The sequence below is a fragment of the Bradyrhizobium liaoningense genome, assembly GCF_018130955.1.
Classification (GTDB): Bacteria; Pseudomonadota; Alphaproteobacteria; order Rhizobiales; family Xanthobacteraceae; genus Bradyrhizobium; species Bradyrhizobium liaoningense_C.
In genome coordinates this window covers 113,077-198,399 of record NZ_JAFCJM010000010.1, presented here as the reverse complement: position 1 = coordinate 198,399, position 85,323 = coordinate 113,077, and the positions used below count along the sequence as shown (strand labels likewise).

The following is an 85,323-nucleotide window of genomic DNA, read 5'->3' as shown; positions in this document are numbered from 1 at the left end:
GCGGCGCAAAATCAAGCGCGCCGGCTGGGACAATGCCTTCCTCATGGCAGCCCTCAGCCATATGCGATAGCCCTGCCGCTTGCGGGGAGAGGGTGGGTGAGGGGGAGTCTCCACGGGGACGGTGAAAGTTAAAGTTACCCTTGCGGAGACTCCCCATCACCCGGAATTCAAGCTTCGCTCGAATTCCGGCCTCTCCCCGCAAGCGGGGCGAGGCGAAGACACCGGTGTGTCATGAGCCTCGAAGAAGCGGGCACGGCGTTGTACGCTGTGAATGCCTGGTTCGGGAGGAGATGGCCCATGGCTTATATCGACCGTCGCCATGTGCTGGCCGGTCTTGGCGCGAGCCTGGTGCTTCCCAACGTCAGGCCCGCCGTCGCCTCGTCGTCCGACATTGCGGAACGCCTGGCCGCCGCCGACAGTGCGGGAAAGCTGTCCGGTCTTCACGTGCTCTTGGTGAGCCAGGGCGCCAAGCTCGCGTTCGAGCACTACGGGCAGGGCGCGGACGAGATCTTGGGTACATCACTCGGCAACGTCGCGTTCGGCCCCGACGTACTGCATGATCTTCGCTCGATCTCGAAGAGCGTCGTCGGTCTCGCCTATGGCATCGCGCTCGCCGCCGGCAAGGTGCCGCCGCTCGAAGCACGGCTCTACGAGCAGTTTCCCGACTATGCCGATCTCGCGGCGCAGCCGGGCCGGGACCGGATCACGATTCATCATGTGCTCTCGATGACCCTCGGCCTCGAATGGGACGAGGTCACGATCGTTTACGGCGATCCGCGCAACAGCGAGATGGCGATGGAGGCGGCGCCCGATCGCTTCCGCTTCATCCTGGAGCGGCCCGTTGTCGGCGAGCCCGGCGTGAACTGGACCTATTGCGGCGGCGCGACCGCGCTGCTGGGACGCCTGATTGCAAAGGGCACCGGGGAGGCGCTGCCGGCCTATTGCCGCCGCGTGCTGTTCGATCCCCTGGGTTTTGGTCCGTCGGACTGGGCCAACGGCTGGGACGGCGAACCGCGCGCTGCGTCAGGCCTGCGGCTTCTCCCGCGCGACCTCGCGAAGATCGGCCAGCTCATGCTCGCGGGCGGTGTCTGGAACGGAGCGCCCGTCGTGCCTGCCGATTGGGTGAAGCGTGTGACCATGCCGGCGGTGCCGATCGGCAACGGCCGCAGCTACGGCTATCAATGGTACATGGGCGACTATGCCCCCAACGCGACTGCGCAACCCCTGCACTGGTTCGGCGGCATCGGCTGGGGCGGCCAGTATCTCATTGTCATTCCCGCGCGCGATCTCGTTGTGGTGACCCACTGCGGCAACTACCGGCGGCCGAGCGCGGAGCAGTTCGCCGTGATGCGCTCGCTCATGATCGAGGTCGTGCTGCCGAGCTTTACCTGAATTTGCCGTCAGCCCAGGGATACGCCCGCCTTGGCGCGGCTGATGCCAAGCGTCAGAATGCGATGCAGGAGGTCCGGATATTTGATTTTGTCGTGCTGAGCCGCAGTCGCAAACTCCTGGTTCTTCGCGATTTCGGGATTGGGGTTTGCTTCGATGAAATACGGAGTGCCGTCGGCCGAGAGACGAAAGTCGATGCGCGCGTATCCATCGAGGCCAAGTGCGCGATAGATGCGCTTCGCAGCGCGCTGGATGCGAGCGGTCAGTTCGGGCGTCAGGTCTTTCGCGGGCCCGTCGACAATGCCGACGCGTTCCTGATAGTCGGTATCGTGCTTGGCTTTTTCGGTGGCGATGTGCCGTGACCTGCGCCCGCCCATGCTGCCGAATTTCAGTTCCCAAACCGGCAGAACGCGCAGCCGATTGTTGCCGATCACGCCGACATAAAGCTCGCGTCCTTCGATGAATTGCTCTGCGATGGCGGCGGATTCGACCCGCTCGTGGATGAAGGCGACGCGTTCCGCAAGCTTCTCGTCCGTATCGACGATGGAAGCCTGCGAGATGCCAAAGGATCCGTCCATGTTCAGGCTCTTGACGATCAGCGGCAGCGCAAGATGCTTGGGACGTTTGACCTTGCGGCGCATCGGGAAAACGGCGAAGGCCGGCACCGCGATCCGGCGATGGTGCACCAGCGTCTTGGACAGGTCCTTGCCGCGCGCCAGGATCAGGCCACGCGGATTGCACCCGGTATACGGGACCTTCATCAGTTCGAGATAGCTCGCGATATGCTGGTCATACGCGACGTTATAGTGGAACTCCTCCAGCAGCGTGAAAACCACGTGCGGCTTGAAGTCTTCGATCGCATCGCGGACCGGCTTGATCTCCTCCTGCGCGCCGAGCGGGCGAACCTCATGGCCGGCCGCGCGCAAGGTGCTCACCACGTCGTATTCTGTTTTCCAGGCGTTGATTTCCTGCGCGGTGTATCCGTCGGTCGTCTCCGGAGGCATGAAATCCGGATGCATGAGCACGAGAATGCGGAGGCGTCTCATAGCGCGATCCATTTGCGGCGTGATGGGCCGAACAACGCGTGCATGGTCTTGGCGGTCACGAGGACAGTAAAGTCGAGGACGAGCTTCTGCTCGGGGCCGACGGCGCGCAGATCGAGCTCGCGGCAGCGGGAGATCATATCGTCGAGGACGGCATCGAGCGTGAGCTGATTCTCGCCCGTCCATCGCGCGACCAATTGCCTGATCTGGGCGCGGTGCCGCCTGATCAGACTCGAAGCCGGTCTTGACCGATAATGCCGCGGATCGGCTGAAAACAGCCGCGAGAGATCGCGGTCGTAGGTCTTCGGTGGCGTGAAGGCGTAGAACGCCTGCTTCTTCTCGTAGTGGTCTTCGAGCGTTTGGCTGAGCTTGCTCAGTGGGTCGACACGCTCGCGCGTCGTGATCAGCGGTCGCTTGCCTGCGATCTCGCCCATCAGCTCGTCGACATATTCGAGCTTCTTCAACGCGGGCCAGCCTGCATATCGCGTGCGCCAGTTTGAGCGCGGCCGCAGCCACACCGCAAAAGTTTCGGCGAAGTCTTCATCCGGATGGCTCTGCGCGTACCAGAGCCGAAGATGCTGGACATAACGCCTGCTCGCCGGATTGGGCCGGTAGTAGCGCGGGTAGTGTTTCGACGACGGGCCGAAGAGCTGCTGCCAGCGGCGTCGGCGTTGAAGCTGGTAGCCGTGCTGCACGGCATGGCCGGCTTCGTGACGGAGGATGGCCATGCACTCGCGCCAGGTGCCGCCCTCGACGTCGAACATCTTCTTCTTCTCGAGCTTCATCAGGCGGGGATGCGCGAGATAGAAGGGAATCGCGATGCCGGGTACATCCGCCGGACTGAACCATTCGCTCGAGATCCAGGTGTGCGGCCGCAGCCGGATGCCCCGTTCTTCGAGCTCTTCGTGGAGAGTGCCGACACAATCCTCGAGCCACGTGCCGTCGACGGTAACCCTCAGGCTACTGAGGCGCTGCTCGAGCAACTGCTCATCCGACAGCTTTTCCCATGCAAATTTCCGGCGTGGCATCAGGCGTCCAGGAGGTTACTCGGCATCTGGATGATGTCATGCGCCGTTGCCGGCAACAACCCGTGGGGGCTGCGAGGCGTGCTGCGGCGCGTCAGCGTCCGAGATCGCAGGGTGGGTTAGCCGGTGGCCGCGCGAAGCGCGGTTCACAGGCGTAATCCACCACTTCTGTCACCGCGGAGATTAAAGAGGTGGGGTACGCCCCGCGGACTGCGCTTCGCGCAGCCGCAGGGCTAACCCACCCTACGAGATCGACGTGTTTAGTCGAACAGGCTCGACACCGACTCTTCCGACGCCGTGCGCGCGATCGCGTCCGAGATCAGGCTGGCGATCGGCAGCGTGCGGATGTTCGGCGCCTTGCTCACCGCATCCGTCGGCAGGATGGAGTCGGTGATCACGAGCTCCTTCAGCTTGGAGTTCGCGATGCGCGCAGCGGCGCCGCCGGAGAGCACCCCGTGGGTGATGTAGGCGTAGACGTCCTTGGCGCCCTTGGCGATCAGCGCATCGGCCGCATTCACCAGCGTGCCGCCGGAGTCCACGATATCGTCGACCAGGATACAGGTGTGGCCGGCAACGTCGCCGATCACGTTCATCACCTCGGACTCGCCGGGGCGCTCGCGGCGCTTGTCGACGATGGCGAGCGGGGTGTTGATGCGTTTTGCAAGGCCACGCGCACGGGCCACGCCGCCGACGTCGGGCGAGATCACCATGACCTTGGAGAGGTCGAACTTTTCCTTGATGTCGCGCACCATCAGCGGCGCGGCATAGAGGTTGTCGGTCGGGATGTCGAAGAAGCCCTGGATCTGGCCGGCATGCAGGTCGAGCGTCATGACGCGGTCGACACCGGCCTGGGTGATCAGGTTCGCGACCAGTTTTGCCGAGATCGGCGTGCGCGATCCGGATTTGCGATCCTGCCGGGCGTAGCCGAAATAGGGCAGCACCGCCGTGATGCGGCGCGCCGAGGAGCGGCGCAGCGCGTCGGTGATGATCAGCAATTCCATCAGATGGTCGTTCGCCGGGAACGAGGTCGACTGGATGATGAAGGCATCCGAGCCGCGGACGTTCTCCTGGATCTCGACGAAGATCTCCATATCGGCGAAGCGCCGCACCACCGCCTTGGTCAGCGGCAGATCCAGGCCTTGTGCGATGGCCTGGGCGAGAGCCGGATTGGAGTTGCCGGCAACGAGCTTGATGGAGCCGTTTTTGGCCGACATGGACGCTTCCTCCCGCGCTTTGCTGGATACGACGTTCAACATCAAAGAATACCCACACGGAGCACGGTTACGACGGGCGAGGAAATATCAGGCCGAGGGTCGCGCTGGCAACCCGGGATGCTACGTTTTCCTGTCGAAAATCCTGAGTCCGGCCAACACTTTGGCTGTGGTTAGCGGTCGGTATAGCCGAGCGCCGAGGCTGATATGTCAGCCTCTCGCGCGGGGGCCAGGACGCTGGCGACCGCCGGTCCCCGCAGACCCGGAACCGTACCAGGGGAATCCGCCGGCGCACCGTTGATCATGTTGGAAAGTCCGCTGAATCCGGCCTGGGCGATCTTCCGCAGCACCAGATCGTCGGCGCCGGACCAGGCGTCGCGGCCGGCCTTGCCGGCGGGTTCCTCGCCGGACAGGCGGAGCGCGCGCTGCTGGTTGGCGTCATAGACGTCCCAGACCCAGGAAATGACGGTCTTGCCGCGGACGGTTTGGGCGGCGAGGTAGCTGCGCACGCGATAGGCAGCGGAGCCCTCGCGGGACACCACCGTCAGGCTGCGCAGCTTCGATTCGCTGTCCAGCACGCTCACCATGCGGTCGAACACGGCCGGCGGCGGTCCGTCGATCGATTCGAAGGCGACGGTGGCGCCGCTCCCGCTCGGGGCCATCGCATAGGAATTGCTCGCAGCGCCTCCGCCGGCGCAGCCGCCGAGCGCGCAAGATGCGGCCAGCAGCGCGATCGCGAGCAGGCGCGAGCCAGCGCGAAGCAGGAATGATGACGCGTCCCTCATTATAAGGGGCAGCGATATCGTTAAAACCGATTAACGTCTAGGGCGGGGAAGCCACAGGCGTTACGCGAAACGAGATTCGCTCGCGATTGCCGAGACTTGCGCCTGCCTGATTCTCTGAATGTTCACCCTTCGAGCGCGATCGCGTGGATGTGCCGGCCGTAGTCCGGCTCCTTGCGATGCACCGAGCGGCGATAGCTGAAGAAGCGCTCGTCGGCATAGGTGTCGAGGCCTAAATCATCGATCATCAAAATGCCGGCGCGATCCAGGCGCTGACGGATGAAGCCGGCGAGATCGAACATCGCGTGGCCCTCGCGCACCGAGGGGATGAAGAATACGGCGTTGACGGCGTCCGCCTCGATGAAGCGGGCGACGAATTCGTTGCCGACCTCGTAGCTCTCCTGGCGGATCAGCGGCCCGATCGCCGCGATGATGCCGCTGCGCGTCGCGCCGAGTTTCTCCATGGCGTCGATGGTGGATTCGAGCACGCCCGTGAGTGCGCCTTTCCAGCCGGCATGCGCTCCGCCGATGACGCGCGCATGGGGATCGACGAACAGCACCGGCCCGCAATCGGCGGTGGAAATGCCGAGCGCGATGCCGGGCGTGTTCGTGACCAGCGCATCGCCCTTCGGACGCGGGCCGGCTGGCCACGCCCCCTCGGCGACCAGCGCGTCGGGCGAGTGGATCTGGTGCAGGCTGACGAAGCGCTCGGGCGCAACGCCGACATGCTCGGCCATGCGCCGGCGGTTTTCCGCGACGTTCGCGGGATCGTCATTGGAGCCGAGCCCGCCATTGAGCGCGGCGTAGATGCCGCTGGACACGCCGCCTTCGCGGGTGAAGAAGGCATGGCGCAGGCCGGGAACGGCCGCAAGCAGCGACGAGCCGATGGTCATGCGCTTTCGTCTTCCTCAATATGATCGCTCAGGCCCGCGATCGCGGTGAGCCGCGGCTCGGAAATGCCGAGCACCTTGAACATCGAGCCCATGCCGCCGCGTCCCGGATCGGTCAGGCGCTTTTGCGCAGCGACGATGTCGGTGGCGACCTCCGGTGTCGCCTTCTGCATCAAGGCCGCCGCACGGGTGTCGATGCCGAGCCGCTTCAGGAACTCGCCCTGCGTCACCGGACCATGCACGCGGGCGCCGACGTCTTCGGCGGCGCGCGACAAGGCCTGGAAGTCGACATGCGCTGTCACATCGGCCTGGCCCGGCGCCTTCAGCGGATCGGTGAAGGTGTGGCGCGCGATCGCCTGAAACGTGTCGCCGGCATCGCTGCGCAGATGGCCGTAGTCGATGATCAACGCCGCGCCGTCCTGGTCGCGCACCCGCGTCGCGAGCTTCATCATCTCGGAATCGGGGCGCCATTCGAACACGGCGCCGACGGGCGCGGCGCGCACCAGGGGCGGCAGCAGCACGTCGAAACGCGGCGTTGGCTCGGCGGCGGCTGCGAATACCAGCTTGCCATTGACGTCGACGTCGATCACGCGCTCGTGCCAGCCGTTCTCGCGCTTCACCATCTGGTGGATCGGCAGCACATCGAAATATTCGTTGGCGAGGATGATGCAGGGGCCTTCCGGCACGTCGTCGATATTGTCGTGCCAGGCGATGTTGCGCACGCCCGACAGCGTCGTCTTCTGCCGCTCGCGCAGCACCGGGTTGACCTCGACCATATGGACGCTCAGCGTCTGGTAGAGCGGCGGCAGCACGCGCAGCGCCCGCAGCGCATCCGCCATCATGGTGCCGCGGCCGGGGCCGAGCTCGATCAGCCGTAGCAATTGCGGCGAGCCCATCTGCTTCCACACCGATGCCGTCCACAGCCCCAGGAGCTCGCCGAACATCTGGCTGACCTCGGGCGCGGTGGTGAAGTCGCCCTCCCGTCCCAGCGGATCGCGCGAGACGTAATAGCCGTAGCGCGGGTGCATCAGGCACAGTTCCATGTAGCGCCAGACCGGCATCGGTCCGGAGGATTTGATCAGCGCCTTGATCTCGTTCAACAGCGCAGAATGTTCGCTCACAACAGCCTTCTCGAAATGAATTAACGAATGGCCTCCGCGGTGTCAGACGCACCGCGCCGTACCGCCAATACAATAAGTATGACACCGACAATAAGCATCGGGATCGACAACAGCGCGCCCATGGTTAACCCGCCCCAGAGGAAACCAAGCTGGGGGTCCGGCTCGCGAAAGTGCTCGCCGGTGATGCGGGCCAGGCCATAGATCAGGATGAAGCTGCCGAGGATCAGGCCCGGCCGCTTCAAGGCGCCCAGGCGGATCATCACCGCGAGCACCGTGAACAGCAAAATACCTTCGAGGCCGGCTTCATAGAGCTGGCTTGGATGGCGCGGCTCGGGCCCGCCGTTGGGGAAGATCACCGCCCAGGGCAGGCTGGGGTCGGCAGCCCGGCCCCACAATTCGCTGTTGATGAAGTTGGCGAGGCGGCCGAGGAACAGGCCGATCGGCCCGACCGCCGTGGTGATGTCGCCAAGCGACAGGATCGAGATGCCGTTGCGGCCGGCGAACCACATGACCGCGACGACGCAGCCGAGGAATCCGCCGTGGAACGACATACCGCCTTCCCACAATTTGAAGATCGTGGCGGGATGCTCGATGAAGAAGGGCAGATTGTAGAACAGCACGTAGCCGGTGCGGCCGCCGAGAATGATGCCGAGCGTCACCCAGAGGATGAAGTCGTCCAGTTGGATCAGCGACATCGGCGCCGGTCCGCCCCAGAGCCGCTCCTTCTTGACCAGCGAGCGCGCATAGAGCCAGCCGATCACGATGCCGCCGATATAGGCGAGCGCATACCAGCGGATCGCAAACGGCCCGAGCGACAAGGCGATCGGGTCGAAGGACGGGAAGTTGATCAGGAGAAGCAGCATCGCGCCTTGGTGTTAGTCAGTGGAGATCAAGCTGCAACCAGCAAGGAGGTGAACTCCCTCCCCCGCTTGCGGGGGAGGGCAGGGGAGAGGGTGCTCCCACCGAAAGACTCCCCAAGAGGAGAGAACCTTCACCCGGCGCTTCGCGCCGACCTCTCCCGCAAGCGGGAGAGGTGCACCGAGTTCGGGGATAGATCGATCCATTCCGTTCACACGAGATTGCGACGGTAGAGCGCCAGGAGGCGCTCCCAGTGCCGTTCGGCTGCATCGCGCTCATAGACCGGACGCTTGGGGAAGGCGAAGCCGTGATGGGTGCCGGGGTAGATCTCGACCTCGGCATGAGCGCCCTTCATGCTCTCCTGCACCTTCGCGATCACCTCCGGCGGGGCGTAGATGTCGGTCTCGGCGCAGGCGAAATAGAGCTCGGCTTTGGTCTTCGTGGCGGCGAGATGCGGGCTGTTGTCTTCGTCGGTCGCCAGATGCGTACCGTAGATCGAGGCCGCGGCCTTCACCCGGTCGGGGAAATGCGTCGCGGCGTTGACGGCGTAGCGGCCGCTCATGCAATAGCCGACGGTGCCGACGATTTTGGTGTTCGCGGCGGCCTGGCCCTCGGCATAAGCGAGCAGCGCCTTGGTGTCCTCCATGATCATGGGAATGTTGAGCGAGGCCATGAGCTGGAACATGCGCTTGCGTTCCGGCGAATTCGGATCGACCGGCAGCGGGCCGAGCTCCATCACGCCGGAGCGGTAGTAGAGGTTCGGCAGCATCACGTAATAGCCCGACGTGCCGAGCCGGCGCGCCATGTCGCGCAGCTCTTCGCGGATCGCCGGCGCATCCATGTAGAAGATGATGACCGGGAAGGGGCCGCCGCGTTCCGGATGGGTGATGAAGGTGGAGGTCGATCCATCCTTGGTCGGAATCTCGATCTGCTGGTCGATCATGCGCGCGTTTCGCCTTCTGATTCTTGTTCTGCCGGGTCGATGTTTACGATTGCAAGGAAACCGGGGCATGACAAGGATACCGCGCGCTGGCCTGCTCGGCCCTTGAATCGTGGCTGTGGGATTGCCATTGTCTTGCTCAGGTTTCAGTACGCGCAAAGGCTCCCGGAGATCGCCATGACCCAGACCAGCAACCGGTTTTTCGACGAGATCGGACGTCTCATGAACGATGCTGCCGGCGCCGCGCAGGGGGTGAAGCGCGAGTTCGACACGGTCATGCGCACCCAGGCTGAAAAATTCCTGCGCGACATGGACCTCGTCAAGCGCGAGGAGTTCGAGGCGGTCAAGGACATGGCGCGCCTCGCGCGCGAGGAGAACGAGGCGCTGAAAGCACGGATCGCGGCCCTTGAGGCCAGGATGACGCCGCCGACCCCAAGCTCCTGAGGACAGATAGCGGAACCCCCTTACCCTCCCCTGGAGGGTAGGGCTATCGCATATGAGCCAGGACCGAGAGAAGGAAGTCGTTGTTCCATCTGGCCTGGAGCATTTTGTGGCTGGTTCGGCTGGGACCAGGCGTGGCCTGCAGGGCATTGAGGGCCAGTTTGCGGATAGCGGCGAGATTTTCTGCGGCATGGTCCTTGCGGCTGCGGCAGGCATCCTCGTCGAACAGAACGTCGAGAACCCAGTGCAAGTTGTTCTCGATACCCCAGTGAGCGCGCACGACGTCGAGCAACTTTTTGGCCGGCAACAGGCGCGAGGCCAGAAAGTATCGGACCCTGTGCTTGGCGGCCTTGCCGGTACTGGCGCGCCAACTGTCGATGCGGCCAACGGCAGCGATAGCGGGGAAGCTGTATTGCCTTGCCAGTTGTGGCGCAGGCGCGATGATGGCTTGCCGTCGCTCGCGGCGACCGTGAGCGGAAGTCGGGCGCTGGCTCGCCCGCGCTGGCTTCCGGACGGTGTCGAGCAGCGCCTTGGCGGCCTTGAAGAGTCGGCCGCGATTGCTCTTGATGGCCAACACGTAGTGGCCCTTCCGGTCGCGAATGGCCTTTGCGATATCGGGCCGGCAATGCAAGGCGTCGGCGGTGACAAGAGCGCCGTCCAGATCGAGCAGGGCGAGGACTTCGAGAACGCCGGCAACTTCGTTGCGATTGGGAGCCTTCCTCTGAGCCAACGCCATGCGCGTGCCTGCCGCCCAGACATTGACCATATGCAGCGGCGTGGCCTGCCGGCCCCGCGTGAAGGCTCCGCGCAGCGCCTTGCCGTCGATGCTGACCACCCCTTTGACGCCGAAGCTCTTGCTGAACTTGCGCAAAACCGCTTCCAGCCCCTTCGGGTCCAGAGCACGGAAGACGTTGCTGAACGTATCGTGGCTAGGGATGCCGTATCTGAGCTCCAGGAACTGCCGCAACAACTCCTCTCGGCCTTTGCCGAAGAACTCAAACTCGGTACAGGTCTTGGCACCAGCCAGTGTTGCCGCCAACGCGATGACGAGGATCTCCACCAGATCGTGTCGGACGTTGCTGGCGCGCGGATCCTTGAGCGGTCGAAACAGCCGCTTGAGTTTGCGCATTCCGGTCTCCCTCGGGAATCGAGAGAAACCCAAAGAATCCAGTTCCGACCGTCTGGCAACACCCCGCCGGCGCCATATGCGATTCCCCTACCGCCTGCGGGGAGAGGCGAAGGCACCGTCGCTTCGTGCCTCACACCGCCCCATGCGCCTCCACGTACAGCGCGTAAACCGAGTGGCAGCTTGCCATGTAGAGGCGGTTGTTCTTGGGGCCGCCGAAGCACAGGTTGGCGCAGCGCTCGGGCAGGCGGATGAAGGCGAGCGGCTTGCCTTCGGGGTTGAACACCATGACGCCGTCGAGGTCTTCCGACTTGCCCTTGAGCTGGTAGACCTTGCGGCCTCCGACGTCAGTCGGCTCGCCCTGCAGCGCGCCGTTCGAACCCCAGCCGCACCAGAGATTACCGTCGCGATCGACGCGAAAGCCGTCGAGCGAGCCCTGGTCGGCGGCGTCGATCAGTTTTGTCTTGCCGCTGAGCGCGCCGTCGTCGCCGACATTGTAGCTCCAGATGCTGCGGTTGGGCGTGCCCTTCCACTCGACGACGTAGAGCTTCTTCTCGTCCGGCGAGAAGGCGAGGCCGTTCGGATTGATGAGGTCGGTGAGGACGGCGGTGAGCTTGCCGTCCTTGGCGATGCGGTAGACGTTGGTGGTGACCTGTTCGGACTTTTCCTTCTTGCCCTCCCACTCGCCGTTGATGCCGAACAAGGGATCGGTGAACCAGATGCTGTCGTCGGACTTCACCACGATGTCGTTCGGTGCGTTCAGCCTCTTGCCCTCGAACTTGTCCGCCAGCACCGTGATCTTGCCGTCCTTCTCGGTGCGGGTGATGCGGCGGGTGACGGAGTGCTCGCAGGTGACGAGGCGGCCCTGGCGGTCGCGCGCATTGCCATTGGCGTAGTTGGCGTTGGCGCGGAACACGCTGGTCTGGCCGGTCTTCTCGTCGAATTTCATGATCCGGTTGTTGGGAATGTCGGAGAACAGGAGATAGCCGCCTTCCGGGAAATAGGCCGGACCTTCGGCCCAGCGCATGCCGGTCGCGGCCTGCTCGAGCGTCGAGGAGTAGAGCCGATATTTTGCAAAGCCGGGATCCAGGATCTGGACCGCGGGATCCGGATAGCGCTGGTTGGGTGTGAACGGGAACGACTGGGCGTCGGCGGCGCGGGCGAGCAACGTGGAAGCGGTCGTTGCACCGGTACCGGCCAACAGATTGCGTCGTGTCAGATTCATTGTGTGGTCCTCCCTGCCTAAATTAAGGCCGGCTCCTTGATGGCCGGCCCGTTTTCGTGGACGATTGAAGCTCGCGGGAATGCCCGTTAGCGGCCGTTCGCCTTGCGCCAGGCCGCAAAATCCGTGAGCGTCTGCGGATCGGTTGCCGGATAGAGGCCAAAAATGCCGCGGCCCTTGCCGACCTCCTCGGTGACAAAGTCTTCGAACGCGGTCATCTCAAACGTCTCGTTGGCGATCTCGTCGGCGAGATGCGCGGGGATCACGATCACGCCGTCGGCATCGCCGAGGATGACGTCGCCGGGAAACACCGGCGCGTCGCCGCAGCCGATGGGGACGTTGATCTCGATCGCCTGGTGCAGCGTGAGGTTGGTCGGCGCCGAGGGGCGGTGATGATAGGCGGGGATGCCGAGCTTGGCGATTTCAGCGGAATCGCGAAAGCCGCCATCGGTGACGACGCCGGCGACGCCGCGCTTCATCAGCCGCGTCACCAGGATCGCGCCGGCGGAGGCCGCGCGCGCGTCCTTGCGGCTGTCCATGACCAGCACGCTGCCTGCCGGGCAATCCTCAACCGCCTTGCGCTGCGGATGTGAGCGGTCCTTGAAAACCTCGATGGTGTTGAGGTCCTCGCGCGCCGGCATGTAGCGCAGCGTGAAGGCCTCGCCGACCATGGTCGGCTGGTTCGCGCCGAGCGGGTGCACATCCTGGATCATCTGGATGCGGAGGCCGCGCTTGAACAGCGCGGTGGCGACGGTGGCGGTCGAGACGGATCTGAGCTTGTTGCGGGTGGCGTCGCTGAGTTTGGACATTTTGCGTGTGCTCACTCTCTTGTCATTCCGGGGCGCGCGCAGCGCGAACCCGGAATCCATCGGGCCGCAAGCGCTGTGGTGAAATGGGTTCCGGGTTCGATGCTTCGCATCGCCCCGGAACGACGGTCGTCAATAAATCGACGGCTCGCCGATCGGCGCGCCAAAACCGGTCTCCAGGAAGTCGAAGTCGCAGCCGTCATTGGCCTGCATGATGTGCTTTGAGAACATCCAGCCATAGCCACGCTCGAAGCGGCGCTCGGGCTGCTTCCAGGCGGCGCGGCGTTTTGCGAGCTCGGCTTCGCCGACGTCGAGATTGATGGTGCGGGCGGCAACGTCCAGCGTGATGCGGTCGCCATTCTGCACCAGTGCGAGAGTCCCGCCGACATAGGATTCGGGGGCGACATGCAAGATGCAGGCGCCGTAGCTGGTACCGCTCATGCGTGCATCCGAGATCCGCACCATATCGCGCACGCCCTGCTTCACGAGCTTGGTCGGGATCGGCAGCATGCCCCATTCCGGCATGCCCGGCCCGCCCTGCGGCCCCGCATTGCGCAGGATGAGAACATGGTCCGCGGTGACGTCGAGGTTGGGATCGTCGACCGCCTTCTTCATCGACGCATAGTCGTCGAACACCAGCGCCGGCCCGGTATGCTTGAGGAAGCGCGTTTCGCACGCACTCGGCTTGATCACGCAGCCATCGGGCGCGAGATTGCCCTTGAGGACGGCGAGCGCGCCCTCCTTGTAGATGGGATTATCGACGGAGCGGATCACGTCGTCATTGTGCACCTCGGCGCCGTCGATGTTCTCGCCAAGCGTCTTGCCCGTCACCGTGATGCAATCCAGATGCAGATGCTGCTTGATCTCGCCCATCAGCGCCGGCAGGCCACCCGCATAGAAGAAGTCCTCCATGAGATAGGCATCGCCGCTCGGACGGACATTGGCGATCACCGGCACCTTGCGGCTCGCGGTCTCAAAATCGTCCAGCCCAATGTCCTGCCCGGCGCGGCGGGCCTGCGCGATCAGGTGGATGATCGCATTGGTCGAGCAGCCCATCGCCATCGCGACCGCGATCGCATTCTCAAAAGCCTTGCGGGTCTGGATCGCCTTCGGCGTCAGATCCTCCCAGACCATCTCGACGATGCGGCGGCCGCATTCGGAGGCCATGCGGATGTGGTTGGCGTCCGCCGCCGGAATCGAGGAGGCACCCGGCAGCGTCATGCCGATGGCTTCGGCGATCGCCGTCATGGTCGACGCCGTCCCCATGGTCATGCAGGTGCCGTAGCTGCGGGCGATGCCGGCTTCGATGTCGACCCAGTCCTTGTCGGAGATCTTTCCGGCGCGCCGCTCGTCCCAGTATTTCCAGCCGTCGGAGCCGGAGCCGAGCGTCTTGCCCTTCCAGTTGCCGCGGAGCATCGGGCCGGCCGGCAGATAGATCGCGGGGATGTTCATCGAGGTCGCGCCGAGCAAGAGCGCCGGCGTGGTCTTGTCGCAGCCGCCCATCAGCACCACGCCGTCGACGGGGTGGCTGCGCAGCAGCTCCTCCGCGTCCATGGCGAGCAGATTGCGATAGAGCATGGTGGTTGGCTTCAAGAGCGATTCCGACAGCGACAGCGCCGGCAGCTCGATCGGCAGGCCGCCGGCCATCAGGATGCCGCGCTTGACGTCGTCGACGCGCGACTTGAAGTGCATGTGGCAGGGCTGCGCATCCGACCAGGTGTTGAGGATCGCGATGATCGGACGGTCCTTCCATTCCTCCGGCGCGTAGCCCATCTGCATGGTGCGGGAGCGGTGGCCGAACGAGCGAAGATCATCGGGCGCGAACCAGCGCGCACTGCGGAGTTGGTCGGGCGTCTTTTTCTTGGTCATGATTGGGTGCCCCATTTCTGGACGGTGTTCCGCTCGATGGCGCGGAAGATCAGGTTCTCGACAAAGAGCCCGATGATAATCACCGTCAAGAGGCCTGCGAAGACCGCGGGTATATCGAGCAGGTTGCGGTTCTCGAAGATGAACCAGCCGAGCCCGCCCTGGCCTGAGGACACGCCGAACACGAGTTCGGCCGCGATCAGGGTGCGCCAGGCAAAGGCCCAGCCGATCTTGAGGCCCGTGAGGATCGAGCCGAAGGCCGCCGGGATCAGGATCTTTGCCACATAAGGCAACCCGCGCAGGCCGTAATTGCGCCCGACCATGCGCAGCGTGCTCGACACGCTCTTGAAGCCGGAATGGGTGTTAAGCGCGACCGGCCACAGCACCGAATGGATCAGCACGAAGACGAGGCTGCCATTGCCGAGTCCGAACCAGATCAGCGCGAGCGGCAAGAGCGCGATCGCCGGCAATGGGTTGAACATCGCCGTCACCGTCTCCAGGAAGTCGGTGCCGATGCGCGTCGAGATTGCGAGCACGGTGAAAATGGCGGCGAGCACGATGCCGGCCGAATAGCCCATGAACAGCACCTTGAGCGAGGTCCAGGCCCGCATCGGAATGGTGCCGTCCTTCACGCGGTCGAACAGCGTGACGAAGGTGTCGTGCAGCGTCGGAAACAGCAGCGGATTGTCGAGAAAAACGCCATAGGCTTCCCAGATCGCCGCCAGGAACAGGATGATGACGGCCTTGCGGACAAAGCCGTCGTTCCACAGCAGCTCAGCCACGCTCAGCTTTCGCTCGACTTCGCCCGCGCCGCCGGCAGTGGCGACGGTTGCGTCACGCAATAAAATTCTCGCTTCCGCCATGAGAGGCTCCCTCAATGCGCCGTCGGCTCGGCCGCGAACAGGAGATCGTGGATCTCCTTCTCCAGCCGGCCGGCGCTGCCGTCGCCGTTGGAGACCTTGTCGACGTCGACCACCTCGGCCTTGACGCGGCCGGGATGCGGCGACAGCAGCAGGATGCGGTTGCCGATCCGGATCGCCTCCGCGATCGAATGGGTCACGAACAGCACGGTGAACCTGGTCTCGCTCCAGAGCTGGAGCAGTTCGTCCTGGCAGGTTCGGCGCGTCAGCGCATCCAGCGCCGCGAACGGCTCGTCCATCAGCAGGATGTCGGGCTCCATGGCCATGCCGCGCGCAATCGCGACGCGCTGCTTCATACCGCCGGAGAGCGTGTGCGGATAGGCGTCGACCACGCGGGTGAGCCCGACCTTCTCGATATAGGCCCGCGCCCGCGCCTCGGCCTCCTTGCGCGGCAGTTTTCGCGCGGTGACGAGCGGAAACATGACGTTGGCGAGCACCGTCTTCCAGGGCAGGAGCTGGTCGAACTCCTGAAAAATCATCATGCGATCGGCGCCGGGACCATGGATCTCGCGATCGTTGATGCTCATGCGGCCTTCGCTCGGAATCATGTAGCCGCCGACGGCCTTGAGCAGGGTCGACTTGCCGCAACCGGACGGCCCGAGCAGCACGAAGCGGTCGGACTTGTCGACGGTGAAGGAGACCTTTTCGGTGGCGGTGACGACGGCGCTTGATGTCTTGTAGCGAAGCGTCACTCCGGCGACGTCGAGCAGCGCCATCAGTTGCCCTTCAGGTCGTGCGCCACGGGGAGGTAGTAGTCGGTCCACGCCTTGGGCTGCATCTTCAGCGTGCCGGTCTTGAACAGATGCGCAGCGAACTTCATCGTGCCCTGCGGTTCGAGATTCCACTCCATCATGCCGGGCTCCTTGAGCAGATCGAGCAGCTCCTCGACCGAGGTCTTGTCGCCGGTGATTTCCTTGTAGATCTCGACCGCCTGCTTGGTGTCGCTACGGATCAGGTCCTGCGCTTCCTTGGTCGCGTCGCGCACGGCCTGGATGATCTTCGGGTTGGCGTCTGCGAATTTCGTCGTGGTGAAGAACTGCGCCTGGCTCAGCGGCCCGCCCATCACGTCAGGCGACGACAGCACGACATGCGCGCCCGGCACGTTCTTCAGCTCGAGGAACGTGAACGGCGGGATCGAGAAGTGGTTGTGCACCTCGTGCTTGGAATTGGCGAGCGCCGCATAGGCGTCGGGATGACCGAGCTGCACGGTGTTGGCATCGAGCTTCGACCATTGATCGGCGCCAAAAGCCTCGGCGGCCGCAATCTGCAACACGATCGCCTGGGTCGAGACCTTGACGGTCGGCACCGCGATCTTGTCGCTCGGGCCAAAATCCTTGATCGACTTGATGTTGGCATCCCGGCTGATCAACGTCATCGGCTGCGCCGAGGTCGCGACGATGCCCTTCACGCCGCCGCGGGTGCGGTCCCACAGCAGCAGCAGATTGCCGGTGCCGGTGTTGAGGATGTCGACGCCGCCTGCGAGCAGCGCATCGGTCTGCGCGCCGCCGCCGGAGAAGGTGATCCATTTGGTGGTGACGCCTGGCACGCCGAGAGCAGCCGCGTGCTTCTCGATCAGCTTCTGCTTCTCCATGATGTGGCTCGGCATGTAGAAGATGCCGGGCTGACGCGACAGTGCGATCTCGGATTTCTGTTGCGCGCGCGCCGCGGACACCGACAGGGCGATTGCGGCGATCAGGGCTGCAGCCGCAACCTTGCTACGAAGATGCATCATCATTGTTGTGTGTTTCCTCCGACCCTCGTGGAGCCGCGTTGACGCTGCTGATGCACTAATATATTAGTGCATCAAAAGCAAGCCCGCGGGACCCGCCATGGAATCTCCCAACACTGCGCCGCGCGCGGCCGCAAAGGCCGCTTCAAGGGCCGCCGCCCGGCTCGATCGCGCCCGCCAGGCCGCGCCGCAGGTGTTCGAGCGGCTGCGCAACGCGATCATCGCCCTGGAACTGCCGCCGGGCGCACCCCTGTCGCGCGCGGAGCTCGCCGCCCAGTTCGGCGTCAGCTCGACGCCGGTGCGCGACGCCTTGATGCGGCTCGAGGAAGAGGGCCTGGTCGACGTGTTCCCGCAGCACGCGACCGTGGTCAGCCGGATCGACGTCGACCGCGCCCAGCAGGCGCATTTCCTGCGTCAGGCGCTGGAGCTCGAGATCGTCCGCCTGCTTGCAACCGGACGCGACCCGTCCCTGATCATCCGCCTCGACCAGGCCATCGCATTGCAGCAACAATTTGCGAAGGCCGGCGACTTCGAAGCTTTTATCAACGCCGACAATGATTTCCACGCCCAGCTCTATGCCGCCGCCGGCAAGCAGGACCTGTGGATTCTGGTGCGAAGCCGCAGCGGCCATATCGACCGGCTGCGCCGGCTGCATTTGCCCTCGCCCGGCAAGGCCCAGAACATCGTGCGCCACCATAGGCTGATCACCCGCGCGATCGAGGCCGGCGACGGTGATGCCGCACAGCAGCATCTGCGCACGCATCTGTCGGGCACCTTGAGCGAGCTCGCCAAAATCCGCGCGCGCCATCCGGAATATCTCAGCGATTGAAATCCGGCGTTGGGGCTAACGCCTGCCGGCATGCGCTGAGCCAGTCAAGTTCCCACCTGACCTCGCGACCGGCGGAACGCTATTGGTTGCGTAATGCTTGCAGGTTGAGCGATTTCCGCGCAACAATTCGATGCTCGGAGGGCTGCGACTTGGCCAACATCCTGATCGTGGATGACGATCCGGCTGTACAGATTACCATCCGGCTGTTGCTGGAAAGGGCCGGACATCGCGTGACGGTCGCCGGCGACGGCCGCAAGGGTCTCGCGCTGTTTGAGACGGATCAATTCGACCTGTTGTTCCTCGACATATTCATGCCCGGAATGGACGGGCTGGAGACGATGCGCCACATTCGGGCGCAGCGGCCGACAATCCCGATCATCGTCATTTCCGGCCGCTCTGTGACGCCCGACGCCTATGCCGAACCCGACTTCCTGAAGATGGCGACCAAGCTCGGCGCGGTTGCGAGCCTTCAGAAGCCGTTCAGGGCGGACGTGCTGCTGGCGGCGGTCGATGGCTGCCTGGGAAGCGGCAAAGCGCGGGATCTCGATAGCAACAGCGGCTGCCAATAACATGGACATTCATGCCGGGGCACAACGCAACATACAAGACCAGCCCCGAAGCGACGCGAAGGACCGAATGACGCTCGCGACCCGGCTCGCGATTGCGATCGTCCTTCTGGTCGCCGTCACGGTGACCGCGGTCGGCTGGCTGGGATATCACAGCCTCAAGCAGGCTGTGATCCCGCGGGTGCTGGAGCGGGTCGAAACCCATGCGCGCCTGCTGGCAATCGATCTCGAAACCTACGTTGCCGGAGCCCGTGGCGATCTGCTTGGCTATCGCTCCGCCGCCGGCATCAACGGCCTGATCCGTGCCCATCTGGCCGGCGGCATTGACACTGCCGACGGCGTTTCAGAGCAGACCTGGCGCGAGCGCATCGCCGCGCGACTCGTCGCCGAGATCGAGGCCAAGCCGGCCTATGCCCAGTTTCGCATCATCGGTCTGGACGAGCTCGAACTGGTCCGGGTCGACCGCTCCGGGCCGGATGGCGCGGTGCGCGTGGCCGCCAACAGCGAACTCCAGCGCAAGGGCGAACGGATCTATTTTCAGGAGACGATCCGCCTTGCGCCGGGCGAAATCTACGTTTCGCCGCTCGATCTTGCCACTCATCAGGGCGGCACGACCATACTGCACGTTCCGACATTGCGGATCGCAACGCCGCTGTTCGCACCGGACGGCAGGCCGTTCGGCATTATCATCGCCAATCTCGACATGCGCGCGGCGCTCGACCGCGTCCGCTCCACACCGGATCGGGGCGAACAGGTTTATTTGGTGAACGCACGTGGCGACTATCTCGTGCATCCCAATCGCACGCGCGAATTCGGTTCGGTGCACGGCCAGCCCAACAACTGGCTGAACGACTTTCCCTATTTTGCGGCCTCGGTCGGGAAGTCGGGGAGCTTTGCGCAACTCGTCACCAACGCGTCGGGCCAGACGGGCGGCGCGGCGATCGCAGCGTCGCTGCTCGTGGGCAAGGAATGGGTGGCGATCATCGAGACCGTGCCTCCCCTGGTGTTCAACCGCGTACCTGCGGCGATCCAGAAAACGTCGCTGACGGTCGGCGCCATTGCGGTCCTGGCCGCCGGCGTACTCGCGATATTTCTCGCACGCACGCTGACCCGGCCGATCGGGCAGCTTACTGCGGCGGTCGAGGGCATCGGTCGTGGCGATACCGTCACCATTCCAATCGATGCTCCGGGCGAGACCGGCGTACTGGCACGGGCCTTCGCGCGGATGCTCGAGGAAACCAAGGCAAAGACCGCGGCGCTCCAGCGCGAGGTCCTGGAGCGGCGTCGCACCGAGGCCGCGCGCGACCACCATGCTGCGCGCGAGCGGCTGTTCAGCGCCGCAGTCGAATCCTCCGACGACGCGATCGTGATGCAATCGCTCGAGGGCATCATCACGGGCTGGAATCCGGCGGCAGAGCGCCTCTATGGCTACTCGGCCGATGAGGCGATCGGCAAGCCGACCTCGATCATCGTACCTCCCGACCGTCGCGAGCAGGGCAAGGACTATTTGCGGCGGCTCGCCAGGGCCGAGCCGATCGAGCGCTTCGAGACGGTGCGCCTGCGCAAGGACGGCAGCCCGGTCGAAATCTCGCTCAGCCTGTCACCGATCCGAGGGCCCTCGGGCGAAATCATCGGTGCCTCGGGGTCTGCGCGCAGCCTCACCGAGGCGCGGCGCGCCGAGCGCGCGCTTGCGCAACAACTCGAAGAACGGCGGCAGATCTTCGACACCTCGCAGGATCTGATCATGATTCTGGATGCCCGCGGCTACGTCGCCCAGATCAGCCCGAGCTCAGAGACCATCCTGGGCTATCGGCCGGAGGAGATGATCGGGCGCAGCGGGGCCGACTTCATTCATCCGGACCATCTCGAGCGATCGCGCGACGAGATGCGTGCGCTCCGGCGCGGAGAACGCCGCGTCATCGCCGACACGCGCTGCATCCACAAGGACGGGCGCGAGGTCTGGCTGTCCTGGCTCGGAAGCTGGTCGCAGCATGCGAGCCGCTTTTTCTTCGCCGGGCGCGACATGACGGAGGCACGGCTTGCGCAGGAATCGATGCGCGAGAGCGAGCAGCTCGCACGAAACATCATCGAAACGGCACTCGACGCCTTCGTCCAGACCGACGAGAACGGCAATATCCTCGACTGGAACTCGCGGGCCGAGAAGATCTTCGGCTGGCGCCGCGATCAGGCGCTCGGCAAGAACGCCGTCGATCTGATCGTCGCCGACGGCGAGCGCGAGCGCATCAAGGCCGGCCTGCTCCACTTCCTGGAGACCGGGGAAAGCAAGCTGCTTGACCGCCGCCGCGAGATGGTGATGCGACGCCACGACGGCAAGGAATTCAAGGCCGAGCTGAGCGTCACGTCACTGAAGCGCCGCGAGGGCCTGCTGTTCAACGTGTTCTACCGCGACCTCACCGACAAGATCGCCGCCGAAGAGCGCATGCGCCATTCGGAGAAAATGGAGGCGGTCGGCCAGCTCACCGGCGGCGTGGCCCATGATTTCAACAACATCCTCACCGTCATCACCGGCACGATCGAGATCCTGGCAGATGCGGTGGCCAAGGAGCCGCAGCTTGCGGCCATCACCAAGATGATCGACGAGGCCGCCGCACGCGGCGCCGAGCTCACCCAGCACCTGCTCGCCTTTGCGCGCAAGCAGCCGCTGCAGCCGCGCGAGGTCGACGTCAATTCGCTGATCGTCGACACGGCAAAACTGCTGCGGCCGACGCTCGGCGAGCAGATCCAGATCGAAACGGTGTTCGAGGAAGAGAGCTGCGTGGCGACGGTCGACCCCAACCAGCTGACGACCGCGCTGCTCAACCTTGCGCTCAACGCGCGCGATGCCATGCCCGACGGCGGCAAGCTGATCCTGGAAACCGGCGCCGCGTATCTCGACGAGGTCTACGCCAGCGTCAACGACATCCGTCCCGGTCACTACGTGCTGATCGCGGTAAGCGACACCGGCAGCGGCATTCCTGCGCGACTTCTGGACCGGGTGTTCGATCCCTTCTTCACCTCGAAGGGCGTGGGCAAGGGCACCGGCCTTGGCCTGTCCATGGTCTACGGCTTCATCAAGCAATCGACCGGACACATCAGGATCTACAGCGAGGAAGGCCACGGCACCACGATCAAGATGTATCTGCCGCCCGGCGTCACGCCGACCGCGAGCAGCGAAGGCACAACGCCGGCGACGATTCAGGGCGGGAACGAGACGATCCTGGTGGTCGAGGACGACCGGCTGGTGCGCGACTATGTGCTCGCGCAGTTGCACGCGCTCGGCTACCCCACGCTGCAGGCCGCGAACGCCGCCGAGGCGCTCGCGATCGTCGCCGCCGGCAAGTCGTTCGATCTGCTGTTCACCGACGTGATCATGCCCGGCAAGATGAACGGCCGGGAACTTGCCGACGAACTGCAGAAGACACGGCCCGACCTCAAGGTGGTCTATACCTCCGGCTACACCGAAAATGCGATCATTCACCACGGCCGGCTCGACACCGGCGTGCTGCTGCTGGCGAAGCCCTATCGCAAGTCCGACCTCGCGCGCATCCTGCGCAAGGCGTTGGACGGCTGACGATTGCGCCGTACTCGTGTCCCGGACAAGCCAACGGGTCCGCGCGAAGCGCGGCCCGATGACTGGCTCCGCGCAGATCCGCAAACGAGACCTCTCATTGAGGCTCCGTAGCCGGATGCAACGAAGCGCAATCCGGGACGCCTCCTACCGCGTGCCCTAACCCCCGGATTTCGCGGAGCCTGTTATCGGGCGGCGCTTCGCACCGACCCGTTGGCTCCATCCGGGCTAAAAGATTGCTGAGTGCAGGCTACGACGCGCGCTGCGCCGCGGTCATCACGATGCGGATCAGATCGGCGGCGTTCCGGGCGCCGAGCTTCTTCATGATGTTGGCGCGGTGATCCTCGATGGTGCGCGGACTGATGCCGAGCGTGCGGCCGGCCTCCTTGTTCGACGCACCGGAGGCGAATTGCTCGAGCACCTCGCGCTCGCGCCGGGTCAGGGGCTCGCGTCCCGGGAAATGCAGCGACCCGAATTTCGGCGAGGCGTTTTCTGCCTGCCTGCGTGCATAGGCGCCGATCGCCTCGTCGAGCCGGCCGACGATCTCGCTGCCACGGAACGGCTTCTCGATGAAATCGAGCGCGCCGTTCTTGATCGCGCTCACGGCCATGGCGATATCGCCCTGCCCCGAGATCATGAAGATCGGGGCGGGGTAATCCTCGCCGTGCAACTCCCTGAGGATGTCGAGGCCCGATTTTCCGGGAATATGCACGTCGAGCAGGATCGCGGCCGGCGTACGGTTTCGTGCGACGGAGAGCAGCGCCGCGCCGTCGGCGAAACAGATCACCTCATAGCCCGCCGCCTTCAACACCATCGACAACGTGTCGCGGACCGCAGGATCGTCGTCGACCACAAAGATCTCGCCACGGGAGGATTTTTCGGCCATGTGCCACGTCCATTCGGCAGTAGAGAACCTGCGTCCGAGCCAACCACCATGGCGTTCGGCACGGATTCGGCCCACACCCGCATTTGTACGGGACATGATCTTAACGCACAAGTAGCGGCGTAGTGCCTAATGGCTCCTGACCAAGACTATCCATGCAAAATTATGCAGTCAGAGGATCTCTCGTCGCAGTGCCAAACAGCGACAGCCATCAGTTGATCGCGGCGGATCTTCGCAATCTCATTGCGCTGGTCGAAGGCGGCATACGCCCGATAGAGGCGGCGATGATGCGCGAGGCCGGCGGCGACCAAGCGGGTTCCATCGACGTCGTCGTGCTTGACGACGTCACTCCGTGCTATGCGACCGCGAGGGCCGAACTCTGCTCGCCGGCCTGCGCCGGCCGCATCTGATCGCCTGAGGCGCGCCTCAGGCGCGGTGACGTTCCACGATCGCGTTCGCGGCCACGCCGCCCCAGGTATGGGTTGCGGGGAGCCCCATCGCGGTCTTGCCGAGATTGGCGAGGCTGATGCGCAGGGCAGCGAGATCGAGCGGCTTCGGCAGGCTCTGGAGCTCGATCCCCACGGAGCGGGCAAAGCGGCGGGCGGCCGAGCGGCGCGGACCATCCATGCCGCTGATCACGATCACCGAGCCCGCAAACTTCGCCTCCGCCATCTCGCGCAGCACGTCGATGCCGTCGCCATCCTCCAGGACGAGGTCGAGCGTGACGCAGTCGAACCGCGCGCTGCGAAGCTTGCCGATCGCATCCGCGACCGACGGCGCCACCGTCACCTCGTGGCCGGCCTGCTTGGCCGCGACGCCGATCAGGCTGCGCTGCGTGGCGTCGTCGTCGACCACGAGGAGCTGCAATGCGCGCCGTTCGGTCGCGTCCAGCAGGTGTGAGGGGATGGAGGAGAAGGAGCTTCTTGGCATTGCCGTACCCTGACATTGAGACCGGCAATGGATACACGGCGCGCGCTTAGACCGCGTAAAGCCGGTGCACGAAATTCACTCGGATAATTTCAGCAGATTTGAAGCAACGTCTTAAGAAAACGCGGCCTGCGACCGGCCGCGATCAGACCGTTGCGTCGTGGCCGGCGGCGGCGCGCTTCTTCTTGTTCTTGCCGCGCAGGAACTGGATGTCCATCTCGGCACCGTTCACGCGCACGAGCTCGCAGCGGCGATAGGCGAGCCCGGTCGACGACAGGAGCAGGAAGAATTCCTTGAGATTCAAGCCCTGGATCGATCCCTCGACGGTCAGGATCGCATCGGTGTCGGAAATGGCGTTGAGCTTGCAGTCGCGACGCCAGGTCCCGTCGATGGCCATGATGCAGACATCGTAGCCGCGGCTGAACGTCACACGTTCCGCACCTTTGCCATCCTCGCTCATGCGCGCACCCCCGCCAGCACCGGCGCGCGGGGCACCATGGCGGCGACGGCGGGCTTGGCGCCCGCTGCGCGCGCATCGTTGGGCTTGTAGAGGCCGCGCCGCTCCGGAATCGGCCTGAACGTATCGGTCAGTCCGACCACGGTTTCCGCAGCGCCCAGCACCAGGAAGCCGTCGGGCTCGATCTGTCGGGCGAGGCGGTTGAAGATGTTGATCTTGGTGTCCTGGTCGAAATAGATCAGCACGTTGCGGCAGAAGATCACGTCGAACGTGCCGAGCTGCGAGAAGTCGTGCAGCAGGTTGAGCTGGCGGTGCTGGATCATCGCCCGCAGTTCGGGATTGATCTGCCAGGTCTCGCCGGTCTGCTTGAAGTACTTGACCAGCATCTGGATCGGCAGGCCGCGCTGTACCTCGAACTGGCTGTAGATGCCGGCCTTGGACTTCTCCAGAACCTCCTGCGAAAGGTCGGTGGCGATGATCTCGACGCGCCAACCGGTCAGCGCTACGCCCATTTCCTTCAGCGACATCGCCAGCGAATAGGGTTCCTGGCCCGTCGAGCCGGCGGCGCACCAGATACGCACGCTCTTGCGGGCTGCGCGCGCCCTGAGGATCTCGGGCATGATGGTTTCGCGGAAATGTTCGAACGGGACCTTGTCGCGGAAGAAGAAGGTCTCGTTGGTCGTCATGGCTTCGACCACGCTGGTGATCAACGCGCTGGAGCCGACCTGGAGCTTCTGCACCAGTTCGCCGATGCCGGACAGGTTGGCCTTGCGCGCCAGCGGCAGCAGGCGGCTTTCGATCAGATATTGCTTGTCTGCAGACAGGTCGAGACCTGAATGATCCCGCAGGAACTTACGCAGATACTCATACTCGGTCGGGGTCACGGGACGCCTCTCGCAAGATTACTGGGAACGCTCAGGCAAACGCTTGTCCGACCGGGATCAGGCCAACCTCGGCAAACTTGTCGGCGATGATGTCCTTGTCGAACGGCTTCATGATGTATTCGTTGGCGCCGCCGCTGAGCGCCTGGGCGATATGAGCGACGTTGTTCTCGGTGGTGCAGAAGACCACCTTGGGCTGGTCGCCGCCGGGCAGGCGCCGCATGTGCCCCATGAACTCGAAGCCGTCCATGATCGGCATGTTCCAGTCGAGCAACACCGCGTCTGGGAGCTGCTGCTGGCAGATCTCGAGCGCCTTGGAACCGTCCTCCGCCTCGGTCACCTGGAACTCGAGGCCTTCCAGGATTCGACGCGCAATCTTGCGCACGACGCTTGAATCATCGACGACCAAACATGTCTTCATTTTTGGCTCTCCGGCTTCAATATTGTCTTTAGCTCACGCGGCCATCTGCACTTTGGTTTCGAGTTCGAGAACGCGATCGACGTCGAGGACGACCATGAGCTGGCCGTCGAGACGGTGGACGCCGCCTGCGAGCTTGGCCATGCGGGGGTCGAGGTTGACGGGGTTTTCCTCCTTGCCGTCCTCGGGCAGGCGCAGCACCTCGCCGATCTGGTCGATCATCAGGCCGTAGGATTCGCCGCGCAGGTCGACGCCGACCGCCATCGGGATCTTGCCGTCCTCAGGCCTCGGCAGGCCGAGGCGTGCGCGCATGTCGACCACGGTGACGATGCGGCCGCGCAGGTTCAGCACGCCCGCGATCTCGCGCGACGACAGCGGCACGCGGGTGACGCGCTCCGGCATGAACACGTCCTGGACGCGGGAGATCGGCAGCCCGAACAGCTGCCCGCCGATCATCGCGGTGACGTATTCGACCATGGCGCCTTCGGCGGATTGGGTCTTGCTGCTCATCTCTGTCTTCGTCCTACTTTTGTTTGAGCATGATCTGGTCGGAAAACCGCTTCACACTTTTCCGGATCATGCTCTAGGCCGCAGCCCGGCTGAGCTCGGAGGCGCCGGCCGCGGTCGCGGTCTGCTCCTTCAGCGCCGCGATCAGGCCGGGACGGTCGAACTTTGCGACATAGTCGTGGAAGCCGGCCTGCCGTCCCCGCTCGATCGCCGCCGGCGACACCAGCGCCGACAGACCGATGATCGGCATCGCACCGAGATTGTGGTCGGAGCGGATGACTTCCGCGAACTCGAACCCGTTCATGTCGGGCATCTCGATGTCGGTCAGCACGACGTCGAAGCTCTGCGCGCGCAGCGCGGCCAAGCCCTCCTGCGCGGTCGGCGCGGTGCGGACCCGGTAGCCGGCGGCTTTCAGCACCGGCGCCAGCATGTTGCGGAAGAAGGCACTGTCGTCGACCAAAAGCACCGACTGCGAGGCCAAGGACGGCTTCATCTCCTTGCGGGTGAACCAGTCGGCAAAGGCCATGGGGAGGAAGTGGCCGACGTCGATCACCTCGGTGGCCTGGCCCTTGATCACGGCCGAACCCAAAATGCCCGCACTGGAGCCGCCGACCTCGATGTTGAGCCGTTCCTCGACGATGTCGATGATCTCGTCGACCACGAGGCCCATGGAGCGGCCGTCATCGGCAAACACCAGGATCGGCTGGGCTCCTTGCGTGGCGATGGTGACGCCCTCCATGGCCACCAGCGGCATCAGCTGCTCGCGGTACTGCACCATGTAGCGGCCGTTACTGAACTCGATCTTGTCGGCCGGCAGCTCCTCCAGACGGGTGACGAGGCCGAGCGGCACCGCCTTGGGCTGGCTCGAGCCGGCGCGGAACACCAAAAGCGAGGTGGTCTGCTCGCCGCTTCCGATGTGGTGGGCGGCGTTCTCGTCGGCCATGTCATGGGCCGAGGAGCCGGAGGCGCCGAGCGCCTTGGCAATGCCGTTGGGGTCGATGATCATGATCACGGCGCCATCGCCCAAAATGGTGTTGCCGGAGAACATGTCGATGTGGCGCAGCTTGGTCGACATCGGCTTGACGACGATTTCTTCGGTGTGGAACACGCCGTCGACCACGATGCCAAAGGTCTGGCTGCCGACCTGGGTGACCACGATGAAGCCGTTCTCGGGATCGCTGGCCGCGCCGTCGTCGATCTTGAGCAGCTTCTTGAGGTGGATCAGCGGCAGCAGCTTGTTGCGCAGGCGCAAGACCGCGGTGTCCTTGATGCGCTCGATGCGGTGCTCGGAGTTGGCGCGGGCCCGCACCAGCTCGACGACCGAGAGCTGCGGGATCGCAAAGCGGTCGCCGGCGGCCTCCACGATCAGGGCGGAGACGATCGCCAGGGTCAGCGGGATCTTGATGGTGACGCTTGAGCCCTCGCCGGCCACGCTCTTGATGTCGATGGTGCCGCCGATCTGGTCGATGTTGGTGCGCACCACGTCCATGCCGACGCCGCGCCCCGAGACCGAAGTGATGGCGGCCGCGGTCGAGAAGCCCGGGGCGAAGATGAACTTGTGGACCTGGGCTTCCGACATCTTCTCGAGCTCGGCCTCGCTGACGAGACCGCTCGAGAGCGCCTTGGCCTTGATCTTCTCGGTGTTGAGGCCTCTTCCGTTGTCGGCGATGCAGATGATGATGTGGCCGCCCTCGTGATAGGCTGATAGCCGGATGGTGCCCTGCTCGCCCTTGCCGGCAGCCAGCCGCTCGGCCGGCGTCTCCAGGCCATGATCGGCGGAGTTGCGCACCATGTGGGTGAGCGGGTCCTTGATCAGGTCGAGCACCTGGCGGTCGAGCTCGGTGTCGGCGCCGTGCATCTCGAGCTCGATCTGCTTGCCGAGTTCGGATGAGAGGTCGCGGACGATGCGCGGCAGCTTTTGCCAGGCATTGCCGATCGGCTGCATGCGCGTCTTCATGACGCCTTCCTGCAGCTCGGCGGTGACGTTGGAGAGCCGCTGCAACGGCACCTTGAACTCGGTGTCCTCGTTGCGGCGGGAGATCTCCAAAAGCTGGTTGCGGGTCAAGACCAGCTCGGAGACCATGGTCATCAGGTGCTCCAGCGTATCCACGTTGACGCGGATCGACTGGTTGGCGACGCGGTCGCCCTCGCCGATGGTCTCGTCGGCCATCGACTTCTTGGCGGCGGCCTTCTCCCGGAGCGCCTTGGTATCCTTGGCTGTGTCCTTGGCAGCGGGCGCCGGCGCCTCCGTGGCGGGCGCAGCCTTCACCTCGGCCTTGGCGGCGGGCACCGGGGCTTCGATCGCGGTCTCGCGGAAGGCGCGCTCGAGCTCGTCGAGCGACACCTCGCCGGGACGCAACGGGCGCTCCAGCGTCTGGTCGACCAGCGAGCCCTGGGTCATCTCCTTGCCCTTGGCCTCGACGGGAGCGGCAACGGGCGCTTCCGGTGCAAGCGGCGGAGCCTCCGTGACGGGAGCAGCTCCGGCAGCCATGGCGGCCATGCCCTGCTCGACCATCGCTTCCAGCTTCTCGATCAGGTCGCGGTCGGCGCCTTCAGGCTCGGCCTCGGTCGCCTCCAGCCCGGCCAGAATCTCCTTGATGCGGTCGATCGACGACAAAATCACCGTCACCGCCTCAGCGGTCACCGGCATGCCGTCGCGGAATTTGCCCATCAGGGTCTCGCCGGCATGCGCCAGCGCTTCCAGCCGCGGCAGCCCCAGGAAGCCGCAGGTCCCCTTGATGGTATGAACAAGGCGGAAGATGTTATCCAGGATCTTGGCGTTGTTCGGCTCCTGCTCGAACTTCACCAACTGGTTGTCCACGGTGTCCAGGCTCTCGCTGGTCTCCGTCAAAAACTCCCGCAACAGATCATCCATGAAAACAGGCCTTCATACAGGGAGGGCGCATCAGGTCGTGATGCGCCTTTCAGAATGGGGCCAGCTTCACCGCAAAGCGTTTAATAATGGTTGAGTATGTGCAAAAGAACGGAGGCAACAAAGAGATAAGGCGCTCCGATCGAATCGAAGCGCCTTGGTAAGCTTTGATTAACCAGCGAGAGAGGCGTCGCGTTTACGAAGCGCTAACGATGATCGCTTCGCCCTCGGGCGCGAGCCTCACGGTGAGCCCACAGGCCTGCGCAAGCAGCCGCGTGTAGAAAGGCTGAATGGCATGGGCATCGGCCGCGGGCCCGCGCTCGCCGCTCAAGAGCTCGGCGATGTTCTGCGGCAGGCGCGCATTGTGGCCGGACGCGGTGATGCGAAAGCTCATCGTCTCGCCCTCGCCGACCGGATCAACCGTCAGCGAGCCGCCGCGCGGAATGGTGTGCTGCGCGATGACCAGCATGTTGAGCAGGAGCTTGACGCGATTCTTGGGCAGCAACAGCCGCGGCAGATTCCAGGTGATCGTGCACTTGCCGTCCTCGATGTGACCGCGCGCCATGGTCTGAGCGTCGCCGAGATCGATCTGCGCGCCGGCCGAGCCGGCCGCACCGAAGGCGAGACGGCAGAACTGCAAGCGGGCGGACGCGGTCTTGGCGCTCTTGCGGATCAGCTCGAGCGCGAATTCGCGGTCCTCGGGCTTGGGATCGTCGTCGAGCACCTCGAGCCCGTTGACGATGGCGCCGACAGGGCTGATGAGATCATGGCAGACCCGCGAGCACAAAAGCGCGGCGAGTTCGAGCATATCGGGAGCAGTAGCGGTACCGGGTGACGAGGTGCCAGACATAAATGGTTCCTGGAAATTACACGGCGCGGACGCGGCGAATCACGCATGCTTTCGGGGTGGCCTGGCTTCTAACATTCGCAAGCCCATGGCAGCTAGCGCTTGCGATAGGCTCGAAGCGGCCATAAGGAACCCTGCGAATCAAACCGGCGGGACGGCGAGATTTGCCGATGAATGAGGCATGCAGGTGATGCGGGTGATGGACGGTAAGGCCGCGTGCGGTCTGATGGAGCCACTGACGGCGCTGGTGGTCAGAGCGGGCACGGCAATCCTCGCCGTCAACCGCACGGCGATGCAGGTCGAAGGCAAGCAGGACGGCTCGCCCGTGACGGAAGCCGACCTTGCCGCCGATCGCATCATCGGCGAAGGACTTGCGACGCTCGCGCCCGACGTGCCGACGCTGTCGGAGGAGCGGGCCCAGCTTGCGACGCCGCCATTTCGCGACAGTTTTTTCCTGATCGACCCCCTGGACGGCACCAAGGAATTCGTCGCCGGCCGCGACGAGTTCACCGTCAACGTCGCGCTCGTCAGCAACGGCATGCCGCTTCTGGGCATCGTCAGCGCGCCGGCGCTCGGGCTGCTCTGGCGCGGCGTGGTCGGCCACGGTGCCGAACGGCTGCGCATCGACGGCGGCGTCACCGGTGCCGCCGAGCCGATTCACACCCGCGCGCTGCCAAAGCCCGGCGAGCCCTGGGTTGCGGCGGTCAGCCGCTCGCATGGCGATGCCAGGAGCGAGGCGTTCATCGCCGAACGGCCGGGGGCGGTCAGGCGCACGCTGGGCTCGGCGGTCAAGTTCGGCCGCATCGCCGAAGGCACCGCCGACATATACCCTCGCCTCGGCCCGACCTCGGAATGGGACGTCGGGGCCGGCTGCGCGGTGGTCACTGCGGCCGGGGGCCGGGTCACCGACGGCAAGGGCGGCGAGATCCGCTTCGGCCAGCGGACGGGCGATTTCATCGTGCCGGAGTTCATCGCCTGGGGCGATCCCAAGGCAATACCCACAAGGCGGCAGGCACCTACTGACTGAGCTGCTCCAGCAGCCCGGCCCAGCGCTTGTTCGCCTCGTAGAGGAAGCGCTCGGGATTGCCCGCGAAGGCGTCGCGGTTGTCCTCCCGGCTGAACAGATAGAGCCGTTCGGCCGCGATCACGAAGAACCGGGGATTGCCGGCAATGGTGACGCCGCGGGCGACGTCCACGGGATCGTAGCCCCCGAATTGCGGGCCGTAGACCTCAGGATGGGCGAGGAAGGAGGCCCGGTTGCCCTCGTTCTGGAACCGCCAGACCGCGCCCCACAGATTGGCCTCATATTCGGCGCTGCCCTGCGCCGGCTCGCCGCCGACGAAATAGGCCACGGCGTCAAAACCCTCGATGGCAACGCCGGAGAAGCGGTTGACGACGATCCGTTCGGTGGTAGCAGCCTGGGCGACCGCCCCGATCGCCAGCCAAATGCCCGCCAGCAGGCAAAACAAGGCGAATCCGGGGCGCGAAGGGCTGGTTTCCTGCCGTTGTGCCGTCATAGTTGCTACGGATAACATCCGAGTCGAGGGGACAGTCGGCGCAACCTAGGGCCGCGCCTGTTGGCGTCAGGTTAAAGAAGCGTCCGAAATCGATACCAGGGGTAGTTTTATGACTTTCGCATCACGCATCGCCGCACTCGCGCTTGCCGCGCTGGTGGGTTGGATCGTGCCGGCTTCCGCGCAGCAGGCTCCGCCGCCGAACCTGCCGCCGCCGCAGCGGACCCCGACGCCCAGCACCTACGGGCCGGACGAGCTCGTCGGCGCCGGCCATCGCTTCTTCGGCAATGTCTCGCGCGGCCTCGCCTCGATCATCGAGAAGGCGGTCAGCCAATGGGGTCTGCCGAACGGCTATATCCTGGGCGAGGAAGGCTCCGGCGCCTTCGTCGCCGGCCTGCGCTACGGCGAAGGCACGCTCTACACCAAGAACGCCGGCGACTTGCGCGTCTACTGGCAGGGTCCCTCGCTCGGCTTCGACTGGGGCGGCGACGGCGCGCGCACCATGACGCTGGTCTACAACCTGCCCGCCACCAACGCGATCTACCAGCGCTTCGCCGGCATCGACGGCTCCGCCTACATCATCGGCGGCTTCGGCATGACGGCGCTGACCGCCAACAACATCGTGCTGGTGCCGATTCGCTCCGGCATCGGCCTGCGGCTCGGAGCCAATATCGGCTACCTCAAATACACTCCGCGGGCGACCTGGAACCCGTTCTAGAGCCGGACCGGCTCCAAAACCGAGCGGCCCTCTTCTTTCTGGTTATGGATTCACGTTAACGGCGGGCGGGGCTGGCTTTTGGCCGGCCCGCCATGGCATTGTCTTTGGTAAATTTTTCCTTGTTTTCGGGAGTTCTGCCCCATGGTCGAACCGATCATGTACCTGGCGATCGGTTTCCTGCTGTCGATGCTGTGCGGGCTCGCGATCGTGCCGCTGGTGCATAACCGCGCGGTGCGGCTGACCACGCGCCGGCTGGAGGCTGCGACCCCGCTGTCGATGGCGGAGATCCAGGCCGACAAGGACCAGCTGCGCGCCGAATTCGCCATGTCGGCACGGCGGCTCGAGATGAGCGTCGACCAGCTCAAGAACAAGACCACCAGCCAGCTCGCCGAGCTCGGCAAGAAGAGCGACGCCATCAACCGCATGAAGATCGAGCTCGGCGAGAAGAACGCCACGATCTTCGCGCTCGAGGCGCGCGAGAAGGCGGTGAAGGAGCAGCTCCGCGCCACCGAAGAGGAATTCAACACCAAGACCGAGGCGCTGCGCGGCGCTGAACTGGCGCTGAGCAACAAGCAAAACGAGCTCGCGAAGATCAACGCCGAATTGTCCGACCGCTCGATGATGGCGGACAGCCGCCAGGTCGAGCTCGTCGCGGTGCGTGCGCAGATCGACGTATTGAAGAGCCGCGTCGGCGACGCCGAGAAGGAGTTTGCGGCGACGCAAGCGCGCCTGACGCAGGAGCGCAGCGAGTCGGAAACCGCTTCACGTGAGCTCACGGACGCGCGCGGCCGGGTCGAGAATCTGAGCCAGCGCGTCACCGAGCTCGACCGCCAGCTCATCGTGCAGGTCAAGGAAGCCGAGATGCTGTCCGGCCGCGTCACCGATCTCGAGGGACGGCTGGCTACGCAGGGCAAGCTGCTGGCCGAGCGCGAGTACGAGAACAACCAGCTCCGCCAGACCAACGAGGCCTCCGAGCGCATCGTCAAGGATCTGCGCGTCGAGGTCGCAGCGCTGAGCGGTGGCAGCGGCTCGCCGATGCTCGAGCGGCTGCGCGGCGAGAAGGCCGCGGTCGAGGAGCAGTTGCGCGTCGCCCGCGACGAGCGCGCAAAACTGCAGCGGGACATCAACGCGATCCAGCAGCAGGCAGAAAGCTCCTGGGCGACCGAGCGCATGGAGAACGCGCTACTGCGCGAGCGCATCAACGACATCGCCGCCGAGGTGGCAAAGCTCGCGATGCAGCTCGAAGGGCCGAACTCGCCGATCGAGGCGCTGCTGGCGACCGAAGCCGGCGCCGCGCCAAAACCGGCTCCGCGCCCGGCCAACGACGCCCCGACCAATGGCGTGGCCGCTGCTGTCGCCCTGCCAGAGGGTGGCGGAACGCTCGCCGAACGCATCCGCGCGCTGCAGGCCCACGCCTCCCGCGCCCGCCAGCAGGGCGCGTAGCGGAGCCGAAATCGCGATTTCGGCGACGATTTGCGTGATCTGCTGAAGGTTTTCGGGCACCAAGCCGCCTGAAAACTTGACACCCATATAACTTGACACTTTTGCCCCGCACTTCTAAATCGCGGGCTCCAACGGATGTGCCGGTCGGCCGATTTGAGACGGCCCGCATCATGGTCCCGGGCGCATAGCTCAGCGGGAGAGCGTTCCCTTCACACGGGAGAGGTCCAAGGTTCGATCCCTTGTGCGCCCACCATTCCTTCTCGAACCATCCGATTGCAGACCATCATCGAAGCCAGACGGTCGTCGGCGCCCAGCATAGCTTGGCGCTGCCGTAAGCTCTTGCGCGAACGGACGAAGGCGGGATGAGATCGCTCCGGCCCCGAGGCTTCGGTGACCGCCCCACCAAAAACATCGAAAACAACCCCATGCACAGTAGCCGATGATGGCCCGCCTGAAGAGCTGCGCTTTTTCCGAAAATAACTTGACGCGTCGGGCAAATCGGTGGCATGATGCCATCATCGACAGCGCGTGGGGCTCTCGATGTCGATCATCGGCTCCCGCAAGCGGACGTTTGCTCGCGCAGCCGGCGCGTCGGCCCCAAAAACTCTCCGTCGAGCGCGCAAAATCAAAGTTCGCACGCCATTCCCTGATCGGCCCGCCGATATCCCACGCGCACCAGGCACGGGTCCAACCGCTTCCGGAGACGCGGTGCGACCGTTGCGAGCAGCACAAGGGCGCGAGGTATGGGGACCAGGCGCCCTTGCACCTCTCCAATCGTCAGTTGCTCAAGGGTGTGAGTTCTTGGGGATCGCTTGGCCGCTGACAAACGCCGGATTACCGGGTCGAATCACTAGAACAATCTGATGTTGTGATTGAGGCAATATTCAATTTGGCACAAACTGCACATGCCGCCGGCCCGATTTGGTGGCATCTCCCACCTATGGGCGATGATGTGTTATTCCGTGGTGTAGCCGTCGCGTTGGGAGTACCGCCGGTAATCCTCATGGCACTAGAGCCTTTTCCGTTCCGATGGAATCGGAACGGGGCTCTAGACTCTTGTTTTGACGCGTTTTCTTCACGCGAACCGGTCTCCACTTCGCTGGAAAACGCTCTAGCTGGTTTGCGCTGACGAGATGCGTGACCCCGTTGCCGTTGCTACCATTGTTGATGCGTTGCGACAGGCCAACGGCGACAGCCGCACGCGGCTGCTTCTCCGGGAGGGAATGACTCTCGAGACTCTGATCGATGCCTTGCTGCGTGCTCCAGTGAGTGAGCGTGATGCAGCAAGGCTGATGACATTTGCGCTGGAGTCGGGCGACTTCGAAGTCACTCCGGACTTCACCAGCCGCCCCTCGCATCTCAAGTTCATCTACGATCCGCCCAACTCCCTCCGGGTGGTCGACATTGTCATGCTGACGGAATCGCGCACATTTTCGAGCGACGATATTTGGCTGCGCCTGCGAGACGTCTAGTCACAGCGCGAGCGTGACGAGGCTGCCCGGCCCGGCAGCGGGCCTCACCCGCGTTTCTTTGCCGACTTCTTGGCCGACTTCTTGGCCTTCTTCGCCACCTTCTTCTTTGCTTGCTTCTTTGCAGCCTTCTTGGCCTTCAGCGCGCCGGGCTTGTGCTTGACCAGGCTGAACGCCGCCACGAGCGTATCTGCTCTGGCGACTGCGGCAGCAGGCAGGTCCGTCACGGTAACGGTCGCGGAGAACGGATCGTTGCCTGGATTTCTCCGGAAGACATGAAAGCGCGTGCGGGTCATCTTCGGGACAACGGTGCCATCGCCTTTGAACAGTTCGGCCGTGTCATCCTTGGTGATGATGTGCACGAAGACATCGGGCGCGCTCGTATCGGAGCAGATGACCGAGCTGTCCTTGACCAATCCTCTGACGACTTCGCGGTGATCCTGATCGATCTGAATGATTTCGCTCATGGGCAATGACCTTTGGCTGCAATGAGATGATCACGTGCGCGAGCATCAAAGCGCAACCAAAGGCTGATGACAAGGGGCAGCCTGCCGCGCGCGGCATGAGCAGGGCCATCGGCCATCGTCACTTTGCTGACTTCCGGAGAAGCAAAGCGAGCCCGGCCCGCTCGTTTCCGCAAGCCTCTACTGCTTATCGAACGGAATGTATTGCTGGTACTGCTTCGGCACCGAAGAACGGTAGCGCGACGGCACCGTGCCGGTCTCGACCGAGTGATCGATCTCCTGTTGGCGCGTCATCTTTTTCTTCGCGGGCTTCTTCTCGGCGGACTTCTTCGTATCCGTCGTGGTGGTGGTAGTTGTAGTTGCGGCCGGCGCCGTGCCGGTGGTCGTGGTAGCGGCAGGAGGCGTTGTCGTCGTTGCCGCCGGTGCGGTCGTCGTCGCGGCCGGCGCCGTTGTGGTGCCGCCGGTGGCCGGCGTGCCCTGGGCCAGTGCGAACGGAGCCTGCAACGCGAGCGTGAGCGCCGCAGCGGCAGCAAGCAAGTATGACTTTTGCATCAGAACCTCCAAAGTGCCTGATCCGAATGGCGGAAGCGTAATCCCGCTCGTTGAACCCGTGCAAGCCTCGCCACCTCAGAGTTTCCATTCCGATAGAATCGGAATGGAAACTCTAGATTCTTGTTTTGACGCGTTTTCGCGACGCGAATCGGGGTCCACTTCGCTGGAAAACGCTTTTAGACCGGACGCCGCGGGCAGACTGTGGCCGACATCACATAGCGGGGCACGATGCGGGATCAGGATGCGAACAATTCGAACCGTGTTCCGGTTTGCCGGCAACAACTGGGGCCACTCCCGCGCCGCCGGGAGCATCGCGCGGCCGACCGGACAATGCCTCGTCAATCCCTCCAGAGGAGACCAACATGCGTCGCACCATCCCCCTTCTGGCATCGCTCGCCGCGCTTGCCGCCGTCGCTGTCTCGGCGCAGGCGCAGGCCCAGACCGGCGCCAATGATCGCTACTGTCTGCAAGGCCGCCAGTGGGGCTACCCGGGCAATTGCCTGTTCACCACCTATCAGCAATGCCAGGCCACGGCCTCCGGCACCGACGCCTATTGCGGCCTCAACCCGCGCTACGCCTTCATGCAGCCGCGGCGGTATTATTGAGAACGTCGAGCGAGCCTCGCCGCGCGACGAGTGCATCATGCCCGGGCATAGCCGTCCGAAGGACGGCGTCGCTTCCGCTCGCCTGTGTCCCGGGCATCCACGTTCTTGGTACTGCAGATCGTGGATGGCCGGGACAAGCCCGGCCATGACGATATGGACCTACTGCGGTGCGCCCAGCTCGGTCTCCTGCAGCCGCCCGGCGAACCAGGCGGTGAGCGCGGGATCGAGCACGCCGCCGACATAGACCTCCGACACCGTGACATTCCTGCCGGCGAGCACGAGTAGCACCCCGAGCCAATAGGCGAACCAGACGTGCGGGTCGGTCAGCGCCCTCAGCTTGTGCTGGTCGTGATCGAGCGAGGTGTGATTGCTCGCGTTGCGTAGTTCGATCACGAGCAGATTATTCGGGATCTCGCGCTGATGCACGGCGACGTCGGGATAGATCGACTTTCCCAGATGATCGTCGGTGGAGATGATCGTGCCGTGCGGCAGGTGCAGCGTGCGCTCGCCGAGCCTGTCGTAGTTGCAATCGACCGACCAGCCCGGGAACTGCTTTTCGAGATAGACGGCGAAGCGGTGCGTCACCGCGTGCTCGCCGACGTCCTTCTCGAACAGGAACGTCTCGTGCGCGTAGAACTCCCGGAGCGCCTCCACCACCTTGTTCAGCTCGGTCTGCATCGTGCCTCCCGACCCCGATGAACGACTTGCGCCCGCGCGTTTATCTCACATCTGGACTTCGATCAGTCGCGGTCCCGGCTCGGCAACGGCCTCGGCGAGAGCCTTGTTGAGATCGTCCGCGTTGGTGACGGCGCGGCCCGACACGCCCATGCCCTTCGCCATCGCCACGAAATCCAGCGTCGGTCGATCGAGCCTGAGCATGTCGTTGGCGCGCTGGCCGGGTTCGCCGGCGCCGACATTGTCGAATTCGCCGCGCAGGATCTGGTAGATGCGGTTGGCAAACACGATCGTGACGATGTTGAGGTTCTCTCTCGCCTGGGTCCATAGCGACTGGATCGTGTACATCGCGCTGCCGTCGCCGACCATGGTGATCACCTTGCGATCCGGACAGGCGATCGCCGCACCGATCGAGAGCGGCGTGGAGAAGCCGATCGAACCGCCCATGTTCTGCAGCCAGTCGTGCGGGGCGGCCGCCGCCGTCGGCGGGAAGAAGCCGCGGCCGGTGGTGAGCGATTCATCCACCATGATCGCGTTCTCGGGGATGGCGCACGCAATCGCCTGCGCGATCGAGGCGAAGGTCAGCGCGCCGGTCGGCTTCACCAGCTCCTGCAGAGCCTGCGGCTTGACGTCCTTCGCGCTCGCCTTCACGGCACCGGCGAGCGCCTCGAGGGCCGCGACCGAGTTCTCGCCCCAGGAGGTCATGCGATGCACCTCGCAGCCCTCAGGCTTGAGCATGCTCGGCTTGTTCGGATAGGCGAAGAACGCCACCGGATCGTCGGACTCGACCAGCACGATGTGGCGGAACTTCGCCAGCATTGGCAGCGCATTCTCGATCACGTAGTGGATGCGATCGATGGAGAAGCGGCCGCGGCCGCGGGCCATCTTGGGACGGAAGGTCGGGCCCATCACGCTGCAGCCGGTCTTGCCGGCGATGCGCTCGGCGAACGCCAGCCCCTTTTCGCTCAGCGCGCTGCCGGTCATCAGGAGCAGTGTGCCCTCGCCGTCTCCGTGCAGGATTCTTGCGGCCTTCTCGACCGCCTGCGGCGAATAGCTTGCGCGCTGCTGCTCCGCCGGCACTTCGGCGATGCCGTCGGCCTCGTTCCAGGCGGTGTCGGCCGGCAGGATCAGGGTCGCGATCTGCGGCGGGGCGCTCCTGGCGGCGGCGATCGCGGCGGCACCGTCGGCGGCGACCGACTTCGCGTCCGGCGAGGTGCGGACCCAGGACGACATCGGCCGTGCCAGGCCTTCGATGTCGGAGGTCAGCGGCGCGTTGTAGCCGATATGGTAGGTCGCGTGCTGGCCGACGATGTTGACGATGCCGGAATTGGCCTTCTTGGCGTTGTGCAGATTGGCAAGGCCGTTGGCCAGCCCAGGCCCAAGATGCAGCAGCGTCGAGGCCGGCTGGCCCTTCATGCGGAAATAGCCGTCAGCCGCGCCGGTCACCACGCCCTCGAACAGGCCGAGCACGCAGCGCATGCCCGGGACCTTGTCGAGCGCTGCGACAAAGTGCATCTCGGACGTACCAGGGTTGGTGAAGCAGACGTCAACGCCGCCAGCCACAAGCGTCCGCACCAGGCTTTCCGCACCGTTCATCGTCTTCGCTCCAATATTCCCGCGACCTCATGATCCATCCTTCGATCAGTCATTGTTCGCCGTTTTTCGTCAAGCCGGGTGCCGGCATTGCTGCCCTGCCCGCCCCCGCGATCGGGCGGCTTGGCTAATACGGGTTTGACGGCGAGGCTTGGTGTGAATTCGCTAACGCCGTTCGTTAAGGAATACCCTCCTCACGGGTCCGTGGGTTGCGAAATGCCTGCAAATATGGCCTGTGAGCCCTGTTGCATCGATTTTTTCTGGGGGAAGGAATGATCCGGTTTTTTGCCGCATCCGTTGCCACTGTCGCGGCTCTCACGATCGGCGCGGGCGGCGCGTCCGCGGGCATGTTCGATTTCACGGGCACCAGCTCCAACTCCTACCTTGGCGGCGGCTCGAGCCCGATCCCTCGCTCCACCGTGATGTATTCCGGTAACTACGCGCCGGGCACGATCGTCATTAACACCGGCGAGCGGCGGCTCTATCTCGTGATGCCGAACGGCCAGGCGCTGCGCTACGGCATCGGCGTCGGCCGCGACGGCTTCCGCTGGGGCGGCGTGCATCGCATCACCGCCAAGAAGGAATGGCCGGACTGGACCCCGCCATCGCAGATGCTGGCCCGCCGGCCGGACCTGCCGCGTCACATGAAGGGCGGTATCGAGAACCCGCTCGGCGCGCGCGCGATGTATCTGGGATCGACGCTCTACCGGATCCACGGCTCCAACGAGCCGGAGACCATCGGCCAGGCGGTCTCCTCCGGCTGCTTCCGCATGACCAATGACGACGTGACCGACCTCTACAGCCGCGTCTCGATCGGAACCACGGTCGTGGTCCTGAACAACTAGGCGCGGCACTGAGGAATTCGGAGGGTGGGCAAAGCCAGCGGGCTGCGCAAACGCGCGCCGATGGCGTGCCCACCGCCCGTATGACCGCGAAATGGTGGGCACGCTTCGGGCGCGCTTTTGCGCGCGCCGGTCGCTTTGCCCACCCTACGCGACTCTGGGCGCATTTGGCACAGGCGGAACCGGACGGCTTCTGCGATGCGGTCTTGTGCGCCAGGTGCGAATACGGCAGCGTCTGATGGCAATGACCACACTTTGCCCGCTCCCGTCCCTCCCGCGCGCTGCCCTGCTGGCGCTCGCGGCGCTGATGTTTGCAGGCGACATCGCCGCAAACGCCACCGCGGGTGAGCTTCCGGCGGTCGCCTCGCGCCAGCGCAGCGAACGCAAGAGCTTTACCGACAGCGAGATCGTCGAAGGCTTCTTCAAGACCGCGTTCGGCGCCGAATATCACCTCGCCGGCCGCGTCGACCGCATCCGCAAGTTCGACGCGCCGGTGCGTGTCTTCGCCGACAGCGACGGCCGCGCCGACCGCAAGGCGCAGCTCGCCAAGGTCGTGGCCGACATTGCCAAGCGCGTGCAGCATCTCGACATCGCCATGACCGACAACAGCGAGGCCGCCAATGTGCGGGTGAAGCTGGTGCGCGACCGCGATCTCTACCGCACCATCTCCGCCTTCTACGGCACCGAAAAGGCGCGCGAGATCCGCTCCTCGCTCGATCCGCAATGCCTGTCCGGCTTCCGCAAGAACGAGCGATTCGAGATCGAGCACTCCGACGTCATCCTCACGATCGACAATGGCGACTTCGTCTTCCTCGACTGCGCCTATGAGGAGGTCCTGCAGTCGCTGGGTCCGATCAACGACACGTCGAGCGTGCCCTGGACCATGTTCAACGACAATGTGTCGATGGGCTATTTTGACGTCTACGACCAGTACATCCTCAACCTGCTCTACGATCCCCGCATCAGGCCGGGCATGACGGTGCAGGAGGTGAAGGCGCTCTTGCCCGAGGTGCTCAAGGACGTGCGCGCCTGGGTGAAGCAGGTGAACAATCTGGCGGAGTAGAGAGCGTCGCGACCGAGCGCCCGGCGCAATCGATTACGGCTTATGCCACGGAGTCCCGGGAGGCGAATTCGTCCTGCCGCCCTCGCTCGCGCCTGTCAGCGCCTGGCCTGGCGCGCGGTCCAGCGGGGGGCGAGGTTTGGCGAGGCCCGTCGTGCCGGGCGGGGTCTCGTTGTTGGCGGTCCTTGTATCGACCCGCGCCAGTGTCGAGACGAATGCCGCCAGTATTGCGATGATCACCGCAAGGGCAACAAATCCGATGGTGGTACGTTGGCTATCCCGCTCGCTACTCATGAGGGACCTCCACGTCAGCGTCGCAACGCCGGACATGCGAGATGGTTCCCGGTCACGCCCATGCATGACGCGGACGATTTAGATCTTGCGCGCCTTCGTCATCAAAAACTGCTGACGCATGACGTTGCCGGCCGGATCGAAGAACTCCGTGATCAGCGCTTCCAGCTCCGCGCGCAGGCTCGTCAGCTTGTCCGGCTCGTCCCTATACTGCTGGACGACCTTCATGACCGGTCCGACCGTGGTCTCCATCAGGCGCCGGAAATGCTGCGGGCTCAGCGCGGACGGTGCCATCATGTCCATCTCGAACGAGACGCTTCCGACCTTGCCGCCAAGACGCTCCGCGATGATCTTCGGATCGCCCCACAAAGCCGGCGGCGCAACGCCCTCGGGCGGCGGGAGATGGTGGCCAACAAGCGCGAACATGCGCCCGATGAAGAGGTGCGGCGGCCAGGTGGAGAAGGCGATGATGCCGCCGGGCTTCAGCACGCGCAGCATCTCGGACACCGCGACCTCGGGACGCGGCGCGAACATATGGCCGAACTGGCTGATGACCGTGTCGAACTCGCCATTGCCATAGGGAAGGTCCTCGGCGTCACCTTCCCTGAAGTCGATGTCGAGCTTCGCGAGCGCGGCATTCTCCCGCGCGCGTTCGAGCAGAACCGGCGAGAGGTCGAGACCGCGCACCTTGGCGCCCCTGCGCGCCGCCGTGACCGTGGTCACGCCCGTTCCGCATCCGACGTCGAGAACGTTCTGACCGGCGGCAATGCCTGCGAAGTTCACGAGTTTCGCCGCCGGCGGCGTCGTGAACGTCTCCATTGGCGCAAAGGTCGACCAGACTTCCTTCTGGATGGACTTGAAGCCAGCAAACGGGTCCTGAGCACTCATGGAACTCTCCCTCGGCTTGGACTGGGTCTCTATGGGACAATGGAGGGGGTGCCGAGGTTCAAGACCCTGCGCGCGTGGACAGTTCCGCCGATCCGCGTTTTCAGTGGACGTCGCTCCGTCCTGCGACCTACACTTGACGAGAGGTGCATTCTCCGGTCGGGGAGCGATGCCTGCATGACATTCCGTCACGCCACAGCGACGCGGGCGACCGCACCGGTTTCCAGCATCCGTCGCCGCACGTCCTCGCCACCGCCAACGCTCGCCGCCAAAGCGACGCGCGACGCGTTCGAGCAGGACGCCGATCGCGTTGCCGATCAGATCGTGGATGGCGCAGCCAATTCATCCGGTCATGATTTCGGCCGCACCGCCATTCATCCCGCAACGTCCCGCGCGGAGACGCCGCCCATCGTCGCTGACCTCTTGCGCTCGCCCGGGCGTCCGCTCGATGCCGCGACACGTGCGTTCATGGAGCCGCGCTTCGGCCACGATTTTGGCCATGTGCGAATCCACACCGATGCGCCTGCCGCCGGCGCTGCGGCCGCGCTCGGCGCGGAGGCTTTTGCGTTCGGCCATCACATCGCTTTCGCGCGCGAGCGGTTCCGGCCCGGCACCACGCAGGGCATGCGGCTGATGGCGCATGAGCTGACGCATACCGTTCAGCAGGCGGGACGGTCACCCTCCCTCGCACTGAAGCCCGATCCCCAGTCGGCCTTGGTCGGCAAGCTGCTCGGCAAGGACCGCATGGACAGGCAAATCCTGGTCAAGCGCGAAGTCGGCGATGTCAGCGGCTATGACGACAGGCGGCAGGCCAGTGCCGTGGCCCGACTGGCGAAGGCTGAGCCTGCGGCCGTTGCGCAGGACAAGAACGGCAAATGGCACGCGTTCGAGACCGAGACCGGGATCGATATTCAGACCGCCAGTGCCTATGACCCCGAGGCCAGGAAGGCTGAGGCGCTTGCGCATGCCGGCGTGCAATTCAAGGACGTGCATATCCTGCCGCCGTTGAGCGCTCTCAAGCCGGCCGGCCAGCAAACCGACGAGACGCGCGCGGCACTGATCTTCGGCGCGGAGACGTCGGAGATCCAGATCAACGCAACCACATCGCAGCGGCAGGCCGGGAAGATCAATCTGACGGCGACCCCCGAAAAGGGATCCGGTTCCGACGCGAGGCATGGGCCGGTCGTCGGACAGAAGGATACGGACTTCCATCTCGGCCTCGTCACCGCCTTCGATCTCGACAAGGCATTGCTCGACAAACCTGCCCACGCGGCAGGCACGCTGTTTCACGAAGTCTCCCATCTCATGGACTTCGAACTGGCGCAGCGATGGGTTGCCACCTACGAGAAGGAAACCGGCCGCACCTATATGCGCGCCGGCCTTAAGCTTTTCATGGACTGGATCAACGCCCAGGCCAAGAAGAAGCCTCCACGGCTGTCGACCGCTGAAGCCCAGCTCGTCGTGGACGAGGCGGCCGACGTCACGGCCTCCACGGAAGCCCGCGCCAACATCCGGACGTTCCTCGAATATTTCCGCGCCGCCATTTACGACGAGGCGACCCAGGCGCTGACCAACTATGCAGGCGCGTTGCCGCCGGTTGGCCGCGCCTATGGAAGCCCGCCGGCGGGTTCACCGGTGCTGGTCGAACTGGCCAAGGAGATGAAGGCCGCCTACGACCGGGCGGACAAGACCGCGCGCGCGCAGTTCGACGCCGCGATGGCCTCTGCAAAAGCGAAGAACAAGAGCGCGTGGTTCGTATAAGCCCCGGACGGTGAATGGCGCGCGCCGGAACTCACGGGAGCCGGTGTTGATTCAAATCAACAGGCCGGCGCGACCACGATCGAGTAGTTGGAGGCGCCGAATTCCCGACGTGTCACGCTGACGGAATATTGAAATGATCACGGTTCCGGAACTTGTATCGCAGGCTTTGGGCTCGTTTCTCACCGCGGAGACCAGGGACCGATTCGGCGCTTCAAATGCCGGCTTGACCGAGTTGCTTCCGTTTGCCGCAAAGCTCACCCTGGAGTGCATCGGCAACAGCGACGCCCTGTACCACAACATCGAGCATACATTGCTGGTGACCCTCGCCGGGCACGACATCCTGACCGGACGCGCGCTGTTGCGGCTAACGACGGCGAACGATTATGCGAATTTCATCCTGGCGTGCCTGACTCACGACATCGGATACGTTCGCGGCGTTGTGCAGGGAGATGAAGACGAGACCTTCATTTCTGATGTCACGGGTGGCACCGTTCGTCTGCCGCGGGGATCGTCCGATGCCGCCCTTGCCCCCTATCATGTCGACCGGTCGAAGCTGTTCGTCCTCGAGCGCCTGGACGCGGTCGAAGAGCTGGATGCGAACCGGGTTGCCCGGGCGATCGAGTACACCCGCTTTCCCTACACGATAGTGTCGAACGACAGCCTGATCGAAGAGGAAGGGTTGTTGCTGCGCGCCGCCGACCTGATCGGCCAGCTCGGCGATCCCAATTATCTGAAAAAGTCGAACGCGCTGTTCTACGAGTTCGAGGAGATCGGGCTCAACAAGACGCTCGGCTACGCCACGCCGGCGGACATCGTCTACAAGTACCCGCAATTTTATTGGAACAACGTCGCGCCCCAGATTCAGACGGCGATACGCTATCTCAATGTCACCTCGCGCGGCCGTCAATGGATCGCAAGTCTCTACGGAAACGTGTTCCGGGCCGAGCGTGAAATGAACCTGTCGGGACCGCAGCCGTAATCTGCGCGCGCGTCAGACCTTGCCGCTGCCGCCGCAAATCCCCTTCAGCGCTTTCCACTCCTGCGCCGTCAGCAGCGGCGGACCGCTTGGCGGCTGGTCTTCCTTGGTCATGCGCGCGAGGCGGTCCTCGGTCAGCGGGTGGCTCGCAAGGATGGTGATGCCCTTGCCGCCTTCCTTGCCGGTAATGCGGTACATCAGCTCCGCCGCAGGCTTTGGCGAGCGGCCGAGTGCGTGCATCATCTCGATCGCAAACGTGTCGGCGGCCTGCTCGGCGTCGCGCGAATAGGAGGCTTCGACCACGCTGCGCGAGGCAAAGATCACGGCGCTGGAGCCGGTGACGTCGCCGAACAAGAGGCCGATCAGGAACGAGGTGCCGCCGTTGTAGATCAGGCCGCGCATGTTGTCGTGATGCTTGAGATGGCCGAACTCGTGGGCGAGGATGCCGGCGACCTCGTCCGGATTGTCGGCCCTGTCGAGCAGGCCCTTCAGCATGTAGACCTTGCCGCCGGGTAGCGCGAAGGCGTTGGGCACCGATGTCGGCAGCACCGCCGATTTCACCGAAGCGTCGAGGCCGGCGGCGTCGCGGATGCGGTTCACGAGTTTTGTGAAGGCGGCTTGCCCTTCGGGATCGTTGCAGACGCCGCCGCCGAAAATGGCCTTGACCTGGACCTCCGCGGCATCGCCGATCCGCTGTTGCAGCGCTTCCGGCACCAGCGGCGCGAGCCGGTCGGCGGCAAGCGGCATGCCGAAGAGAACGACGGCCACGAGGGAGGCCGCGGCGGCAACCGACCAGCCGACGATTTTCGCCACGCCGCGGCGGCTGGTCCGGTGCTCGTCGAGCCGTGCGCAGCGCGTGACGATATCGGAGGCAAGCTGCGTGTCGCGAACCTCCAGGCGCGCCAGAGGCGGCGCACTCGTGCAGGACAGGCGCAAGAGTCCGGCCGGCGAGTCGGCGCGGCGAATGTCGGCATAGGCCCAGCGGATCGCTGCCTCGCCGGTCTCGACAATTTCGAGCTGGTCAAGAAGCGCGAGCGTCACCTCGCGGCGGCGGCTGGTCACGCCGTCGAAGAAGATCGCGATGCGGGGCGGCTGTTCCGCGGCTGCGATTGGTTGGGAAACGTCACTCACGCGCTAGAATCCTGCAACATCGAGCCCATCGGCAAAGCCTTCGCCGAGCGCGCTGGCGAGCTCGCCGCTGGCACGGACGTTTGCGGCCGCCTCGATGCCATGCACATGCGTGGTTTCCAGCACTTTTGCCCAGAGATCGCGCTGGAGATAGACGCGCATGACGATGTTGAATGCAAGCGCCATGGCAAAGTAGCCGATCACGGTGAGTGCGAGCAGCGGGATGCTGTTGAACCCATCGCCACCGACGACGTCCTCAAGGGAGCCGCCCCCGAGCTTGACGACAAGGGCGGTGCAGATGCTCACATACATGCCGAGCGCCATGGACAACAGCATCGTCCAGCCGATCACCTTCCAGTACAGGCCATAGAAGGCGTCGTGCGGCAGCTTCGATTCCAAGCTCACGCCGCCGATGCGGATGCCGGACAGCCACCAGCGCCACTGCCGGGCCTTGAACTCCGCATAGAAGAACGGCGCCAGCGGAAAGATGATGATCGCAACGGGGCTGAGCAGCCACAGCCACCAGCCGCGCTTGAAGAACGTCCAGCCGTCGCCGACGAAATCGCCGTTGAGATCGCCGTAATGCGAGTGCTGCATCTTGTAGCGCTCCAGCGAGGCCTCGCGCCACGGCAGCGCCAGTCCGAGCGTCAGGAACACCAGCAAGCCCCAGAGCATGGCGCGCAGCGAATAGGCCCAGCCGGAGCCGTCCATCCAGAAGCGCACGCCGCGCCACACCGTGCGCGTCAGCCGGTAGCGCCGCGCGCGGTAGATCGCGAACTGCCCGAATGCGTAGAAGCTGATGAACAGCGGCGTCGAGGCAAAGCCCTGGAAGCGCTCGACCTCGATGGTGACGAGGAAATAAGCCAGATAGATCGGCACCAGGATCGCGAGCGCGAACAGGAAGCCGAGCAGAAGCTCTTTTGCGCGCCCGGTATATTCGGCGGCGTCGCCATTGACCGAGGTGTTCGACCAGAGATGCCGGCGGATGTCGGTGACGAGCCAGAACCGGTAGAAACCGAAGGTGACGAGCTCCAGCGCGGCGCCCTTGGTGACGAGGCGGCGGAAGTCGCCGCGGTCGCCGGTGAAGTCGACCCGCGCCGGTGGCAGCGGCGGCGGCGAAACTGGAAGGGGTGGGCCGACCGGGGCCCATTGAAAGTCATTCACGGATCAACCTCGAATGGCACGCGAATCCCAGCAAAACTATAGAGATTTGTCGGCTGCCGGGCCATGCCGGTTCGAATCCGTAACACCCGACTGTGACCTGACGAACACTTGCATGCGCCGGCGTCGCGTCTTGAGCGACGCGGATCCTGGCGCGCAGACGTGATCTGATAAGGCCCGCCGTGGCAAAACTCGCCCTTGCCCCGACGCACGCAAACGGTTGTAATTGCACCCCAAAATACCGCAGCGCAGAATATCGAAAAAACGCGCGCGATGTCAGGGAGAACCGGTCATGCATGGCACCATCGAGAGCGCCGCCAAACTCGACGCGCTACGCGAGCGTGCATCGTCTCTGCCGTTGGACCAATTCGATCCGGGCGACCCTGAATTGTTCAGAACCGATACGTTCTGGCCCTATTTCGACCGGCTGCGCCGCGAAGACCCCGTGCACTACTGCAAGGACTCGATGTTCGGACCGTATTGGTCAGTGACCAAGTACAACGACATCATGGAGATCGAGACCAACCATTCGGTGTTCTCCTCGGCCTCCTCACTCGGCGGCATCACCATCCGCGACATCGACCCGGATCTGCGCCGCGAGAGCTTCATCGCCATGGACCCGCCGCGCCATGCGGCGCAGCGCAAGACCGTGGCACCAATGTTCACGCCGACGCATCTGGACGAGCTCGCGGCCAACATCCGCAGGCGCTCGGCCGAGTGCCTGGACAATCTGCCGCGCGGCGAAACGTTCGAATGGGTCGATCGCGTCTCGATCGAGCTCACCACGCAGATGCTCGCGGTGCTGTTCGACTTTCCCTGGGAAGACCGTCGCAAGCTGACCCGGTGGTCCGATGTCGCTACCACCATTCCCGGCCCCGACGGCCTCGTCGCCACCGAGGAGGAGCGACAGGCCGAGCTGATGGAATGCGCAGACTATTTCTCGCGGCTGTGGAAGGAACGCATCGAACAGCCGCCGAAGAGCGACCTGCTCTCGATGATGGCGCATGGCGCGGCAACGCGCGACATGGACGCCAGGAATTTTCTCGGCAATCTGGTCCTGCTCATCGTCGGCGGCAACGACACCACGCGCAACACCATGTCGGGCTCGATCTACGCGCTGAGCCAGCATCCCGACCAGTATCGCAAGCTGCGCGAGAATCCGGCCCTGATCGACAGCTTCGTGCCCGAGGTGATCCGGTGGCAGACGCCGCTCGCCCATATGCGCCGCACCGCGCTTGCAGACTTCGAGTTCCGGGGCAAGCAGATCAAGAAGGGTGACAAGGTCGTGATGTGGTACGTCTCCGGCAATCGCGACGAGGAGGCGATCGAGCGCCCCTACGAATTCATCATCGACCGCGCGCGGCCGCGCACGCATTTGTCGTTCGGTTTCGGCATCCATCGCTGCGTGGGCCTGCGGCTCGCCGAGCTCCAGCTCAAGATCATCTGGGAAGAGATCTTGAAGCGGTTCGATCATATCGACGTGGTCGGTGAACCCAGGCGGGTCTATTCGAGTTTCGTGAAGGGCTATGAGACCCTGCCGGTGAAGATTGCGGCGTAAACTTATAGCGTATAACATTGAGGGCACGAGACGAACGAACACACGGGAGCGACCGCCCATGAACATCCAGACGCCGGTCAAGGTGGACAAGACTGAGCGCATGCGCCGCGCCCGCGAGGAGGCCTATGCGACGCCGCTCGACAAATTCCATCCCGGTGCGCCGCGGCTGTTCCAGGACGACACGCTGTGGCCGTGGTTCGAGCGGTTGCGCAAGGAAGAGCCGGTGCATTACTGCACCAACGCGCCGATCGAGCCCTATTGGTCGGTCGTGAAGTACAACGACATCATGCATGTCGACACCAATCACGGCCTGTTCTCCTCCGACTCGACGCTCGGCGGCATCTCGATCCGCGACGTGCCGGAGGGCTATGACTGGCCGAGCTTCATCGCCATGGACCAGCCCCGGCATTCGGCGCAGCGCAAGACGGTGTCTCCGATGTTCACGCCGACGCATCTGGACGAGCTCGCAAAGCTGATCCGCCAGCGCTCGCAGACCGTGCTCGACAATCTGCCGCGCAACGAGACCTTCAACTTCGTCGAGCGCGTCTCGATCGAGCTGACGACGCAGATGCTGGCGACGCTGTTCGACTTCCCCTGGGAGGAGCGGCGCAAGCTGACGCGCTGGTCCGACGTCTCGACCGCCCTGCCCAAGAGTGGCATCGTTGCGTCGGCCGAAGAACGGCGCCGCGAGATGGACGAGTGCTACGCTTACATGTCCAAGCTGTGGAACGAGCGCGTCAATTCCGAGCCGCGGAACGACCTGCTGTCGCTGATGGCGCATAATCCGGCAACGCGCTACATGGACCCCGACAATCTCATGGGCAACATCATCCTGCTCATCGTCGGCGGCAACGACACCACGCGCAACAGCATGTCGGGCTCGGTGCTGGCGCTGAACGAGAACCCGGAGCAATACGACAAGCTGCGCGCCAACCCGGCGCTGATCGACACCATGGTGCCCGAGGTGATCCGCTGGCAGACGCCGCTCGCCCATATGCGCCGCACGGCGCTGCAGGACACCGAGATCGGCGGCAAGCACATCAAGAAGGGCGACCGCGTGGTGATGTGGTACGTCTCCGGCAACCGCGACGAGGAGATGATCGAGACGCCCAACGAGTTCATCATCGACCGCCCCCGGCCGCGCACCCATCTGTCGTTCGGCTTCGGCATCCACCGCTGCGTCGGCATGCGGCTTGCGGAGCTGCAACTGCGGATCGTCTGGGAGGAGATGCTCAAGCGCTTCGACCGCATCGAGGTGGTCGGCGAGCCGAAGCGGATCTATTCGAGCTTCATCAAAGGCTATGAATCGCTGCCGGTACGGATTCCGGGCTGAGGATTAAGGTGGAGACCAATTCGATCGACATGCTGGCGGACATCATGGCGGTGTCCGGCTTCCCGCATTCCTCAGGGATGCGCGTCGTCGCCGCCGAGCCGGGCAAGGTATCGCTGGCGCTGGCGAGGAAGCCCGAGCTGACGCAGTTCTTCGGCCACTTCCACGGCGGCGTGATCACGGGCCTTGCCGACCAGGCGGCAGGTGCTGCGGTCAGCACCGCGCTGCCGAAGGGCCGCATCGCCGTCACTGTCGAAATCAAGATCAACTTTTTGGGCCCCGCCGATGGCGACGAGATCTTTGCGAACGCCGAATCGATCCAGGTCGGCGGCTCGATCGGGGTGGCCAAGGTGGAGGTCGTCTCCGAGGCAAAGGGGAAACGGCGCGTCTGCGCCTTTGGCGTCGCCACCATGCGCGCGGTCGATATGCCGGCCAGGCCGTGAACGGCGTGGGCTATAAAATCCCGGCATGACTGGTCGCAAAAGATGCGAAGGGTCGGCCACGGCCTTCTGTCTTAAACCGCATTGAAATGGCGAGGCAGTGATCGGTGCCCTCCCTCGCCCCGTTCTTACGGGGAGAGGGTCGGGGTGAGGGGCTGCATCCGCGAAGACGATAACAGTTGGACTCGCGGAGACTCCCCTCACCCGGCGCTCCGCGCCGACCTCTCCCCGCATCCGCCTTCGCCAAGGCTTCGGCGGACAAGCGCGGGGAGAGGCGAAGAAGGCACCGAAATTCAGGCCAGCTTGATGTCCCAGACGCCTTCCTTGCGGCAGGCTGCGATTTCCTCGCGCAGGAGCGCCGTGACGGCGGCGGTGGCCGTCGACACCGGGCGGTCGATCGGAGAGGCCACAATGAGCTCGCGTGACATCGGTTTTGAAATCGGCGCGGCCTCGAGCCGCCCTGCGGCAACTTCGCCATGGACCGAGGACGGCGGCAACAGCGCAAAGCCGAGCCCCTCCTCGACCAGGCTCGTGAGCACCCGGAAGGAATCCGCCTCGAGCTTGACGTCGAGCTTGATCTTCTTCTGCGCCGCTGCATGCTCGATCAGCGCGCGGAGCCCGTGCGAATGAGAAGGCAACACCAGGCGCTGCCGCAGCAGCCAGCCGATCTCGACGCTCTTCTTGCGCGACAGGCCGCAGCCGCGCGGGCCGACCGCGACGATCTGGTCGCGGCCGAGGCTCTGCGTGGTCAGATGCAGATCGGCCGAACGGCCGTAGAGGATCGCAAGATCCATCTCGGCGCGATGCAGCCATTCGACGAGATGCCCGCTGTAGCTTTCGACGATGCGCAGCGAAATGCCGGGATAGGTCTCGACACAGCGCCGGGCGAAGCGCGCGGAGAGCACGCAGCTCACGGTCGGAACCAGGCCGAGCACGACCTGCCCGGACGGCGGTCCCTGCGACGACTGGATGTCGTCGCGGATCTGGTCGATCTGGCGGACGATGCCGGAGGTGCGCGCGAGCAGCAGCCGGCCGGCCTCGGTCAACACCATGCCGCGGCCGTTGCGCGTGAACAGTGCTGCGCGCAGTTCGTGTTCCAACAGCTTGATCTGCCGGCTCAGCGCAGGCTGCGCGACGCGCAGCGTATCCGACGCCTTGCTCAGGCTGCCGAGCTCGGCGACGCAACTGAAGGTCCTGAGCTGACGGAAATCCATGCTTGCCAGTCTTCGAACGCTACTCCATACGCTATAGCAAATGAGCATAGGGGGCTGGCGTTGTCCAGACAACGCCGGCGAAGCGGCAGGTGCTATCCTTCTCTCCGCACCCAACGGGAAACGCCATGACGAAAGAACAACATTCCCAGGAACATTCTCCGGACGACTATTCCGACATCCGCGACGCTGTGGCAAAACTCTGCGCGCAGTTTCCCGGCGAGTACTGGCGCAAGCTCGATCGCCAGATGACCTACCCGAAAGAGTTCGTCGACGCGCTGACGGAAGCTGGCTATCTCTCGGTGCTGATCCCCGAGGAATATGGCGGCGCGGGGTTGAAGCTGTCGGCGGCAGCAGCCATCCTCGAAGAGATCCAGCGCGCGGGCTGCAATGGCGGCGGCTGCCACGCCCAGATGTACACCATGGGCACCGTGCTCCGGCACGGCAATGACGCGCAGAAGGCAAAGTATCTGCCGAAGGTCGCGACCGGCGAATTGCGCCTGCAGGCCTTTGGCGTCACCGAGCCAACCAGCGGCACGGACACCTCCTCGCTCAAGACGGTGGCGCGCCGCGAGGGCGACCACTACGTCGTCAACGGCCAAAAAATCTGGACCAGCCGCGCCGAACATTCCGACCTGATGATCCTGCTCGCGCGCACCACGCCGAAGGAGAAGGCGAAGAAGCGCACCGATGGTCTTTCCGTGTTCATCGTCGACATGCGCGAGGCCCGCGGCAACGGGCTGGAGATCCGCCCGATCCGCACCATGATGAACCACGCCACGACCGAAGTGTTCTTCACGGACATGCGCGTGCCCGCCGAAAACCTGATCGGCGAGGAAGGCAAGGGCTTTCGCTACATCCTCTCCGGCATGAATGCCGAGCGCATTTTGATCGCCGCCGAATGCGTCGGCGACGCAAAATGGTTCATCGCGAAGGCATCGAACTACGCCAAGGAGCGCGTCGTGTTCGGCCGTCCCATCGGCCAGAACCAGGGCATCCAGTTCCCGATCGCAAAAGCCTATGCGTCGATGCGCGCGGCCGAGCTGATGGTGAAGGAGGCCACGCGCAAATACGAGGCGGGGCTCGACTGCGGCGCGGAGGCCAACATGGCAAAAATGCTGGCGGCGGATGCCTCCTTCGAGGCGGCGAATGCCTGCATCCAGACCCATGGCGGCTTTGGCTTCGCCGAGGAATACGACGTCGAGCGCAAGTTTCGCGAGACGCGACTCTATCAGGTGGCGCCGATCTCGACCAACCTCGTGCTGTCCTTCATCGCCGAGCATGTGCTCGGCATGCCCCGTTCGTACTGAGGTCTTGCCATGGGAGCACTTGACGGGATCAGAGTGATTGCGGTCGAGCAGGCGGTTGCGGCGCCCTTCTGTTCCTCGCGCCTGGCGGATGCCGGCGCCGAGGTGATCAAGATCGAGCGGCCGGAGGGCGACTTTGCCCGCGGCTATGATGCGGCGGCAAAAGGCCAGAGCAGCTATTTCGTCTGGCTCAACCGCGGCAAGCAATCGGCCGTGGTCGATCTCGCCACCAAGGAGGGGCGCGCCGAGCTCGAAAAGTTGATCGCGAGCGCCGACGTGCTGATCCACAACCTGAAGCCGGGGTCGATGGACAAGCTCGGCTTTTCGCGCGAGCGGCTGCTGAAGGATTATCCAAAGCTGATCTCCTGCACCATCACCGGCTATGGCGACGAAGGCCCCTACGCGCATCGCAAGGCCTACGACCTCCTGATCCAGGCCGAGAGCGGGCTCGCCTCCATCACCGGCAATCCCGACGGCGCCTCGCGTGTGGGCATGTCGATCGTTGATGTTGCGACCGGCGCCACCGCGCATGCCGCGATTTTGGAAGCGCTGATCGGACGCGGGCGCACCGGCAAGGGCGCCGACATCCGCATCTCCATGTTCGACGTGATGGCCGACTGGTGCACCGTGCCGCTGCTCAATGCCGAGGCCGGCAATCCGCCCAAGCGCATGGGCTTGCGCCATCCCTCGATCGCGCCCTACGGCGTGTTCACCTCCAGGGACGGCAAGGACATCTTGATCTCGATCCAGAGCGAGCGGGAATGGAAGACGCTGTGCGCCGAAGTGCTGGACCAGCCGAACCTGCCCGCCGATCCGCGCGTCGCCAACATGGTCGAGCGCGTGCGCAACCGCGACTTCACCGACACGACGGTCGCCGACATCTTCGGCAAGATGACGCGCGATGAGCTGTTGAAGCGGCTGTCGGACGCCGACATTGCGTTTGCCGAGGTCAACACCATGGAAGATCTCACGACACATCCGCACCTGCGCCGCATCGAGGTCGATACGCCGAACGGCCGCGTCAGCTATCCCGCGCCGGCACCGATCATCGTCGGCGAAACCCGTGCCTACGGCGCGGTGCCCGCGATCGGCGAACGGCCCAACAAGAAGTCATAAGAGCGAGGCGTCATGACCGAAAAGCTCGACATCGATCATTTGCGGCAATGGATCGGCCGCACCCAGGAAGCGACCGACACCGTGACCGCGCAACTCGTCAAGGGTTTGCGCGCGACGCTGTTCCAGGACGTCGGCGAGCCCCAAAAGGGCGACGCGGCGCCGTTCACCGTGCACTGGTGCCTGGCGCAGCCGGTGTTTCCGATGTCGATGCTCGGGCTCGACGGCCATCCGACCCGCGGCGGCTTTTTGCCGCCGGTGCCGCTGCCGCGCCGGATGTGGGCCGGTGGCGAGATCGAATTTTTGGAGCCGTTGCGCGTTGGCGATGACTCGACGCGGAGCTCGCGCATTGCCGACGTGACAGTGAAGACCGGCTCGACCGGCACGCTGTGCTTCGTCGCAGTCGAGCACACCATCACGAGCCCACGCGGCGTCGCGATCCGCGAGCGGCAGGACATCGTCTATCGCGAGATGACCAGCGTGCCGGCCGCAGCGCCGGCGAAGGCGCCACCCCCGCCGCCCAAGGCGCGGCACCGCGAGAGCCACGTCTCCGATCCCGTATTGTTGTTCCGCTATTCGGCCCTGACCTTCAACGGCCACCGCATCCACTACGACCGCGACTATGTCACCAAGGTCGAGGGCTATCCCGGCCTGATCTTCCACGGGCCGTTGCAGGCCGCGCTGATCATCGAGATGGCGGCGAAGCTGCGCGGCGGCAAGGCGCCGAAGAAGTTCGCCTACCGCGGCCTGCAACCGCTGTTCGAGGGCACTGAGTTTTCGATCAACGCCAATGAGACCGACGCCGGCATGGAGCTGTGGACGGCGAATGCGGAAGGGCAGCCGACGATGAAGGGCACGGCGGTGTGGTGATGGTTTCACAGTCATTCCGGGGCGGTCCGCAGGACCGAACTATGGTGCGCAATTGCGCACCTGAGAATCTCGAGATTCCACAATTCGCAATTGCGAATTGGGGTTCGATGCTTCGCATCGCCCCGGAATGACCCTAGAACCTCCTCGTCATTGCTTCGCGCTCGCCCTTCACAGCTCATCGAGCGCAGTCCAATGCGGGACATGTTCAGCGAGCTTGTCGAGCAGGCCCTCGAACAGCTTGCGTTCGGACGCGCTCAGGCATGACAGCATCGCCCGTTCGCGCTCGCGCAAGGCGGGGATGTATTTGGCATAGAGCGCGCGGCCGGCCGGCGTCAGATACAGCCGTTGGCGACGATTGTCGTTCTTGTCGACATCGCGACGCAGCAGCTTCTTCTTCTCGAGCGCGATGATCCCGCGGCTGATATTGGCCTTGAGGTGGCCTGAGAACTCGCAGATTTCGCTCGCCGTCACGCCCTCGCGGAAATTCAGAAAGATCAGCGTGACGATCTCCGGGCGGGTGATGCCGAGCTCCATCTCGATCTTCCGGAACGATGGCTCGCGGTAGAAGTTCAGGACGTAGCCCATCTTGTAGGCGATTCTGATCTCGGTGCCGCCGAGCACGTCCTTGGTGCGGTCCGCGCCTTCCTTTGGATCGGGTTTGGCCGCACCCTTTTTAGATAGTCTCATATGTGACTTTCTCATTGCTTTCCGGATTGATCTCATCCTAACATCGCGGCCGAACAGAACAGAACTCTGGGAGATCGCCGGCTGTGAACAAGGCGGGACCCGTCGCGTCCGCGCGACGGACGCATTTGCTGTGCGCGCAGGGGCCGTCGTGCTTCTACGCGGGCACCGAGGCGCATCCGATCTATGTCGATCATGTGCGGCCGCCCGGGCGCGCACCGGAAAAGACCCCTGTCGTGATGGTGCATGGTGCCGCCCATACCGGCACCTGCTACATGGCAACGCCGGATTTGCGACCGGGGTGGGCGCCACGGTTCGCAGCCACGGGCCGGCATGTGTTCGTGCCGGACTGGCCGGGCCATGGCCGCTCGCCGCAGCGGGCGGACTTTCCGTCGCTGGGCACCGCGGACGTGGCCAATTCCCTGCTCGTGCTGCTCGAGGAGATCGGCCCCGCCGTGCTGCTCGTGCATTCGGCCAGCGGCCCGATGGCGTGGTGGATGACCGAGCGGCGTCCCGATCTCGTCCGCGCGGTCGTCGGCATCGCACCCGGCCCGCCCGCCAATCTGCTGAAGGATTTGCCGGACGATCCGGCGGCGGTCGCCGCGCTGCGCGATGATGCAAGCGCCGGCCGACCGGTCCACGCGGTCGAGGGTCGGCCGGTCTGGCTGAGCGCCGAATTCGCGGCCGCGTCCTGGGCGAATACGCCGCGTTTCCCGCAGGCTGCGTTCAAGGATTATTTCGCGTCCATCGTCCCCGAAAGTCCCCGCATCCTCAACGAGCGCTTCAACATCGGCGGACGCGGTCTCAGAGTCGACGATCCTCGCAACCTGCATGCCCATGACATTCTGATCGTCACCGGCGAGCATGACCCCCGTCATCCGCGCGAGGTCGACGCGGCGACCGCGGCCTGTTTCGGCGCCGAATTCGTCTGGCTGCCGGATCGCGGCATCAACGGCAACGGTCACATGATGATGATCGAGGACAACAGCGACGATCTGGCCACGCTGATCCTGGCCTGGCTCGATGCGGCCGGCGGCTGACACGACAAGACGCAAAAGCTCTGGAGGAAATGACAAGATGAGACTGGATTTGCTCGGATTAATCTTGGTCGCATTGACCGTTCCGACCGCCGCCCAAGCCCAGGTCAGCGGTGACGCCGTCAAGATCGGCGTCCTGACCGATATGGCCGGTGTCACCGCCGATGTCACCGGCAAGGGTTCGCTGGTCGCCGCCGAGATGGCGGTTCGCGAGATCGGCGGCACCGTGCTCGGCAAGCCGGTTCAGGTGGTTTCGGCCGATCATCAGCACAAGCCCGACATCGGCACCGGCGTTGCCCGCCAATGGTTCGATGTCGATGGCGTGGATGCGATCGTCGACGTGCCGAATTCCGGTGTTGCGCTCGCGATCCAGGGCCTCGCGCGCGAAAAGAGGCGGATCGTGCTCTATTCCGGCGCGGGCACGACGGCACTGACCAACGAGCAATGCTCGCCTTTCGGCGTGCACTGGACCTACGACACCTACGCGGTCTCGCACGGAACGGCCTCCGCCGTCGTCAAGGCCGGCGGCAATTCGTGGTTCTTCCTCGCCGCCGATTATGCCTTCGGCCAGCAGTTGCAGAAGGACGCCAGCGACGTGATCGCGGCGGCCGGCGGCAAGGTGCTGGGCGGCGTCCGCCATCCGCTCAACACACCGGATTTCTCCTCGTTCCTGCTCACCGCGCAGTCCTCCGGCGCCAAGGTCATCGGCATTGCCAATGCCGGCAACGACACCATCAATGCGATGAAGCAGGCCAATGAGTACGGGTCGTGAAGGGCGGGCAAAGTCTGGCGGCCATGATCCTGTTCTTGCAAGACATCCACACGCTGGGCCTGGAAGCCGCACAGGGCACGTATCTGACGACCGCATCCTACTGGGACATGAACGAGGCGACGCGCGCCTGGTCGAAGGAGTTCATGGCGAAGACCGGCATGCCGCCATCGATGCTGCATGCCGGCGTGTACGGCGCGGTACGGCATTATCTGAAAGCCGTTGCCAAGGCCGGCACCGACGATGCCGAGAAGGTCGCGGCTGCGATGCGTGAGGTGCCGATCGACGATGTGTTCTCGCAGGACGCAAAACTGCGCGAGGACGGGCGCGTGACGCGCACGATGTATCTGGCGCGGGTCAAGAAACCCTCGGAGTCAAAATATCCCTGGGACTATCTGGAGATCGTGCGCCCGATTCCGCCGGAGGAAACCGTGTGGCCGCTCGCAGAGAGCAAATGCCCACCGGTCAAGGGTACCTCGCGGTAACCTGCTTCGCCCGTATCGCGCGGCCTCATCTTGACTTCGTCAGGCAATCCATCGAGAGGTGGGTTGCCTTCACCTTTGCTGAAGGGCTAAGGCGGACCAATCGTCGCTCTTGCTCGGCGCAGCGGCGGAACACAAGAAGATCATCAAGGGAGCCGCCCCGATGTCGTCCCGCAAGCCTGCTGCGAAAAAAAGCAAGACGGTCACCGTCAAGCAAGCCACCCTCGATCTGCTCCGCGGTTTCGGCATCAAGCGCGTGTTCGGCAATCCCGGCTCGACCGAGCTGCCGTTTTTGAGCGACTGGCCTGACGACATCGATTACGTGCTGGCGCTCCAGGAGGCTTCCGCCGTCGGCATGGCCGATGGCTATGCGCAGGCGACGCGCAATGCCGGCTTCGTCAATCTGCATTCGGCGGCCGGCGTCGGCAATGCGCTCGGCAACATCTACACCGCGCATCGCAACCAGACGCCGCTCGTGATCACCGCGGGCCAGCAGGCCCGCTCGATCCTGCCGCTGCAGGCCTTTCTCTATGCCGAGCGCGCCTCGGAGTTTCCGCGGCCTTACGTGAAATACAGCGTCGAGCCCGCGCGCGCCGAAGACGTGCCGGCGGCGATCGCGCGCGCCTATTACACCGCGATGCAGCCGCCCTGCGGGCCGACCTTCGTCTCGATCCCGATCGACGACTGGACGCATGCGACCTCGCCGATCGAGGCGCGCAAGGTCAGCCGCGAGATCGGTCCTGAAATGGATGCGATGCAGACGCTGGTGAAGGCGCTCGGTGCCAGCAAGCACCCTGCCCTCGTCGTCGGTCCCGGCGTCGACCGTGCCGGCGCCGTCGACCTGATGGTGCGCGTCGCCGAGAAAGCCAAGGCAAGCATCTGGGTCAGCCCGTTCTCGGCGCGCTGCTCTTTCCCGGAGCGGCATCCGCAATTCGCGGGCTTTTTGCACGCCTCGCCGGCTCAGCTCTCGGATGCACTGCGCGAGCATGACCTCGTCATCGTGATCGGCGCGCCCGTGTTCACCTTCCATGTCGAAGGCCATGCCGCGATCTTCGACGGCGGCACGACGATCTTCCAGATCACGGATGATCCCGACGCCGCCGCAGTGACGCCATCAGGCACCAGCATCGTCGCGACCATGAAGCCGGCGCTCAGCGCACTGCTCGACTTGCTGCCGGAATCCAAGCGCGCCGTGCCGAAGGGCCGTGCATTGCCGCCGGCCCCAAAAGCCGCCGATCCGCTGCCGGTCGAGTTTTTGCTGCATTCACTGTCGCAGGCGATTCCGGAGGGCGCGGCGCTGGTCGAGGAAGTGCCCTCGCACCGGCCGGCGATGCAAAGGTTCATGCCGATGCGCGGCCAGGACAGTTTTTACACGATGTCGAGCGGCGGCCTCGGCTACTCGCTGCCGGCCTCCGTCGGCATGGCGCTGGGCCGGCCGAAGAGCCGCACCGTCTGCCTGATCGGCGACGGCTCGGCGATGTACTCGATCCAGGCGCTGTGGACCGCCGCCCAGCGCAAGCTGCCGCTCACCATCGTCGTCATCAACAATTCCGGCTACGGCGCGATGCGCTCCTTCAGCCAGGTCATGCAGGTGCGCAACGTGCCCGGGCTGGAATTGCCCGGCATCGATTTTGTCAAGCTCGCCGACGGCATGGGGTGCGATGCGGTGCGCGTGACGAAGGCGACGGAGCTTGGCGAGGCGCTGAAGCGCGCTCTGGCGTTCAAGGGCACGAGCCTGGTTGAGGTGGTGGTGGATTCAGCGGTGCCGCTGCTGTACGCGCAGAAGAATTAGGGACGCACTACGTATCCACAACGTCGTCCTGGCGAAGGCCAGGACCCATTGCCACAAGAAGAGGTTTGGCGAAGATTCGTGGTGACGGTTTCGCGCCGCAACTGCTCCTTGGGGTAATGGGTCCTGGCTTTCCAGGCTGTGCAAAAACTCAAGATTCGGAGAGCTCGATAGAACAGGATGCTCCACGCCCCTGCTTTCAAGCTCTTTACTGACTACTTGGTTCTCTCTTCTGTCGCGCAAGAGAATCAGATTCTACGTCGAAACGAGCGCGCTGAGTTTTTTTACGGCCTGTTTCGCCAGGACGACAGCGAGTGTGTGGCACAAGATCCCACAATTCGCGATTGCGAATTGGGGTTCGATGCTTCGCATTGCCCCGGGATGACCTGACGGTCACTTCCCGAAATCTTCCCGCATCTTCGCCTGGATCTTGGCCATGCCGCCGATCCAGCGGTCGTAGTTCTCTGTCTTCTTGCGCATGTAGCCGAGCACCTGGGGGTGCGGCAGGATCAGGAAGGTCTCCTGCTCGATGCCGGCGAGCGCGTCTTTCGCAACCTGCTCGGGCGAGAGGTCGCCATCGCCGGATTGCGGGCCCTTGGGGATCGAGCGCAACATGTTGGTGTCGACGCCTTGCGGGCAGAGGATCGAGACCTTGATGTTGTCGGCCTTGTGCGAGATCGCGAGATTTTCGGCAAAGCCGACCGCGCCGTGCTTGGTCGCCGAATAGGCGGGGCTGCCGACTTGCGACAGCAGGCCCGCCGCCGAGATGGTGTTGAGGAAATAGCCGCCGCCGCGAGATTTCATCCGAGGAACAAGGTGCCTCGCCGCATAGACATGGGCCATGACGTGGATTGCCCAGCTCCTCTGCCAGGGCTCGTCGGAGGAGCCGCCGGCATTCACCGACATCGGATCGAAACCGCCGCCGATGCCGGCATTGGAGCAGAACAGCGCGATGGGCCCAAACTGGCGCTCGGTCTCGTCGATGACGTGCAATATGTCCTTTTCCTGCGCGACGTCGCATTTGAAGGCGGCGCCGTTGACCTCGGCCGCCACGGCGCGCGCGCCGGCCGCCTCCATGTCCGCGACCACGACCTTGGCCGCGCCCGCCCTGTGAAAGACCTCGCACAGCGCCTTGCCGATGCCATTGGCGCCGCCGGTGACGACCACGACCTTGCCGGCCACCTGCATCTGACCTCTCCCTTGATATCCGCTTGTTGTCGTCGATCAGGTCAGGACCAGATCGAGCACCGCGGTATAATGGCATGCCGCGCCGGCCAAGACAAAGCCATGCCAGATCGCGTTTTGGAAGCGCAGCCGCTGCCAGGCGTGGAAGATCACGCCACACGTGTAGAGCGCGCCGCCTGCGACCACGAACCACAGCGCCATGGCCGGCAGCGCCTTGACCACGGCATCATAGAGCATCATGCCGCTCCAACCCATCGCGAGGTAAATTCCAACCGCGACGCGGTCGAAGCGCCCGGGGTAGCAAAGCTTGAGCACGATGCCGAGGATCGCGACGCACCAGACGCCGGCGAGGAGCGCCAGCGCGAACAGGCTGTCCTTCAGTTCCAGAATGAACGGCGTATAGGTCGCCGCGATCAAGAGGTAGATCGCGGAATGGTCGAAGCGCCGCAACACCCACTTCGCGCGTGATACCGGCCAGAGGTTATAGGTCGCTGACAAGACCAGCATCGACAAGAGGCCGGCGACGTAGATCGAGACGCCGACGATGTTGATGGCGCTGGCATAGACCGCGGCCAGCACCACCAGCACCGTCGCTGCGATGATTCCGGAGAGCACACCGATCGCATGAACGATGCCGTCGGCGATCAGCTCGGCGCGGTCATAATTCCAGCGGATCGCGTCAGCCGCAGCATGGACGGAGGTCGACGCGAATTGTTTCAGCCTGAAAACGGTCATGCCTGCCCACACGCAACGAGGAGACGGTCTGATATTGGTCTTTGGCAGTTAACGCCACGTTCAACGGCGGCTTCGCCCGAAAAGGCGGTGGAAGTATGAAGCTTGATTTTCGTCAGACAGTTGCCACTTTTGTGACTAGTCCAATTTGCCTATTCGCCCGCCCGCCCGAGATCCTTCGCTTTACCCATGGCTTTCAGTTTCCAGGATATGGTCGAGGAGGCGCGCCTGTCGGCCCGGGCGCTCCTTGACTATGGCGAGCATTTCTTCAATCCGACCGTGCGGCTCGGCGTCACCGGCCTGTCGCGCGCCGGCAAGACCGTCTTCATCACCGCGCTGATCCACGGCCTGACCCGCGGCGGCCGCTTTCCAGTGTTCGAGGCCTATGCGTCGGGCCGGATCGCCCGCGCCAATCTGGCGCCGCAACCGGACGATGCCGTGCCGCGTTTTGCCTATGAAAGCCATCTGCGCGCGCTGATCGAGGAGCGGCGCTGGCCGAACTCGACCACCGATATCAGCGAGCTCCGCCTGGTGATCGATTACCAGCGCCAGAACGGCGCGGATCGCACGCTGACGCTCGATATCGTCGACTATCCCGGCGAATGGCTGCTCGACCTGCCGCTGCTGCAAAAGAGCTACGAGCAATGGTCGGCCGAGAGCCTCGCGCTGTCCCGCGAAGCGCCGCGCGCGCATCTCGCCGCCGACTGGCACGCGCATCTGGCCACGCTGAAGCCGGAGGCGCGCGAGGACGAGCAGGCGACGCTGGCAGCGGCAAAACTGTTCACCGACTATTTGCGCGCCTGCCGCGATGAGCGCTTTGCGATGAGCTTGCTGCCGCCCGGACGCTTCCTGATGCCCGGCAATCTCGCTTATACCCCGGCGCTGACCTTTGCGCCGCTTGATGTTCCCGTCGACGGACAGGCGCCGGAGGGATCGCTGTGGGCAATGATGGTGCGGCGCTACGAGGCCTACAAGGACGTCGTGGTGCGGCCGTTCTTCCGCGATCATTTTGCACGGCTCGATCGCCAGATCGTGCTGGCCGATGCGCTCTCCGCCTTCAACTCCGGGCCCGAGGCGCTGCACGATCTCGAAGCCGCGCTCGCGGGCATTCTCGATTGTTTCAACATCGGGCGCAGCACCATCCTCTCCAGCCTGTTCCGGCCGCGCATCGACCGCATCCTGTTTGCGGCGACCAAGGCCGACCATCTGCACCATTCCAGCCATGACCGTCTCGAGGCCGTGCTGCGCCGTGCGGTGGCGCGCGCGGTGACGCGGGCGGAGAGCACCGGCGCCGAGATCGACGTGGTGGCGCTCGCCGCGGTGCGCGCCACGCGCGAGGCGCAGGTCTCGCGCGGCCGCGACAAGCTTCCCTCCATCCTGGGAACGCCGGCGGCCGGCGAAAGCGCCGGCGGCGAATTCTTCGACGGCAACACCGAGGTCGCGACCTTTCCGGGCGACCTGCCCGCCGATCCCGAGGCGCTGTTCAACGGCAACGATGCGTTTCGCGGGCTCTCCACGGCCGCGCCGGAGAAGAGCGATTTCCGCTTCCTGCGCTTTCGCCCGCCAAAGCTCGAGCGTGAGGGCGACGGAGAACCGACCCTGCCTCACATCCGCCTCGACCGTGCCTTGCAGTTCCTGATCGGAGACAGATTGCAATGAGCGACCGATCCGAGCCACGGCGGCCGGCGACGTTCCGCCTCGACGATCCCGGCGTCGTCGTGACGGAAGCCGACGAGACCGGCCGCGCCCTGCGCGGCACGATCCAGATCACGCCGGAGCCCGATCCGGCGCAGCTTCCCGTTCCCATTGAAACACGGCTGCCGGCGCGGCGCGGCTTTCCCTGGGGCACGCTGTTCTGGTCGGGCCTTGCCGGGTTGACGCTGCTCGGCGTCGGCCTCGGCGTCGTTCACCTGATCGAGGATCTGTTTGCGCGCAGCGAAACGCTCGGCTTCGTCGGCCTTGCCTTTGCCTTCGTCACCACGCTGGCGCTCGCGGTCGTGATCGGACGCGAGGCCTTTGGCCTGGCGCGGCTTGCGACCATCGAGAAGCTGCATCAGCGTGCGACCGCGGTGCTGGCCAGCGACGACCGCGCCGAGAGCCGCGCCATCGTGCAGGACCTGCTCAGAATCGCGCATCAGAATCCGCAGCTCGCGCGCGCCCGCGCCGCGCTGCAAAACCATGCCGGCGAGATCATCGACGGCGCCGACATGGTGCGCCTCGCCGAGCGCGAATTGATGGCACCGCTGGACGAGGAAGCGCGGCGACTCGTTTCGACAGCCGCGCAGCGGGTCTCGATCGTCACCGCCGTCTCGCCGCGTGCGCTGATCGACGTGCTGTTCGTGTTCGTCGCCTCGCTTCGCCTGATCCGCCAGCTGGCGCGGCTCTATGGCGGCCGGCCCGGCGCCCTCGGCATGATCCGCCTGCTCCGCCACGTCATCGCCCATCTCGCCATCACCGGCGGCATGGCGGCGAGCGACAGCCTGGTGCAGCAGATGCTCGGCCACGGCATCGCGGCAAAACTGTCGCAGCGGTTGGGCGAAGGCGTGCTCAACGGGCTCCTGACGGCGCGACTCGGGTTAGCTGCGATCGACGTCACGCGCCCGCTGCCGTTCGCGGCCCTGCCGCAGCCAAAGCTGTCAGACCTCGCGACGGATTTGCTGCGGAAGAAGGACGACGAGGCGTAGCGCGCGCTTTCTCGCCGCATGCTCGCCGCACCCTCCCCTGGAGGGCCCCTCCAGGGGAGGGTAAGAGTTCGCGCTTCGCTAGCTACGCAAGCGTAGGGAAGGCGACATATCCCCCGCCAGCACGCGCCACTGGAACAGCGGCGAGTCCTTTGGCGGCGCGAGCTCCGGCGTCCAGCCGGTGAGCTTTTCCAGCGCGTAGGTATCCATGACGAGGCCACGCCAGCGGCGTTGAACCTCTTCCAGCGGCTCGCGCTTCACCGGGATCGTCTCCCAGAGCGGCGCACGGTTGTCCGGCTCACGGCCGACATAGATGCCGGCATGGCCGCGGATCTTGTCCATGCCGGGATCGCAAAAGCCCTGGAAGCGGCCGCGCTCGTTGATCTCGACGACGGGCACGCGGTCGCGCAGCAGCCAGCGCAGCATGGCATAGGTGCGGTAGTCCGTGGTCGCGACCCAGGTCGCGCCGGTCTTGTCGAGCTGGGCCTCGAGGCGCGCAACGACCTGCTCGTAGCCGGCCTCGCCGCCGATCGGATCGATCTTGCCGAGCAGGTTGAACGGTGCGACGACATAATAGAGAAACACAAGGACGACGAAAGCAATGCCGGTCGCCACCGCGGTGTCGGCCCAGAAGATCGTCGACTTGATCATCCAGCCCGGCCAGCCCTCGCGCGGCAGCATCGCGATGTTGATGGCGGCGGCCGCAAAGCCGACCGGCCACATGAACATCGGCCAGGTGTCGCCGACCCGCAGCGTCAGCGACTTCCAGAGGAAATAGAGGAACGGCACCAGCACCGCTGTCGACAGCAGGATGGCGACCGGCTCGCGCCTGCGATAGCCGCGCCACGCCGTCAGCGTCAGGCCGGACAGCACCACCGGCAGCATGACGAAACCGACCAATCCGAATTGCAGGCCGATATAGTCGCCGACGGTGCGCCAGGAGATGTCGTAATTGGCGGTCGCGCGCACGAGCTGGAAGCGGAACGTTGCCCAGTCGTGCTGCGCGTTCCAGACCAGCACCGGCGAGAACACGACGATCGCGATCAGCGCCGCGAGATATGGATAGGGACTGCGCAGCCAGCGCCACCGCCAATCCGGCACCAGCGCAAAGGCAAGCACCGCGGGCGCGAACATGATCGCCGTGAATTTTGCGAGCAGCGAAAGGCCCGCGAACAATCCCGCCAGCAGCCACCAGCGGCCGTCGCCGCTCTGCGATATCAGGACCAGCGACCAGATCATAGCAACCGCGAACGGGATCATCGCGATGTCGGGCGACACTTTCGACATCAGCAGGCCGTAATAGAGCGCGGCCTCCGGCATCAGCACCGCGAGCACGATCGCGCGCGCGTCATGGGTGACGCGGCGGACGATATCGGCGAGCAGGAGCTGGGTGATCAGCATCGCCAAAATGCCACCGAAACGCACGCCGAGCGTGGTGTCGCCAACAATCGCGGTGCCGAAGCGGATGAACCAGGCGATCATGGGCGGATGATCGAGGAAGCTCAGCGCGCTCTCCTTCGACCAGGTCCAGTAATAGGCCTCGTCGGTGCGCAGCTCGATCGCACTGGCATAGACGATGCGGAGCAGCGTCATCGCGGCGATCACGGCCGCGGCCATGATGAGCGACCGGCGCGCGGCGTGGTCTTTCGGGGCAGTCATGGCGGGGGCTGTCGTCACGGGCGGCTTTTCCCCGACTCCTTGGACCGAGTCAATCGGGGATGGGCCCCATTGCTCAGCCGACGTCCCGGCGCAGGCCGGGACCCATAACCACAGGTAGCGGTTGTGACGCGAGATGGTAGTTAAGAGTCTTCGCCAAACTACTCCCTGGGGTTATGGGCCCCGGCCTGCGCCGGGGCGACAGAAGCGTATGCGGCATGCCGCGCAAGTGATCGCACACGCTGTTCACTGCGGGAATTAAATTCTACGCTGGCCGTTCTCCTCTCCAAGCTGATACACAACCGCCCATGGCTTCCCTTCGAACCAGACTAGCCGACCTCCTCCACGGCACCAGCGTGCGCCAGATCCGGCTGGTCTGCGGCGTCATCCTGTTCGCCTATGTGGTCAGCCATTTCCTCAACCATGCGCTCGGCAACGTCTCGGTCGATGCCATGGAGGCCGGGGTCTACTACCACACTCTCTTCTGGCAGTTTCTCCCCGTCACCTTGCTGTTCTACACGGCGGCGCTGGTGCATGCCGGGCTCGGCGTGTTTGCGCTGTACCAGCGCCGGCAGTTTCGCTGGAAGACAGTCGAGCCGCTCCAGCTCGTGCTAGGCCTGAGCATCCCCCTGCTCGTGATGGCGCATGTCATCGGTATCAGGCTCGGCCTGACGATCTACGGGCACGAGAAGCTTTACCCGCAGGAGCTCTATCTGTTCTTTGTCCTGGCCCCCGCCCGGCTCTGGCAGATGACGATCCTGCTCGTGATCGCCTGGGTGCACGGCTGCATCGGCCTGTACTTCTGGCTGCGCATGAAAACCTTCTTCACGCGCGCCGCGCCCTATCTGCTTTCGGCCGCCGTGCTGATCCCGACGCTGGCGATGCTCGGCATCTACCAGGGTGGACGCAGCGTCGCCATGGACAGTGACGACGCGGACTGGCGCAAGACGAATTATACAAGGCAACAGGTCGGCACCGTCGCGGAAAACAAGACGCTCGACCGCATCAGCGGCGGCCTCGTCATGGGCTATCTCGGCCTGCTCGGCGTGGTGCTGCTCGCAAGAGGCGTGCGGGCGCTGCAGGAGCGGCGCGGCGGCATGATCGCGCTGTCTTACGGCAACGGCAAGACGGTGCGCGTGCCCAAGGGGCTCAGCGTGCTGGAGGCGAGCCTGCGCCATAACGTACCGCATGCCAGCGTCTGCGGCGGCCGCGCCCGCTGCTCGACCTGCCGCATCCGCATCATCGGCGATCACGCCGCCCTGCCAGAACCCTCGCAGCGCGAGGCCTTCGTGCTCACACGCGTCGGCAGCAACGATCCGTCGATTCGCCTCGCCTGCCAGCTGCGACCGACCTGCGATCTCTCCTTCTTCCAGCTCTTCATGCCGCAGACGCTGTCGGCGAATGCGCAGGGCTCGGCGCCGGCGCGGATCGGCCAGGAGCGCTATCTCGTCAGCCTGTTCGTCGACATGCGCGGCTCGACGCAGCTCGCCGAGAAGCGGCTGCCGTTCGACACCGTGTTCATCGTCAACCGCTTCCTCGCGGCAGTGTCGCAGGCGGTGCTGGAGAATGGCGGCCAGCCGAACCAGTTCGTCGGCGACGGCATGCTGGCGCTGTTCGGGCTCACGGCGAGCCCGCAGCTCGCCTGCCGCCAGGCGCTGAAGGCCGCCACCGGCATCGCCCTCCATGTCGACGAGCTCAATCAGCTCCTGAGCCACGATCTGCGCCAGCCGATCCGCTTCGGCATCGGCATTCACGGCGGCGAGGTCATCATCGGCGACATCGGCTACCGCGACCACATCGTCTTCACCGCGCTCGGCGACGCGGTCAACGTGGCCGCGCGCCTGCAGGACATGACCAAGACGCTCGCCTGCGAGGCCGTCGTCTCCGACGAGGTGCGGCTGACGGCCGGGCTTGCCGAGGACACCCTGCCGCAGCAGGAGGTCACGATCCGCGGCCGCGACGAGCCGATGGTGGTGCGCGTCGTCGCCGATACAAGACAGCTCGCTTTGCTCGTTGACGGTACCGAGCTTGCAGCGGCGTAAGTCGCGGGCCAGGTGGGAGGTGCGCCCCCTCTCCCGCTTGCGGGAGAGGGCTGGGGAGAGGGTGTCTCAGCAATGGGGCAATCCCCAAGCGGACAGAACCCTCACCCGCGCCTTCGGCGCGACCTCTCCCGCAAGCGGGAGAGGTGTCCCACCAGCACCGGCCTGTTGCAGCGCAGCGTCATCCGCACGCGGCGAAAGCACGAATTGACTTCGCCTGAGTGGAAGCAACAGATGCTCGCGGGGTTCGTGGTGATGACCCGAGTCTCTGAGAACAAGCTCCGTGGGGAGATGAGATGATCGACAGACGTGACCTGCTCAAGGGAGCGGGCTTCGCCGCGTTGGCGGCGGGCCTCGGCTCCACCAAGGCACTGGCGCTCGACACCGTGACGCTGCCCTTCGCCAACGGCGAACGTCCGCTGGTGCGATATCCGCAGAAGCGGCCGATGATCGGCCTGGCCAGCCGGCCGCCGCAGCTCGAAACGCCGTTCGCGGTTTTCAACGACGGCCCGCTCACGCCGAACAACGCGTTCTTCGTCCGCTATCACCTCTCCGACCTGCCCTACAATCTCGATCCCGACAAGTTCACGCTCGAGGTCAAGGGCAAGGTCGACAAGCCGCTGAAATTGTCGCTGAAGGACATTCGCAAGATGAAGGCGACCGAGATCGTCGCCGTCAATCAATGCTCCGGCAACAGCCGCGGCTTCTCCGAGCCGCGCGTGGCCGGCGGCCAGCTCGGCAACGGCGCGATGGGCTGCGCGCGCTGGCGCGGCGTGCCGCTCAAGACCGTCCTCGAGATGGCCGGCGTACAGGCCGGCGCCCGGCAGGTCACCTTCAACGGCATGGACGGTCCGGTCAGCGACAAGACGCCCGACTTCGTCAAGGCGCTCGACATCGACCACGCCCGCGACGGCGAGGTGATGCTGGCTTATGGCATGAACGGCGAGGACCTGCCGTTCCTCAACGGTTTCCCGCTGCGCCTGGTCGTGCCGGGCTATTACGGCACATACTGGCTCAAGCACCTCAACGAGATCACCGTCATCGACAGCGTCTATGACGGCTTCTGGATGAAGTCGGCCTATCGCATCCCCGATACGCCGAACAATGCGATCGAGCCCGGCACCACGCCGAAGGCGACGATCCCGATCAACCGCTTCACCATCCGCTCCTTCATCACCAGCGTCGCCGACGGCGCCAAGCTCAAGGCCGGCAGCACCACGCTGCGCGGCATCGCCTTCGACGGCGGCAAGGGCATCAAGGAGGTCGCGGTCTCGACCGACGGCGGCAAGACCTGGACGAATGCCAAGCTCGGCAAGGATCTCGGCAAATACGCCTTCCGCGAATGGAAGCTGCCGGTGAAGCTCACGGCAGGTCCGGTCGAACTCAAGGTCCGCGCGACAAGCAATTCCGGCGAGACGCAGCCGGACACGCCGCGCTGGAACCCCGCCGGGTACTTGCGCAACGTCGTCGAAACCGTTCGCGTGACCGCGGCGTGAGGAGAATGATCATGAAGCGGACCGCTCTTCTCCTGCCCGGCCTTGCGCTCGCGGCCTGTCTCGGTGCGGCGACCGCCGCCCCGATTGCCTACAAGACCCCGGACGAGACCGCGGCGTTCAAGCCGGGGCCCAACGTCGAATTGGTCAAGAACAACTGCACCGCCTGTCATTCGGTCGACTACGTCGCCACGCAGCCGCCGATGAAGGACAGGAAGGGTTTTTGGCAGGCCGAGGTGACCAAGATGATCAAGGTCTATGGCGCACCGATCGACGATGCTGACGTCGGCAAGATCGTCGATTATCTGGCTGCGACTTATTGAGAGGGGCGCGGTCGGGGCTGTGTCAAATGATCGCTAAACGGGCAAAACCGGCAAAACCGCCGCCAAGTTGAGCGATTTTCGCCCCCGTGCCGTTGTGGTTTGAGCTACCAAGCCCGCAACATTCCGCGTATCCTGTTAGGACCGAGCCGGCCGGTTTGCGGGGACTGGCGGCTCGCGCTCGTGGAGGAAGACCCGCGGAGAAGACGTGATGCCCAAAGGTACGGTTAAGTGGTTCAACCCGACGAAGGGTTATGGATTCATCCAGCCTGCGTCGGGAGGCAAGGATGTGTTCGTGCATATCTCGGCAGTGCAGAAAGCCGGTCTGTCGACCCTCAACGAGGGACAGACGGTTGAATACGAAGAAATCGCCAACCGGGGCAAGACGTCCGCAGAGAACCTCAAAGTTTAAGCCCAGGGCATTTGCCGCTCCCGGATTCCATCCGGGAGTTGGGCCAAAAAAATTTTAGACGATTGGGTGCATTCGACAGGGCTTGCGATTGCGCACACGCGATTTTTTTGCGTGCAAGGAACCTCTGATCGTTACGATGCATATGACAATCGCGGGGCCGTTCCGATGGAATCGGAACGGGTCTGATTTGACGCGTTTTCTTGACACGAACCGGTATCCACTTCGCTTGAAAACGCTCTAGCTAGCCCACCGGCAGTGGTGCGTCGCGCTTGATTTCTTCCATCACGGCATAGGTGCGCGTCTCGCGCACGCCCGGCATTGAGAGCAGCCGCTCGCCGAGAAAGCGGCGATAAGCCGTCATGTCCGGCAGCCGCGCCTTCACCAGGTAGTCGAAGCCGCCGGCGACCATGTGACACTCCAGCACCTCCGGCGCGAGCTTTACGGCGCGCGCGAACCGCTCGAAATTGTCGGGCGTGGTCTTGTCGAGCAGCACCTCGACGAACACCAGAAGCCCAAGCCCGAGCCGGTGCGGATTAAGTCTCGCGCCATAGCCTTCGACAAAACCTTCGCGCTGCAGCCGCTTCAGACGTTCGCCGACCGAGGTCGGGGACAGGCCGACCCGTTCCGCCAAGTCGACGTTTGGAATACGCCCATCCTCTTGAAGTATCGAGAGGATTTTGCGGTCTGTGCGATCAAGATCCATACTATCTACGGTCAAATGGCACTCTATGTTTATTTCCTAAGGCAAAACCGCTATTTTGTCTATCGAACTACGGCCGTGCGGGGATTACGTTTGAACCCGTCACAGGAATCGCCATGCCGAACGCCTTATCGCTTTCCTTGCCGCGCTTCAGCGCGCCCTACGCGCCAGATGATGCCGAGATCGCCGCCGCCTTGCAGCTGACGGCCCACCTCTCCCCGCCGCAGGACGCGCGGATCGACCGCACCGCGACGCGGCTGATCGAGGCGATCAGGACCCGCGACGACCGGCTCGGCGGCGTCGAGGACATGCTGCGCGAGTTCGCGCTCTCGACCAAGGAGGGGCTGGCGCTGATGGTGCTGGCGGAGGCGCTGCTGCGCGTGCCCGACGCCCGCACCGCCGACCAGTTCATCGAGGACAAGCTCGGCGAAGGCGACTTCATCCACCACGAGACCAAGTCGAGCGCCTTCCTGGTCAATGCCTCGGCCTGGGCGCTCGGCCTGTCGGCGCGCGTGATCCAGCCGGGCGAAACCCCGGACGGCACGATCGGCCGGCTGGTGAAGCGGCTGGGCGCGCCCGCGGTGCGCGCCGCCACCCGCCAGGCAATGCGGCTGATGGGCAATCATTTCGTGCTCGGTGAGACCATCGAGCAGGCGCTGGAGCGCGCGGGGCCGCGCTCAGGCCACCAGCCCCGCTATTCCTTCGACATGCTCGGCGAAGGCGCGCGCACGGCGTCCGATGCGACGCGATACTTCGATGCCTATGCCAGCGCGATCGAGACGATCGGCAAGGCCGCGGGCGAGCGTCCCCTGCCCGACCGCCCCGGCATTTCCGTAAAACTCTCGGCGCTGCATCCGCGCTTCGAGGCGATCAGCCGCGACCGCGTGATGCGGGAGCTGGTGCCCGATCTTCTTGATCTCGCCAAGCGCGCCAAGGCGCATGATCTGAACTTCACGGTCGATGCCGAGGAGGCCGACCGCCTCGAACTCTCACTCGACGTGATCGCGGCGACGCTCGCCGATTCCGCGCTCGCCGGCTGGGACGGTTTTGGGCTAGCGATCCAGGCCTACCAAAAACGCGCCGGCGACGTCATCGACTACATCGACGGCCTTGCCCGCGCGCTCGATCGCAAGCTCATGGTGCGCCTGGTCAAGGGCGCGTATTGGGACACCGAGATCAAGCGCGCGCAGGAGCGCGGGCTCGACGGCTATCCCGTCTTCACCCGCAAGGCGATGACGGATCTCAACTACGTCGCCTGCGCCCGGAAGCTGCTGGCGCTGCGCCCGCGCATCTTCCCGCAATTCGCAACCCACAACGCGCTGACGGTCGCGACCGTGCTGGAGCTTGCCGGTCACGACGGCGGCTACGAATTCCAGCGCCTGCACGGCATGGGCGAAGCGCTCTATGAGCGGCTGGCGCAGGACCATCCCGGCATCGCTTATCGCACCTACGCGCCGGTCGGCAGCCATCGCGACCTCCTCGCCTATCTGGTGCGGCGCCTTCTGGAGAACGGCGCCAACTCCTCCTTCGTGGCGCAAGCCTCCGACTATCGCGTGCCGGTCGCCACCCTGCTGCAGCGTCCGGCCGACTTCGTGGCCAAGCCGCAGCAGGCTAGCCACCCCAGGATTCCGCTGCCGCGCGATCTCTTCGCGCCGGAGCGCAGGAATTCGAAAGGTGTCGAATTCGGCGAACGCGCCGCGCTCGACCGCCTGCTTGCCGACATCGCTGCCGAGACGACCGATCTCAGGCCGGTCAGCGATGACACCCCGGAACAGGCCAATGCTGCGATTGCCGCCGCCCGCGCCGGCTTCGCATCGTGGAGCCGGACGCCGGCGGCTACGCGCGCGGCGGCGCTGGAGCAGGCCGCCTATCTCCTCGAGCAGCGCGCCGCGCATTTCATGGCGCTGCTGCAACGCGAGGGCGGCAAGACGCTCGACGACGCGCTCTCCGAGGTCCGCGAAGCCGCCGACTTCTGCCGCTACTACGCCGCGCAGGGCCGAAAGCTTTTCGGCACTGACGAGGCGATGCCGGGCCCGACCGGCGAGAGCAATGGGCTCGCTTTGCGCGGCCGCGGCGTATTCGTCGCGATCTCACCCTGGAACTTTCCGCTGGCGATCTTCCTCGGCCAGGTCACGGCGGCGCTGATGGCCGGCAATGCGGTGGTGGCAAAGCCCGCCGAGCAGACGCCGCGGATCGCGATCGAGGCGGTGCAGCTGCTGCACGAAGCGGGCGTGGCACAAAGCGCGCTGCATCTCGTCACCGGCGATGGCCGTATCGGCGCGGTTCTGACCGCGCATCCCGATATCGCCGGCGTCGTCTTCACCGGCTCGACCGAGGTCGCGCGCGCGATCAACCGGACGCTCGCCGCCAAGGACGGACCGATCGTGCCGCTGATCGCGGAGACCGGCGGAATCAATGCCATGATCGCGGATGCGACCGCGCTGCCCGAGCAGGTCGCCGACGACGTCGTCACCTCCGCCTTCCGCTCCGCCGGTCAGCGCTGCTCAGCGCTGCGGCTCTTGTTCGTGCAGGAAGAGGTCGCCGACCGCATGATCGAGATGATCGCGGGTGCCGCGCGCGAACTGCGGATCGGCGATCCCGGCGACATCGCGACCCATGTCGGGCCGGTGATCGACGCCGAGGCCAAAGAGCGGCTGGACGCCCATATCGCGCGCATGGCGAAAGAGGCGCGGCTGCATTTTGCCGGCAAGGCGCCCGAGGGGACGTTCGTCGCACCGCATATTTTCGAGCTCGCGGACGCCGGCCAGCTCACCGAAGAGGTTTTCGGCCCGATCCTGCATGTCGTGCGCTACCGCGCCGAGCATCTCGACCGCGTGCTCCAGGCGATCGAGCAGAGCCGCTTCGGGCTCACGCTCGGCATCCACTCCCGCATCGACGACACGATCGAGGCTGTTATCGCGCGGTTGTCGGTCGGCAACATCTACGTCAACCGCAACATGATCGGCGCGGTCGTCGGCGTGCAGCCGTTCGGCGGCAACGGCCTGTCCGGAACCGGCCCCAAGGCCGGCGGCCCGCACTATCTCGCGCGCTTTGCCACCGAGCAGACCGTGACGATCAACACCGCCGCTGCCGGCGGCAATGCTGCCTTGCTTGCAGGCGAGGAGTAGAGCCAAGCTCTCTCTCACCGTCACCCCCGCGCAATGGCGAAGCCGTTGCGCGGAGGATGACGGAACTGATATCTCCATCGCAGCGGGCGCCCTGCGCCTAGCGCCGTTGCATCCCGCCAAAACATCGGTCAATGATCGAACGGCATCCGCTGCGCGAATTCCAGCGCGCGGGATACGACAAGAGCGAGGGAGCGTCGCCGCGATGGAGAAGGGCATTTTTGCAGGGCTCAAGGTTCTGGACTGCGCGAGCTTCATCGCCGCCCCTGCTGCCGCGACCGTGCTGTCGGATTTCGGTGCCGACGTCATCAAGATCGAGCCGCCGGGCACGGGCGATCCCTACCGCAACCTGCCCAACCTGCCCGGCTATCCCGCGAGCGAGCACAACTTTGCCTGGCTGCTCGAAGCCCGCAACAAGAAGAGCCTCGCACTCGACCTCACCAAGCCCGAGGCACAGGCCGTGCTCTACAAGCTGGTGGAGGAGACCGACGTCTTCATCACCAACATGCCGCCGCAGGTGCGCATCAAGCTCGGCATCACCCACGAGCATCTCGCCCATCTCAACGAGCGGCTGATCTACGCCTCCTTCACCGGCTATGGCGAGAAGGGCGAGGAGGCCAACAAGCCCGGCTTCGACAGCAACGCCTATTGGGCGCGCTCCGGCCTGATGGACCTCGTGCGCGCCGACATCCACACCACGCCGGCCCGCTCGGTCGCCGGCATGGGCGATCATCCCTGCGCGATGGCGTTCTACGGCGCCATCGTCACCGCGCTCTATCAGCGCGAGAAGACCGGCAAGGGCTCGCACGTCGCCTCCAACCTGATGGCGAACGGCGTGTGGGCCGCGAGTGTGCTGGCGCAGGCAAAGCTCTGCGGCGCAAAGTTTGGCGAGCGGCGGCCGCGCGAGCGTGCGCTCAATGCGGTCGCCAACCATTATCAGTGCAAGGACGAGCGCTGGCTGATCCTGTCGCTGCTCAACGAGGAGCGGCAATGGCCGACGCTCGCCCGCTGCCTCGGGCGTGAGGATTTGATCGACGATCCCCGCTTCGCGACCAAGGCCGACCGCCACGCGCGCTCGGTCGAGCTGATCAAGATTCTCGACGAAACTTTCGCCACCAAGGACCTCGCCGAATGGCGAAAGATCCTCGACGGCAACGGGCTGGTGTTCGGCGTCGTCGGCATCCTCGACGATCTGCCGACCGACAAGCAGATGCTCGACAATGAGGTGCTGGTGCCGTTCGAGAACGACACCATGCTTACGGTCAACAGCCCGATCTGGATCGACGGCGCCAAAAAGGTGCAGCCGCGCAAGCCGCCGGCGGTCGGCGAGCACAGCGACGAGATCTTGCGTCAGGCGGGCTACGACGAGGCGACGATCAGGAAGCTGCGGGCGGCGGGGGCGGTGGCGTAGGGGCTGGTGATTGCGGAGGGGCTGACGCTAGCCCCAACGTCATGGCCGGGCTTGACCCGGCCATCCACGTGCCTCCGCGCTTGAGGACAGACGTGGATGCCCGGGTCAAGCCCGGGCATGACGACTGAGAGGATTGCGCGCAGCTTGCTGCAACACGTTCACCGCGAGGTCCCATGCCCGCTTATCGCCTGCACTACTTCCCGGAATCCGGCAACAGCTACAAGCTCGCGCTGATGCTCACGCTGTGCGGCGAGCGGTTTGAGGGCGTGTGGACCGATTTTGCCGGCGGCGTCACCCGCACGGCTGAGTGGCGCAGAAGCGTCAACGAGATGGGCGAGATCCCGGTGCTGGAGGTCGATGGCGTCAGGAAGACGCAGACCGCGCCGATCCTGCTGGGGCTTGCAGAAGCATATGGCCGCTTCGGCGGCGAGACGGCGGACGAAAAATTCGAGCTGTTGCGCTGGCTGTTCTGGGACAACCACAAGCTCACCGGCTACATGGCGACCTATCGCTTCATGCGGACGTTCACGGCGAACGGCGACCCGCAGGTGCTAAGACATTTTCGGCGCCGGCTCGACGACTTCCTCGGCATTTTGGAGCAGCACCTTCAGCACAACGCGTTTGCGATCGGCGCGAAGCCGACGATCGCGGACATCTCGATGATGGCCTATCTGCATTATCCGAGCGACGAGCACGGCTACGACTTTGCGCAAAGCCATCCCGCGATTCATGCCTGGCTCGGCCGCATGGCGGAGCTCCCCGGCTGGCGCGCCGTCTACGATCTCCTGCCCGGCAAGCGCATGACGCATTATTCGACGTGACTACCGCGCCTTCACAAAACACATTCCGATGCGGGTCGAACCGCCCGCCGCCTGACAAGCGAGATTCTTGGCACAGGTCCATGACGTAAAACTCTTGTCGGCGGCGGCCGATCCCGCGCCTTGCAAATAACAATGGGCGCCCCAGCCGTCCTCATACTCGGTCCCCGCAAGCTCCGTGCTGCCGCGCACCTGCGGCCGGCTGGCGAATCCGCGCGAGAAGTCGGGCCGTTTGCCGTCACGGAAAGCGGTGAGGATGTCGCGGCGGCGAACCTGGTCGCCGAAGAAATGCGGCGAGGCCGGCACGATGGTGGAATTGGACGGCTTGTCCACCGTCCAGTCGACGCCCGGGAAATGGAAGCCGCCGATGCCGCGGGTCTGGTGGCAGCCGGCGCAGGTGATGTCGTTGAGCCGGCGCTGGAAGCCCGCGACCGAGCGGATGTTTTGCAAGGTGACCCCGCGCTCCGAGGCCGTCTTGAGCGCACCGACGACGTCGCTCTCGCTGAATGCGGGATCGCGCTCGCCCTCCCCCTGCATCAATCCGAATTCGGGTTGCAGGCTGGAGGGATCGAGGCCGGCCGGCGTCGGCACGACGGCGGCTTTCGCGAGGAATTTTTCCGGGATCAGCACCATGCCGCGATCGAAGTCGCGCAAATGCTCTGATACGAGCAGCCATGCCTTGAAGTCGCGCCGCAGGCTCTCGTCCGCTAGCATCCGATCACGGTCGATCTGGTTTTCGAGCGGGGCCTCCTCGAACAACTTGGTGTCCGAATTGTACCTGAACACTTTCAGGAGATAGTCGGTGCGGAAATCATGCAGCGCCGATTTCGGAGCGACCGCGATCTGGGTGTTGGTCTCAATGCGATCGAGCAGCGCATCGTCGGGAAACGGCAGGGCATCGACCAGTTTCTGCCACTTGTCGTTGGCGAGCCAGCGCCGCGCGATCTCCGCACAAGTGATGTCCTTGAGTTCGCGCCCCTCCTGTCGCGGGTCCCGCGCCTTCAGCACGAGATTGAGCGTCATCGGCAGGCGCGTGGCCGCCTTGCCGCCCTCCGGCTTCGCTTCAAAACGCGTGAGGCGGTAGATCAGGCGGATCTCGCCACACGACTCTTCCGACACATAGGCGCGGTCCATGCGGTTGACGATGCCGGCCAGCACGAAACGCGTCTGGTTGGATTTGAGCGCTGCGCGGTCGAACAGTTGAACGTCAAAGCCCTCGCCGACGCCGATGGTCTCGTTCGGAAAGCTTGCCTTGTGTCGCGCGATGTAACGTTCGAACTCAGCGTCGATGGCGGGACGGATTTGCGCAAGCTGCTTGAGCCAGGAGAACAGCATGTCCGTCGTCAGCGGGAAATTCGCATTGCGCTCGCGCCACAACAGCCGCGAGATCGAAAGCACATCGTCCTGCTCGAGCCTGCGCAGCAGATCGGGATCGGTGATCGCCGTGCCGCGCTCCAGCGCCGGGTCTTCTGCTGCCGCAGGCGACGGCGCGCCGCTGCATAGCGCGACGAAGGCGACGAGGATTCGGAAGACGCGGCCGAGGCTCATGCCTTCACTAACACCGCGACGACACCGCTATTCAAGCAAAAAGGGCGCTTCACATCGCGGTGAAGCGCCCTTTGAAATGTGGATCGGCTGCGAGTTAGCGCGCGACGATCAGGCCCTTGCTGGTCACGACGACCCAACGGCCGTCCTGGCGGCGGATCGCATCGACGCGGCCGAGCCCCGGCACGGGATCGCCGGCATAGACTTCATAGAGGCCCGAGCGGCTCTCGATCAGAGCGCCGCCATTGGCGACATCACGCAACCGCCAGCCCTCGACCGTCGGCAGCCGGCCGACTTCGACTTTTGGCGGAGCGGCCGACGGCGCGGCTGCGGCGGCCTGAGCAGAAGCTGCGGCAGGGGCAGGAACAGGGGCAGGTGCGGCGGCGGCGACCTGCGCCGGCGCGATCGAGCCGGTCGTCTCCTTGGCGGCGACGGTCTGTGCGGGAGCCGCGGCCTGTGCCGCGCGGAGCTTGTCGACGCTGTCGGAGAGTTTTGCGAGCCTCGCCATCGGTTCGGCCTGCGCCTTCTCGAGCTTGTCGAGCCGGTCGTTGGTCTTGTTGAACTGGGTCACACCCGTCTTGGAGCTGTGATCGAGATTGGCCTTCAGCGCGACGACGTCGGCGTCGATCCGCGCAACCGAGTTTTCCAGCGCGCTGGTGTCGGCAGCCGGGGCCGGGGCCGGCGCCTGGTTCGACGCAAAGTGCATGACGCCGGCGGTCGCCAGCGCGCCGCTGATGGCGCCGACGACGGCGGCAAGCGCAACCACCGCCGCCATCGCGGACAGCCGGCGCGTGCCGCCTGCGGCCTTCTCCTCGGCCTTCGGCTGCGGAGCAAAATCCTCGCGTTCCCAGGCGCGGTCGGCGGGCGGCATCACGATCAGCTTGCCGAGCTTTGGCTCGACCTTGTCGTCAAGCTTGGGTTCGGCCTCGAGCTTCGGCGGCTCGACCCTGGTCGGTTCGATCCTGGTCGATTCGATCTTCGGCAGTTCGACCTTGGGTGCCCCGGCGATCGGCGCGTCCGGCTTGGGCGGCGCCTCATGATCGGGGGCGATCGACGGGGCGTCGATTCCGGCTTCCGGCGATGCAGCCTGGGCGGCGACTTCTGCGCCGTCCCGGTCGGACATTGTTTCGCTCACGGCTCAAATACTCCAGTCAGGATTGACCTTTTGGTAACTTTCATAGCTTGCGAAATCCTTACCTTCGGACCCGCTTACCGAAATTTTAGGAACTGATCCGGGGCCGAATTGAGCCGGGATCGTGGAACCGGCGTGGCAGTGTGAAACAGGATGTGATCGATGCTGCCCTGCGGCATCGGCCATGACCGGGCGGAGCCGTCATGTGCCTGTTCCACAATGTCGTCCTGGCGAAACAGGCCGTAAAAAAACTCAGCGCGCTCGTTTCGACGTAGAATCTGATTCTCTTGCGCGACAGAAGAGAGAACCAAGTAGTCAGTAAAGAGCTTGAAAGCAGGGGCGTGGAGCATCCTGTTCTATCGAGCTCTCCGAATCTTGAGTTTTTGCACAGCCTGGTTCGCCAGGACGACAGCGAGATTACATCACCACGGGCTTGTCCGGCAGCTCGTTCGTATGCGGGCCGCCCGGCGGGAAGTGTTTGGCCAGCTCTTGCGACACTGCCTCGATCCCTGCCAGCACGCCGCGCTCGAACTGGCCGGAGCGAAACTCCGCCTCCATCGCGCGGCAGATTTTTTCCCAGCCCTCGGTGCCCACCTTCGTGTCGATGCCGCGGTCGGCGACGATCTCGACGTCGCGGTCGGCGAGCAGCAGGTAGATCAGGACGCCGTTGTTGTCCGCGGTGTCCCAGATCCGCAGATGCGAGAAGACATCGAGCGCGCGCTCACGCGCCGGCTGATTGCGGAACAACGGCCTGCCATCGAGCGCGCCTTCCACCACGAAGCGGACCTGGCCGGAATGCGTGGTCTCGCTCTGCTTGGTCGCCTGCTCGATCCGGTCGAGCACTTTTGGCGTGAATATCTGCTTGGCGCGCCACTGATGATGCACCAGATGTCTGGCTATGCGCTTGATGCTCATGACCGTCACCAGCTCCCCGACGCGCCGCCACCGCCAAAACTACCACCGCCGCCGCTGAAACCGCCGCTGCTGCTGCTGCTCGACGATCCGCTGCTCCAGCCTCCCGACGAGGACCCGCTCGACCAGGAGCCGCGGCGCGAAGATCCCGTGCTGGGGCCGGCGGCCCCAAGCAGGTCGGCGACGAAGCCGATGACGAAGCCGATGACGCCTGCAATGACGGAAAGCGTGACAGAGCCGACGAAGAACCAGGCGATGATCGCAATGATCCCGCCGGCGACCAATGATCCGAGCAGCCGCCCCAGGATGGCACGAAAGAACCCGCCAATCCCCAGCGAGCCGAACATTGTCACGGCAAAGAGCGGCCCGAACGCGTCAAAATCATCGGAATCGAAGTTCACGTTGCGTGAAGGTGCCGGCAGCGGCTCGCCATCGATCACGCGGATCATCCGGTCGACGCCAGCGACAATGCCGCCGGCAAAGTCGCCGCTCCTGAATTTTGGCGCGATGTTCTCGTCGATGATCCGCCGCGACGTCACGTCGGTGAGCACACCTTCGAGACCATAGCCGACCTCGATGCGCAGATGGCGGTCGCCCTTGGCGACGACCAGGATCGCGCCGTCATCGACCTTCTTGCGGCCGATCTTCCAGGCATCTGCGACTTTGATTGAATACTGCTCGATGGTCTCGGGCTGCGTCGTCGGGACGATCAGCACCGCGATCTGGGTGCCCTTGCGCGTTTCGAAGTCGCGCAGCTTCGCGCTTAAGGAGGCGATGTCGCCGGAGCTCAGCGTCCCGGTCTGATCGACCACGCGGCCACTAAGCTGCGGCACGGCGATGTCTGCTGTCGCCGCGAATGCGCCGCCAAGCAGGAGAGCGAGGACGATCGTGATGCGCCACAGGGCATGCCATACCCTCGCTGTCATCGCCCGGCTCGACCGGGCGATCCAGTATTCCAGAGACGCTGGCGTGATACGGAGAGGCCGCGGCGTACTGGATTCCCCGCCTGCGCGGGGAATGACGGCGGTGGGCGTGGCGCGCATCGGGGACGACAGCTACTTCGACGGTGCCGGGTTGAAATCGACTTTCGGTGCGGTCGAAATCTCCTTCTCGTTCTCGACCGAGAAGTTCGGCTTGTCCTTGTAGCCGAACATCATCGCGGTGAGGTTGCTCGGGAACGAGCGGACGGTGGTGTTATACTCCTGCACCGACTTGATGTAGCGGTTGCGGGCCACCGTGATGCGGTTCTCGGTGCCCTCGAGCTGCGACATCAAATCCTTGAACAGCGCGTCGGATTTGAGCTGCGGATAGTTTTCGGTGACGACCAAGAGCCGCGACAGCGCGCTGGAGAGCTCGCCCTGGGCGGCCTGGAACTTCTGGAACGCGGCAGGATCGTTCAGGATCTCGGGCGTCGCCTGGATGCTACCGACCTTGGCGCGCGCATTGGTGACGCCGAGCAGCACGTCCTTTTCCTGCTGCGCAAAGCCCTTCACCGAATTGACGAGATTGGGCACGAGATCGGCGCGGCGCTGGTACTGGTTCACGACCTCCGACCAGTTGCCCTTGATCTGCTCATCCTGGCTCTGGATGGCGTTGTAGCCGCAATTGGTCAGGCTCAGCGACGCGAGCGCCGCCAGCACGGTCAAGAACTTGCGCATGAAATTTCTCCCGGTGGAATCTCCGGGTCTAGATACCAGATTGAGCCGGCCGGGTGTCGAGATTTCTCGCTCGTCATTCCGGGGCGATGCGAGGGGATCGCGCAAGCGGGCCCCGGGGCATCGAACCCGGAATCTCGAGATTCTGGGTTCGCTTCGCGCCCCGGAATGACGAGAACGCAAGAAGCTGCGCAGCCGCATGACGCAAGCCTCTTGCCTATCCCCGGCCGACATAGTCACATGGAGCCACAATAAGAACGCCACGGAAACGCCGAGGAAAACATCATGACCTCGTTCGAGACCATCGTCGTGGAGAGGCCGGAGCCGGCAATCACCCGCGTCGTGATGAACCGGCCCGAGGCGCGCAATGCGCAGAACCTCCAGATGACATACGATCTCAACGCCGCCTTCGACGCGGCGGTGCAGGACGATGTGGTCAAGGTCATTATCCTGGCGGGCAGCGGGCCGCATTTCTCGGCGGGCCATGACCTTCGCCCCGGGGCCAGCAATGCCGCCGGCGTCGATTTTCCGCCGATCGGAAATTGGGGCGGGTTCGCCGAGCCCAACGCCCATGGCCGCTTCGCGCGCGAGCAGGAGATCTATCTCCAGATCACGCGGCGCTGGCGCAACCTCGCCAAGCCCATGATCGCCGAGGTGCACGGCAAGTGCATCGCGGGCGGGCTGATGCTAGCCTGGGCGTGCGACCTCATCGTCGCCAGCGACGACGCGCAGTTCTGCGATCCTGTTGTCACCATGGGTGTCTGCGGCGTCGAATGGTTCGTGCATCCCTGGGAGCTCGGCCCGCGCAAGGCCAAGGAGTTCTTGTTCACGGCTGACAGCTGGAGTGCGCAGGAGGCGCATCAGCTCGGCATGGTCAATCACGTCGTGCCGCGCGCGGAATTGTCGTCCTCGGTGCTGGCGCTGGCGCGCAAGATCGCGGCAAAGCCGTCCTTCGCGCTGAAGCTGACCAAGGAGGCCGTCAACCGCTCGGTCGACGTGATGGGGCAGCCCGCGGCGATCGACCAGGCCTTTGCGCTGCATCAGCTCTGCCACGCCCACAATCTTCAGGAATTTGGGATGATCGTCGACCCCTCGGGCCTGCATCCCTCGGTGCGCAAGCCGCCGGCGGCCGCGGAGTAAATCAATGGATCTGAATTTGAGCGACGAGCAGCGGCTGCTGCGCGAAAGTGCGGAGCGCTTCATCACCGAGAGCTACGACGCCGATCACCGCCGCCGCATGGCGAACGATCCGCTCGGCTTCAGCCCCGCAGTCTGGAAGCAGTTCGCCGAGCTCGGCTGGCTGGCGCTGCCGATCCCGGAGGCCTATGACGGCCTCGGCGGTGGCGCGGTCGATGTCGGAATCTTGATGGAAGCCTTTGGCCGCGGGCTAGTGTCGGAGCCCTATGTCGCAACCGTCGTGCTCGGCGCGGGGCTGGTCGAAAAGCGTGGCGGCGAGCAGCAGAAGCAGGGGATCCTGCCCAGGATCGCCGACGGCACGCTCAAACTGGCCTTGGCCCATTCCGAGCGCGGCGCGCGATTCGATCTTTCCAACGTCGCGACGGTCGCCAACAAGACCGTGCAGGGCTGGCGTCTCTCCGGCACCAAGATCGCGGTGCTCGACGGCCACGCCGCCGATCAGATCATCGTCTCCGCACACATCCACGATCACCAGGGACCCTCGGGCCGGATCGGCCTGTTCCTGGTGCCGGCGCAGACGCCGAGCCTCGTCATCTCGGACTTCGCGCGGCTTGGCGGCGGACGTGCCTGCAACATCGAAATCTCCGACGTGCACCTGCCCGAGGACAGCAGGCTCGGCGGCAGTGACGACGCCCTGCCCGCGATCGAATGGGCCGTCGACCGCGCCATGGCCGCGCTCGGCGCCGAGGCCGTCGGCATCATGCAGACGCTGCTCGACATGACGCTGGAGTACACAAAGATCCGCAAACAGTTCGGCCGGCCGCTCTCCGCCAACCAGGTGATCAAGCACCGGCTCGCCGACATGGCGATCCAGTGCGACGAGTCGCGCTCGATGGCGCTGCGCGCCGCGCTGAGGGCCGACGCCGAGCCTGTCGAACGCGCGCGGGCCGCCTCCGGCGCCAAGGCAAAGATCGGCAAATGCGCGCGCTTCGTCGGCGAGCAGTCGATCCAGCTTCACGGCGGCATGGGTGTTACCGAGGAGCTGGAGGTCGGCGCCTATTTCAAGCGGCTGATCGCCTTCGACACGCTGTTCGGCGGCAGCGCGCATCATTATCGCCGCCATGCCGAGCTTGGCCGCACCACTGTTCCGGCCTGACCGAAGGGAGCGCAACATGGATCTGTCCTTCAATGCCGAGGAGCGCGCCTTCCAGGCCGAGGTCAACGACTTCATCGCCAGGAATCTCACCGACGAGATGAAGCGCGCCACTGCGCTGACGCCGTCGGTTTTTTCCGACCCCGATATCGGCATGGCCTGGCAGCGCGCGCTGCACAGGCGGGGCTGGGGCGCGCCGGGCTGGCCGGTCGAGCATGGCGGGCCGGACTGGACGCCGGCGCAACGCTGGATCTTTGAGACCGAATGCGCGCGCGCCGGCGTGCCGAATGTCAACGTGATGGGCGTGAAGATGGTCGGCCCCGTCATCATCGGCTTTGGCTCGCCGGAGCAGAAGAATTTTTACCTGCCGCGGATTCTCTCCGGCGAGGACTATTGGTGCCAGGGCTATTCCGAGCCGGGCTCCGGCTCCGACCTGTCGTCGCTGAAGACGCGCGCCGTGCGCGACGGTGACGACTACATCATCAACGGCACAAAGATCTGGACCACGCATGCCCACCACGCCAACCGCATGTTCGCGCTGGTGCGGACCAGCGACGGCCCGCGGCAGCAGGACGGCATCAGCTTCATCCTGATCGACATGAAGACGCCGGGCATCACCACGCGGCCGATCCTCACCATCGGCGGCGACCACGAGGTCAACCAGGTGTTTTTCGACGACGTGCGCGTGCCCGCCGCCAACCGCGTCGGCGACGAGGGCAAGGGCTGGACCTACGGCAAATACTTGCTCGAGTTCGAGCGCGGCTCGGGCATCGCATCGGCAAAACTGCGCGAAGGCTTGCGGGCGATCGCGGAGCTTGCGGAGTCCGATCTGACGGGACGCGCGATCGATGACGCTGACATCTCCACCCGCATCTCCGAGGTGGAGGTCGACATTGACGCGCTGGAGATGACCGAGCTGCGCGTGCTCTCGGCGCTCCAGACCGGACAAAATCCGGGCGCGGTCTCCTCGATCCTGAAGCTGCGCAACAGCGAAATCCGCCAGGCGGTGACGCGGCTGGGCGCCGACGTCATCGGCCACGACGCCCTCGCGGTCGAGCCGATGCGCCCGCTCTACAAGCTCAACCATGAGCCTGCGATTCCGGAGGACATGCTGACGGTGATGCCGGAATATCTCAACGGTCGCGCCTATACGATCTTTGGCGGCACGTCGGAGATCCAGCGCGACATCATCGCGAAGATGATGCTGGGGATCTGATGCTGCGAGTTCGAGGCACGCCGGCGCCGCAAACTCGCTGTCGTCCCGGACAAGCGCAGCGCCGGGCGACGCGTAGCGTTGTCCAGAGCGGAGCGCTGATCCGGGACGACAGGTGAATGTGCGGCTGCGCGCTGACGAGCTAACCCGCCT

Annotated in this window: 79 protein-coding genes, 1 tRNA gene and 1 pseudogene (1 of these 81 only partly in view); 37 read left to right on the top strand and 44 right to left on the bottom strand. The window is 64.7% G+C overall.

Annotated elements, in window-relative coordinates; genetic code table 11:
* Nucleotides 1–297 precede the first annotated feature (297 nt).
* A complete protein-coding gene (locus JQ632_RS11590; protein WP_212402433.1) occupies nt 298–1,392 on the top strand; it encodes a serine hydrolase in 1,095 nt (364 codons plus the stop codon).
* An 8-nt stretch (nt 1,393–1,400) separates the two neighbouring features.
* Here JQ632_RS11590 and JQ632_RS11585 read toward each other — a convergent pair whose 3' ends face one another.
* The 8 genes from JQ632_RS11585 to JQ632_RS11550 form a co-directional block, all read right to left on the bottom strand.
* Nucleotides 1,401–2,435 (bottom strand): ATP-grasp domain-containing protein, encoded by a 1,035-nt coding sequence (locus JQ632_RS11585; RefSeq protein WP_212402432.1) that lies wholly within the window; start codon nt 2,433–2,435, stop codon nt 1,401–1,403.
* Nucleotides 2,432–3,460, bottom strand: a complete 1,029-nt coding sequence (locus JQ632_RS11580) for a putative zinc-binding metallopeptidase (protein ID WP_212402431.1) — start codon at nt 3,458–3,460, stop codon at nt 2,432–2,434. The genes JQ632_RS11585 and JQ632_RS11580 overlap by 4 nt, the downstream gene beginning before the upstream one ends.
* A 257-nt stretch (nt 3,461–3,717) precedes the next feature.
* Nucleotides 3,718–4,671 (bottom strand): ribose-phosphate pyrophosphokinase, encoded by a 954-nt coding sequence (locus JQ632_RS11575; protein ID WP_212402430.1) that lies wholly within the window; start codon nt 4,669–4,671, stop codon nt 3,718–3,720.
* A gap of 170 nt (nt 4,672–4,841) precedes the next feature.
* Nucleotides 4,842–5,453, bottom strand: coding sequence for a hypothetical protein (locus JQ632_RS11570; protein ID WP_212402429.1), 612 nt, complete (start codon nt 5,451–5,453; stop codon nt 4,842–4,844).
* Nucleotides 5,454–5,575: 122 nt separating this feature from the next.
* Nucleotides 5,576–6,343 (bottom strand): peptidoglycan editing factor PgeF, encoded by a 768-nt coding sequence (gene pgeF, locus JQ632_RS11565; protein WP_212402428.1) that lies wholly within the window; start codon nt 6,341–6,343, stop codon nt 5,576–5,578.
* On the bottom strand, nt 6,340–7,401 hold the full coding sequence (locus JQ632_RS11560) for a class I SAM-dependent methyltransferase (RefSeq protein ID WP_212402447.1): 1,062 nt from the start codon (nt 7,399–7,401) through the stop codon (nt 6,340–6,342). Before JQ632_RS11560 ends, pgeF begins: the two co-directional genes overlap by 4 nt.
* Nucleotides 7,402–7,481: 80 nt before the next feature.
* Complete coding sequence (gene lgt / locus JQ632_RS11555; RefSeq protein ID WP_212402427.1) at nt 7,482–8,324, bottom strand: prolipoprotein diacylglyceryl transferase; 843 nt, start codon at nt 8,322–8,324, stop codon at nt 7,482–7,484.
* A 206-nt stretch (nt 8,325–8,530) separates the two neighbouring features.
* Nucleotides 8,531–9,262 carry a dienelactone hydrolase family protein gene (locus JQ632_RS11550; RefSeq protein ID WP_212402426.1) on the bottom strand — a complete coding sequence of 244 codons (732 nt, stop codon included), beginning with the start codon at nt 9,260–9,262 and terminating at the stop codon, nt 8,531–8,533.
* Nucleotides 9,263–9,436: 174 nt separating this feature from the next.
* Between JQ632_RS11550 and JQ632_RS11545 the strand changes: the two genes are divergently transcribed.
* Nucleotides 9,437–9,703 (top strand): accessory factor UbiK family protein, encoded by a 267-nt coding sequence (locus tag JQ632_RS11545; protein ID WP_212402425.1) that lies wholly within the window; start codon nt 9,437–9,439, stop codon nt 9,701–9,703.
* A 43-nt stretch (nt 9,704–9,746) separates the two neighbouring features.
* Here JQ632_RS11545 and JQ632_RS11540 read toward each other — a convergent pair whose 3' ends face one another.
* The 7 genes from JQ632_RS11540 to JQ632_RS11510 form a co-directional block, all read right to left on the bottom strand.
* Nucleotides 9,747–10,829: an ISAs1 family transposase gene (locus JQ632_RS11540; protein ID WP_212402424.1), complete on the bottom strand. Its 1,083-nt coding sequence runs from the start codon at nt 10,827–10,829 to the stop codon at nt 9,747–9,749.
* Nucleotides 10,830–10,959: 130 nt separating this feature from the next.
* Complete coding sequence (locus JQ632_RS11535; RefSeq protein WP_212402423.1) at nt 10,960–12,051, bottom strand: SMP-30/gluconolactonase/LRE family protein; 1,092 nt, start codon at nt 12,049–12,051, stop codon at nt 10,960–10,962.
* 86 nt (nt 12,052–12,137) lie between these two features.
* Nucleotides 12,138–12,857, bottom strand: coding sequence for a ribonuclease activity regulator RraA (locus tag JQ632_RS11530; RefSeq protein ID WP_212402422.1), 720 nt, complete (start codon nt 12,855–12,857; stop codon nt 12,138–12,140).
* A gap of 129 nt (nt 12,858–12,986) precedes the next feature.
* Nucleotides 12,987–14,723 carry an L-arabinonate dehydratase gene (araD, locus tag JQ632_RS11525; RefSeq protein ID WP_212402421.1) on the bottom strand — a complete coding sequence of 579 codons (1,737 nt, stop codon included), beginning with the start codon at nt 14,721–14,723 and terminating at the stop codon, nt 12,987–12,989.
* Nucleotides 14,720–15,583 carry an ABC transporter permease gene (locus tag JQ632_RS11520; RefSeq protein WP_212402420.1) on the bottom strand — a complete coding sequence of 288 codons (864 nt, stop codon included), beginning with the start codon at nt 15,581–15,583 and terminating at the stop codon, nt 14,720–14,722. The genes araD and JQ632_RS11520 overlap by 4 nt, the downstream gene beginning before the upstream one ends.
* 11 nt (nt 15,584–15,594) lie before the next feature.
* Entirely contained in the window at nt 15,595–16,356 is a 762-nt protein-coding gene (locus tag JQ632_RS11515; protein ID WP_212402419.1) for an ABC transporter ATP-binding protein, read from the bottom strand.
* Nucleotides 16,356–17,375 carry an ABC transporter substrate-binding protein gene (locus JQ632_RS11510; protein WP_212402418.1) on the bottom strand — a complete coding sequence of 340 codons (1,020 nt, stop codon included), beginning with the start codon at nt 17,373–17,375 and terminating at the stop codon, nt 16,356–16,358. Before JQ632_RS11510 ends, JQ632_RS11515 begins: the two co-directional genes overlap by 1 nt.
* Nucleotides 17,376–17,469: 94 nt before the next feature.
* Here JQ632_RS11510 and JQ632_RS11505 point away from each other — a divergent pair, with 94 nt between their 5' ends.
* From JQ632_RS11505 to JQ632_RS11495, 3 genes are all read left to right on the top strand, one after another.
* Nucleotides 17,470–18,198: a GntR family transcriptional regulator gene (locus tag JQ632_RS11505; protein WP_212402417.1), complete on the top strand. Its 729-nt coding sequence runs from the start codon at nt 17,470–17,472 to the stop codon at nt 18,196–18,198.
* Nucleotides 18,199–18,347: 149 nt separating this feature from the next.
* Complete coding sequence (locus JQ632_RS11500; protein ID WP_212402416.1) at nt 18,348–18,767, top strand: response regulator; 420 nt, start codon at nt 18,348–18,350, stop codon at nt 18,765–18,767.
* Between the two features lie 67 nt (nt 18,768–18,834).
* A complete protein-coding gene (locus tag JQ632_RS11495) occupies nt 18,835–22,335 on the top strand; it encodes a PAS domain S-box protein (protein WP_212402415.1) in 3,501 nt (1,166 codons plus the stop codon).
* A 247-nt stretch (nt 22,336–22,582) separates the two neighbouring features.
* Here the strand turns inward: JQ632_RS11495 and JQ632_RS11490 are convergent, their stop codons facing one another.
* Nucleotides 22,583–23,218 carry a response regulator transcription factor gene (locus tag JQ632_RS11490; protein ID WP_212402414.1) on the bottom strand — a complete coding sequence of 212 codons (636 nt, stop codon included), beginning with the start codon at nt 23,216–23,218 and terminating at the stop codon, nt 22,583–22,585.
* 188 nt (nt 23,219–23,406) lie between these two features.
* Between JQ632_RS11490 and JQ632_RS11485 the strand changes: the two genes are divergently transcribed.
* The gene (locus JQ632_RS11485) at nt 23,407–23,625 is read left to right on the top strand and encodes a hypothetical protein (protein ID WP_312015597.1); all 219 of its coding nucleotides are present in this window, start codon (nt 23,407–23,409) and stop codon (nt 23,623–23,625) included.
* Nucleotides 23,626–23,641: 16 nt separating this feature from the next.
* Here the strand turns inward: JQ632_RS11485 and JQ632_RS11480 are convergent, their stop codons facing one another.
* The 7 genes from JQ632_RS11480 to chpT form a co-directional block, all read right to left on the bottom strand.
* Nucleotides 23,642–24,145 carry a response regulator gene (locus JQ632_RS11480; RefSeq protein WP_212402412.1) on the bottom strand — a complete coding sequence of 168 codons (504 nt, stop codon included), beginning with the start codon at nt 24,143–24,145 and terminating at the stop codon, nt 23,642–23,644.
* 142 nt (nt 24,146–24,287) lie between these two features.
* Nucleotides 24,288–24,602, bottom strand: coding sequence for a PilZ domain-containing protein (locus tag JQ632_RS11475; protein ID WP_212402411.1), 315 nt, complete (start codon nt 24,600–24,602; stop codon nt 24,288–24,290).
* Nucleotides 24,599–25,483, bottom strand: coding sequence for a protein-glutamate O-methyltransferase CheR (locus JQ632_RS11470; RefSeq protein ID WP_212402410.1), 885 nt, complete (start codon nt 25,481–25,483; stop codon nt 24,599–24,601). Before JQ632_RS11470 ends, JQ632_RS11475 begins: the two co-directional genes overlap by 4 nt.
* Nucleotides 25,484–25,514: 31 nt before the next feature.
* Nucleotides 25,515–25,901, bottom strand: a complete 387-nt coding sequence (locus tag JQ632_RS11465) for a response regulator (protein WP_212402409.1) — start codon at nt 25,899–25,901, stop codon at nt 25,515–25,517.
* A gap of 33 nt (nt 25,902–25,934) precedes the next feature.
* Entirely contained in the window at nt 25,935–26,408 is a 474-nt protein-coding gene (locus JQ632_RS11460; protein WP_212402408.1) for a chemotaxis protein CheW, read from the bottom strand.
* Nucleotides 26,409–26,481: 73 nt separating this feature from the next.
* Nucleotides 26,482–29,280 carry a hybrid sensor histidine kinase/response regulator gene (locus JQ632_RS11455; RefSeq protein ID WP_212402407.1) on the bottom strand — a complete coding sequence of 933 codons (2,799 nt, stop codon included), beginning with the start codon at nt 29,278–29,280 and terminating at the stop codon, nt 26,482–26,484.
* A gap of 193 nt (nt 29,281–29,473) precedes the next feature.
* On the bottom strand, nt 29,474–30,127 hold the full coding sequence (gene chpT, locus JQ632_RS11450; protein ID WP_212402406.1) for a histidine phosphotransferase ChpT: 654 nt from the start codon (nt 30,125–30,127) through the stop codon (nt 29,474–29,476).
* Between the two features lie 178 nt (nt 30,128–30,305).
* Between chpT and cysQ the strand changes: the two genes are divergently transcribed.
* Complete coding sequence (gene cysQ, locus JQ632_RS11445; protein WP_212402405.1) at nt 30,306–31,151, top strand: 3'(2'),5'-bisphosphate nucleotidase CysQ; 846 nt, start codon at nt 30,306–30,308, stop codon at nt 31,149–31,151.
* On the opposite strand, the gene JQ632_RS11440 is transcribed toward cysQ, so the two are convergent.
* On the bottom strand, nt 31,141–31,641 hold the full coding sequence (locus JQ632_RS11440) for a YHS domain-containing (seleno)protein (protein ID WP_212402404.1): 501 nt from the start codon (nt 31,639–31,641) through the stop codon (nt 31,141–31,143). The genes cysQ and JQ632_RS11440 overlap by 11 nt on opposite strands.
* 109 nt (nt 31,642–31,750) lie before the next feature.
* Between JQ632_RS11440 and JQ632_RS11435 the strand changes: the two genes are divergently transcribed.
* The 4 genes from JQ632_RS11435 (at nt 31,751) to JQ632_RS11420 (ending at nt 35,271) form a co-directional block, all read left to right on the top strand.
* Nucleotides 31,751–32,356 carry a DUF1134 domain-containing protein gene (locus tag JQ632_RS11435; RefSeq protein WP_212402403.1) on the top strand — a complete coding sequence of 202 codons (606 nt, stop codon included), beginning with the start codon at nt 31,751–31,753 and terminating at the stop codon, nt 32,354–32,356.
* Between the two features lie 141 nt (nt 32,357–32,497).
* Nucleotides 32,498–33,799 carry a hypothetical protein gene (locus tag JQ632_RS11430; RefSeq protein WP_212402402.1) on the top strand — a complete coding sequence of 434 codons (1,302 nt, stop codon included), beginning with the start codon at nt 32,498–32,500 and terminating at the stop codon, nt 33,797–33,799.
* Between the two features lie 178 nt (nt 33,800–33,977).
* Nucleotides 33,978–34,052: transfer RNA gene (locus JQ632_RS11425), tRNA-Val, on the top strand.
* Nucleotides 34,053–34,932: 880 nt separating this feature from the next.
* On the top strand, nt 34,933–35,271 hold the full coding sequence (locus JQ632_RS11420; protein ID WP_212402401.1) for a hypothetical protein: 339 nt from the start codon (nt 34,933–34,935) through the stop codon (nt 35,269–35,271).
* Nucleotides 35,272–35,315: 44 nt separating this feature from the next.
* Here JQ632_RS11420 and JQ632_RS11415 read toward each other — a convergent pair whose 3' ends face one another.
* The gene (locus JQ632_RS11415) at nt 35,316–35,735 is read right to left on the bottom strand and encodes a hypothetical protein (protein ID WP_212402400.1); all 420 of its coding nucleotides are present in this window, start codon (nt 35,733–35,735) and stop codon (nt 35,316–35,318) included.
* A gap of 177 nt (nt 35,736–35,912) precedes the next feature.
* Nucleotides 35,913–36,284 carry a hypothetical protein gene (locus tag JQ632_RS11410; protein WP_212402399.1) on the bottom strand — a complete coding sequence of 124 codons (372 nt, stop codon included), beginning with the start codon at nt 36,282–36,284 and terminating at the stop codon, nt 35,913–35,915.
* 362 nt (nt 36,285–36,646) lie between these two features.
* Between JQ632_RS11410 and JQ632_RS11405 the strand changes: the two genes are divergently transcribed.
* A complete protein-coding gene (locus tag JQ632_RS11405; RefSeq protein WP_212402398.1) occupies nt 36,647–36,889 on the top strand; it encodes a DUF3551 domain-containing protein in 243 nt (80 codons plus the stop codon).
* Between the two features lie 159 nt (nt 36,890–37,048).
* Here JQ632_RS11405 and JQ632_RS11400 read toward each other — a convergent pair whose 3' ends face one another.
* Both JQ632_RS11400 and JQ632_RS11395 read right to left on the bottom strand, forming a co-directional pair.
* Nucleotides 37,049–37,567, bottom strand: a complete 519-nt coding sequence (locus tag JQ632_RS11400; RefSeq protein ID WP_212402397.1) for a hypothetical protein — start codon at nt 37,565–37,567, stop codon at nt 37,049–37,051.
* A gap of 45 nt (nt 37,568–37,612) precedes the next feature.
* Nucleotides 37,613–39,160, bottom strand: a complete 1,548-nt coding sequence (locus JQ632_RS11395) for an acetolactate synthase large subunit (protein WP_212402396.1) — start codon at nt 39,158–39,160, stop codon at nt 37,613–37,615.
* Between the two features lie 269 nt (nt 39,161–39,429).
* Here JQ632_RS11395 and JQ632_RS11390 point away from each other — a divergent pair, with 269 nt between their 5' ends.
* Together JQ632_RS11390 and JQ632_RS11385 are read left to right on the top strand one after the other, a co-directional pair.
* Nucleotides 39,430–40,002: a L,D-transpeptidase gene (locus JQ632_RS11390; protein ID WP_212402395.1), complete on the top strand. Its 573-nt coding sequence runs from the start codon at nt 39,430–39,432 to the stop codon at nt 40,000–40,002.
* Between the two features lie 241 nt (nt 40,003–40,243).
* A complete protein-coding gene (locus JQ632_RS11385) occupies nt 40,244–41,062 on the top strand; it encodes a DUF2927 domain-containing protein (protein ID WP_212402446.1) in 819 nt (272 codons plus the stop codon).
* A 33-nt stretch (nt 41,063–41,095) separates the two neighbouring features.
* Here JQ632_RS11385 and JQ632_RS11380 read toward each other — a convergent pair whose 3' ends face one another.
* Nucleotides 41,096–41,353 (bottom strand): hypothetical protein, encoded by a 258-nt coding sequence (locus JQ632_RS11380; protein WP_212402394.1) that lies wholly within the window; start codon nt 41,351–41,353, stop codon nt 41,096–41,098.
* Nucleotides 41,354–41,431: 78 nt separating this feature from the next.
* Nucleotides 41,432–42,238: a class I SAM-dependent methyltransferase gene (locus JQ632_RS11375; protein ID WP_212402393.1), complete on the bottom strand. Its 807-nt coding sequence runs from the start codon at nt 42,236–42,238 to the stop codon at nt 41,432–41,434.
* 174 nt (nt 42,239–42,412) lie between these two features.
* On the opposite strand from JQ632_RS11375, the gene JQ632_RS11370 reads away from it, so the two are divergent.
* Both JQ632_RS11370 and JQ632_RS11365 read left to right on the top strand, forming a co-directional pair.
* A complete protein-coding gene (locus JQ632_RS11370) occupies nt 42,413–43,996 on the top strand; it encodes a DUF4157 domain-containing protein (protein ID WP_212402392.1) in 1,584 nt (527 codons plus the stop codon).
* A 133-nt stretch (nt 43,997–44,129) separates the two neighbouring features.
* Complete coding sequence (locus tag JQ632_RS11365) at nt 44,130–44,975, top strand: metal-dependent phosphohydrolase (RefSeq protein WP_212402391.1); 846 nt, start codon at nt 44,130–44,132, stop codon at nt 44,973–44,975.
* A gap of 12 nt (nt 44,976–44,987) precedes the next feature.
* On the opposite strand, the gene JQ632_RS11360 is transcribed toward JQ632_RS11365, so the two are convergent.
* Both JQ632_RS11360 and JQ632_RS11355 read right to left on the bottom strand, forming a co-directional pair.
* Nucleotides 44,988–46,103, bottom strand: a complete 1,116-nt coding sequence (locus tag JQ632_RS11360) for a M48 family metallopeptidase (protein WP_312015596.1) — start codon at nt 46,101–46,103, stop codon at nt 44,988–44,990.
* Nucleotides 46,104–46,106: 3 nt separating this feature from the next.
* Complete coding sequence (locus tag JQ632_RS11355; protein ID WP_212402390.1) at nt 46,107–47,264, bottom strand: DUF898 family protein; 1,158 nt, start codon at nt 47,262–47,264, stop codon at nt 46,107–46,109.
* Nucleotides 47,265–47,553: 289 nt separating this feature from the next.
* On the opposite strand from JQ632_RS11355, the gene JQ632_RS11350 reads away from it, so the two are divergent.
* Genes JQ632_RS11350 through JQ632_RS11340 form a run of 3 tightly spaced genes read left to right on the top strand, consistent with a single transcriptional unit; the run spans nt 47,554 to nt 50,592 of the window.
* Entirely contained in the window at nt 47,554–48,819 is a 1,266-nt protein-coding gene (locus JQ632_RS11350) for a cytochrome P450 (protein ID WP_212402389.1), read from the top strand.
* Nucleotides 48,820–48,877: 58 nt separating this feature from the next.
* Entirely contained in the window at nt 48,878–50,152 is a 1,275-nt protein-coding gene (locus tag JQ632_RS11345; RefSeq protein WP_212402388.1) for a cytochrome P450, read from the top strand.
* Between the two features lie 8 nt (nt 50,153–50,160).
* On the top strand, nt 50,161–50,592 hold the full coding sequence (locus JQ632_RS11340) for a PaaI family thioesterase (RefSeq protein WP_212402387.1): 432 nt from the start codon (nt 50,161–50,163) through the stop codon (nt 50,590–50,592).
* Nucleotides 50,593–50,882: 290 nt separating this feature from the next.
* Here the strand turns inward: JQ632_RS11340 and JQ632_RS11335 are convergent, their stop codons facing one another.
* Entirely contained in the window at nt 50,883–51,803 is a 921-nt protein-coding gene (locus JQ632_RS11335; RefSeq protein ID WP_212402386.1) for a LysR substrate-binding domain-containing protein, read from the bottom strand.
* Nucleotides 51,804–51,928: 125 nt separating this feature from the next.
* Here JQ632_RS11335 and JQ632_RS11330 point away from each other — a divergent pair, with 125 nt between their 5' ends.
* Genes JQ632_RS11330 through JQ632_RS11320 form a run of 3 tightly spaced genes read left to right on the top strand, consistent with a single transcriptional unit; the run spans nt 51,929 to nt 55,090 of the window.
* Nucleotides 51,929–53,110 (top strand): acyl-CoA dehydrogenase family protein, encoded by a 1,182-nt coding sequence (locus JQ632_RS11330; protein ID WP_212402385.1) that lies wholly within the window; start codon nt 51,929–51,931, stop codon nt 53,108–53,110.
* 9 nt (nt 53,111–53,119) lie between these two features.
* On the top strand, nt 53,120–54,223 hold the full coding sequence (locus tag JQ632_RS11325; protein ID WP_212402384.1) for a CaiB/BaiF CoA-transferase family protein: 1,104 nt from the start codon (nt 53,120–53,122) through the stop codon (nt 54,221–54,223).
* Between the two features lie 12 nt (nt 54,224–54,235).
* Nucleotides 54,236–55,090: a MaoC family dehydratase N-terminal domain-containing protein gene (locus JQ632_RS11320; protein ID WP_212402383.1), complete on the top strand. Its 855-nt coding sequence runs from the start codon at nt 54,236–54,238 to the stop codon at nt 55,088–55,090.
* Between the two features lie 168 nt (nt 55,091–55,258).
* Here JQ632_RS11320 and JQ632_RS11315 read toward each other — a convergent pair whose 3' ends face one another.
* Nucleotides 55,259–55,777 carry a MarR family winged helix-turn-helix transcriptional regulator gene (locus JQ632_RS11315; RefSeq protein ID WP_249151748.1) on the bottom strand — a complete coding sequence of 173 codons (519 nt, stop codon included), beginning with the start codon at nt 55,775–55,777 and terminating at the stop codon, nt 55,259–55,261.
* A gap of 83 nt (nt 55,778–55,860) precedes the next feature.
* Here JQ632_RS11315 and JQ632_RS11310 point away from each other — a divergent pair, with 83 nt between their 5' ends.
* The 3 genes and pseudogenes from JQ632_RS11310 to mdlC all read left to right on the top strand — a co-directional run bounded on the left by JQ632_RS11310 (nt 55,861) and on the right by mdlC (nt 59,854).
* Entirely contained in the window at nt 55,861–56,814 is a 954-nt protein-coding gene (locus JQ632_RS11310; protein WP_312015595.1) for an alpha/beta fold hydrolase, read from the top strand.
* Between the two features lie 37 nt (nt 56,815–56,851).
* Nucleotides 56,852–58,065: pseudogene (locus JQ632_RS11305) on the top strand (ABC transporter substrate-binding protein).
* Nucleotides 58,066–58,225: 160 nt separating this feature from the next.
* The gene (gene mdlC, locus JQ632_RS11300; protein ID WP_212402382.1) at nt 58,226–59,854 is read left to right on the top strand and encodes a benzoylformate decarboxylase; all 1,629 of its coding nucleotides are present in this window, start codon (nt 58,226–58,228) and stop codon (nt 59,852–59,854) included.
* A gap of 390 nt (nt 59,855–60,244) precedes the next feature.
* Here mdlC and JQ632_RS11295 read toward each other — a convergent pair whose 3' ends face one another.
* Together JQ632_RS11295 and trhA are read right to left on the bottom strand one after the other, a co-directional pair.
* Nucleotides 60,245–61,039, bottom strand: coding sequence for an SDR family oxidoreductase (locus JQ632_RS11295; protein WP_212402381.1), 795 nt, complete (start codon nt 61,037–61,039; stop codon nt 60,245–60,247).
* 36 nt (nt 61,040–61,075) lie between these two features.
* Nucleotides 61,076–61,771 (bottom strand): PAQR family membrane homeostasis protein TrhA, encoded by a 696-nt coding sequence (gene trhA, locus JQ632_RS11290; protein WP_212402380.1) that lies wholly within the window; start codon nt 61,769–61,771, stop codon nt 61,076–61,078.
* 186 nt (nt 61,772–61,957) lie between these two features.
* Between trhA and JQ632_RS11285 the strand changes: the two genes are divergently transcribed.
* A complete protein-coding gene (locus JQ632_RS11285; protein ID WP_212402379.1) occupies nt 61,958–63,427 on the top strand; it encodes a YcjX family protein in 1,470 nt (489 codons plus the stop codon).
* On the top strand, nt 63,424–64,452 hold the full coding sequence (locus tag JQ632_RS11280) for a YcjF family protein (RefSeq protein ID WP_212402378.1): 1,029 nt from the start codon (nt 63,424–63,426) through the stop codon (nt 64,450–64,452). The genes JQ632_RS11285 and JQ632_RS11280 overlap by 4 nt, the downstream gene beginning before the upstream one ends.
* 78 nt (nt 64,453–64,530) lie before the next feature.
* Here the strand turns inward: JQ632_RS11280 and JQ632_RS11275 are convergent, their stop codons facing one another.
* The gene (locus tag JQ632_RS11275) at nt 64,531–66,066 is read right to left on the bottom strand and encodes a glycosyltransferase family 39 protein (RefSeq protein ID WP_212402442.1); all 1,536 of its coding nucleotides are present in this window, start codon (nt 66,064–66,066) and stop codon (nt 64,531–64,533) included.
* Nucleotides 66,067–66,413: 347 nt separating this feature from the next.
* On the opposite strand from JQ632_RS11275, the gene JQ632_RS11270 reads away from it, so the two are divergent.
* The 4 genes from JQ632_RS11270 to JQ632_RS11255 all read left to right on the top strand — a co-directional run bounded on the left by JQ632_RS11270 (nt 66,414) and on the right by JQ632_RS11255 (nt 70,369).
* Nucleotides 66,414–68,147, top strand: coding sequence for an adenylate/guanylate cyclase domain-containing protein (locus tag JQ632_RS11270; RefSeq protein ID WP_212402377.1), 1,734 nt, complete (start codon nt 66,414–66,416; stop codon nt 68,145–68,147).
* Between the two features lie 293 nt (nt 68,148–68,440).
* A complete protein-coding gene (locus tag JQ632_RS11265; protein ID WP_212402376.1) occupies nt 68,441–69,640 on the top strand; it encodes a molybdopterin-dependent oxidoreductase in 1,200 nt (399 codons plus the stop codon).
* 11 nt (nt 69,641–69,651) lie between these two features.
* Nucleotides 69,652–69,960, top strand: a complete 309-nt coding sequence (locus JQ632_RS11260) for a cytochrome c (protein ID WP_212402375.1) — start codon at nt 69,652–69,654, stop codon at nt 69,958–69,960.
* Nucleotides 69,961–70,168: 208 nt separating this feature from the next.
* Nucleotides 70,169–70,369, top strand: a complete 201-nt coding sequence (locus JQ632_RS11255; protein WP_027527932.1) for a cold-shock protein — start codon at nt 70,169–70,171, stop codon at nt 70,367–70,369.
* Between the two features lie 241 nt (nt 70,370–70,610).
* On the opposite strand, the gene JQ632_RS11250 is transcribed toward JQ632_RS11255, so the two are convergent.
* Nucleotides 70,611–71,072 (bottom strand): Lrp/AsnC ligand binding domain-containing protein, encoded by a 462-nt coding sequence (locus tag JQ632_RS11250; RefSeq protein ID WP_212402374.1) that lies wholly within the window; start codon nt 71,070–71,072, stop codon nt 70,611–70,613.
* Between the two features lie 113 nt (nt 71,073–71,185).
* On the opposite strand from JQ632_RS11250, the gene putA reads away from it, so the two are divergent.
* The 3 genes from putA (at nt 71,186) to JQ632_RS11235 (ending at nt 76,426) form a co-directional block, all read left to right on the top strand.
* Complete coding sequence (gene putA / locus JQ632_RS11245) at nt 71,186–74,197, top strand: bifunctional proline dehydrogenase/L-glutamate gamma-semialdehyde dehydrogenase PutA (protein ID WP_212402373.1); 3,012 nt, start codon at nt 71,186–71,188, stop codon at nt 74,195–74,197.
* A gap of 202 nt (nt 74,198–74,399) precedes the next feature.
* A complete protein-coding gene (locus JQ632_RS11240; RefSeq protein WP_212402372.1) occupies nt 74,400–75,605 on the top strand; it encodes a CaiB/BaiF CoA-transferase family protein in 1,206 nt (401 codons plus the stop codon).
* 173 nt (nt 75,606–75,778) lie between these two features.
* On the top strand, nt 75,779–76,426 hold the full coding sequence (locus JQ632_RS11235) for a glutathione S-transferase family protein (RefSeq protein ID WP_212402371.1): 648 nt from the start codon (nt 75,779–75,781) through the stop codon (nt 76,424–76,426).
* Here the strand turns inward: JQ632_RS11235 and JQ632_RS11230 are convergent, their stop codons facing one another.
* The 5 genes from JQ632_RS11230 to JQ632_RS11210 form a co-directional block, all read right to left on the bottom strand.
* Nucleotides 76,427–77,971 carry a hypothetical protein gene (locus tag JQ632_RS11230; protein WP_212402370.1) on the bottom strand — a complete coding sequence of 515 codons (1,545 nt, stop codon included), beginning with the start codon at nt 77,969–77,971 and terminating at the stop codon, nt 76,427–76,429. It abuts the gene before it with no gap.
* A gap of 94 nt (nt 77,972–78,065) precedes the next feature.
* Nucleotides 78,066–79,091: a hypothetical protein gene (locus JQ632_RS11225; protein ID WP_212402369.1), complete on the bottom strand. Its 1,026-nt coding sequence runs from the start codon at nt 79,089–79,091 to the stop codon at nt 78,066–78,068.
* 426 nt (nt 79,092–79,517) lie between these two features.
* Complete coding sequence (locus JQ632_RS11220) at nt 79,518–80,015, bottom strand: TPM domain-containing protein (protein WP_212402368.1); 498 nt, start codon at nt 80,013–80,015, stop codon at nt 79,518–79,520.
* Between the two features lie 5 nt (nt 80,016–80,020).
* Nucleotides 80,021–80,938: a YgcG family protein gene (locus JQ632_RS11215; RefSeq protein WP_212402367.1), complete on the bottom strand. Its 918-nt coding sequence runs from the start codon at nt 80,936–80,938 to the stop codon at nt 80,021–80,023.
* 129 nt (nt 80,939–81,067) lie between these two features.
* Entirely contained in the window at nt 81,068–81,670 is a 603-nt protein-coding gene (locus JQ632_RS11210; protein WP_212402366.1) for a LemA family protein, read from the bottom strand.
* Between the two features lie 282 nt (nt 81,671–81,952).
* On the opposite strand from JQ632_RS11210, the gene JQ632_RS11205 reads away from it, so the two are divergent.
* From JQ632_RS11205 to JQ632_RS11195, 3 genes are read left to right on the top strand one after another with little or no spacing between them, the layout of a single operon-like run.
* The gene (locus tag JQ632_RS11205; RefSeq protein WP_212402365.1) at nt 81,953–82,807 is read left to right on the top strand and encodes an enoyl-CoA hydratase; all 855 of its coding nucleotides are present in this window, start codon (nt 81,953–81,955) and stop codon (nt 82,805–82,807) included.
* A 4-nt stretch (nt 82,808–82,811) separates the two neighbouring features.
* On the top strand, nt 82,812–83,960 hold the full coding sequence (locus JQ632_RS11200; RefSeq protein WP_212402364.1) for an acyl-CoA dehydrogenase family protein: 1,149 nt from the start codon (nt 82,812–82,814) through the stop codon (nt 83,958–83,960).
* A 16-nt stretch (nt 83,961–83,976) separates the two neighbouring features.
* A complete protein-coding gene (locus JQ632_RS11195) occupies nt 83,977–85,173 on the top strand; it encodes an acyl-CoA dehydrogenase family protein (protein ID WP_212402363.1) in 1,197 nt (398 codons plus the stop codon).
* A gap of 139 nt (nt 85,174–85,312) precedes the next feature.
* Here the strand turns inward: JQ632_RS11195 and JQ632_RS11190 are convergent, their stop codons facing one another.
* On the bottom strand, nt 85,313–85,323 hold the end of the coding sequence (locus JQ632_RS11190) for a xanthine dehydrogenase family protein molybdopterin-binding subunit (protein ID WP_212402362.1). 2,311 nt of this gene lie beyond the right edge of the window; only the last 11 of its 2,322 coding nucleotides appear in the window; its start codon lies beyond the right edge, outside the window; the stop codon is at nt 85,313–85,315.

Bases quoted from the DNA above. Each gene is read 5' to 3' on its own strand.
- JQ632_RS11590 (WP_212402433.1), top strand. From the start codon at position 298: ATGGCTTATATCGACCGTCGCCATGTGCTGGCCGGTCTTGGCGCGAGC.
- JQ632_RS11585 (WP_212402432.1), bottom strand. From the start codon at position 2,435: ATGAGACGCCTCCGCATTCTCGTGCTCATGCATCCGGATTTCATGCCT.
- JQ632_RS11580 (WP_212402431.1), bottom strand. From the start codon at position 3,460: ATGCCACGCCGGAAATTTGCATGGGAAAAGCTGTCGGATGAGCAGTTG.
- JQ632_RS11575 (WP_212402430.1), bottom strand. From the start codon at position 4,671: ATGTCGGCCAAAAACGGCTCCATCAAGCTCGTTGCCGGCAACTCCAAT.
- JQ632_RS11570 (WP_212402429.1), bottom strand. From the start codon at position 5,453: ATGAGGGACGCGTCATCATTCCTGCTTCGCGCTGGCTCGCGCCTGCTC.
- pgeF (WP_212402428.1), bottom strand. From the start codon at position 6,343: ATGACCATCGGCTCGTCGCTGCTTGCGGCCGTTCCCGGCCTGCGCCAT.
- JQ632_RS11560 (WP_212402447.1), bottom strand. From the start codon at position 7,401: ATGCCGGTCTGGCGCTACATGGAACTGTGCCTGATGCACCCGCGCTAC.
- lgt (WP_212402427.1), bottom strand. From the start codon at position 8,324: ATGCTGCTTCTCCTGATCAACTTCCCGTCCTTCGACCCGATCGCCTTG.
- JQ632_RS11550 (WP_212402426.1), bottom strand. From the start codon at position 9,262: ATGATCGACCAGCAGATCGAGATTCCGACCAAGGATGGATCGACCTCC.
- JQ632_RS11545 (WP_212402425.1), top strand. From the start codon at position 9,437: ATGACCCAGACCAGCAACCGGTTTTTCGACGAGATCGGACGTCTCATG.
- JQ632_RS11540 (WP_212402424.1), bottom strand. From the start codon at position 10,829: ATGCGCAAACTCAAGCGGCTGTTTCGACCGCTCAAGGATCCGCGCGCC.
- JQ632_RS11535 (WP_212402423.1), bottom strand. From the start codon at position 12,051: ATGAATCTGACACGACGCAATCTGTTGGCCGGTACCGGTGCAACGACC.
- JQ632_RS11530 (WP_212402422.1), bottom strand. From the start codon at position 12,857: ATGTCCAAACTCAGCGACGCCACCCGCAACAAGCTCAGATCCGTCTCG.
- araD (WP_212402421.1), bottom strand. From the start codon at position 14,723: ATGACCAAGAAAAAGACGCCCGACCAACTCCGCAGTGCGCGCTGGTTC.
- JQ632_RS11520 (WP_212402420.1), bottom strand. From the start codon at position 15,583: ATGGCGGAAGCGAGAATTTTATTGCGTGACGCAACCGTCGCCACTGCC.
- JQ632_RS11515 (WP_212402419.1), bottom strand. From the start codon at position 16,356: ATGGCGCTGCTCGACGTCGCCGGAGTGACGCTTCGCTACAAGACATCA.
- JQ632_RS11510 (WP_212402418.1), bottom strand. From the start codon at position 17,375: ATGATGATGCATCTTCGTAGCAAGGTTGCGGCTGCAGCCCTGATCGCC.
- JQ632_RS11505 (WP_212402417.1), top strand. From the start codon at position 17,470: ATGGAATCTCCCAACACTGCGCCGCGCGCGGCCGCAAAGGCCGCTTCA.
- JQ632_RS11495 (WP_212402415.1), top strand. From the start codon at position 18,835: ATGACGCTCGCGACCCGGCTCGCGATTGCGATCGTCCTTCTGGTCGCC.
- JQ632_RS11490 (WP_212402414.1), bottom strand. From the start codon at position 23,218: ATGGCCGAAAAATCCTCCCGTGGCGAGATCTTTGTGGTCGACGACGAT.
- JQ632_RS11480 (WP_212402412.1), bottom strand. From the start codon at position 24,145: ATGCCAAGAAGCTCCTTCTCCTCCATCCCCTCACACCTGCTGGACGCG.
- JQ632_RS11475 (WP_212402411.1), bottom strand. From the start codon at position 24,602: ATGAGCGAGGATGGCAAAGGTGCGGAACGTGTGACGTTCAGCCGCGGC.
- JQ632_RS11465 (WP_212402409.1), bottom strand. From the start codon at position 25,901: ATGAAGACATGTTTGGTCGTCGATGATTCAAGCGTCGTGCGCAAGATT.
- JQ632_RS11460 (WP_212402408.1), bottom strand. From the start codon at position 26,408: ATGAGCAGCAAGACCCAATCCGCCGAAGGCGCCATGGTCGAATACGTC.
- JQ632_RS11455 (WP_212402407.1), bottom strand. From the start codon at position 29,280: ATGGATGATCTGTTGCGGGAGTTTTTGACGGAGACCAGCGAGAGCCTG.
- chpT (WP_212402406.1), bottom strand. From the start codon at position 30,127: ATGTCTGGCACCTCGTCACCCGGTACCGCTACTGCTCCCGATATGCTC.
- cysQ (WP_212402405.1), top strand. From the start codon at position 30,306: ATGCAGGTGATGCGGGTGATGGACGGTAAGGCCGCGTGCGGTCTGATG.
- JQ632_RS11440 (WP_212402404.1), bottom strand. From the start codon at position 31,641: ATGACGGCACAACGGCAGGAAACCAGCCCTTCGCGCCCCGGATTCGCC.
- JQ632_RS11435 (WP_212402403.1), top strand. From the start codon at position 31,751: ATGACTTTCGCATCACGCATCGCCGCACTCGCGCTTGCCGCGCTGGTG.
- JQ632_RS11430 (WP_212402402.1), top strand. From the start codon at position 32,498: ATGGTCGAACCGATCATGTACCTGGCGATCGGTTTCCTGCTGTCGATG.
- JQ632_RS11420 (WP_212402401.1), top strand. From the start codon at position 34,933: ATGCGTGACCCCGTTGCCGTTGCTACCATTGTTGATGCGTTGCGACAG.
- JQ632_RS11415 (WP_212402400.1), bottom strand. From the start codon at position 35,735: ATGAGCGAAATCATTCAGATCGATCAGGATCACCGCGAAGTCGTCAGA.
- JQ632_RS11410 (WP_212402399.1), bottom strand. From the start codon at position 36,284: ATGCAAAAGTCATACTTGCTTGCTGCCGCTGCGGCGCTCACGCTCGCG.
- JQ632_RS11405 (WP_212402398.1), top strand. From the start codon at position 36,647: ATGCGTCGCACCATCCCCCTTCTGGCATCGCTCGCCGCGCTTGCCGCC.
- JQ632_RS11400 (WP_212402397.1), bottom strand. From the start codon at position 37,567: ATGCAGACCGAGCTGAACAAGGTGGTGGAGGCGCTCCGGGAGTTCTAC.
- JQ632_RS11395 (WP_212402396.1), bottom strand. From the start codon at position 39,160: ATGAACGGTGCGGAAAGCCTGGTGCGGACGCTTGTGGCTGGCGGCGTT.
- JQ632_RS11390 (WP_212402395.1), top strand. From the start codon at position 39,430: ATGATCCGGTTTTTTGCCGCATCCGTTGCCACTGTCGCGGCTCTCACG.
- JQ632_RS11385 (WP_212402446.1), top strand. From the start codon at position 40,244: ATGACCACACTTTGCCCGCTCCCGTCCCTCCCGCGCGCTGCCCTGCTG.
- JQ632_RS11380 (WP_212402394.1), bottom strand. From the start codon at position 41,353: ATGAGTAGCGAGCGGGATAGCCAACGTACCACCATCGGATTTGTTGCC.
- JQ632_RS11375 (WP_212402393.1), bottom strand. From the start codon at position 42,238: ATGAGTGCTCAGGACCCGTTTGCTGGCTTCAAGTCCATCCAGAAGGAA.
- JQ632_RS11370 (WP_212402392.1), top strand. From the start codon at position 42,413: ATGACATTCCGTCACGCCACAGCGACGCGGGCGACCGCACCGGTTTCC.
- JQ632_RS11365 (WP_212402391.1), top strand. From the start codon at position 44,130: ATGATCACGGTTCCGGAACTTGTATCGCAGGCTTTGGGCTCGTTTCTC.
- JQ632_RS11350 (WP_212402389.1), top strand. From the start codon at position 47,554: ATGCATGGCACCATCGAGAGCGCCGCCAAACTCGACGCGCTACGCGAG.
- JQ632_RS11345 (WP_212402388.1), top strand. From the start codon at position 48,878: ATGAACATCCAGACGCCGGTCAAGGTGGACAAGACTGAGCGCATGCGC.
- JQ632_RS11335 (WP_212402386.1), bottom strand. From the start codon at position 51,803: ATGGATTTCCGTCAGCTCAGGACCTTCAGTTGCGTCGCCGAGCTCGGC.
- JQ632_RS11330 (WP_212402385.1), top strand. From the start codon at position 51,929: ATGACGAAAGAACAACATTCCCAGGAACATTCTCCGGACGACTATTCC.
- JQ632_RS11325 (WP_212402384.1), top strand. From the start codon at position 53,120: ATGGGAGCACTTGACGGGATCAGAGTGATTGCGGTCGAGCAGGCGGTT.
- JQ632_RS11320 (WP_212402383.1), top strand. From the start codon at position 54,236: ATGACCGAAAAGCTCGACATCGATCATTTGCGGCAATGGATCGGCCGC.
- JQ632_RS11315 (WP_249151748.1), bottom strand. From the start codon at position 55,777: ATGAGACTATCTAAAAAGGGTGCGGCCAAACCCGATCCAAAGGAAGGC.
- mdlC (WP_212402382.1), top strand. From the start codon at position 58,226: ATGTCGTCCCGCAAGCCTGCTGCGAAAAAAAGCAAGACGGTCACCGTC.
- JQ632_RS11295 (WP_212402381.1), bottom strand. From the start codon at position 61,039: ATGCAGGTGGCCGGCAAGGTCGTGGTCGTCACCGGCGGCGCCAATGGC.
- trhA (WP_212402380.1), bottom strand. From the start codon at position 61,771: ATGACCGTTTTCAGGCTGAAACAATTCGCGTCGACCTCCGTCCATGCT.
- JQ632_RS11285 (WP_212402379.1), top strand. From the start codon at position 61,958: ATGGCTTTCAGTTTCCAGGATATGGTCGAGGAGGCGCGCCTGTCGGCC.
- JQ632_RS11280 (WP_212402378.1), top strand. From the start codon at position 63,424: ATGAGCGACCGATCCGAGCCACGGCGGCCGGCGACGTTCCGCCTCGAC.
- JQ632_RS11275 (WP_212402442.1), bottom strand. From the start codon at position 66,066: ATGGCCGCGGCCGTGATCGCCGCGATGACGCTGCTCCGCATCGTCTAT.
- JQ632_RS11270 (WP_212402377.1), top strand. From the start codon at position 66,414: ATGGCTTCCCTTCGAACCAGACTAGCCGACCTCCTCCACGGCACCAGC.
- JQ632_RS11265 (WP_212402376.1), top strand. From the start codon at position 68,441: ATGATCGACAGACGTGACCTGCTCAAGGGAGCGGGCTTCGCCGCGTTG.
- JQ632_RS11260 (WP_212402375.1), top strand. From the start codon at position 69,652: ATGAAGCGGACCGCTCTTCTCCTGCCCGGCCTTGCGCTCGCGGCCTGT.
- JQ632_RS11255 (WP_027527932.1), top strand. From the start codon at position 70,169: ATGCCCAAAGGTACGGTTAAGTGGTTCAACCCGACGAAGGGTTATGGA.
- JQ632_RS11250 (WP_212402374.1), bottom strand. From the start codon at position 71,072: ATGGATCTTGATCGCACAGACCGCAAAATCCTCTCGATACTTCAAGAG.
- putA (WP_212402373.1), top strand. From the start codon at position 71,186: ATGCCGAACGCCTTATCGCTTTCCTTGCCGCGCTTCAGCGCGCCCTAC.
- JQ632_RS11240 (WP_212402372.1), top strand. From the start codon at position 74,400: ATGGAGAAGGGCATTTTTGCAGGGCTCAAGGTTCTGGACTGCGCGAGC.
- JQ632_RS11235 (WP_212402371.1), top strand. From the start codon at position 75,779: ATGCCCGCTTATCGCCTGCACTACTTCCCGGAATCCGGCAACAGCTAC.
- JQ632_RS11230 (WP_212402370.1), bottom strand. From the start codon at position 77,971: ATGAGCCTCGGCCGCGTCTTCCGAATCCTCGTCGCCTTCGTCGCGCTA.
- JQ632_RS11225 (WP_212402369.1), bottom strand. From the start codon at position 79,091: ATGTCCGACCGGGACGGCGCAGAAGTCGCCGCCCAGGCTGCATCGCCG.
- JQ632_RS11220 (WP_212402368.1), bottom strand. From the start codon at position 80,015: ATGAGCATCAAGCGCATAGCCAGACATCTGGTGCATCATCAGTGGCGC.
- JQ632_RS11215 (WP_212402367.1), bottom strand. From the start codon at position 80,938: ATGACAGCGAGGGTATGGCATGCCCTGTGGCGCATCACGATCGTCCTC.
- JQ632_RS11210 (WP_212402366.1), bottom strand. From the start codon at position 81,670: ATGCGCAAGTTCTTGACCGTGCTGGCGGCGCTCGCGTCGCTGAGCCTG.
- JQ632_RS11205 (WP_212402365.1), top strand. From the start codon at position 81,953: ATGACCTCGTTCGAGACCATCGTCGTGGAGAGGCCGGAGCCGGCAATC.
- JQ632_RS11200 (WP_212402364.1), top strand. From the start codon at position 82,812: ATGGATCTGAATTTGAGCGACGAGCAGCGGCTGCTGCGCGAAAGTGCG.
- JQ632_RS11195 (WP_212402363.1), top strand. From the start codon at position 83,977: ATGGATCTGTCCTTCAATGCCGAGGAGCGCGCCTTCCAGGCCGAGGTC.